A 114,881-nucleotide genomic window follows, 5' to 3' on the forward strand; every position below is an offset into this window, starting at 1 on the left:
CGACGTGCCGACCGGGCGGATCTCGTTCCCCTGGTCGGGGTTCACGCCGTACTGGTACCTCAACCTCGGGCAGGTGTCGGGGCTGACGCACGCGTTCGCGACGTCGATCGAGATCGCCGTGCTGTCGGCGCTCATCTCGATCGTGCTCGGCGTGCCGATGTCGCTCGCCATGGAGCGCTACCGCTTCTGGGGCCGCGGCGCGCTCAACGCCACGGTCTACGCCGACATCGCGGCGCCGTCGATCGTGGTCGGCGCGGCGTCGCTGTCGTTCTTCCTGTCGTCGTCGATCTCGACCGGGTTCGTCACGATCCTGCTCGTGCACTCGACGTTCAACCTCGCTTACGTCGTCGTCGTCCTGCGCGCGCGGCTGTCGGGCGCGGGCACTGCGCTGGAGGAGGCGGCGGGCGATCTGGGTGCGTCGCCGGTGGTGGCCTTCCGGACGGTGACGCTTCCGCTGCTCCTGCCCGGCATCATCGCCGGTGCCATGCTGTCGCTCGCCATGTCGATCGACGACTACGTGATCACGTCGTTCGTGGCGGGGCCGTCGGTGACGTTCCCGCTGTTCGTTTACGGCGCCGCGAAGGTCGGCCTGCCACCGCAGGTGCTCTGCTTCGGCACGATCATCTTCGCCGTCGGCCTGCTGCTCGCGCTCGTGAACGCGCTCATCACGCGGCGTGCGCCGCGGCCGGCGTTCGACGACGAGTAGGGGTTCGCCGGCGGCGCACACGTCGGCGCCCCGTACGCGCGGCTTCTCGGCGTCTGCGCGCACCCTAGGGGCCGCGCGGAAGCCGGATGGCCGCGGTCACGCGTCCCTCGACGACTCCAGCCCCCGCACGTAGTCGGCGTTGCCGCGGATCGACGCCTTGTAGCGGTCGATGTCGGGGGAGTGGACGTGGTCGGCGATCACGTCCAACAGGGCCGCGACCGTCTCGTGCAGGCGCCCCTGAGCGTGCAGTGTGAGCGCCTCGAACGTCGCCAGGCTCGGCGAGTCGGGGTAGGCGGCGCGGGCGTTGGCGAACACCTCGGCCGAGCGCTCCAGCTCGCCGAGATTGCGCAGGGTCGAGCCGTACTGGCAGGAGCAGCGCCGAAGTACGTCGCCCTCCAGCCCGCGCGCGAGTGCTCGCTCGTAGTACCCGCACGCGGCCAGCTCGTCGCCGGCGGTGTCGTACGCGCCGCCCACCTCATAGAGCACGCGGGCGTCATCGGGGTGCTCTTCGAGGACCGCGATGAACGCGACGATCGTCGGCTGCATGTTCTCGCGGTCGCGTGCGGCGTGGATCGCGTCTAGGTGTGCGGCGAGGGTGGGGTCGGTGGGGGTGGTGGGCATCGTTGCAGTCTGCCGCGATGCGCAAGATGCGCGCTCGGAGATGCAAGAAAGCGAGAATACCTCTAAAATTAGTCACGACGTCGCCGTATCCCATGGCAGACGATTTCCCACGCCGATCTCCGACGATTGGGCTAGTCATGGCGCGACGCGGCACCCTCCGCACTGTGCAGGTCCTCCGTGCCCTGGCCGCGATCATGGTCGTGTTCGCTCATCTCATCGGACCCGACACTCTCGAGGGCCGTCTGCCGGGCCACGTCGGATTTCTCGATGGGCTGGGCCGACTGGGACCGGCTGGTGTGGGGCTCTTCTTCGTCATCAGCGGCGTGATCATGGTTCTGACGACGATGGACAGCGGCGCAGGCGTCGTCCCCGCCCGTCAATTCCTCCTGAAGAGGATCGTTCGGATCTACCCGCCGTATCTCGTGATCACGGCATTCCTGTTCGCTGTGAGCCTGGTGTCGCCCGGGGCCGTCGATTCATCGCAAGCCATCCGTCCCGACGACGTGGCGTCGTTCCTCCTGCTTCCGCAGCTCGGTTTCCCGCTTCTCCTGGTCGGATGGACCCTGGTGTACGAGATGTACTTCTACCTCGTGTACACGCTGGCCATGTTGGTGAAGGGTCGAGCGCGAGGCGTGGTGCTCGTCGCGTGGACAGCGGCCACGTTCGTCCTGATGGAGCTCGTCCCGGCGGGCGGAAATGCCTACCTGAACCTCGCGCGCGATCCGATCAACCTCCAGTTCGGCCTGGGTGCGCTGGTCGGCTGGCTGCTCGCGACGCGAAAAGCCGTCGCGCCGATCGTCGTGGCATCAGCCGGAACGCTCGCATCCGTCGTCGTCCTGGTCCTCGCCGCCGAATCATTTCCTCCCATTTCGGGAGGGTCATCTCTCGGCCGATCCCTGCTCATCGGTGTCCCGTTCGCGATTCTCGTCTACGGCGCCGTCGGCCTTGAGGAACGCGGCCTGGTGCGAGCTCCGTCGGTCCTGAGCCATCTCGGCGATGTGTCCTACTCGCTCTACCTGACCCATGTGGTGGTGCTCGGCGCGATCAAGCGCGCGGTGACCGGCCTCGACGACCAGCGCCTAGCCGTGCACCTCGGACTCCTCGTTCTGGCTCTCGCCGCCGTCGTCGTGGTCGCCGAGGTGTTCTACCGGGTCGTCGAGAAGCCGCTGCTCAGCGTGCTCCACCACCGTCTCGCTTCGGCCCTCGGCCGTCGGATGCCGCCGGTCCTCGATGAGAGGGTGCCGCCGGCCGCCGCGTGACCGACCGGCGCATTGCTCAGTGCGAGCTGAAGAAGGAACGGTAGGCTGCGGACGACTGCGGCAGCCTTACGTCCGTGCCGTAGAGGGTGAACTCGTTGTCGTTCATGTCGACGTCGAAGAGGATCTCGTACTCGACGAGGCCCGCACCGGTCCCCGAATGTCGTTTCACGAAATCCAGGAACCCCGTGACGAATGCCGGGCTGTCGCCGTATTGCGTGTCGGACGACCACTCGGAGACGGCCAGGGGAAGGCCCTCGTCGGCAGCGAAATCCGTATAGCCCTGCAGGCCGGTCGGCGCACCCCATTGGTCGACGGCGTCCAGTGACTGGGTCCACTGCGCTGATGTCGCGACATAGGGTGACTTGTTGTAGAAGTCGACCCCGACCACGTCCACATACTTCGCACCGGGGAAGAAACTCCGCCAGTCCATGCCCGTGCCCACCGACTGTCGATTGACGCTGAAGACGAGCTTCGCGGCGGGAAAGATCTCCTTCTGAAGGGCGCGATACCGCTTCCAGGCCGTCATGAAGTCGCGATAGTTGCTCGTGTTGACGCTCCACGGATACCAATCGCCGTTCATCTCGTGGGCGAAGCGAATGTAGGTCGTCGCGGATGTCGTCGAGCGAAGATGCTTCAGCTTGGTCAGCGACTCCGACCATCGGGTGTCGTAATCTCCGGCGGCGGCTCGGGCCCAGGTCTCGCCCTTGTCGATCGCTCCGACGGCTATGTCCAGAGGCTTGTGCCAGTCGGCGTACTGGCCGCCCTTCTGGAGCTGCCAGAAGTTCACGGAGTTCGCGTCGTCGTCGGACCATGTCCCTGCGATGTCCAGTGGGCGGCCGCGCCAGGACCCTATGCCGTCGTCGTTCACGGCCTGTGTCGATCCTGAGGCTCCCGAGAGCCACTTCCCGGTCGACTGGGTGACGGCGGGGTGCCGCGTGATCGTCGGAACCGGAGCGACGGCCTGTGTGCAGCCGCTCACTGCCGCGATCAGACTGATGGCACCGACCAGGGCAGCGCTCCTGAACCCCAGGGCTGCACTTCGCGAGCGAGGCGGCCTTTTCGACGTACGCAGTGAACTCATGAGTGCAGAGCCTTCGAGATCGGCAGGCCGATCTCGGCGGACAGCTGCCTCGTCCACGTTGCTGTCATGTGCCCTTCGTCGCGGTACATCAACGTGTGGCCCTGGATGACGCCGCACCAGGTCGACGAGCAGAAGAAGTCGTTCAGGTCCGCGTACGAGGCGCCGCCTCGCTCGAATGCCGTTCGCTCGGAGTCGATGAACGTCTGATCCACCGCGGTCGACCGAGGCGCGCCACAGGCACTCGCCTTCTCGAGGTTGACCGACAGGCAGATCGGTACGTTATCCGGCATCTGCGGGGTGTTCGCGAGTCCCAGAACCTTGGATGCGCGAGGAAGAAGCCTCAGGGTTCGTCCCACGGCCGCGTCCCAAGCCGCCTCGCGAGTCATGCCGTCCTGGTCGAAGGCTAGCTGATTCGTGTTGGCGAGGACGACGAGGGCCGGAGGATCCGCGCGAAGCTTCTCGAGGACCGCAGCACGCCAGGCGGTGCACTGCGGGTATCGGGTGAAGCCCAGGATCATGGTGACGTCGACGGATGCGCAGCCGACTTTCGAGTAGTCGACGACTCGAACGTGATTCGCCGTTCCCCATTTCTCGACGGCGGGAAGCCAGTGGTCGGCATGGCTGTCACCGAAGACGGCGACCGTGGTGGCACTCGAGGTGTCGCCGAACGCACAGTCGTTGACGTACACCGCCGAGACCGTGTGGACCATGCAGTTCTCGCGACTTCCATCGGAGACCGAGTCGGTGGCGTCAGCGAGCGCCGGCGTCACGTTGGAAGGGACTACTGAGGTGAACGTCGGGGTCGTCGTCGGCGACACGCTGTTCGCCGCGGTCGAGGAGGTCAGGGTGGACCGGGAGAAGATCGCCGAGGGGAGTGCGCTCGCTGCGACGAAGACGACGATCGCGACGACGGCTGTGACGAGTACTCGTCGGTTCGACTTCGGAGCGACGCCGCGTGCCGCACGTGATCGAAGGAACGGACGTTCGATGAACTTCCACGTGCCAGCTGCCAGAACCACGGAGAGCGCGACGAGCGCGAGCCGCTCCCAGAGAGGAAGTGTCGTGAGGCTGCCCGATGTCGAAGCCGGAAGCTGGAGGAGAGGCCAGTGCCAGAGATAGAGCGAGTACGAGATGTTGCCGACGAATTGGAAGCCCGAGGTCGAGAGGACGTTCTGAGCGAAGGTGTCGTCGACGCTTCCCGAGCCCGCCAAGATGACGATGGCCGTTCCTGCGACGGGAAGGAGCGCCGTCGGCCCAGGGAAGGGTGTCTGGTCGCTGTAGAAGACGGCCGCTCCGAGGATCATCAGCAGGCCCACCGATGTCGCCAAGGACACCGCGGAACGCGGCATGACGGTCAGCCATCGAGGGTGCGCTCTGACGATCATCGCGATGATGGCACCGGCGCCGAACTCCCATGCGCGTGTCGGCAGTGAGAAGAACGTCCATGACGTCGTCAGGTGCAGCAGGATGGCGGCGCCGACGAACGACAGGAGCACGAGTACGCCGACTGCCACGGCGACGGTACGCCGCCGCAGTTTCAGAGTGACGACGAGGATCGACAGCACGAGGGGGAAGACCAGATAGAACTGCTCCTCCACACCGAGCGACCAGTACTGCTGGAAGATCGACGGGTTGCTCACAGTCGAGTAGTCGACGTGGCTGTAGGCCAGCCACATGTTCGGCACGAACACTGCGACGGCGCGAGCCATCTTCCCCAGGTCGGGCAGGTCGAGCGGGGGCAGGAACACGAGGCCGAGCACGAGCGTCGCTGCGCCGACGAAGAGAGCTGCAGGCAGGATCCTGCGGGCCCGGCGGGCGTAGAACGAAGCGAATCCGAGGCGACCGTTCGCGTCCATGGCATCGAAGAGATGCGAGGAGATCAGGAAGCCCGAGATGACGAAGAACACGTCGACACCGACGTACCCGCCCGCGAGGAACGGAAGGCTCATATGGCTGATGACGACGAGACCGATCGCTATCGCTCGGAGACCCTGGATGTCCGTACGGCGGCGTCTCTGTGGGAAGGCGGAGGTCGTGACGGGCCTCTCGCCCTGTCGTTCGCCGGTGGTGACATCGGCGGATCGGGTGTCGCTCACCGTGGTTCCTGTCGTTTTCTTGGCGTCTGTCAATAGGCGCCGTCGGAGCCGACGACCGCTCGGAAGGTACGCCACATGATGATCACGTCGACCATGAGGGTCCAGTTCTCGATGTAGTAGAGGTCGAGGCGGAGCGCCTCTTCCCAGCTCAGACGAGAGCGGCCACTCACCTGCCACAGTCCGGTCATCCCGGGCCGGACCTTCAGACGCCTGTGAGCCGCGCTGTCGTAGAGCGCCACTTCGGCCGGACGTTGCGGGCGAGGGCCGACCAAGCTCATGTCGCCCCTGAGGACATTGAACAGCTGAGGGAGTTCGTCGACAGAGAAGCGACGCAACGTCGCACCGACGGAAGTCAGACGAGGGTCCTTCTGGATCTTGAAGAGCGGGGTGTCGCTCGTGCCCTGCTGTGCGAGCAGGTCCGCGAGGCGCGCATCCGCGTCGATCTGCATGGATCGGAACTTGAAGATCGAGAACGGTCGGTTGCCTCTCCCCACGCGTTCCTGCAGATACAGCACGGGGCCTCGGCTCGTCGTGGCGACCAGAAGTGCGACCGTGCCCATGATCGGTGACAGAGCGATCAGCAGTAGACCCGAGCCGACGATGTCGAAGAAGCGCTTGGCGATGCGCTGCGGCCCCGTATACGTGGGGGACAGGATGTGGATGAGCGGCAGCCCGGCGACGGGTTGGGTCTGGATTCGCGATTCGGCGACGTCGGTGAGACTCGGCGTGACCACCAGTCGATAGTCGTGACGCTCGAGGTCCCACGCCAGCCCGCGGATCCGCTGGGGGGTCATGGCGTCCGAACTCGTCAGCATGACGGTGTCGCCGTCATGTCGAGTCAGCGAGTCGACGAGGCGGTCGAGGAGGTCGCCTTCCTCGGCGCTCTCGCCCAGGTCCGGCACGATGACGTCCACGACCGCATACCCCGAGTCGGGGTGACGATCCAGCTGGTTCTTGGCATGGGCGATCGTCGTCGTCGAGCCGACGAGTACGGCCTTGTTCAGATAGAGCCCCTGCGCCCGCTTCGAGCGGAGCCACTGCCGCCAGCCCCAGCGGCCGATGAGCAGCAGCACGAGTCCGAGGGGCAGCGAGGGGAAGACATCCTGGGGTCGCACTGTCGTGCCGAACACGAACGCCAGGAGAGCGACTGCGCCGAGCGCGGTCAAGGAAGCATCGACGACCCGCTTGTATTCGAAGGTGCCCGTGCCGAGGGCACGGCTGCCTCGGCTGTCGAACACGGCGAGCGCCACCACCCACACCAGGCAAGCCACGGCGAGGAAGGGGACGCGCGCGTGCTGCTCGTCCCACAACTTCAGGATCACGAGCGGCGTACCCGTCGCGATGCCGATCATCGCAACATCGGTGACGATGACACGGGTCCGGTAATTGGCGATCCAGCCGCGTGAGCCGGCTGCAGAAGGCAGCGGGAAGCCTGCGGTGACCGCTTGGGTGCCCTCGACGGCTCGTTGCTGAGGAGGCACTTCGTAGAGCGCGTTAGACATGGTCGGCCTGCGTTTTTCGGGTAACGGCGGGCACACCTGTTACCGCTGCGGTCGGCGCGAAGTCGATCGGACTCGGGATGATCGATGTGTCAGTCGGGCTACGGACGCGAGCGGCGGGCGGTGAGACAGCGATCGGGTATCGCGTCCTGGAAAAGTAACCGGGCGGCGGTAAACCGGTCAAGCCAGATCTGAGGCAAACCCAACTTTTCCCAAGAATCACCCACAGCGGTGATTCTGAGTAACCCTCGGGCGAATTTACAGCCACCCTATCCGCAACACGCGTTGTCGAGTCGATCGTTACACGCTGTTCACCTGCCAGATTTCGATCCGGGTTTGAATGTGTAAAGATTTCTCACCTTGGACCCGAATCCAAGTCGCGTCCCGGCGCGAGATCCTGAAAGGGCTTCCCATGCGAGCCGCATCTTCTTCGCGCCATCCCGGCGCCACCTGGGCGATCGTGCTCATCGCCCTCGTCGCAGGAGCCGGCCTCGGCGTCGGCGGCGCGTCGCTTCGCACGCCCACGTACTCGAGTTCCGCTGAGCTCTCGTGGGACCCCTCGGCCCTCCGCTACACCGACGCATCCGCGTATGTGCCCGACTCCGTCTCGCTCGGCATCGACGTCGACACCCAGGCGACCAAGGTCGTGTCGGACCAGGTGATCAACGCCTCCAGCAAGGCGCTTGGCGTGACCTCGACGAGTTTGCGCAAGTCCGTCACGGCCACTGCCTCCGCATCGTCGACTCTGATCACGGTGACGGCCGCCGGATCGTCGCCCGCCCAGGCCCGGAAGATCGTGCAGACCGTCATCGGCAACTACCAGACGGAAGTGTCGTCGGACCTGAGTGCTCAACTCGTGAAGCAGGCGGCTCAGCTGCAGACTCCTATCGACACCCTGCGCCAGCAACTGGCCGCGGCCCCCTCCGGAGGTTCGCTTGCGAGCAACCTGTCCAACCAGCTGGCGTCACTGATCACCCAGCAGGTCGTCTACCGCTCCCAGGCGGATGCCAGTGACTCGATCAGCCCTCTGAGCGTCGTGCAGGCCCCGACCCTTCCAGACTCGATCGCCGGACCATCCGCTGCCGTGCTCGGCATCATCGGCGCCGCCCTCGGCCTGGTGATCGGTATCGGCATCGTCGCGCTGCTCCGCATGACCACGTGGGCCCGCCCGAGTCGAGTCGAGTCTCTCGAGTCGAGCGTCGTGCACCGCGACCGCGACCTCATGGCTGTCTGACACCTGTCCTCGCTCGTCTCGCCCGCACACACTCCCGTCTCCCGAAGGATGGAAATGCGCAGCATCGTCGTGTCCAAGTTCGTCCCCTGGCCGCCCAACAGCGGCGACAAGCGTCGAACCTTGGCGATCGCTCGCGCTCTGAAAGACGTAGGCGAGGTCGTCATCTGCGGCTTCGCCGCAGACGGGGAGGACGTAGCCGGACTCGCGTCCCAAGGCTTCGAAGTCCGAGCCGTCCCCCTTCGGCGCGGAATCCTGAAGACGTTGGTCGGACTCGTCCACGGTCAATCGCTGTCGGGTGCTCGATTCTGGGACGCCGATCTCGCCGAAGCCGTCGCGTCGGCGACTGGCGATCCCTTCGACACGATCGTCGTCGTGCACCCGCAACTCCAGATGTACCTGCCCAAGGGCGCGTGGAGCCGCGCGGTGATCGACATGCAGAACGTCGAGTCGGCGCTCGCCGCGCGGGTCGCCGCGACCCGTCGAGGCGTCGCCCGCGCCCTGTACGCCATCGACAGCATCGCATTGCGGAGGCTCGAGCGTCGAGCCGGCCGTGCTCGTCTCGTGACCGCGGTGAGCGAAGGCGACAAGCGAGAGCTCGTCACCGCGATTCACGCAGACAATGTGCTCGTGGTTCCGAACGCGTGGGATTCGGCGACACCGCTCCCGCCCACGGTCGACCCTGTCGTCAGCTTCGTCGCCCTCCTCTCGTGGGGTCCGAATGTCGCTGCCGCCGTCTGGTTCGCGACGAACGTCTGGCCGCGCGTCATCGAAGCCGTCCCGGAGGCTCGCCTCCACCTGGTTGGGCGCGAGCCGAGCGCCGAGGTGCGTGGGCTCGCGTCCGAAAGCGTCGTGGTCACGGGAACCGTCGATCGGCTCGAACCGTGGTACGAGGCATCGGCTATCTCTGTGGCTCCCCTTCTCGCCGGCGGAGGATCGAGGCTCAAGATCCTCGAGAGCCTCGCGTTCGGACGACCCGTTGTGGCCACCGCGATCGGAGTCGAGGGACTGGAAGACCTGATCGGCGACGGAGTCGTCGTCGCCGATGATGTCGAGGGCATGGCCCGGGAGATCATTACGTTGCTGCGTGACCCCGCGCTCGCCCAGCGGATCGGAGAGGCGGGCGTCGAGGCAGTCGACAGCCGCCATTCCTGGCGCTCGGCAACGGAGCCGCTTCTGGCTGCTGTCGCATCGTCGACCGCCGTGGGTTCGACGCCGTGAGCCGGCTGCGTTCGTCGGCCGTCGTGGTTGGCCTGGTGGCGTCCGTAGCTGCCGGACATGTCGTGTACCCGGCTCTGCTCGGGCTCGCGGCGCGATTCAGGAGCCGTGAACCGGTCAGGCCGATCATCAGTGAGTGGCCGCCGATCACGGTCGTGGTACCGGCTTACCGCGAGAAGGGCGTCATCGCTCTCAAGGTCGACAACATCAGGGACAACGGTTATCCGGGTGATGTGCGGATCCTCGTCGTCGCCGACGGCGACGCGGAGACAGCCGAAATCGCTCGTGAAGCAGGTGCGGACATCCTCCTGCTGGACCAGAGGGGCGGCAAATCGGCAGCGCTCAATGCCGGGGTGGCCCACGCCGAGACGGAATGGATCGTCTGCACGGATGCCAACGCCCAGCTCGTCGGCGGATCACTGCAGAACCTGGTCGCATGGTTGTCGGATTCGAGCATCGGCGCGGTCGCCGGCGAGAAGCTCGAGGGCGACGGGGGAGAACTCGCATACTGGCGATTCACGTCGTGGATCAAGCGCAACGAGTGGCGGACCGGAAGCACGATCGCACTGGACGGCGGTCTCTGCGCCGTGCGCAAGTCCGCGTGGCAGCCGATTCCCGTCGGCATCTCCTGCGATGACTTCTGGATCTCCCTCGACATGAACGACCGAGGTCACCGAGTCGCCTACGAACCGGATGCCGCCGTCCGCGAGGAGTCGATCGGCTCCTTCGCCCTGTCGTGGGAGCGTCGCACTCGCGTCATGGCGAGTAGCTTCTTCGTCCTGGCGCAGAAGCGCCGGATGTTGTCGCCGATGACCGGCGCGATCAGCGCCAAGATCTGGGGGCACAAGGTCTGGCGCTCGACATTGGGGCCACTCAGCCATGTCGCTCTGATCGGTCTGGCCGTTGCGCGCGCCCCCAGGAACCCGCTGGCGGGTGCATTCCTCGCGTTCAATGCCGTCGCCGCGATCGCCGTCGTGGCGGAAGCGCGAGGCCGTGACCTTCCGAGACCAGCCGGGATCGTGGCCCAGGTGGCGTACCTCCAGGCGGTCGCTCTTGCGGGCATGGTGAGGTTCGTGGCCGGAGACCGCGCGGTCACCTGGAAGAAACCCGATCGATGACGGCCATGTCTGCGATCGACCGGCCCCGTCGTCTGCGGCGCCAGCACGAAGGCCCGTACCTGGCCGCCATGATGCTCTGCACCATCGTGCTTCAACGGTTCGCCCTCAGTTTCGGCGGCAACTCGATTCCACTGATCCTGCCCGTCATTCTCGTCTTCATTGCGGTCGGCTACGCCACGCGTGTGCTCGAATTCGACCGCTTCCGCGGGATTCTCGTGGCGATTCTCTGTCTCACCGGGCTCGCCTGCTCGTTGGCGCAGATCGCGGTCGGGGCGGTTCCGTCCATCTTCTCGTTGGGTCTCCTCGCAGTCCTGTACGTGCCGGCTGCCTTTCGATCGTCACAGGGGCCGGCAGCCGTTGCTCTCGTCGCGACCGTCTTCACCCGACTCATGGTCGGCGCGGCCATCGTCGCCCTCCTTCAGTTCGGGCTGCAGTACGTGGGTCTCCCGAACGTCGACTGGATCGGAACGCTGCTCCCCACAGAGTTCACGGTCCAGGGGTTCAGCCCCAACGCGTTCATCGTGTACGGCTCCGAACTTCGCCGATCCAACGGCGTCATCTTCCTGGAGCCGTCCTTCCTGTCGATGTATCTCGGCCTGGCGATCCTGATCGGTATCCGGCGACGGACGCACTGGGCGGTTCTGCTGATTCTGCTGGCAGGCATGGTCCCGACTCTCGCCGGAAACGGTCTGGTGATCCTCATCCCCGGGGCGATCCTCACGTTCTTCTCGCCGATTCGGCGGAACCTCCTCGCCCTGCTTCCAGGCCTGGTCGCCGCCGTGGCCGCGGCGGCCGTTACTCCACTCGGTCGTTTGTATGTCGGACGTTCAGGAGAAGCATCGAACAGCACGAGCAGCTCGAGTTTCCGGTTCGTCCAGCCGTACACGCGCTTCCTGCCGGCATCGTTCGACTCGCCTTTCCACACGTTGTTCGGTCACGGTTCCGGAACGGCCGACGACTATCTCAACGGTCTCGGACTGAGCGACATCACTCGAGCCACCATCCCGAAGATCCTCTTCGAATACGGCATGGCAGGCGCGGTGGGGATCCTCGGGGTGATCTGCGTCCTCTTCGCACTCGGCCTCGCCGGTCGACCATGGCTCCTCGGCTTGGCGTTCGCGTTCCTGTTCCTGAACGCGTCGCTCCTCCAAGCCGAGCTCGTGTTCTGCACGGTGTTCTGGCTCAACATCCTGCCGCCACCGGAGCGAGCTTCGAGATATTCGGCGGCCCATCAACCGATCCTTCAGACGAGAGTGGTGGAGCCCGCATGACGATCACACCGCAACTCGACGAGAAGAGTGGTGAGCAGGCGACCCCGGCCGGCGGCCTCCGGCGCCGGGCGATCTGGATCATCGCGGACCAGGCTCTGTCGAGTCTGTCCAATGCCGGCCTGACGATCGGTGTCGCTCGCGTCGTCTCGGACACGCAGTACGGTGCCTTCGCGCTCGCGTTCACCGTGTACTCGCTGACGCTGGCCCTGTCTCAGTCGGTCACGAACCAGGTGCTCGTCATCGGCTATTCGGCGGCGGACTCGCCGAAGCGTCACAGAGCCGCGATGGCCGGGGCAGGTTCGGCCGTCGTCGTCGGGCTCGCGGCCACCGTCATCCTGGTCGTGGCGGGACTACTCGTCGGCATTCCCGTGCGCGAGACTCTCATCGCCGACGCCATCGTGCTGCCCGGTCTGCTGCTGCAGGACTTCTGGCGGACAGTATTCGTGGCGTTCGGCGCGCCGCGGAAGGCCTTCGTCAACGACCTGATCTGGACGGTCCTCTGGGCACTGGCCTTCGCAGTCCTGATCGCGCTTCACATCGACATGGCGGCTGTGTACTTCCTCGCGTGGGGGCTGACGGGAGTTGCTGCGGCGGTCTATGGGATCCGTCAGGCCGGAGCGCGACCCGCCCTCGGTCGCGCTCGACTCTGGCTCCTCGGACATCGCGACATCAGCGTTCCCTCTTTCGCCAACACCCTGTCGGCGATGGGAGCGATCCAGGTCGGATTTCTCATCATCGCCAGCATCGGAGGTGTCGAGGTCGTCGGTGCGCTGCGTGCCTCGCAGACTCTGCTCGGGCCGCTGAACATCATCGGATTCGCGCTGAGCGCGTTCGCCGTACCGGAGATCGTGCGTCGCGACCTTCGGGCCCGGGGTCTCATCCTGGCGGCAGTCGGTCTGAGTGGCGTTCTGGTGGTCGCGGCGGCGGCCTGGGGAGCGATCCTGCTGCTTCTTCCTGATTCCGTCGGTCGAGAGCTTCTCGGAGACACGTGGTCGGGCACCAGGACCACCATGCCGGGGCTGGTCCTCTACTACTGCTCGATCGTCGCCACAACCGGTGCCACCGCCGTCATGAAGGCCCTGAACAGGATGCGATCGGTGCTCCTCACGAGCGTCATCCTCGGCCCCCTGGTGCTCGCATTCTCGGTGGTCGGCGTCATCGTTCAGGGTGACCGAGGTGCCGCCGAGGGTTTCGGTCTCGCAGCCGCGGTCGTCATCGTGCCGTGTTGGATCCTGCTGGTCCGAGACGCGCGCCGCGGCAAGCGGCCCGTCGACGACGTACTCTGACCTGCCGGACAGATCGTTCAGCGCGAGCGAGCCAGGCGCGTGACGGCGGCGAGTATGCGTCCTCGCTTCGCCGCCGACCGGCGCTTTTCCACCATCTCGCGAGAGATCCGCGCGGGAACGATCGACAACGAGATGGCCCAGAGTGAGAACGCCACTCGCTGCGACAGCGTGTAGCCGGACCCGCTCACGGCCGCCGCGTAGCGGATGCCCGTCCGGAGCGTCGGGCGCCGACCCTGGAGCGCGTCTTTCATGAGGAAGCGCTCCAGCACGTAGGCAGAGCTCTCGATCCGCGGCGGGGTCATGCCCTTGTCGCGCAAGATCGACTCGGCCTGTTCCCAGCGCGAGCGGTATCGAGTCAGCTCACGATCCATGAGCTCAACCGTGGGATTGCCCCACGATGACTTGCTCGCCGCGTGCACCCTGTAGCGGGCCAGCGGCTGATTGACGGACACGACGTCTCCGAAGTAAGGAGCGACCTGAGCCGGAACGCCGTCGTACGCACCGCGTTCATCCAGGTCACGGTTGCGCAGGAACCGAAGGTAGTCGGTCCAGAACACGTTGCCGGACGTCGGCGCACACACGTAGAAGCCGAGTGTGCCGTTGTCATCGATCATCGATGCGCTGTCGTATCCGGCCCGATACGACGGGAACACGCTGTCGATCGCCGTTCCTGTTTCGTCCATGGAACGGAGCTGGAACTGAACCTTGACGGGACAGCTCTGGAGGAGATCGCCGAGCGATTCCAGGAGATCAGGCTCGGCCACGTCGTCGGCGTCGAGCAGGTAGAAGTAGTCGCAGTCGGTGGCATCGAGCGCGGCAAATGCAGCACTCAGCGGACCGCCGTTCTCTTTCGAGATGACGGTCACACGGTCGGCGAACTCGGCGATGACATCACGAGAGGAATCGGTCGAGCCGTCGTCCACGACGATGATCTCGTCGAAGGGAATCGTCTGCTCCAGAAGACTCCGGATTGCGGACGCGACGTAACGTTCGTAGTTGTAGTTGACGACAACGCCGACAACTCGGAATGCAGATGCGCGGGATTCCAAGATCATAGGGGCCCATCGTTGAGGAAGCGGTGGATCCGGTACCCACATCATCCCACAGGTGTCGCCCAGAGGACGCGACTCGGCTCGACGCGGCTCAGCGTCGCGTGAACCAGAGGGCTCGGCCAGCCGAATTGCGAAGCACGAGGTTGCCGTCGGACTGCATGGTGAGTGTCGACCCCGCGCCGCGACCCGACGTGCGGGTGTACCAGACCGGCGACGGAGTCGAGCGATAGAGGACGAGATTGGCGTCGTTCTGAAGACTCAGACGCGTTCCGTGCTTGCCCGCTGTTTTCGACTGCCAGATGGCCTTGTTCGCTGAGGTGTAGACGACGAGGTTGCCGTCCGACTGAAACGCGAGACGGTACTTTCCGTTCGACGACACGAGGGAGGAACCCGGGGTCATGGATGTGCCCGCCTTCAGCCAGCTCGGTGACGGAGCGGGCGACGACTTCGGCGCTGACGGCGAGGTCGCGGGACCGGACGTGAAGAAGGCCTTGTACGCGGCGGACGACTTGGGCATCGCTGCGTCCGGGCCGTAGAGCTGGAAGTCCCTGTTGTAGCCACCGACATTGAAGAGGATGTCGTACGCGATCTGCCCGGCGCCGTCCCCGCCGTTCGCCTTGGCATAGCTCAACAGGTCGGTGACGAAGGCGGGCGAGTCGCCGAACTCGTTGTCGCCGGACCACTCGGGGATGGCGAGCGGCAGTCCCTGGCTCTTGGCGTAGGCGAGGTACTGAGCGAGGCCCTTCGGCGCACCCCACTGATCCGTGTCCTGGAGGGACGATGACCACTGGGTATCGGATGACACGTAGGGATACTGGTTGTAGTAGTCCACGCCGATCACGTCGACGTAATAGCTGCCCGGGAAGAACTTCCTCCAGTCCATCCCCGTGCCGATCGACTCACGATTCAGACTGAAGACGAGCTTGGCCTGAGGAAAGATTCGCTGCTGCAACGCGCGATAGCGCTTCCAGGCGGCGTCGAAGTAGGTGTAGTTCGACGCATTGACGCTCCACGGGTACCAGTTGCCGTTCATCTCGTGAGCGAACCGGATATACGTGGTGGCCGTCGTGCCGGAACGGAGCTTCTTCAAGAGGGTCAGCGAGGTCGTCCAGCGCGCGTCGTATGCGCCGGAGGCCGCGGCCTGCCAGGTCTCGCCGGCATCGATGGCGCCGACGGCGACATCGACCGGCTTGTTCCAGTTCGCGAGGTCGCCACCCTGCTGGAACTGCCAGAAGTTCACGCTGTTGAGATCGTTGTCCGACCACGTGCCGGCGATGTCGACGCTCGCTCCACGCCACGTTCCGAAGCTTCCGTCCGAGACGCCGTTCCCGGAAGCTCCCGAGAGCTCACTGCCAGACGTCGTCGCGTTCGCGACTCCGTCCGTAGCCACAACGGGGGACAAGACGAGTCCGAATGCGAGAACGGCGATGCCGATCCTGCCGAAAATCCTCACGAGTACGAAGCGCTTCCCTGGTGCGTCGGGGTACATGTCCGTACTCGACGGTATGTCACTTCCAGGTGAGGTGCGAGTCCCCCCTTAGGTTGTCGGCACAAGTGCCGACAGTGAGGCACCCCCTACCGCGTCCCCCAGTCGTACTGCTGCTTGTGCAGCTTCAGGTAGACGAACGTCTCGGTCGCGACGACGCCGTCGAGCGACCGGATCCGCGAGTTCAGCAGGACGAGCAGCTCCTCGTCGTCCTCGCACACGACCTCGGCGAGCAGGTCGAACGTGCCGGCGGTGAGCACCACGTAGTCGACCTCGGGCAGGGCTGCCAGGGCATCGGCGACGATGCGCGTGTCGCCGGTCACGCGGATCCCGATCATCGCCTGCCGGTAGAAGCCGAGCTGCAGCGGGTCGGTCACGGCGACGATCTGCATGATGCCCGACTCGGTGAGGCGCTGCACCCGCTGCCGCACGGCGGCCTCGCTGAGCCCCACGGCTTTTGCGATCTCCGTGTACGAGCGACGGCCGTCCTCCTGCAGCTGCTCGATGATCTTCTTCGAGGTCGCGTCGAGGTGCGTGGGGGAGGTGCGCGGAACGGTCGCCATTCGACGATTCTCGCGATCTCGACGGCGTCAGACAAGCGATATCGCGCAGGATCGCGAACACTCGCCCGATATCAGTCGAGGGCGAGGACCCGGAACTCCCACGGCCGCAGGCTCTCCGCGGCCACGGTAGGCGCGTAGTTGCCGAGGAGCACGGGGTGGTCGGCCCCCGGATCCTGCGCCCTCGCCAGCGACAGCCCGTCGAGCGGCAGCGCCGCGCCCGAGAGGTTGGCCATCGCGAGCAGGCGCGACGTGTCGAGGGTGCGAGTGAACGCCCACAGCGCGGGGTGCGACGGCTCGAGCAGCTCGAACCGACCCTGACGGACGACCGCCGACGAGTGTCGCAACGCGATGAGGCGACGGTAGAACTCGACGATCGACCGCGACCCCGCGGCCAGGTCGGCCTGGACGTTGACGGTCGACGCCGAGGCGGGCGGCGCCAGCCACGGAACACCGGTCGTGAAGCCGACGCCGGGCCCGGCCGACCACTGCACCGGGGTGCGGGCGTTGTCGCGCGAACGGAATGCGAGCGAGTCGAGCACGTCGTCGAGAGGGCGCCCGGTCGCGAGCTCGTCGGCGGCCCAGTTGAGCGACTCGAGGTCGCGGTAGTCCGACAGCGACCGATAGCCGGCGTTCGTCATGCCGATCTCGTCGCCCTGATAGACGTACGGGGTGCCGCGATGCAGGTGCAGGATCCCCGCCAGCGCCGTGGCCGACTCGTACCGGAACGCGCCGTCGTCGCCGAATCGCGACACCGACCTCGGCTGATCGTGGTTGCCGAAGTAGAGGCTGTTCCAGCCGCGGTCGGCGAGGCCCTCCTGCCAGCGGGCCAGCGACGCCTTGAGCGCCGGCAGGGCGAGCGGGATGTTGTCGAATTTGGTGCGGGGGCCGTGATCGAGGCCGACGTGCTCGAACTGGAAGACCATGTCGAGCTCTCCGCGATCCTGCGCCGTGAACGCCACGGCGTCGTCGACGGTGGCGCCAGGAGTCTCGCCGACGGTGATGAGCTGGGCGTCACGCCCGGCGAAGACCCGCTCGTGCATCTCGTGGAGGTACTCGTGCACCTGCGGGCCCATGACGTAGCCGCGGCTCTCGCCGACCAGGTCGCGCTCGATCTTCGCGATCGTGTTGATGACGTCCATGCGGAACCCGTCGACGCCGCGGTCGAGCCACCAGGTCATCATCGAGTAGACCGCGTCGCGCATCTCGGCGTTCGCCCAGTTCAGGTCGGGCTGCTCGCGGGCGAAGATGTGCAGGTAGTACTGCCCGGTCGTCTCGTCGAGCTGCCAGCCCGGGCCCGAGAAGACGCTGTTCCAGAGGTTCGGCTCGCGGCGCGCGGCGTCTGCGGGGTCGAGCCCGGCGACGCCCGAGCGGTCGACCGGGTCGCGCCACAGGTACCAGTCGCGCTTCGGGTTGTCGAGGGACGACCGCGACTCGACGAACCAGGCGTGCTGGTCGCTGGTGTGGTTGACGACGAGGTCCATGATCAGCTTGAGGCCGCGCGCGTGACACTCCGCGAGCAACGCGTCGTACTCGTCGAGGGTGCCGAACAGCGGATCGATGCTCTGGTAGTCGCTGATGTCGTAGCCGTTGTCGACCTGCGGCGAGCGGTAGATCGGCGAGAGCCAGACGACATCGACTCCGAGATGCACGAGGTGGTCGAGGTGCTGCCGGATGCCGCCGAGGTCGCCGATGCCGTCGCCGTTCGAGTCGGCGAAGCTGCGGGGATAGATTTGGTAGACGACGGCGTTCGTCCACCACGGAAGATCGGTCGGGGCGTCGTCGCTCATGGTTCCAGCCTGGCACGACCCCGCGACACGCTTCGCAGGGGCGAGTCCCGGAGCACCGTCCACCCCGAGGAGTCCCGATGCAGAAGACCCCCACCGTCTACGACGTGGCGGCGCACGCCGGGGTGTCGATCGCGACCGTCTCGAGGGTCTTTCGTCGTCCCGACGATGTACGCGCATCCACCCGCGAGACCGTCCTCGCCTCCGTGCGCGCCCTCGGCTACGTCCCCAGCGCGAGCGCCCGCGGCCTCGCGGCACGGCGCACCGGCGTGCTGGGGCTCTTCTTCCCCGACTTCGACGACGTCGACCACACCGGCGACGCCGACCCCTCGATCGGCACCGACCCGTCGATCGGCACCGCCCCCTCCAGCGGCCCAGGCCCCGGGTCGCAGGAGCCCGCCGACACCCCCACGGCCACCGTCGAGATCGTCTCCGACCTGCACCCCGCCGACACCCCTCGGCGCACGGACCTCTACTTCGACGCCGTCCTCCGCGGCAGCGAGGTGCAGGCCTGGCGCGACGGCTTCACGCTCATGATCGGCGTCGGGCGGGGCTCGAACCCGGTGGAGATGGTGACCGACATCGCCGGGCGCGTCGACGGGCTGGCGCTGCTCGCGCACAGCGTGCCTGACGCGATCCTCGAGCACGTGTCGCGCCGCGTGCCGATCGTGCTCATCGCCGGCGACCGGCAGGGCGACGACTACGACCACGTGACCGTCGCCAACGCCGAGGGCATGCACGCTCTCGTCGCCCACCTCGTCGACGACCTCGGCGTGCGCGACTTCGCGTTCGTCTCAGGCCCGGAGGGGTCGCCAGACGACCAGGAGCGCTACGACGGGTTCCGTCTCGCGCTCGAGCAGTGTGGGCTCGATGCCCGGGCCGTGCCGGTGGTGCGGGGGGACTTCACGCGCTCGGGCGGCCGGGCTGTGGGCGAGCGGCTGCTCGCTGCTCCTGCGCCCCTGCCTCGGGCGCTCGTCTGCTCGAACGATCAGACCGCCCTCGGCGTGATGTCGGCGCTGGCCGCCGCGGGGGTGTCGGTGCCGGGCGACGTGATCGTGACCGGGTTCGACGGCATCGAGGAGGGGCGGCTGTCGTCGCCGCCGCTGACCACGGTCGAGCAGCCGATGCTCGAGCTCGGGCGGGCCGCGATGAGCGTGATGCGGCGCCGGCTCGACGACCCGGAGCAGGCGCCGATCAGCGTGCGTCTGCCGGTGAAGGTGCTGCTGCGGGGGAGCTCCGAGCCCGTCTCGTAGCGTCGCGCCGCGGCGCCCAGGGGTTGCATCGATCGATGTATGCGCTTACAGTCGAGTGCAGGTGCTCGCGCGGACGCGACGCGCCCGACCGACAGGAAGGCCGGAAGCAACGATGCTCCACGCCAGAAGATTCGCCCGACTCGCGGCCGTCGCCGCGGTGGTCGCGCTCGCCGCCGCCGGCTGCAGCATCCAGATCAAGTCGCGCCCCGATCCCTCGATCGGCAGCGACACGATGCTCATCGCCGCCGACACCGGCTCGCCCACGCTCACGCGCAACTTCAACCCGTTCCTCACGAACGCGCGCACCGCGACGCCGTACATCTACGAGCCGCTCGTCGTCGTCAACAACCTCGACGGCGCGCAGCATCCGTGGCTGGCCTCGAAGGTCGCCCAGCCGAACGCGTCGACGATCGACTACACGATCCGCACCGGCGTGAAGTGGTCCGACGGCAAGGCGTTCACGCCCGCCGACGTCGCCTTCACGTTCGCGCTGCTGAAGAAGTACCCGACGCTCGACACCACCGGCATCTGGCAGTACATCGGCTCGGTCTCGACCGCGGGCGACACCGTCACCGTGCACCTCAAGAGCGCCGACGCCCCGGCCGCGTCGATCATCTCGCAGGTGCTGATCGTGCCCCAGCACATCTGGAAGAGCGTCAAGCACCCCAACACCTGGCTGAACCCGAACCCGGTGGGCACCGGCCCCTACAAGCTCGGCAACTTCTACCCGCAGCAGTACAGCCTCGACAAGAACGACCTCTACTGGCAGGCCTCGAAGGTCGCGGCGAAGCACCTGATCCTGCCCGGCAGCAACACGCAGCTCGACGTCGTGACCAAGGGCTACGACTGGGCCTACTCGTTCATCAGCGACGTGAAGGGCACCTGGCTCGCGGCGAATAAGGACAACAAGTACTGGTTCCCGCCGGGAGGCACGATCGTGCTCTACCCGAACCTCACGAAGGCGCCGTTCAACAACCTCGACTTCCGGCAGGGTCTCTCGCTGGCTCTCGACCGCAAGGCGATCGGCGACTCCGCGGCCGAGGGCTACATGCAGCAGGCCGGCCAGAACGGGCTCCTGCTGCCCGCCCAGAACGACCTCCTCGACCCGTCGCTGCCGAACAAGGGCCTCATCGCACAGGACACCAAGGGCGCGCTCGCCGCGTTCGCGAAGGCCGGCTACACCGAGAAGGGCGGCAAGCTCGTCGATGCGCAGGGCAACCAGGCGACGCTCTCGCTGATGACGGCCAACGGCTACACCGACTGGCTGCGCGCGGTCCAGGCGATCCAGAAAGAGCTGGGCGCCGTCGGCATCCAGGTGAAGATCACCCAGCCGCAGCCCGCCGCGTACCAGCTGGCCCTGCAGAACGGCGACTTCGACCTCGCGCTCGGCGGGTTCGGCGGCACCGGATCGCTGTACCAGGACTTCAACGTCGCCCTCGACTCGTCCTTCGTGAAGCCGATCGGCAAGGCCGCGCCGAGCAATTTCGAGCGGTTCAGCGACAAGCAGACCGACTCGCTGCTCGCGCAGTTCCGCGCCACGACCGACAGCTCGACGCAGAAGCAGCTCGGGTACCAGCTGCAGCAGGTGGTCTACGACAAGCTGCCGTTCCTGTCGATCTACTACGGCGGCTCCTGGGGCCTCTACAACACCTCGAAGTTCACCGGCTGGCCGACGGCGAAAGACCCGTACGCGAGCCCGAAGAACTACCAGTCGACCCCGCTGCTGATCTTCACCCACCTCAAGAAGGCGAAGGCGAGCAGCTGATGCGCTGGATCAAGAAGCTCGGCCTGTTCGTCCTCACGCTCTGGGCCGCCGTCACCGTCAACTTCATCCTGCCCAGGCTCATGCCCGGTTCGCCGGCGGACGCCGCGATCGCGAAGCTCTCGCAGTCCGGCCCCGTCTCGAACGCCACGAAGAAGGCGATCGAGGCCCAGCTCGGCGTGCCGAAGGGCAGCCTGATCGCCCAGTACGGCGAGTACCTGCACCAGGTCGTCACCCTGCACTTCGGGGTCAGCTACACGTTCTACCCCGAGTCGGTGTCGTCGCTGATCGCCGGCGCGCTGCCGTACACGCTGATCCTCGTCGGCGTCGTGACGGTCATCGCGTTCGTGGGCGGCACGCTGCTCGGCGTGCTCGCGGCGTGGAAGCGCGGCACCTGGGTGGAGGCGCTGCCGACGCTCGGCGGATCGTTCATGAGCGCGTTCCCGTACTTCTGGACGGCCCTGCTGCTCCTGTTCTTCCTCGGCTACGTCGCCCACGCGTTCCCGACCTCGGGGGCCGCCGGCGTCACCGACACCCCGGCGTTCACCGGTCCGTACGTCACGGACGTGCTCTACCACGCCGTGCTGCCAGCGCTCACGATCCTGATCACGTCGCTCGGCGGCTGGATCCTCGGCATGCGCAACACGATGATCAACACGCTCGGCGACGACTACGTCACCTTCGCCGAGGCGAACGGTCTGAAGAGCCGCACGGTGGCGGTCCGGTACGCGGCGCGCAACGCGATCCTGCCGAACCTCACCTCGTTCGGCCTCGCCCTCGGCGGCGTGGTCGGCGGGTCGCTGCTGGTCGAGAGCGTCTTCGGCTACCCCGGCATCGGCTACCTGCTGCTCAAGGCCGTCACCAACCAGGACTACCCGCTCATGCAGGCGCTCTTCCTCATGATCACCGTCAGCGTGCTCGTCGCCAACTTCCTGGTCGACCTGCTGTACGGCGTCCTCGACCCCCGAACCCGGAAGTAGGTGCGACGATGACGTCGACTCTCGAACCCCAGCTGCCGCACGATGTCGCGACCGCCCAGGCGGAGGTCGCCGCGGCCCCGTCGCCGTGGCGCGTGGTGGTGCGCGCGGCCTCCACCATCTGGAGCAACCGCAAGTCCCGCATCGGGGCGGTCATGCTCGCGGTGTTCGTCCTGGTGGCGATCTTCGCGCCGCTCCTGGCCCCCTACGACCCCTCCGCGACGACGTTCGCCCGGAGCGCGAACGCCAGCGCCGCCCACTGGTTCGGCACCACCGCGGCCGGCGAGGACGTCCTGAGCCAGCTGATCCACGGCGCCCGCATCAGCGTGATGGTGGGCTTCCTGGCGGGCCTGTTCTCGACCTGCATCGCGGTCGTCATCGGCCTCAGCTGGGGCTACACGCGCGGCTTCGCCGGCGACGTCGCCGGGTTCGTCGTGAACCTCTTCCTGGTCGTGCCGTCGCTGCCGCTCATGATCGTCATCGCCGCGTACCTCCAGAACGGCGGCATCGTGATGATCATCCTGGTCGTCGTGCTCACCGGCTGGGCGTTCGGCGCACGCGTGCTGCGCAGTCAGACGCAGTCGCTGCGCTCGCGCGACTTCGTGACGGCGGCGCAGTTCTCGGGCGACTCGGCCTGGCGGATCGTGTTCCGCGAGATCCTGCCGAACATGACGTCGCTGATCGTCGGCAGCTTCTTCGGCGCCGCCACGAGCGCGATCCTGGCGGAGGCAGGCCTCGAGTTCCTCGGGCTCGGCGACTCGTCGACCGTGAGCTGGGGAACCATGCTCTTTTGGGCGCAGAACTCGAACGCGCTGCTCACCGGCCAGTGGGTGCTGCTGTTCGCGCCCGGCCTGTGCATCGCGCTGCTCGCGACGTCGCTCACGCTCATCAACTTCGGGGTCGACGGCCTCAGCAACCCGCGCCTGCGAGAGGGGAGCGGACGATGACCACGACGCTCGAGACCACCGGGGCTCCGGCCCCCACCGCTGACGACCGCCTCCTCGACGTGCGCGGGCTGACCGTCGTCTACGACACGTCCGGGGCATCCGGGGCGTCCGCTTCCGATGCGTCCGACGCCTTCCGCGCCGTCGACGACGTGTCGTTCACCCTGCGCCGCGGCGAGTTCATCGGGCTGGTGGGGGAGTCAGGATCCGGCAAGTCCACCCTCGGCTTCGCCCTCACCCGCCTCGCCAAGCCGCCCGCCCGCATCGCCGCCGGCAGCATCTTCTTCGACGGCACCGACGTCGCGACCATCGAGGGCGAGCAGCTCCGCGAGCAGCGCCACGGCGGGTTCGCGATGGTGCTGCAGTCGGGCATGAACGCGCTGAATCCGGTGCGGACGATCCGCGACCACTTCCGCGACATCTACCGCGCGCACCGTCATGTGCCGCGCGAGCGGTGGGAGTCGCGGTCGGTCGAGCTCGTCGGCAAGGTCGAGCTGCCCGGCACCGTCCTCGACCGCTACCCGGGCGAGCTCTCCGGCGGCATGCGCCAGCGCGTCTCCATCGCCCTGGCTCTTTCGCTCGAACCCCAGCTGCTCGTCTTCGACGAGCCCACGACCGCTCTCGACGTGCTCGTGCAGCACGCCGTGATGGAGACCATCACGCAGCTGCAGAGATCCGAGGGCTTCACCGCGATCCTGATCAGCCACGACCTCGGCATCGTGCTCGAGGCGACCGAACGGGTGCTCGTCATGCACGAGGGCCGCATCGTCGAGGACGCCCCGTCGCGCGAGGTGCTCACCGCCCCGAAAGACGAGTACACGAAGATGCTGCTCGGCCACTACGCCGACCCGCGCGCCGAGACGATCGAGCTGCCGGGCTTCGAGCACCGCGCCGTGCAGCCCACCACCTCGACCGGCTCGCGCGCCAGCGTCAACCGTGTCGCCACGAAGACGCTCGTCGTCGACAGCATCGGCATGGTCTACCCGCCGCCCCGTCGCGGTGAGAGCGCCGTGACCGCCGTCGACGGAGTGTCGTTCACCCTCGAACCGGGCGAGGCTCTCGCGCTGGTGGGGGCGTCAGGATCCGGCAAGTCCACCATCGCCAAGATCATCACCGCCGTCGAGCGCCCGACCTCGGGCACCGTCGCCTTCGGCGACCTGCGGATCGACCGGCTCAGCCGACGGTCGCGGGCGCAGCGCGAGCTGCACCGCGACATCCAGATGGTGTTCCAGGACCCGTACGCGGCGCTCAACCCGCTGCACACCGTGGAGTACACGCTCATGCGCCCGGTGCTGAACTACACCGGCCTGCGCGGGCGGGAGGCCCGGCGACGCATGCTCGAGCTGCTCGAGACGGTCGGGCTCACCCCGGTCGAGCAGTTCGCGCAGAAGCTGCCGCACCAGCTCTCCGGCGGGCAGCGGCAGCGCGTCGTCATCGCCCGGGCGCTGGCCAGCGACCCGCAGGTGATCATCGCCGACGAGCCCGTCTCGATGCTCGACGTGTCGCTGCGCGCCGGGGTGCTGGCGCTGCTCGACGACCTCCGTGTCGAGCGGGGCGTGAGCATGCTCTACATCACGCACGACCTCCTCTCGGCGCGCGTGGTGACCGACAACATCCTGGTCCTCAACCAGGGCCGCGTCGTCGAGCGCGGTGAGACCTCGGCGGTGCTGCGGAACCCCACCGACGACTACACGATCCGCCTGCTCGACGCGATCCCGAACCCGGCCCGCGACGGCGTCGCCTGAGTCGCGTCTCCCCGTCCGCCCGTACCTCACGCTTGGAGACACCCATGCTCGAATTCCCCGACGGCTTCCTCTGGGGCGCCGCGACCGCCGCGCACCAGATCGAGGGCAACAACGTCAACAGCAACTGGTGGGCGATGGAGCACGACCCCGGCACCACCATCGTCGAGCCGTCCGGCGACGCCGCCGACAGCTACCACCGGTTCCGCGACGACATGCGCCTCCTCGCCGACCTGGGCCTCAACTCCTACCGGTTCAGCGTCGAGTGGGCACGCATCGAGCCCGAGCGGGGCTTCGTCTCGCGGGCCGAGATCGACCACTACCGCCGCATGGTCGACACGGCGCTCGAGTTCGGCCTCGAGCCCGTCGTCACGCTGATGCACTTCACCGTGCCGCGCTGGTTCGACCGCGACGGGTTCTGGCGGGCTCCCGATGCCGCCGACCTGTTCGCGCGCTACGCCGAGATCGCGCTGCCCATCGTGTCGAGCGGCGTCCGCTACGTCTGCACGATCAACGAGCCGAACATCGCCGCGATGCTCGCCGGCGGCGAGGACTCCGCGAACCTCGTCGCGTACGGCCTGCCGAACCCCGACCTCGGCGTCGCCGACGCTCTGCTCGCGTCGCACCGCCGCTCGCGCGAGGTGCTGTCGTCGGTGCCGGGGCTTCAGTCGGGCTGGACGGTCGCGACCCAGGCCTTCCGAGCCACCGGCGAACCAGGATCCGCCGAGACCCTGCGCAGCTACGGCTACCCGCGCGACGACTGGTACCTCGAGAGCGCCCGCGGAGACGACTTCGTCGGCGTGCAGGCCTACACGCGCACCTTCATCGGGGCTTCCGGTCCCCTGCCGGTGGCGGAGGGGGTCGAGACGACGCTCACCGGGTGGGAGTACTACCCGCCCGCCGCCGAAGACGGGATCCGGAGCGCGTGGGAGCTCTCCGGCCACGTGCCCGTCATGGTCACCGAGAACGGCATCGCCACCGCCGACGACTCGCGCCGCATCGATTACACGCGCGACGCGCTCGCCGGGGTGCACCGGGCCATCGACGACGGTGTCACCGTGCTCGGCTACCAGCACTGGTCGGCGCTCGACAACTACGAGTGGGCGTCGGGCTACGCGCCGACCTTCGGGCTCATCGCGTGGGATCGCGAGACGTTCGAACGGATGCCGAAGCCGAGCGCGGCGTGGTACGGCGAGGTGGCCCGGGCCAACGCCCTCGCCGTGTGACGGCGGACCCTAGCCCCGCCCCACGAGCGGCATGGCAGGCGGCATGATCGTGAGGTTCGCGACGTTCACGCCGGGCAGCTGGTTCGCCATGTACAACACCGCGCGGCCCGTCTCGGCGACGTCGATCGTGGGTTCGACGCGCACCGAGCCGTCGGCCTGCAGGCTGCCCGCGCTGGATCCTGCGGTCATCGGCGTCACCGCGTTGCCGATGTCGATCTGCGAACCCGAGATGCCGAACGGCCTGCCGTCGAGCTGGATCTGCTTCGTCAGCCCCGAGACGGCGTGCTTCGCCACGGTGTACGGCGCCGAGAGCGGCCGCGGCGCGTAGGCCGAGATCGAGCCGTTCGTGATGATCCGGCCGCCCTGCGGGGTCTGCGCCCGCATCACGCGGAACGCCTCCCGCGCGCAGAGGAACGACCCGGTCACCGTGACGTCCATCACCGCCTGCCAGGTCTCGAGCGAGATCCGGTCGAGGTCGGTCGGCGGCGCGCCCGCCCCGGCGTTGTTGAACAGCAGGTCCACGCGGCCGAAACGCCGCACGGTCTCGTCGAACAGGCGCACGACGTCGTCTTCGCGGGTGACGTCGGCCACGAGCGGCAGGATCCGGCCCGACTCGCCCGCCACCTCGTCGAGCGCCTCCCGACGCCGCCCGGCGATCACGACCGTCCAGCCGTCGTTCGCGAGCTCCAGGGCCGCCGCCCGGCCGATTCCGGAGCCGCCGCCGGTCACCACGGCGACGCCCCGCTGCTCCTGCGCCCCCGCGTTCGCCGGCCGCTCGCCGTCGCCCGGCGCCGCCGCGCCCGCCTGCTGCCCACCCGCGTTGTGACTGGCCTCGTCGCTCATACCCGCACGCTACCAGCGGGCCCGCTCGCGTAATGCGCGCTTCACCGCGAGGCATCGGTAGCGAAACACCGCGCCGATTGACTGGGGCACGATCCCGTCCCGCCGCTCGAAGGAGTCCCCGTGCCCGACCGCTTCCACCTCGGATGGTTCCTCGACGGCTACCGCGTGCCCGCCTGGAACAAGCCGTGGTCGGGAACCTCGAGCCGCGACTGGCTGTCGGGCCAGTTCTACGTGGACATGGCGCGCGACCTCGAGAGGGGCTGCTTCGACTACTTCATGCTCGAGGACTCCAACTACGTGCCGAGCGAGTTCGGCGGCTCGATGGACGCCTACCTCAAGTACGGCCAGCGCGCCCCGAAGCTCGACCCGACCGCCCTCGCCAGCATCATCGCCCGCGACACCCGCCGCATCGGCGTCATCGCCACAGTCGCGACCACCGAGATCTCGCCGTTCCGTCTCGCCCGCCTCATGGTCACGCTCGACCACATCTCGGACGGCAGGATCGGCTGGAACATCGTCACCGGCTCGAACGACGCGGCCGCGCGGAACTTCGGCTTCGACCGGCAGCCCGAGCACGACGCCCGCTACGACCTCGCCGACGAGTTCATCCGCGCCGCGAAAGCCCTCTGGGACTCGTGGGACGACGACGCCGTCGTGATGGACACCGAGTCGGGCTTCTACGTCGACCCGTCGAAGGTGCACCGCGTCGACTTCTCGGGCGCTCATTTCTCCACCCGCGGGCCGCTGAACACGATTCCGGGGCCTCAGAAGCAGCCGGTGCTCCTCCAGGCCGGCGTCTCGCCGCGAGGCATGCGCTTCTCGGCCCAGCACGCCGACTCGATCATCGCCACGGGCTCCGACGTCGCGGCGATGAAGGCGGTGCGCGACGGCATCCGCGCGTACGCCGTCGAGGCCGGGCGCGACCCCGACGAGATCAAGGTGATGTTCATCACCGAGCCGGTGCTCGGCGAGACCGTCGAGGAGGCGACGGCGAAGGTGTCGCGAATCCGCGACGACGCCATGCGCACCTACGACCACAACCTCGGCGGCCTCTCGAGCGTGACGATGATCGACTTCGCGCAGTTCGACCCCGACCAGCCGCTGCCCGCGGGCCTCACCACGAACGGCCACCAGGGGCAGCTGAACGACATGATCGCCTCGGGCAAGACCCTGCGCGAGCTGGCCGCGGCACCGCTCGCGAACGGCATGCGGTTCGTCGGCACGCCGGCGTCGGTCGCGGCCGACATGGAGGACGTCATGCGCGAGGTCGGCGGCGACGGCTTCCTCTTCTCGTCGCTCACCCCGACGAGGCGCTACGTGTCGGAGATCGTCGACGGAGTGGTGCCCGAGCTCCAGAAGCGCGGGCTCGTCCGCACCTCGTACTCCGAGCCGACGCTGCGCGGGAATCTGCGGGCGTTCTGACCGCCCGACGCCGGTAGGGTGGCGGCGTGATCGACCCGGCCCCGCGCATCCTGCCCGCCCTGGGCCGCGAGTGGCAGCCGTGGGCCAACGGCGGGGGAGTCTCGTCGACCTTCGTCGAGGGGCCCGACTTCCGCATCGCGCTGGCCGTCATCGATCGCGAGGGCCCGTTCTCCGACTACTCGGGGTTCGACCGCACGCTGCTGCACGCTGGCGGTCCGCCGCTCACGCTTGTCGTCGACGGGGTGCCGCACGCGCTGTCGGTCGGCCGGCAGCTCACCTTCGACGGGGCCGCCGCCGTGTCGGCCGTCGGCGTGAGCGGGCCCGTCCAGGCCTTCAACCTGATGGTGCGGCGTGGTGTCGTCTCGGGTTCTCTCTCCGTCTCGCGCACCGACGTGGTCGAGGCGGGCGCAGGATCCGAGACCGCGCTCGTCCTGCTGCTCACCCCCGCGACCCTGGCCGACGGGCGCCCCCTCGCGCCCCACGACGCCGTGCTTCCGTCGCGCGCGCCCCTCGTCCTCGCCGCGCCCGCGGACGTCGCCGTCGTCCGTGCTGCTCCCGTCGCGCTCGCGTGACCCGTCTCGGCGGGGGAGCAGTGTTCGCCCTGGCGAGTTACAGGTTCGCCTGAATTCAGGAATTCCTGAAATTGACCTTCGACCTCACGTCCAGTTTCAGGTTCGCCTGAATTCAGGCGAACCTGAAAAACGCTGCGAGGAACACCCTCTCCCTCGGGATGGTCGCGACCCGCGGCGTGACGCGGCGTGTCGCGACGAGACGTGCGGCTCGGCAGTACCCCGGACGGGGCGTGGCGGCACCGACGGCAGAGCCCTAGCGTCGAGGGCATGAGGGGGAACTCGATCACGACAGCGCTCGCCACGGTCGCGCTCGGCGGCGCGCTCGCGGCCGCGCTCGCCGGCTGCGCCACCACCACGACCGGTGCCGCGACGGCTCCGACCGGGCACGCCACCGTGCGCACGATGTCGAAGGCCGAGGAGGTCAAGGCGGACGCGTTCGAGGCCGTCATGGACGCCACGTACCCGCACAGGTCGCCCCTCGTCAGCTACAGCGGCGAGCTGCAGCACGGCGACCCCGGCGGCATCATGGGGTCGGGGTCGGGTGTCGCTCCGGGCAGCTATGTGATGACGCTGGCCTGCACGGGCGCTGAGACCCTCACCTTCGAGCTCCGCTTGCCCGGCCAGACGGTCACGAGCCACCAGGTCACGTGCGGGACACCCACGACTGTCGGCGTGACGACGACCCAGCCCGGCTCGACCGGCTTCGGCGTGCGCGCGGTGACGGCCGCGCACCCCGACGCCTACTTCTTCGCCGGGTTCGCGAAGGCCTGAGACGCGGCCGCCCCGTCTCGCCGGCGAGACACCCGCGCCGGTCGGCCGACGTCGCGGCGGGGCTCCGCGCGGCATGATCGGAGGGTGACCACCTCGACGAGCACCACGCCCAGGCTCGACGGCGCCGGCCCCGACACCGTCTCGGCGCTCCTGCGTCAGATCGCCGACGTGGGGCGCGACCGGGCCCGCGGGGGATACTCGCGACCGGTCTACGGCGACGCCGAGCTGACCCTGCGCGAGTGGTTCGTCGCGGCGGCCGAAGCGCGCGGTCTCGACGTCGAGACCGACGGCAACGGCATCATCTGGGCGTGGTGGTCTGCTCCGGGGCAGGAGCGCGAGAACGCCGTCGCCACGGGCAGCCACCTCGACTCGGTGCCCGGCGGCGGCCCCTTCGACGGACCGCTCGGCGTCGCCAGCGCCCTGGTCGCCGTCGACGAGCTGCGCCGCCGCGGCGTGACGCCCGCCCGCCCGATCGTCATCGCCGTCTTCCCGGAGGAGGAGGGCTCGCGCTTCGGCGTCGCCACCCTCGGCTCTCGCCTCCTCACCGGCGCGATCACCCCGGAGCGCGCCCTGGCGCTCAAAGACGCCGAGGGCGACACCCTGGCCGACGTCCTCGCCCGAAGCGCACACGGCGCGCAGGGAACGCACGGCACGCACGGCACGTTCGGCCGTGACGACACGCGCCTGCGACAGCTCGGCCTCTTCGTCGAGCTCCACGTCGAGCAGGGCCTCGGGCTGCAGCCGCTCGGCGAGCCGATCGCCGTCGGAGCCTCGATCCTCGGGCACGGGCGTTGGCTCCTGCGCCTCACCGGCCAGGGCAACCATGCCGGCACCACGCTGATGCAGGGCAGGCAGGATCCCGTCGTCGCGGCCTCCCGCATCGTGGTCTCGATCCGCGACCTCGCCCGGGCCACCGACGGCGCACGCGCCACGGTGGGGCGTGTCGAGGCCACCCCGGGCGGCACGAACGTCATCGCGTCGAAGGTCGAGGTGTCGCTCGACGTCCGCCACCCCGACGACGCCGTCACCGCAGCGCTCGTGCAGCGCATCGCGACCGCCGCCGAGCTGATCGCCGCCGAGGAGGGCTGCGCCGTCACCCTCACCGAGCAGTCGCTCAGCCCCACGGTCGCCTTCGACGCCGGCCTCCGCGACCGCCTGCTCGAGGCCCTGCCCGGCGTGCCCGTGCTCGACACCGGCGCCGGGCACGACGCCGGAATCCTCGCGAGCGACGTCCCGACGGCGATGATCTTCGTCCGCAACCCCACCGGTATCTCGCACTCGCCGGAGGAGCTGATCGAGGACTCCGACGCCGAACGGGGCGCTGCGGCCCTCGCCGACGCCCTGCAGCACCTGGCCGGCCCGTCGGCGCCCGCTACCGTGGAGGGGTGACCGACACCGAGCGAGCAGACGCCCCGTCCTCCCGGGAGCGCCTGCTGGCACTGGTCGCCGACGTGATCCTCGAGCACGGGGTCGCCGACCTCAGCCTGTCGCGCATCGCCCGCCTGATCGGGTCGAACAACCGCATGCTGCTCTACTACTTCGGCTCGAAGGAGGAGCTTCTGAACCAGGCGACGCTCGCGGCGTTCGAGCGCTTCCCGCGCATCAACGGGATGCTCGGCCGGCTGCGCGGCGAGGGCCCGGGCGACGCTCTCGATCCTGCTGCCCGTCTTCTGCGGGCCTGGGCCGACATCTCGCACCCCGACAACCTGCCGTTCCTCGCGCTCTTCTTCGAGGCGTACGGCATCGCCCTGCACCTGCCCTCCGCGAACCGCGGGTACTTCACTCGCATCGCCGAGGCCTGGGTGCCCGAGGTCGAGCAGATGCTCGCAGGAGCAGGCGTCCCCGCCGACGCCGCGAGACTCCGGGCCGTCCAGGTCGTCTCCACGTGGCGCGGACTGCAGTTCGCCCTCCTCGCCGGCACGCCCCGCGACGCCCTCGACGCGGCCTACGCCGCGATGATCGCCGACATCGTTCGCTGACGCTCACCGCCTCGAAACGCCGCGGAAACACGAGCCCCGTACCGTTGAACTAATCAGTTCAACGACGGAGGTCTCCCATGGTCGATCGCATCGTGCTCGGCGCGTTCCACTCGATGAACGCCACACCGAAGTGGTACCTCGCGGACGATCCTCTGGGCTACCTCGACCTCGCCCGCTGGATCTCCCGCGTCCAGGCGTACGAGAAGGCCGGCCTCGACTTCGTCTTCTTCGCCGACTCGTACGGCTACCCTGTGCTCGACGGTCACGTGATCCCGCGGGCGATCGAGCGCGCGATCCAGACCACCGCGGCCGACCCGACCGTGATGCTGGCGGCGATCGCCGCCGCGACCGAGAGCATCGGCCTCGTGACGACGGTGTCGACGACGGTCGAGAAGCCGCAGATGGTCGCTCGGAAGTTCGCCACCCTCGACCACCTCACGAAGGGGCGCGTCGGCTGGAACATCGTGACCGGCTCCGGTCAGGCGGCGTCGGCGATGCTCTTCGGCGAGGAGGTCGTCGCCCACGACCGCCGCTACGACCGGGCGCAGGAGCACGTGGAGCTCTCGCTGAAGCTCTGGGAGGGGTCGTGGGAGGACGACGCGCTGCGAGTCGACAGGGGCACGGGGACGTTCGCTGATCCTGCGCTCGTCCATGAGATGGACCACGACGGCGAGTGGTTCGCGTCGCGCGGCATCCTCACGGTGCCGCCGTCACCTCAGCGGACGCCGGTGCTCTTCCAGGCGGGCACGTCCGGCCGCGGAAGGCAGCTCGCCGCGGACTTCGCCGAGACGGTCTTCCTCTCGTCCGAGCCCGACGCGACGGCCGCGCAGATCGCCGACATCCGCGCCCGGCTCGAGGCGAACGGTCGAGGTCGCGACGCGATCCGCTTCCTGCCCGCCGGCACGTTCTTCGTCGCCCCGACGCGCGAGGAGGCCGAGGCCAAGCGCGCGGCCGCGATCGGCACCACGTCGCTCGAAGACGCCGCCGTCGCCTACGCGTACTACACCGGCCTCGACCTGATGTCGATGGACCTCGACAAGCCCCTCGCCACGACGACCTCCGACCAGGGGCAGACCAACATCGACCGGTTCAGCGGTGCCGACGGGGCGCCCGCGCCGACGGTCCGCGAGATCCTCGAGGAGTTCCGGGCCAACAGCGTCATGACGGCGCCGTTCGTCGGGACGCCCGACGAGGTCGCCGACGAGGCGGTCGCGTACCTCGACGCCACCGGCGCGGACGGCTTCGTGCTGCAGCCCGACCCGTCGGGGGCGCCGAGCGACTTCCTCGAGCACGTGCTCCCGATCCTGCGCGATCGGGGCCTGATCAGGGCGCAGGAGCCCGGCCTCACGTTCCGCGAGCAGCTGTTCGGCGCCGGCCGGCCGCGGCTCCCGGAGACGCACCCGGGTGCCGGCTACCGTCGCGCGCCCGTGACCGCCTGACCGCGAGTCGCTACGGCCGCACCATCACCTTGAGGGCGTTGCGGTCGGCCATCGCGCGGTAGCCGTCGGGCACCCCGTCGAGGTCGACCGTGCGGTCGAACACGCGGCCCGGCTCGATGGTGCCGTCGAGCACGAGCGGCAGGAGCTCGGGAATGTAGTGCCGGGCCGGAGCGACCCCGCCCGTGAGAGTGAGGTTGCGGAGGAACTCGGGGCGGCCGAACGGCGCCTCGCGCTCCTGCGGCACCCCCACCCGGCTGATCGAGCCGCCGTCACGGACGATGCCGATGGCGGTGACCGTCGCGTCGCCGAGGCCCACGGCCTCGAGCACCACGTGGACGCCGTCGCCGCCCGTCAGCTCGCGGACGCGGGCGATCGCCTCGTCGCCGCGCTCCGGCACGACGTCGGTGGCGCCGAACTCGCGGCCGAGGTCGGTGCGGTCGGTGTGGCGGCCGAGCAGGATGATCTGCGACGCGCCGAGCAGCTTCGCCGCGATGACGGCGCTGAGGCCGACGGCGCCGTCGCCGATGACGGCGACGCTCTGGCCAGCTGTCACGCCGCCCATTTTCGCCGCGTGGTACCCCGTCGACATGACGTCGGAGAGTGCCAGCAGGCTCGGCACGAGCGCCTCGTCGAACCCGGCGGGCACGACGACGAGAGTGCCGTCGGCCTGCGGCACGCGCACCACCTCGCCCTGGCCGCCGTCGCCGTGCGTGCCGCCCCAGTTTCCGCCGTGGCGGCAGGAGGTCTGCAGGCCGTCGCGGCAGAAGTCGCAGGTGCCGTCGCTGTAGACGAACGGCGCGATGACGAAGTCGCCGACCTTCACGTCGGTCACGGCGTCACCGACCTGCTCGACGACGCCGACGAACTCGTGGCCCATGCGCGAGCCCTGCTCGGAGGGCTTCTTCGACGCGTAGGGCCAGAGGTCGGAGCCGCAGATGCAGCCCGCGGTCACCCGCACGATCGCGTCGGTGGGCTCGGCCAGAGCCGCATCGGGAACCGTCTCGACACGGACGTCGCCCGCTCCGTACATCAGTGCTGCGCGCATGGAAGTCCTCTCGTCGGCGCTGTGGTCGGCTCCAGTCTTCCGTGCCGCGCCTGGGAGCGCGGGATGCGGCTGGTCCCGGTACCGGTGGTGCCCCCTTCGAATCCGTACCCCGGCCGGGGACTGGTGCGCGCGGCTCCTGCCGAGCGGTGCTCCCTGAGCCCTACTTGATTGTCACGTCGCAGTCGGAGAGACCGCCCGGGATGGCGGAGCCGGGGCTTCCGCCGGGCTTCCGCAGCGCGAGCAGTGCGTTCCGGGCCTCCGCCGAGTTGACGGTCACGGTGGCTTGGGGAGTGTCCGGGCTGTCGTACACCGTCAGACCGGCCCTCGGATCGGAATGCTCTCGGATCCAGAGCCAGCTCGTCACGAGCCCGTGGAAGGTGTCGGCGTCGGGAAGACCGTCGACGACGTGCGTCTGCAGCCAGGCCTCGTCGCCGTGCTCGGGGTCGACCTGCAGGTCGTGGGGGAGTGCGACCGGGCGACTCGCCGTCGTGAGGAGGAGGCCCGACTCCGTGGTGGAGCCGAGCTCGTCCTGGTCGTAGGCGGCGACGGCGTCGTAGATCGCGTCGATGTGAGCCTCGCTGCACGTCCTGCGGATGCCCACCAGCACGAGCGACAGCGCCGGCACGTCGATCGCGTTCGGAGCCGAGTCGGTCTCGACCCACCGGACGCATGGCAGCGTGCTGATCTCCGACCCGGCCGGGGCGACCCTCGGCGTGGGGAACGCGGTGCTCACCAGGTAGGCGCAGCCGCCGAGGAGGGCGAGGGCCGCGATGAGGAGCGACGCCAGAGCGATCCAGATGCCGTTCCGCTCTCGCTCGTAGTGCTCGCGGAGCGGCGGCGCTACCGGGAGACCCCCGGTCGGCGGCTCCACTCGCCCCGCCTGCGGTCGTTCGTCCGACACGGCACCCCCTGCGCCCCGGCCCGCGGATCGGGCCCTCTGCCAGCCTGGCAAACTCGTGCGGCCTCGTGCGAGTCCCCACCCGGGGCACGTCACGTACGCGTGCCGCTCGCCGAAGAGGCTCCGGCGCCGGCGGCGGCCGCTACTTCTTCGGGCGCAGACGGCGAAGGGCGGTGCCCTTGTGCGCCGCACGAGCGCCGGTCTTCTCCGACTCGACGATGAAGACCGGGTCGTCGGCGCTCGCCGTGAACTTCTGGCCGTCGAACTCGGAGTCCTTCGTGCGTCGCTCGACGACCGTGCCCTGCGTTCGTCCCTGCGACGTGCTCCACGACACGCGGTCGCGCACCCGGATCGGCTCACTGCTCATCCGCCCGTTGTACGCCGCGGCTCCTGCACCCAGGCGACGCCGTACCCCGCGCGCTCGCCGATTCAGCGTGGCTTCGGCGGATCGCGCGAAGTCTTGTTGAGTCCGCGAAGCGGCAGGACAGCGAGCGCAGGAGCAGCCGCATACGCGAGAGTGCGTATTGCCCGGCGGCTCGGCACACCCCGACCATGGGCGCATGAGCGCGACACGCCATGACCTCGCCGGCCGCACCATCGTCATCACGGGCGGCAGCTCGGGCATCGGCCTGGCCGCCGCACGCGCTCTCCACGCCCGCGGGGCCGAGGTCGTGCCGATCGGACGCACTCCCGAGCGCGTGGCGGCCGTCGCAGCCGAGCTGGGCGCCCGGGCTCTCGTGGCCGACTTCGCGCGCCTCGACGACGTCCGCGAGACCGCCGAGGTGCTGCTGCGCGAGCACGAGCGCATCGACGTGCTCGTCCACAACGCCGGCACGGTCGTCCAGAAGCGCATCACGACAGTCGACGGGCACGAGATCAGCTGGCAGACGAACTACCTCGCCCCCTTCCTGCTGCAGTCGCTGCTCGCCGGGCGCCTGGTCGAGAGCCGTGCACACGTCGTCGTCACCTGCAGCGTCGCCCACTTCTTCGGTCGGATCGACCTCGCCGACCCCGGATCGTTCGATCGGCCGTTCACGATCCGCGAGTCGTACGGCAACTCCAAGCTGGCCCTGCTGCTCTTCGCCCGCGAGATCGCGCGGCGGGCATCGACGGACGGAGTGGCGGGGCAGGGCGGCGCCTCAGGCCAGCGTGGCTCGGTGACCGCCAGCGCCTTCCACCCCGGGTTCGTGAAGACGAACATCATCACCGAGCAGCGGGGCCTCGGACCCGCCTGGGTGTCGGCGATCGCCGAGCGCGTGCTGAACGTGACCAGCCCCGAGGTCGGCGCGGCGGCGCTGGTGCACCTGGCCGGGGCGCCTGATCCTGCGGCCAACAACGGAAGGTACTTCACACCGACCGTGCGCGCGGGCGCACCGTCGAGCCGGGCCTCGCGCGACGCGACGCTCGGGCGGGCCCTCTGGACGCACACCGAGCGCGCCCTGCAGCCGCACCTCGTCCGCGCCGTCTAGGTTGGGGGAGCGGCGCCGCCGCGCCGACCACTCGCGAGGAGCTCCATGCCCGACCTGTCGCTCGGCGCGTGACACTGTCGGGCTCGCGTCGAACGTCTACCTGACACCTGCGTCAGACAGGTCGACGGCCTCGCGACGCTACCCTCGAGACATGGCAGCAGCGACCAATCTCAACCGCACCGAGACCCGCGAGCGACGCGCGATCCTCGACGTCGAGGCGTACGAGATCGACCTCGACCTCACCCGCGGCGACGAGGTGTTCGGCAGCACGACGAGGGTGCGGTTCACCGCCACTCCGGGCTCGAGCACGTTCATCGACGCGCTCGCCGAGCGCGTGACGGGGATCGTCGTGAACGGGGAGCTCATCGATCCCGCGACCGCCTGGGACGGCAGCCGCATCGCGCTCACCGACCTCGAGGCGTCGAACGACATCGAGGTCGTCGGCGAGTTCGCCTACACGAACACGGGTGAGGGTCTGCACCGGTTCGTCGACCCGGCCGACGGCGAGGTCTACCTCTACACGCAGTACGCGATCCCCGACAGCCGCCGTGTCTTCACCGTCTTCGAGCAGCCCGATCTCAAGGCCACCTTCCGGTACACGGTCACCGCGCCGACGGCGTGGGAGGTCGTCAGCACCCAGCCGACGCCCGAGCCCGACGACCACGGCGACGGCCGGGCCACCTGGCGGTTCGAGCCGACCCCGCGACTGGCCAGTTATGCGACGGCTCTCGTCGCGGGGCCCTACGCGGTCACACGGGCCTCGCTCACCAGTGTCGACGGGCGTGAGATCCCGCTCGGGCTGCTCATCCGCCGATCGCTCGCCGAGTTCGCCGACGCCGACGAGTTCTTCGACGTGACGCGACGGGGCTTCGCCTACTACGAGCAGAAGTTCGACCGCGCCTACCCGTTCGACAAGTACGACCAGATCTACGCGCCCGAGATGAACTTCGGTGCGATGGAGAACGCCGGTGCGGTCACGTTCAACGAGAAGTTCGTCTTTCGCGGGCCGGTGTCCGACGCGGCGCGTGAGCAGAAGGCCGTCACGATCCTGCACGAGCTCGCCCACATGTGGTTCGGCGACCTCGTCACCATGAAGTGGTGGAACGACCTCTGGCTCAACGAGTCGTTCGCCGACTGGGCGTCCGCCGCGGCCGCGACCGAGGCCACCGACTGGACGACTGCCTGGACCTCGTTCCACATTGCCCGGAAGTCCTGGGGCTATCAGCAGGACCAACTGCCGTCGACCCATCCGGTCATGGCGACCATCGACGATCTCGACGACGTCCAGTCGAACGTCGACGGCATCACGTATGCGAAGGGCGCGAGCGTGCTCAAGCAGCTCGTCGCCTGGGTCGGCGCCGACGCGTTCGACGCGGGCGTCGCCGCCTACTTCGCCGCGCACGCCTTCGGCAGCACCGAGCTGAGCGACCTCGTCGCCGAGCTCGAGAAGGCTTCCGGCCGCGACCTCGGCGAGTGGTCGACGCTGTGGCTCGAGACCGCGGGCGTGGCGACGCTCCGACCCGAGGTCGAGGTCGACGACGACGGCGTCATCACCTCGTTCGCGATCACGCAGACCGCACCGGCCGACCACCCGACGCTGCGACCCCACCGGATCGCCGTCGGTGTGTACGACCATGCCGCCGCGGGCTCGGACCTCGTGCGAGCGCATCGCGTCGAGGTCGACATCGACGGCGCTCGCACCGACGTGCCCGACCTCGTCGGCGTCGACCGCGGCGCGCTCGTGCTGCTGAACGACGACGACCTGACCTACGCGAAGATCCGTCTCGACCCGGCCTCGCTCGAGACCGCGACGCGGTCGCTGTCGAGCATCGCCGACCCGCTGGCCCGCGCTCTCGTCTGGGGCGCCCTCTGGGACACCGCGCGAGACGCCGAGCTCGCCCCGACCGACTACGTCCGCACCGTGCTCGCCCATCTCGGCGCCGAGACGAACTCCGCGATCCTCCGCACGACGCTGGCGCAGCTGGTGCGCACCGTGCGCACCTACGTCGAGCCGTCCCGCCGTGCCGCTCTCCGAGACGAGGTGGCGAGCAGCCTCTGGTCCGCGGCCGCCGCGAGCCCGGCGGGCTCCGACGGGCAGCTGCAATTCGTGTCGGCGTTCGCCGAGGTCGCCTCCGCGCCCGAACACGCCGAGCGGCTCCGCCGACTGCTCGACGGCGACCTCACGCTCGACGGGCTGACGATCGACAGCGACCTCCGATGGCAGCTGCTCACCGGCCTCGTCGCGGCGGGCGGTGCCGACGAGACCGAGATCGACGCACTCCTGGCCGGCGACACGACGGCGACCGGTCTGCAGGCGGCGGCGCGAGCCCGGGCGGCGATCCCCACCACGCCTGCGAAGCGTCGGGCGCTGGCGATGGTAGTCGGCGATGCCGGGGTCTCGAACGGGATCGTGCGGGCCGCGGCCCAGGGGTTCTCGCGGGCGGACGATCCCGAGATCCTGCGACCCCTGATCGGTTTCGCCCTCGCCGGTTTCTCGCGCGTGTGGGAGTCGCGGGGCATCTGGGTCGGGTCGGAGTTCGCCGAGGGGTTCTGGCCTGCGGCGCTCGCCGACCGCGCCCTCGCCGACGCCGGCGTTCAGTGGCTCGCCGAGCACGCCGGGCCTTCCACACCCGCGGCCCTGCGGCGCGTCATGGCGGAGAACCTCGACGCGACCCGTCGAGCGCTCCGCGCCCAGGCGGCCGACTAGACCGCTACGCCCCGGTCGGGCCCGACCGCGACTTGCGCAGGCGACGCAGCGCGCTGATGACGATCGGAACCACCGAGACGAGCACGATGAGCACCGACAGCACGTCGATGTGGTTCCGCACGAAGTCGATCTGTCCCAGGAGCACGCCGAGAGTCGTCACGACCACCGTCCAGGCCGCGGCGCCGGCCAGGTTCCACGTCACGAAGCGGCGATAGCCGTAGTCGCCGGCGCCGGCGGCCAACGGCACGTACGTCCGCACGACCGGCACGAAGCGCCCCAGCACGAGAGCCGGCCCGCCGTACTTCTGGAAGAACGCCTCGGCCTCGTCCAGGTAGCGCGTCTTGAGCAGGCGGGCGTCGGGCTTGAACAGCCTCCGTCCGGCCGTCCGGCCGAGCAGGTAGCCGACCTGGTCTCCCGCGGCGGCCGCGACGAAGGCCACGACGACGACGAGCCACACGGGCACGCCGATAACACCGCTCGCAGCCAGCAGGCCCGCGGTGAAGAGCAGCGAATCGCCGGGAAGGAACGGGAACAGGAGCCCGGACTCGACGAACACCATCAGCGCCAGGCCGATCAGCACGGCTGGGCCGAGGGAGGTCAGGAAGCTCTGCGGATCGAAGATCATGCCGCGAGCCTCGCCTGCCGTCACCAAGAATCCGCTCAGGGTCGGGCCGCCACAGCAACCCGTACCCCGATTCTTGGGCACGGTGAAGGTGACCAGAGCATGCTCGCCTCATGACGCCTGCTGAGATGGTCGAACCTCTGCCGACCGAGCCCATGGATCTCTCCGAGCTGTTCCCCGACGGCAGCCTCCGGCCCGACGCCGGCTGACCTGCTCTGCCGCAGACGCTTCGGTCAGACGGCCGGCGCGGCCTCGAGCGTGACCGAGCGCAGGTCGGCGAGCGTCGCCCGCTCGATCTCGGCCAACGAGCGCTGCTCTCCGGGCGACAGCCAGAGCCTGAACGACACGCCGAAGACGGTGACTCCCGACTGGGCGGCGAGGGAGGCCTGCGGCTCGGCGACGCCCCGTGCTCGCAGCGCAGCGGCCATGCGCTCGGCCAGCGCCGTCATCTTCAGCAGCTCGCGCTCGCGCAGGCTCGGGTTCGCCTCGATGATCGACTGCCGCAGGATCGAGTAGTCGCGCTGGCGCGTGTCGAAGAAATCCGAGGCGCCGACCACGGCGTTCGCGATCACGTTCATGGGGGAGCCTTCGGGCGCGGCGGCGATGCGATCGACGAAAGCCGACTCGAACTCGTCCTGCCCGTTGAAGATGACCTCGCGCTTGTCGGCGAAGTGCCGGAAGAACGTCCGCTCGGAGAGACCGACGGACGCGGCGATATCGGCCGCCGTCGTCTCGTCGAAGCCGCGCGACGCGTAGAGCTCGAGAGCAGCCGCCCGCAGGCGGTCCCTTGCTCCCGGTTCCCATCGCACCATGTGTTCATCCTACGTGTGCGGACGCAGTGATGACAGTGCCTGCCGTCGGGTGTACAGTGATGACTGTCACTGACAACAGTCACTGACATCAACATTCGTCACACCGGCTCGCCGTGCCGACGGGCCGCGAAGGAGACCATTCCCATGACTGTTTTCATCACCGGAGCCTCGGGCTGGATCGGCCGCCACACCGTCGACGAGCTCCTCGCCCACGGCTACGACGTCGCGGGCCTCGCCCGGTCGGACGCCTCCGCCCAGGCCCTCGAGGCCAAGGGCGCGAAGGTCGTCCGCGGCGACCTCGATGACCTCGACAGCCTCAAGCGCGGCGCCGCCGACGCCGAGGCCGTGATCCACCTCGCCAATAAGCACGACTTCGGCAACCAGGCCGAGACCAACCGGGCCGAGCGCACCGCGGTCGAGACCCTCCTCGGCGAGCTCGAGGGCTCCGGTCGCGGCTTCCTCATCGCCGCCGGCGTCGCGGGCCTCGCGCAGGGCCGTCCGGCCACAGAGAGCGACCCGTCGCCGTTCTCCGGCCCCGAGGCCCCTCGTGGCGGCACCGAGAACCTCGCCCTCGAGTATGTCGATTGCGGTGTCCGCGCGATCAGCCTGCGCTTCTCGCCGACTACGCACGGCCACGGCGACCACGGCTTCATCTCGATCATCGCGCAGGCTGCCCAGCGCACCGGCGTCTCCGGCTACATCGGCGACGGCTCGCACGGCTGGGCCGCGTGCGGCGTCGAGGACACCGCGGTGATGATCCGCCTCGGCCTCGAGATGGCGCCCTCGGGTGCGCTCCTGCACGCCGTCGCCGAGACCAGCGTGCCGACCAAGGCGATCGCCGAGGCCATCGGTGCAGGACTCAAGCTCCCCGTCGAGTCGATCGACCCCGCGAACGCCGGCGAGCAGTTCGGGTTCCTCGGGGCGTTCTTCGGCATGGATCTCTCGGCCACGAGCGTCGCCACCCGCGAACTGCTCGACTGGGCGCCGACCGGGCCGACCCTGGTCGAGGATATCGCGGCCGGGGCCTACTTCGAGGTCTGAGCCGTCTGACCCGTCCTGACGCAGGCAGGGCCGGGCGCACAGCCCGGCCCGGCCTCGCCGGCTGGAAGGCGCGCCTCTCGACCTACGCGGGCACGTAGTCGAAGACGTCAGGATCCGGCCCGGTGCGGTGTCCGCGATCCAGCGTCGTGATGTCGGTCATCTCCTCGCCGGTCAGCTCGAAGTCGAACAGGCGGAAGTTCTCCTCCACCCGCGACCTCGTGACCGACTTCGGGAACACGATGTCGCCGCGCTGGATGTGCCAGCGGAGCGTCACCTGAGCCGGGGTGCGGTCGTGGGCTCCGGCGATCCGCACGATGGTCGGGTCGTCGAGCACGAGGCCCTGCGCGATCGGCGACCACGCCTCGGTGGCGATGCCGTGCTGGACGCCGTACGCGCGCAGCTCCTCCTGGGCGAGGTACGGGTGCACCTCGATCTGGTTGACGGCCGGCGTGACGGTCGTCTCGTCGCGGAGCCGGTTGAGGTGGTGGATCGAGAAGTTCGAGACACCGATCGAGCGCGAGACTCCCTGGTGGTAGAGCTCCTCCATCGCCTTCCAGGTCGGCACGAAGTCGCTCACGGTCGGCAGCGGCCAGTGGATGAGGAAGAGGTCCATGTACCCGCCGAGGTACTCGGCCGAGACCTTGCCGGCCTCGAGTGCGGCCTCGGGGTCGTGCGCGTCGTTGTTGAGCTTCGAGGTGATGAAGACCTCGTCGCGGGGGATGCCGGACTGCTCGATCGCCTGCCCGACCTCCTTCTCGTTGCCGTACATGCGGGCCGTGTCGATGTGGCGGTAGCCGACCTCGAGGGCGGTGAGGGTGGCGTCGAGCGTGTTCTCGGGCTCGACCTGGAACACGCCGAAGCCGAGCTGCGGGATCGTCTTGCCGTCGTTCAGGGTGATAAGGGGAATGTCGGTCATGCCCCCACCCAACCATCCCGGCGAGGCGCCCTCGTTCAGACTGGGTGCGTCGCGTATGCTTCCTTCGCGGCCACCCGACTCCGCGCCACCCGACGACGCCGGCCGCATCAGCACCGCTTACCCGCCCTGCACCGCCGACCCGAAGGCTTCCCGAGTGCCTCCCGCTCCCGAGCGCCCCGACGACCCGTCGTCGCGCGCGCCCTCCGACCTCCCTCCGGAGGTCGAGCGCACGGCACACGGGCGTCGCCGCAAGACGAGCGGGGGCGACTCCGGTGCCGTCTCGAGGCGGGCCATCCTCACCGCCACCGGGGGAGCAGCCGTGCTCGGCCTCGCCGCGGTCGCCACCTACGTGACCGACCCGTTCGGCAGCCAGGCGGCGCAGGAGCCCGCGAACACCCCGACGCGCGGACCGTCTCCCCGCGCCACCACCCCGACCCCCACCCCCGAAGCCACGGAGACCCCCACGGCCGAGCCGACCCCCACCGAGACCCCGAGCGAGACCGCGACCGCGGAGCCGACTGAGTCGGCTCCTGCGCCCGCCGTAGGCGCCATGCCCGCGGGCGACGTCACCAGCTACGGGATCCGGTGGACGCCCGTCTTCTCGGAGGACTTCACGACGCCCGCCGCGACCGGGCGGGTGCTCTCCGCGTACCCGAAGATGAGCGCCTACATGTCGGGCAAGGACACCTCGGGCTATGGCGAGTACGCCCCGAACCAGGTGCTGAGCGTGCACGACTCGGTGCTCGACTTCCACCTGCACTCCGAGAACGGGCAGCCGCTCGTCGCCTCCGTGCTGCCCGACGACTACGCGCCGCACACGTACTGCCGGGTGTCGATGCGCTACCGCGTGACGTCGGCGCCGGGCTACAAGTTCGTCGGGATCCTCTGGCCGTCGTCGAACGACTGGAACCAGGGCGAGATCGACTGGCCCGAGGGCGACCTCGACGCGCGTGCGCGGCCGGCGTCGCAGGTCGTCGGGCTCCTGAACTCGGCGGGTCAGCACGTCTTCTACCCGCTCGCGCAGTGGTTCGCGCCGACCGACCAGACCGGGTTCCACGTCGCCACCACCGAGTGGAGCCGCGGAATCGTGCGCTTCTACTGGGACGACAAGCCGATCGCCGTGGTCACCCAGGGCGTGCCCACCGCGCCGATGCGCGTCACGCTCCAGGCCGAGACCTGGGTGAACGCGGGCCCGGTGCCCACCTCCGCCGACGCCCACGTCGAGGTCGACTGGGTCGTCATCTACCAGCAGGCCTGACCCGGCACCGCCGCGCGGGGTGTCGGTGGGGCGTGCCAGGATCGGGAGCGTGACCGACATCGAGACCCTCACCCTGCCCGACTCCCGCCTCCTGGACTACCGCGTGAGCGGCCCGGCCGACGGGGTCCCGCTCGTCTTCCACCACGGCACTCCCGGCTCGGTGCTGCCGATCACGGATCTCGAAGAGGCTGCGCACGCCCGCGGCCTGCGGTTCGTCACCTACTCGCGTGCCGGCTACGGCGGCTCCGGCCGCAACGCGGGGCGACGCGTCGTCGACGTGGTGCCTGACATCCAGGCCGTGCTGGCCGCGATCGGCGCCGAGAGCGCCGTCGTCGCGGGCTGGTCGGGCGGCGGTCCGCACAGCCTCGCCAGCGCCGCTCGCCTGCCCGGCGTCAAGGCCGCCCTCGTCATCGCCGGCGTCGCCCCCTACGGTCGGCCCGACCTCGACTTCCTCGCTGGCATGGGCGACGACAACCTCGACGAGTTCGGCGCCGCACTCGAGAGCGAGGCCGCCGTCCGCACCTACCTCGACAAGGCCCGCGAGGGCCTCGTCGACGTGGCGCCGGGCGACATCGTCCGCGAGATGGCATCGCTGCTGCCCGACGTCGACCGCGCAGTGCTCACCGACCGCTACGCCGACGAGCAGGCCGCGAACTTCCGCGAGGCGCTGCGAGTAAGCGCCGACGGCTGGATCGACGACGACCTGGCGTTCATCACCGACTGGGGCTTCGACCTCGACGAGATCGACGTGCCCACGTTCCTCTGGCAGGGCACCGCAGACCTCATGGTCCCGGTGTCGCACGGTCGGTGGTTCGAGCAGCACCTGCCCCGGGCGACCGTCACGATCCTGCCCGACGAAGGCCACCCCTCGATCTCGCTCGGCGCTGTCGACGCGATGCTCGACCAGCTCGTGGCCGCCGCCGGCCTGTAGCCGGGCCCGTCGGCGCGGCACGCGGGCGCGCGTGTAGGCACATCTGCCTGTTGCAGAACTCTCAGGCGCGGCTTACTCTTCAGGCGTCAGCCGCCCGGGGGTGCGGCCCCCGCGAAAGCGGACACCCGAATGATCACAGCTCCTCCTGAAACCAGAGGTGTCTCGTGCGCCCTGCTTCCACTCTCGTCCCTCCCATGGCGAGCATCCCCACCGCCTGGCTCGAGCCCGTCGTCGAGGCGGCCGTCGACGGCATCGAGAGCCCCGCGCGCGTCGCCGCGGCCCTCGCGGCCGCGATCGGCGCCGACCAGGTGCTCACTGCCGACGTCGACTTCGCGGCCGGCGTCTACGTCGTCGAAGACCCGCGATTTCCCGGCAGCCGGTACGACGCCGACGTCCTCCTCACCCCGGAGGGCATGCATCCGGCCGTCACGAGCTACCTCGACGACCTCGGCGACCGCTCGCCCCGACGTGTGTCCGACATCCTGACCGACCGTGAATGGCTCGCGACGGTCGCATACCAGCAGGTGTTCCGCGCCTCGCGGGCGCGCTACCAGCTCAGTCTCGTCACCGAGCTCACGCCGCCGAACATCGGGCGCGGCTGGGTGCTCACCCGGTCGAGCCGCGACTTCTCGGACGCCGACGTCGAGATGGCCGCGCGAATCCTGCCGGCGCTGGCCGTCACCGCCGCTCTCGCACGGAGCGTGGCGGCGAAGAAGGCGGCGCCGGCGATCCTCACCTGGCGCGAGTCCGAGATCCTGCTCTGCCTCTCCCTCGGCGCGTCGGCGGAGGAGACCGGGGCGGAGCTGCACATCAGCCCCCGCACCGTGCGCAAGCACCTCGAGAACATCTACCGGAAGCTCGAGTGCCACGACCGGATCCACGCCCTGCGGAAGGCGCGCGACCTCGGGATCCTCGGTCCGTAGCCCCGGCCGCGGACGGCGAGAGGCCCCGCCCAGCAGATGCTGAGCGGGGCCTCCCACGGCGGATCGCGGTGCGTCAGACCTCGACGCCGGCGATCGCGGCCTGCGTCTGGACCTCGGCGGTCGCGGGCTGGCCGTCGGCGACCTCCTGCAGGGCCGACTGCTTGCGCAGCGGCGGCACCTTGAAGAACCAGGAGAGCACGAAGGCCAGCAGGATCACGGCGAGACCCACCCAGTAGATCGTCACGGCCGAGTTGTTGAACCCCGTGAGGAACGGACGGGTGAGGCGCTTGTCGGCGCCGTTGAGGTACGACGTGTCGCTCGTGTCGGACGTCGACGTGGCGCTCGAGGAGCCGGACGACTTGTTGATCTGCTTGATGATCGTCGGCGCCACCTCCTTCACGACGGCCTGGCGCTGCGACGCGTTCGAGTAGTCGATCGCGAGCTTGCCGTCGATCACGCTGGCGTTCGCCTTGGTGGCCGCGGCCTGCAGGGCGGCGGTCTGGGCGGGGCCGGCGGGCACCTGCGAGGTGATCTGCGTCGTCGCCTTGTCGAGGTTCGCCTGGATGCTCTTCTCGATCGGGGAGACGATCGGGGTCCAGATCTGCTTCATGACGCCCTTGTTCTCGGACGCCGTGGCGACGGCCGGGTTCATGGCGGCGTTGAGCGCGCTCGTCAGGTCGGTCTTGTTCGCGGTCGCCGAGGCGATGTTGCCGCCCAGGATCGAGAACAGCACCGACAGCAGGACGGCCGTGCCCAGCGTTCCGCCGATCTGGCGGAAGAACGTGGCGGACGACGTCGCCACACCCATGTCGCGCGGGGCGACCGAGTTCTGGCTGGCGAGGGTGATGGTCTGCATCAGCTGGCCGATGCCGAGGCCGATGAAGAACATGCCGATCATGAGGAACCACAGCGGCTTGTCGATCGTCATGAAGGTGAGGACGACGTAGCCGACCGCGGTGAACGCGGTGCCGATCACCGGGAAGATCCGGTAGCGGCCGGTGCGCGACACGATCTGACCCGAGACGATCGACGAGATCATCAGGCCGCCGATCATCGGCAGCGTGGCGAAGCCCGACTCGGTCGGCGTGAGGCCGGTGACGATCTGCAGGTACAGCGGGATCGTCAGCATGGCGCCGAACATCGCGAAGCCGACCAGGAAGCCGAGCAGCGTGGCCATCGAGAAGACGCCCGAGCGGAACAGCTTCAGCGGGATGATCGCGTTGTCCTTCATGACCGTCTCGACGATCAGGAAGCCGATCAGGCCGAGGCCGCCGAGGACGAAGCAGGCGATGGTGCCGACCGAGGTCCAGCCCCAGGTGCGGCCCTGCTCGGCCGCGAGGAGCAGCGGGACGAGCGTGACGATGACGAGCGAGGCGCCCCACCAGTCGATGACCGGCTTGGCCTTCTTGTCGAACTTCGGCAGGTGCAGGAACGCGATGACCATGAGCAGCGCGACGATGCCGATCGGCACGTTGATGAGGAAGACCCAGCGCCATCCGGTGATGAAGAGGATCTGGCTCGCACCCGAGAAGACGCCGCCGATCAGCGGGCCGATGACGCTCGAGATGCCGAAGACGGCCAGGAAGTAGCCCTGGTACTTCGCACGCTCGCGGGGAGCGAGGATGTCGCCCATGATGGCGAGCGGCAGCGACATGAGCGCGCCGGCGCCGATGCCCTGGAAGCCGCGGAAGGCGGCGAGCATGATCATCGACGACGAGAACGACGACAGCAGCGAGCCGACGATGAACACCGAGATGCCGAAGATGTAGAGCGGGCGGCGGCCGAAGATGTCGGAGAGCTTGCCGTAGATCGGCGTGGTGATCGTCGAGGCGATCAGGTACGCCGTGGTGACCCAGGCCTGCTGGTTGAGGCCGTGGAGGTCGTCGCCGATCGTGCGGATGGCGGTGCCGACGACGGTCTGGTCGAGGGCGGAGAGGAACATGCCGGCCATGAGGCCGTAGATCACGAGCAGGATCTGACGGTGAGTCATCACCGGCTTCCTGCTGGCAGCCTCGGAGCTGCCGTGCGCCCGGGTGGGCGCGGAGACGTCTGACATTGCGGTCCTTCGGCGTGGTGGGTGAAACGAGCGTGGTGCGTGTGGGGAGGCGGCAGGGGTGCCGGTGTGCGCCGAGTGACAGCGAGACCGCCTCTTTGCGCCTCCGCAATTTTGCAACAACGCAAGATTACACGCCTTGCAGGAATTCGTCGAGTTCTCCGGCGACGAATTCGACCGCGATTTGCGAGCGGTCGCCGTGTGGGCGCAGGAGGTGTGCCGTCGGTGCGCGGATCGCTCAGGTGGCGGTGATCGTGTTCGACGCGAGTGGCTGTGCGCCGGATCCTGCGGCATTGGATGCGATCACCACGAACCAGTACTTGGCACCCTTTTTCAGTCCGCCGATCGTGAGCGTCGTCGACGTGCCGGTGACGGGCGTGCCGCCGTAGGGCGAGGAGAGGCGATAGCTCGTGATGGGCAGTCCGCCGGTGCTGGTCGGGGGAGTGAACGTGACCGTGGCCGTCCCGTTCGGCCCGGCGACGGCGTGCAGCGCGGTCGGGGCTCCCGGTGCGGTCACGACGGTCGGTGCGGTGCCGAAAGTCTTCTCGGTGACGGCGCTCACGTTTCCGCTCGTGTCGACGTCGAAGAGCGCGACGGTGTACTGCTCGTTCGCCTGCAGCGCCGGGAGGGCCGCGCTCGCGCCGCTGACGGTCAAAGGCGTCCCGCTCGTCACCGTCGCACCGCGGCCGTCGCCTTCGACGAGTCGGGCGACGACGTAGGACGAGTCACTCGACGTCGAGGCCTTCCACGTGGCCTTCGTCGACGAGACGGTGAGTGCCGTCGTCGCGGCAGGGGCCGTGGTGTCGCTCCGGTACTGCCAGAGCACGCTGCCCGTCTGCACGTGCGGGTCGGAATCGCACGTCTGGCTGAACGTGACATCGGCCATCGTGGCGAAGCCGGTCGCATCCGTCGTGAACGCCTTGACGTCTTCGCTGCCGGTCGTGTCGCAGCCGAGGCTGTGCACAGTCGCCCGCACGCCGTAGCCGTTCAGATCGAGGATGTAGCCCGTCTTCCGACTGCCGAGAGGAAGCGTGCCGTAGTTCGGGGCCTCGAGAACCACGTTCGCGATCTCGTCGCCGGTGCTCGGATCGTCCGCCTCGAACGAGTACTCGCCGCCGTGCGCCTCGTACATCGCGGCCTTGCCGGCCACCGCGGACGTCGTGACGCCCTTGTCGACCGGGTCGGAGCCGCCGACGGTGATCGACGAAGTGCCGAGGTATGCCGTTCCCGACAGTGACACCGTCTCGGTCGTCGTTCCCACAGGAATCGTCAGCGCCGCGTCAGCGGGTCCGCCCGTCGTCGGGCTGAAGCCGATGAGGAGCGAGCAGGTGGCTCCGGCCGCGAGCGAGGCACCGCACGTGCTCTGCGAGACTCGGTACGCGGCGTGAGACTGCCCCGACGTGACGGGCGTCCCGAGGGCGACCTTGGAGGTGCCCGTGTTGTGCAGCGTCTCCACGGAAGTGAGCGCGGGCGAGCCGACAAACGACTCCGGGAAGACGATGTGGCGCGAGCCGACGATGACGGCCGACGCCGACTCGTTCTCGCCGAAGCGGAACTCGCCCACGCCCTCGATCACCGCGTCGAACCGGGTGATCGTTCCGTCGGTCGGGCTCGATGCGACGTCAAGAACGTCCATGATGTCGCCCGGGGCGTGCGGCGCTGCGTCGGCAAGAGGTACGAGGGTCGTGTCGTCGCCTCCGGGGTACAGGTACGTGCCTGCTACGAGTGGCTTGCCGACGGGCGGAGCGACGTTGAACTGAAGGAAGGAGCCCTTCGGCGTGGCGGTGGCGAGGATTCCGCGGGTCGTGTCGGCGTAGCTGAAGGTGAAGCCCGAGTCGGCGAACGACTGCGCACCCGCCACGTAGGGGTTCGCAGCCGCGAGCTGGATGATCGCGTTCGGCTTCGTGATCACGGGCGCGGACGCCTGCGCGACGCCGGCCGAGCTCAGTCCGACGGCCGCCAGGGCGCCGGCGGTGATGGCAACAGCCGCCACCAGAGTGGTTCTCTTCATCGTGATCCCTCTCCGCCGTCCGGGCGGCGGGCCCCTGTGCAGGATCAAGCGACTCTGCTCCTGGCTGAACTTTATTGCGCAGTGTGCACGTCGTCGGGTGGAACAGGGGTGAGATCGGGGGTGGAACCGCTCTGTGCGACGGTCGAGCGGCACGGACGGCTCCGGCTCGTGGCGGTGCGCCTACAGTGGCCGGGTGAGCACAGGCGACGATCGGCGACGGCGGCTGCAGGAGGCGGCCTTCGGCGGCGACGCCACCGACGAGCAGCGCCGTTTCGCCGCTGCCGAGCTACGGCGCCTCGCGAAGAGCCCCACCGGGTCGCAGGAGCCGGTCCCTCCCGCGCCACGACGCACGTGGCCGATCATCGTCGCCACGGCGGTCGTGGCGCTGGCGGTGGGCGCGGGCGCCGGCTGGGCGGTGGGGCACGCCGGGCGGGGCGGGCCCGTGGCGGCGTCGGCCCCGTCGGCGTCCGGCGATCCTGCGGCCACGTCGCGGCTCGAGGGCGGGGACCCGGCCGTCGTGCCGTCCGCGCAGACCCGGGAGGCCGCCGCCGACGCCCTGCTGGCGACGTCGAGGTCGTCGTCGGACGCCCTTCCGTCGCCCGCCAGCACCGACGGCCGCATCGTCGCCGCGACGAGCCACCTCGTCACGACGAGCGCGCAGGGGGAGCGGCTCTACATCGCGCGGCGATCCGGTGCCGCGGGCGGATTCTGCTTCGTGACCGTCTCGGACGACCACTCGTTCGGCGAGACGTCGGAGAACGCCACGTGCACCTCGCCGGCGAGCTTCGATCAGCGTGGGCTGACGCTCGCCTCCGCCGGCTACACCGCCGTGTGGGCGGGCGGGAAGGTGAGCGTCACCGTCACGAACGGGTCGGGCGGCTAGCTCGCCGGACTCCCACTCGAGGCGTCGCTACAGGGCGGCGCGGGCCGTCTGGGCGTCACGCCACAGCGCCTCCGCCCGGTCGCGGTCGAGCCGCTGGCCGTGCGACATGAGGTCGTGCACGACGTCGCCTTTCGTGGCGCCGCACCACGTGGCGCCCGTGCCGCGGCAGGTGCATCGCTCGTCGTCGCCGTCGACGAACGACGCTGCGGGTTGACGCTGGAGGCCCGGGTGCGGGTCGGCGGCGAGGGCGCGGCAGGGCGGGACGACCACCGGCGGCTCGGACGTTGCCTCGGAGAGCGCTGCCGCTGCTCCTGCGCCCATCACCCGCCGCATGAAGCGCACGTTCTCGCCGAACTGCCGTGCGAACCGTGTCCGCCCGACCGCCTTGGCGACCTTCGCCGAGCGCAGGGCCGCCTGGTCGAGTCTTTCGCCCATCCGTGCCTCCTCGTGCGGGTCGCGTGTCGTCGTCCGTTCCGACAGCATACGTCGCGCACCCGGCGGTCCTGCCCGCGCCCGGTCGACGGTTCCTCCCCAGCGCGCCGGGATGTGCCGCTGTCCACAGGTCGGGGGCAGGGCGCAGGATCGGGCGGCCGTCGCCCGCGATCCTGCACCCATGCTCCACGATCTCGAGGTCGACTCTGCCGACGCCCTCCCACCCCTGCCCGCGCTCTTCCGCGCCTCCGTGCACGGCCCGGACTCGCGGGAGACCAGGCGGATCAGTCGCGGCGCGGCTTCGGCCGACTTCGTGATCGTCCACCCGGGCGTCGGCGTTCGCAGCGTCGACTGGGCGGGACTCCGGCCACGCGAGCGGCATCGGCTGCACGTGCGTGCGGCGGCGGGATCGCTTCGGCCTCGGCTCGTGGCCTCGCATCGCTCCGCGGCGGCGATCCACGGCCTGCGAATGCTCGGACCGTGGCCGAAGCGCGTCCACTTCATCGACCCGCTCCGCACATCCGACCAGGCATGGTCGCGCGTCGTGAAGCACGCCGGCCCCCTCGACGACTGCGAGATCGAGGTCGTCGACGGCGTGCGGGTCACGACACTCGCCCGCACCCTGGTCGACCTCGCGCTGACGGAGCGATTCGCGGGCGCGGTGATTCCGCTCGACGGAGGTCTGCGCCGTGCTGGTGTCTCGACGGAGTCCCTTCTCGACCTGGTGGCCGCGCGAGCCGTCGCGCGGGGTGTTTCGGCGGCCCGGGCAGCGATCGAGTTCGCGTCGCCGCAGTCCGACTCGGGCGGCGAGTCGTGGTGCCGGTGTCGTCTTCTCGAGCTCGGCGCGCCGACGCCGGAGCTGCAGCACGTGTTCGGGCACGGCTGCGACCGGGTCGGTCCGGTCGACTTCTGGTGGGAGAAGCAGGGCGTCGTGCTCGAGTTCGACGGCGTCCAGAAGTACCTCGACGAGCGCTTCCGCAACGGGCTCTCGGCGGACGAGGTCGTCGTCCACGAGCGGAGGCGTGAGCGCAGGATTCTGGCGCGGCCCGAGGTCCGAGACGTGCGGCGCGCGGAATGGGGCGATGTCGTCGACATCAGGCGCCTGCGACGCCAGCTCGTCGAAGCCGGCGTCCCCGTGAAGTGACTCGCCGCACCCGCCTTGCCGCTAGGCAGGAGAGCGCCTCGCCCCAGCACCAAATTTCGGACACAACACCGACAAGATCGTTGGAGTCGTGTCCGGAATTTGGGTGGGGGAGGAGGCGACTTCGCCCCAGCACCACATTCCGGACACAACTCCGACGAAAGTCGTGGAGTTGTGTCCGGAATTTGGGTGGGGGGGTGGGTGGAGGAGGAGGGGTGCGCGTGGCCGCTACGCCTCAGAGACCTGGCCCGCGTCGATACGCAGACGGCGCTCCGCCCGCGCGGCGACGGCCGAGTCGTGCGTCACGATCACGAGCGTGAGCCCGCGGCTCGCCCACACGCCGAGCAGCAGCTCCATGATGTCGTCGCGCGTGCGCTCGTCGAGGCTGCCGGTCGGCTCGTCGGCCAGGAGCACGGTCGGCTCCTTGACGAGGGCCCGCGCGATCGCGACGCGCTGCTGCTGGCCGCCCGAGAGCTCCGACGGCAGATGGTCGGCCCGGGGTGCGAGGCCGACCGACTCCAGCGCGGCGTGCGCCCGGGCCTGCCGCTCTGGCCGGGAGAGCGTGCTCCAGGCGAACGCCGTCTCGACGTTCTCCGCGGCTGTCAGAGTGGGGATGAGGTTGAAGCCCTGGAACACGAACCCGATCTCGGTGCCGCGAATCCTGGCGAGGTCGCGGTCGCCCTGCGTCGACAGCTCGTTCCGGCCGAGCGCCACCCGGCCCGTCGTCGGCCGGTCGAGGGCGCCGAGCATCTGCAGGAGCGTCGACTTGCCCCCGCCGGTCGGGCCCTGGATCGCGACGGACTGCCCGCGAGGGATCGCGAGGTCGATGCCGCGCAGGGCCTCGACCGTGCGCTTCTTCTGCTGATAGGTCTTCGTCACCGCGGTGAGCGAGTACGCGAGCTCGACGGGGACGGGGGTCGCTGCGCCGGGAGCCGGCGTCAGCGTCACGCCGCTCACGCGACGCTCCGGAGAGCGGCGGCGGGGCGGAGTCGCGAGGCGCGCCAGCCGCCGATGGCGCCGGCGAGGAGTCCGCCGAGCACGGCGATGCCGACCGCGATCAGCACGATGTCGAGCGTGAAGGGGATGTGGAGGACGATGTCGGACGCGGTCTGCGCGGCGGTCGACAGGGCGCCCGGCGCGCCTCCTGATCCTGGGCCCCCACCTGGCCCACCGGATCCGGAGGCCTGCGTCGTCGCCGTCGAGAGCGTCGGCGAGATGACATCGACCACCAGGATCGCGGCCACGCCGACCACAGCGCCGATCGCGCCGCCGATGAGCCCGTTCACCAGAGACTCGCCGGCCACCTGCCGCACGATCCGGCCGTTCGACCAGCCGATCGCCTTGAGCGTGCCGAACTCGCGGGTGCGGCGGCTGACGCCGGAGACGGTGAAGAGGATCGCGATGACGAACGCGGCGAGGAGGACGATCAGCGACAGCCACGTTCCGAGGCTCTTCACGAGCGACGCGACGGTCGACAGCGATCCGGAGATGGTGGAGGCCAGCTCGGACTCGGTCGACACGGTGGCCTTCGGCAGCGCCTTCTCGATCGCCGACTGGATCGACGAGACGTCGGATGCCGAGTCGGCGGAGACGTAGATCGTCGAGATCTTGCCGGTCTCGCTGGAGAGCTTCTGGGCCGTGTCGAGCGGGATGTAGGTGTCGGCGGCGGTCGAGGACGACGACGAGGTCGACTTCACGATGCCGACGACGGTGAACTTCGTGCCGCCGATGGTCATGGTCGAGCCGACCTTGAGGCTGTTCGAGGTGGCGTAGGTCTTGTCGACCACGACGACGTCCTTGCCGTCGTCGGCGGTGGTGAGGTAGCGGCCGCTGGAGAGGCTGGTCGACGACATCGGGCCGACGCTCGTCGTGCCGGGGTTGATGCCGGTGACGGTGAACGAGTCGACGCTGAAGGACGACGAGCCGGTGGACGAGCCCGACGACGACGAGCCCGACGACGACGAGCCCGACGACGACGAGCCAGAGGACGACGACCCCGAGGACGAGGAGCCCGACGACGACGAGCCGGACGTGCCCGACCCCGGCGCCCCGCTCGGGATCGACCCCGAGAACGAACTGTCGGTGAGCGAGAGCGTGGCGGTGGCAGCCTTCACGCCCGACACCTTCTCGACTGTGGCGAGGGCGCTCGACGCATACGTCGCGGTGCCCATCGTCGTCGTCAGGCGATCCTGCGCCAGCTTCGTGGTGCCGGACGACGACGAGCCGGAGCCGGACGACGAGGAGCCCGACGAGCTCCCCGATCCTGAGCCGAAGGAGAACCTCTGCCCGCCGTTCGACGATGCGGTCGCCGCCTGCGTGACCGTGATGTCGGTGCCGACGCCGTAGACGCTCGAGAGGGCCGTTGACTGCGCGTTCTGCACGCCGGCCGAGAAGCCGTTGACGACGATGACGAGGGCGATGGCGAGCGCCATGCCGAGGGCGACGATGATGCTCTGCTTCTTGCGGTTGCCGAGCTCACGTCTCAGATACGTGATGAACAAGGGGGACTCCTCCGGATCGGGGTGATCCCGTCACGGTAGGAAGAGCGCCTTTGCCCGCCCCCTCCCGCGACTTGGAGAACCGCAAGAGAGCGTCCAGGATGCGCCAAGCAGACGTCAAGCGAAGCCCATGCGGCCCGAGGCGGCCCGATGGCGCCAGCAGCCCGCGCCGCGCGACTCAGACCTCGACGAGCCCCCGGTGGTCGCGCCGGTACGCCCGCGGCGTCGTCCCCGTGATCCGTCGGAACGTCCGCCCGAAGTGCGACAGGTCGCGGAACCCGCTCGCCGCCGCGATCTCGGCGATCGGCCGGTTGCTCGATCGCAGTTCCGACACCGCGTGCCGGATCCGGAGGCGCGTCGTGTACTCGACCACCGGCACCCCGACGCGCTGCGAGAAAGCTCGCGAGAAGTACGTCCGCTCGAGGTGCGCCCGCTCGGCGAGCGACGCGAGGGTGTGCGACTCGAGGAAGGTCTGGTCGAGATACGCCCGGACCTCCTCGATCGTCGCCTCGGCCGGCGAGAGGTCGCGGTGTTCGGGCAGCAGACCGCCCTCCATCACGGCACGGGCGCACACGGTGAGCAGGAGCCGGCAGAGAGCGTCGAGCGCCTCCACCGTCCCCGCCCGAGGCTCCGCCGTCTCGCGCGCGAGGAGGTCGAGCAGGATCCGCGCCTGGGCCGCGTCGCCCAGCTCGACCTGGGTGAGTCGGGGCCGGCGTGCGGCGATCGTGTCGCCGAACGGGATCAGGGCGGCGAGGGCCCCGTCGAGCGGGGCGGCGAGCCGGGGGAGTGCGTGGCTGTCCGGGTCCAGGTAGAGGTTCACGACGTCGATGCCCGCGTCGTCCGTCACGAGGCAGTGCTTCTGGCCGGTGCTCGTGACCGAGACCGACGGTGCCGTGAGCTCGAACTCGACGTCGCCGATGACGTGGTGGCCGCTCCCGGCGAAGACGAACGAGAGGAGGACGACGTCGAGTCCGTGCAGATCGCTTTCGGGATTCACGTAGTCGGGGAACGTCTCGACGGCGAGGCCGAACTGGCGGAGTGTAGGGATCCTGCTCCGCATCCCCTCCGGCTGCGACCGCATTTCGTCCGGTTGTGACCTGTCTGTGACCTCCGGAGGAGTCTCCAGGAGGGCAACCGGTTGAAACGGTTCAAAATCGGCAACATCGCCATACATGGTCACAAGATAGTCCTAGTCGGGGCGATTTCATATGGGAATCATTGGACGCACAGCGCGACGAAGTGGTCGCAGATACGAAGGAGTATCCATGTTCTCTCGACGGTTCCTCGTCAGGGCGGCCGCCTCGGTGGTCGGCGTGACGCTCGTCGCAGGCTCGCTCGCAGCCTGCTCGGCGGGAGGCTCGAGCAGCAGCAGCGGCTCGGGTGGCAAGGTCACGATCAGCTTCCTCACCCAGAACGACTCTCAGTCGGTCGCCACCGGCAAGAAGTACATCGCGGCCTTCGAGAAGGCCTACCCGAACATCACGGTCAAGATGGACACCCAGCCCGCCGGCACCCAGGGCGACAACCTCACCAAGACGAAGCTGTCGACCGGTGAGATGGACGACGTCTTCTACTACAACGACGGCTCGCTGCTCCAGGCGCTCGACCCCGACAAGCAGCTCGTCGACCTGTCCGACCAGTCGTGGGTGAAGGGGCTCACCAAGGACTTCAAGCAGGTCGTCTCGACCTCGAAGGGCCTGTACGGCGCCCCCGTCGGCACCTCGTTCGCCGGCGGCGTCCTCTACAACAAGAAGGTCTACTCGAAGCTCGGCCTCTCGGTGCCGACCAGCTGGGCCGAGTTCATGTCGAACAGCGAGAAGATCAAGGCGCAGGATCCGAGTGTCACCCCGATCCTGCAGACCTACGGCGACGACTGGACCGCCCAGCTCTTCGTCCTCGGTGACTTCGCCAACGTGGCGAAGGCCGACCCGAAGTGGGCGTCGAACTACACCAAGGGCAAGGAGAAGTACTCCAACCAGCCCGCACTCGCCGGCTTCCAGCACCAGCAGGACACCAAGGACGCGGGCCTCTACAATAAGGACTTCGCCTCGGTCACGAACATCCAGGGCATGAAGCTCCTCGCCGACGGGAACGCCGCGCAGTACCCGATGCTCACCGCGTCGCTCGCGACCGTGGCCCAGAACGAGCCCAGCGAGCTGAACGACATCGGCTTCTTCGCTCTCCCCGCCGACAACGCGGCCGACACGCAGGCCACGATCTGGCAGCCGAACGCCTTCTACATCCCGAAGACGACCACCGGCGACAAGCTCGACGCGGCGAAGAAGTTCATCGCCTACATCTCGTCGTCGAAGACCGGCTGCAAGCTGCAGCAGTCGACCGGCGTCGTCACCGGCCCGTTCGTCAACAGCGCCTGCAAGCTGTCCGGCTCCGTCCCGGCGGCCGTCACCGACGAGCAGAAGTACTTCGACTCGGGCGCCACGTCGTCCGCGCTGGAGTTCCTCTCGCCGATCAAGGGACCGAACCTCCCGTCGATCACCGTCCAGGTCGGCTCCGGCATCTCGACCGCCAAGCAGGGCGCCGCTCTCTACGACCAGGACGTCAAGAAGCAGGCCCAGCAGCTCGGCCTCCCCGGCTGGTGATCCGATGACCACGACCACGACAGCCCTCATCCCGGACGACGTGCTGCCGGCCCGGGCCCCCTCGGGGGCCCGCCGGCGGCGGATGAAGTCGATGTACCCGAGCTGGTTCTACATCCCGGCCGCGGCACTCTTCCTCGTCTTCTTCGCCATGCCCACGTTCGCGTCGTTCTACTTCGCGTTCACGAGGTGGTCGCTCTTCGCGCACACCTTCATCGGCTGGGCGAACTTCGTCGAGTTCTTCCAGGATCCGCAGTTGACGACCGGCTTCATCAACACCTTCATCTACGGTTTCGTCACCTCGGCTGCCAAGGTCGTGCTCGGTCTGGCACTGGCGGTGCTCCTCACATCGCCAGTGCTGGGCCGGGGGTACCTCCGGGCGGTGGTGTTCTTCCCCGTCCTCGTCTCCACCATCGGCGTCGGCCTCACCTTCAAGGCGCTGCTCGACCCGTTCCACGGCCTCATCAACGGGGTCCTGAAGAACGTGTTCGGCATCACCGGCCCGGGCTGGCTGACCGACCCGCACATGGCCCTGCTCACGGTCGCGGCGGTCGACGTCTGGAAGGGCGTCGGCATCGCGACCCTGATCTTCATCGCCGGAATCGTGGCCGTCCCGCAGGAGTACTTCGAGGCGGCCCGGGTGGACGGCGCGGGATCCTGGGCCATCTTCCGTCGCATCACGCTGCCCCTGTCGCGGCCGGCGATGGGCACCGTCATCATCCTGTCGCTCATCGGCGGCCTGCGATCGTTCGACCTCATCTACGCGATGACGCAGGGCGGCCCCGGCTTCTCGAGCGACGTGATCGCGTCGGTGATCTACAAGCAGTACCAGGCCGGGTTCTTCGGCCTCTCCACGGCGGGCAACGTGATCCTCTTCGTCGTCGTCACGGCGATCATGATCCCGGTGTCGCGCCTCCTCAACGGCAAGGGAGCCGAAGAAGAATGAGACACGCACAGCGAGTCACCGTCGGCGTCGTCGCCATCGTCCTCTCCGTCGTCATCTTCCTGGTGCCGTTCGCCTTCATCCTGCTGCAGACGTTCAAGAACCCGGGCGAGGCGGGCCTGCTCAACATCAACCTGCCCTCGCACTGGCAGTTCGTCGAGAACCTCAAGGAGGTGCTCGCGGCCGACAACGGCGTGATCTGGCGGGCGCTGATCAACTCCACGACGCTCACCGTGGTGAGCGTCGCGATCATGGTCGTCTTCTCGGCGATGGTCGGGTACGTGCTGCAGCGGCGGAAGTCCCGGATCAACGCGTGGGCGAACTTCTTCATCCTGGCCGGCCTCATCGTCCCGCCCGCGGTCGTTCCGACCATCTGGGTGCTGCAGGGGCTCCACCTGTTCAAGACGCTGCCCGGCATGATCCTGATCGAGGCGACCTTCGGACTCTCGTTCTGCATCCTGCTCTTCCGCGCCTTCGTCTCGACGATCCCGAAGGAGCTCGACGAGGCCGCGATCATCGACGGGGCGGGGCCGATCCGGCTCTTCTTCACGGTGGTGCTGCCGCTCCTGCGCCCCGTCATGATCACCGTGGTCGTCGTGCAGTCGGTGGCCGTCTTCAACGACTTCACCGGGCCGCTGTACTTCCTGCCCGGCGACGACAACGCGACCGTGCAGCTGACGCTCTACAACTTCCAGAGCCAGTCGCTGAGCCAGTACAACCTGCTCTTCATGGACATCCTGCTCATCACGATCCCGCCGCTGATCATGTACCTCTTCTTCAACCGGCAGATCGTCGCGGGCATGACCTCGGGCGCCATCAAGGGCTGATCCACCTCTCCGCTCCACTCCTCACGAAAGGGCAACATGAGCACCTCCGTCGGCACCCTCCGAGCCGAGACCCGCGACGACAGCGAGTTCGTCGCGACCCCCACCCCGCGCCTCTCCTGGACCACGACCTCGTCGTCGCCCGACTGGACGCAGGAGCACGCCGAGGTCCGCCTCGACGGTGAGGAGGTGGTCGAGCTCTCCGGTCGAGACTCGGTGCTCGTGCCGTGGCCGTTCTCAGAGTTGGCGGAGCGGTCGACGCACACGGTCGAGGTGCGGGTCGCAGGATCCGACGGCGCGATGAGCGAGTGGAGCTCGCCCGTCACCGTCCGCGCGGGATTCCGCGACACTCCGTGGGCAGCACCGCTGGTGGGCCTCGACACCCCCTCGCGGCAGGCGCAGCCCTTGCTCCTGCGCCGTGTCTTCGCCGTGTCGAAGCCCGTTCGCCAGGCGACGCTGTACGCCACGGCCCACGGCGTCTACCAGGCCGAGATCAACGGCCGGGTCGTCGACGACGAGACGCTGAAGCCGGGGTGGAGCGCCTACGGCGACCGGCTGATCCACGAGACGACCGACGTCACCGCGCTCGTCGCCGAGGGCGACAACGCGATCGGCTTCTCGGTCGCCGGCGGCTGGTTCACCGAGAGCTTCGGCTTCCGCGACGGGGCGAGGCCGTTCTACGGCGCCGACCCGGCGGTGGCCGCGTCGCTCGTGATCGACTACGCGGACGGCTCGAGCGAGTCCGTCGACACCGATGGATCCTGGCTCGCCACCGGCGAGTCGCCCGTCGTCGCCAGCGGCATCTACGCCGGCGAGTCGTACGATGCCCGCCTCGAGAAGCCGGGCTGGTCGACGGCCTCGTACGACGCCTCCGGCTGGGCGCCGGTGCGCATCGACGGCGTGCCGAGCGCGACCGTCACGGCACGGGTCGCCCCCGCCGTGCGCCCGATCCAGGAGGTCGCGGTCGAGTCGGTCGTGGCGAGCGCCTCGGGCGAGCAGATCCTCGACTTCGGGCAGAACCTGGTCGGGCGGCTCAGGATCCGAGTGTCCGGCCCCAAAGGCACCGTCGTCACGCTGAAGCACGCCGAGGTGCTCGAGCACGGCGAGCTCGGCCTGCGGCCGCTGCGCGCGGCGAAGGCCACCGACACGTACTCGCTGAAGGGCGAGGGCGTCGAGGAGTGGGAGCCCGAGTTCACCTTCCACGGCTTCCGGTACGCGCAGGTCACCGGGCTCGAGTCGCCGCTCGACCCGTCGGACGTCACCGCCGTCGTCCTTCACAGCGACATGCGGCGCACCGGCTGGTTCGAGTCGTCGCACACCCTGCTGAACCAGCTGCACCAGAACGTGGTGTGGGGCATGAAGGGCAACTTCCTGTCTCTGCCGACCGACTGCCCTCAGCGCGACGAGCGCCTCGGCTGGACGGGCGACATCGAGGTGTTCTCGCCGACCGCGAGCTTCCTGTTCGACACCGACGCGTTCCTCAGCTCCTGGCTGGTCGACCTCGACCTCGAGCAGAAGGCGACGGGCACCGGCTCGGTGCCGTTCGTCATCCCGAACGTGCTGCACGACGCCGCGACGCCCGCGGCCGCGTGGGGAGACGCCGCCACGGTCGTGCCGACGGTGCTGCACGAGCGCTTCGGCGACGTCGACGTCGTCGCGCGCCAGTACGACAGCATGAAGGCGTGGTCCGACTGCCTGCTCGCTATCTCGGGCGACACTCGTCTGTGGGAGGGCGGGTTCCAGTTCGGGGACTGGCTCGACCCGGTCGCGCCGCCCGAGCATCCTGCTGATGCCGCCACCTCGCCCGACATCGTGGCGAGCGCGTACCTCTACCGGTCGGTGTCGTTCACGGCCGAGGCCGCACGGCTGCTCGGGCGTTCGGACGACGCGGAACGGTACGGCGCGATCGCCGACGAGGTGCGCGCGGCGTTCCTGGCCGCGTACGTCGACTCGTCGTCGGTGATGTCGTCGGACGCCCAGACCGCCTACGCGACCGCGATCGTCTTCGGCCTCACGGCGGACGACGCGCAGCGCGACGCGATGGGCTCGCGCCTCGCGGCGCTGGTGTCGTCGAACGACTACAGGATCGGCACCGGCTTCGTCGGCACCCCGATCATCACCGACGCGCTCACGGTGACCGGCCATCTCGGCACCGCCGAGAAGCTGCTGCTCGAGACGAAGAACCCGTCGTGGCTGTACCCGGTGACGATGGGCGCGACGACGATCTGGGAGCGCTGGGACTCGATGCTCGAAGACGGCACGATCAACCCGGGCGAGATGACGTCGTTCAACCACTACGCGCTCGGCGCCGTCGCCGACTGGCTGCACCGGACCGTCGCGGGGCTCGCCCCCGCGGAGCCGGGCTACCGCGTCGTCCGGGTGGCACCGCGGCCCCTCGACGCGCTGGAGCACGCCAAGGCCGACTTCGACTCGCCGTACGGGCGCGTCTCGGTCGGCTGGCACCGTGACGGCGACCGGGTGGTCGTCGAGGCGACGATCCCGGCCAACGCGACCGCCGAGGTCTCGCTGCCGGGCTCGTCCGAGACGCTCACGGTCGGCTCCGGCTCGCACTCGTGGACGGTCGACGCGCTGGCTGTCACCGCCTGACTCGCCGCGCGCCCGTCAGCCGGCCCGGACTGCCGTCGCGCGCACGAGCAGCGCCTCGTGCGCGCGGCGGGCCCGCGCGACGTCATCGGCCGAGACGGGCCGATAGGTGTAGCCGGCCTTGGTCTTCATCTCGAGGAGCCGGCTGAGATGGCGGGCTGCCTGGGGATCTGAGCGCCGAAGGACGTCGACCGACTCCTGATGGTTTCCCGTCGGCGAGTAATCGCCTCGGGTCTCGATGCTGATCACGTCGGCAGACGCGATGCCGGAGTGCACCGCGAGCGTGACGTAGGCGTCGCCGAACTCGCCGACGTCGTCGCTCGCCTCCTCGACGAAGAGCGCGGCAGCATCGGCGAACTGGCGCGCCTTGCGGAGTCGACCGTCGGATTCGATTCGCCCGGCCGACCGCTGCGGAGTCATCGTGGACGGACCTCGCGCCGGAAGGCGGCGAGAGAGCCGTGGATCGCGATGCCGTCGACGGCGACGGACTCGAGGAGCGGTTCGTCGCCGGCGGCACCGACGATCGTCGATCGCTCGTACTCGACGATCTGGGGATCGTTGCCGCTCCATCGGAAAACTGAGTGGGCGAATGCATCGAGATCGTCGGCCCACTCGTCGGTCATCTCGCCGTCGCGTACGAACAGGAGGTCGAGGTCGCTGGCACTGGTCATCGTCGATCGGGCAGCCGAGCCGAAGAGGATCGCGTACGTCGGGCGCAGCTGAAAGCGCGACACGGCCTCGCTCATGCGGTCGCGCAGCCGGACGGCAAGGTGAGCCAGATCGGTGATGGCTTCGGCGGCGATGTGGTCGCGGTTCAGGCGGTAGAGCATTGAGTTGCCTGCAGGCTGCGTGTCGACGACGCCCTCGTGGGCAAGCCGTTTCAGGACCTTTCGGACCCCCTCGCCCGAGCCCGACCCCGACAGTCGGCGGATGGTCGACACCGTGTACCAGTCGTCGGCCCGCGCCAGGACGGCGAGAACGTCGCCGTCGATGGTCGGTGTGACCGTTCGCAAGGGCGCTGAGAGATCCATGCCCACTATTGTACGCGAATGCACACACTAGTTGGCGAAGACGCGGGCCCGTCAGGGGCGGAGCTGGCCGGCGGCGTAGCGGCTGGGCGGCACCGAGAAGGTCTGCCGGAACACCCGCGAGAAGTACAGCGGGTCGGTGTAGCCGACGGCGCGCGCGACCTCCGACGCCCTCAGCCCCGTGGTGCGCAGGAGCCGCGCCGCCTCGTCCATCCGCACCCGCCGCGCCCACGCGAGCACCGACAGGCCGGTGTAGCGCGCGAACAGCCGCTCGGCGGTGGCGGGGGAGCACCCGCCCGCCTCCGCGACCTCCGCGACGGTCACCGGCGACGACAGGTGCGAGACGATGTGGTCCGTCATGAGCTCGAGCACGGCCGGGGCGCCCGCCTGCTCGGGGGCGTGCGACCAGGCCGCGGACTCCTGCATCACCAGACCGCCCAGCGACCGGTACGTCGCCTCGTCGAACTCGTGTCGCACGAACCTCTCGACCGCGTAGGTCGCGAGCGAGATGAGACCCCGACCGCTGGTCGACCGGGCCGACATCAGGATCGGGGGCTCCGCCGACCCCGAGCCCTCGCCCGGCGCCGCCGCCCGCCGGAAGGGCGCGTCGAGCAGAGCCTCGCCCGGCACGTACGCCACCCGGGGCTCCACCGGCACGGCCTCGTCGTGCCAGGGCACCACGTGGATCGTCCCGACGGAGAACGGACTCCGGTCGTCCGGCCGGTAGTCGACGGAGTGCCGCCAGGGCAGCCGCAGCACTGTTCCGCTCGTCATCCGGAAGTCCTGCGAGCCCGCCCGGATCAGGCCGGCACCGGTGACGACCCAGACGAACGCCACGCTGGCGACGACCTCGTGGCGGATGCGCTCGCCTGAGCGGAAGCGGTACCAGTTGGCGCTGACGATCACGGGGCCGCCGCGCGCGCTTCGTCCATCCTGCGTCATGAATTTGATGCTAGACCGTGGCGAGCCGTCCGCGTGGAGTGATCGGAACGTCCATGTTCTGCGAGGCGGTGCTCTGTCGCTCGACGAGCGCCGAAACCTAGTCTCGAGGCACCAGCGAATCAGCGACGATCGACAGGAGAGCCTCGTGCACGTCACGGCCAACACCAGCATCTGCGTCGGGGCGGGGCAGTGCGTCCTCGCCGCCGAGGAGGTCTTCGACCAGGACGACGACGGCATCGTGATGCTGCTCGACGCCGACCCCGGCGAGGCCCAGCACGCGGCCGTCCGGCGCGCCGCCTCGCTCTGCCCGGCGCGGGCGATCGAGCTCTCCGAGTCGTGAGCGAGCACGACGGCGACGGGGTCGTTATCGTCGGCGCGTCGATCGGCGGCGTTATGTGCGCCGAGACCCTGCGCGCCGAAGGGTACGAGGGGCCGATCACGGTGCTCGGTGCCGAGACGACGACGCCGTACAACCGCCCGCCGCTCTCCAAGCAGGTGCTGACGGGGGAGTGGACGGGGCAGGAGCCGACGATCACCGACCGCGAGCGCCTCGCCTCGATCGGCGTCGACCTGCTGCTCGGCGTCGAGGCCACGTCGCTCGACACCGCTCGTCGCGTCGTCACGGCGGGAGGCCGCGAGATGGCCTACGACGACGTCGTGATCGCGACGGGTGTGCGCCCGCGGCGGCTCCCCGCCGTGGCACGGCCGGCCGGGGTCCACGAGCTGCGTACCCTCGACGACGCCGTCGCCCTCCGCGAGGAGTTCGCCGCGCTCATCGCGAGAGGCCCGGCACGCGTGGTCGTCGTCGGCTCCGGAGTCCTCGGCTCCGAGCTCGCCGCCGCCTGCCGCTCCCTCGGCGCCGACGTCGCGCTCGTGGGACGCACGTCGTCCCTCCGCCTCGGCCAGGTCGGCGACCGTCTCTCCTCCCGGCTCGCGCGCCTGCACGCGGCGGCCGGCGTGACCCTGGTCGCAGGAGCCGACGTGGCCGCGATCGACGGAACCGCACGCGTCGAGGCGGTCCGCCTCGGCTCCGGCGCCACGCTGCCCGCCGACCTCGTCGTCGTGGCCGTCGGCTGCCTGCCCGCGGTCGAGTGGCTCGCGGGCTCCGGCCTCCACCTGGCGGACGGCGTCGTGTGCGACTCGTCCGGGCGTGCGGCCGACGGTGTCTGGGCGGTCGGCGACGTGGCGGCCTGGCGTGACGACGCGACGGGTGTCGCGCGCCGCGCCGAGCATCAGCAGGGGGCGATCGAGCAGGCGCAGGCCGTCGCCCGGCTCCTGGCGACCGGCTCGGCGTCGCCCCGACCGCTGCCCTTCTTCTGGTCGGACCTCCACGGCACGCGGATCCAGTCGTACGGCGACTTCGCCGGGGGCGGCCGGCTCGTCGCCGTCGAGGGCGACCCCGAGACCGACGACCGGTTCGTCGCCGAGTCGCGGGCCGCTGACGGGCGCGTCGTCGGCGTTGTCGGCTGGAACCACCCGCGCGGGTTCCGACTCGCGAGGGCGCGTGTCGGCACACGCCCCGACAACTCTTCTGTTTACCCGGCCGCCGACCTCGTCGGCGCAGCGAAAGGCTCCCAGTCATGACCACCACCGACCAGGCCGCGTCGGCCTGCCCGTTCCTCCGCGGCGCCATCACGATCCCGCGCGACGGCACCCCGCTGGCCCCCTCGCCGCTCATCGGCGAGCTGCGCGACGAGAACGCCGCGACGCCCCTCGAGTACGCCGACGGCCACGTCGGCTGGATGGTGACCCGGCACACCGAGGCGCGCGACATCCTCGCCGACCCGCGCTACAGCCAGCAGCCCATGCGGCTCCCGCTCGGAAAGGGCTACCCGCAGAGCGACAGCGTCGACATCGACGACGACGCCCACGAGTCGCTGCGGCTGTCGAACCTGCTCGGGCTCGACGGCGAGCAGCACCTCCGCATCCGGCGTGCCGTGCTCGGCCGCTTCTCGATCAAGCAGGTGCGCGGGCGTCGCGAGGCCGTGCAGGCGATCGTCGCCGACCAGCTCCGGATCCTGCTCGAGCACGGCTCGCCCGCGAACATCACCGAGGTGTACACCGAGCCCATCTCGGCTCGCGTCCACCGCCTCGTGCTCGGGATCCCGGAGGAGATGTTCGACGGCTTCTACCGGCTCTTCGTCGGCACGTCGACGACGCAGGAGAAGTTCGACTTCATCCGCGAGGCCTTCGCCCTGAAGCGCGGCCTCCTCGAAGGCGGCGCCGAGCGCACCGAGGACGTCTTCGGCGACCTCCTCGCCGCCGAGGCCGACGGCAGCCTGTCGACGCACGAGATCGAGGGCATCGCGCTCGTCCTCATGACCTCCGGCCGCGACTCGGTCGCCTACCTCATCGCCACCGCGACGACGGCGCTCCTCACCCACCCTTCGCAGGCCGAGCTGCTGCGCCGCGAACCCGAGGTGATGACGACCGCCATCGAGGAGTTCATGCGCTTCGGCGCCATGTTCATCACGCTCTTCCCGCGCACCGCGACCGAGACCATCGAGTACGACGGCTTCACGGTCGAGAAGGGGCAGACCGTCTCGGTGTCGCCGGTCGGCGCCAATCGCGACGAACGGCATTTCGCCGATCCGACCGAGTTCGACCTCACGCGCGACGCCGGTGGCCACCTCGGCTTCGGGCACGGCCCCCACGGCTGCATCGGCCAGCAGCTCGCGCGCATCGAGATCCGCGAGGGCGTCTCGCAGCTGTTCGAGGCCCTGCCCACGCTCGCCCTGGTGCACGCCGACCAGCTCGAGCCGCAGCAGTTCGCCTCCGACGTGCCGACCTACGCCGCGGGCGCGGTGGTGGTGTCGTGGTGAGCGGGGCGGCCGGCGCGACCGAGACGACCGGCGCCGCGACGACCGTCGGCTGGACCGAACTCTGGCCCGAGGGCGCCGCGAGCCCCGAGTGGTCGCACTCCGGCGCCGCCGTGCTCTCCGACGGCCGCTTCCTCTTCGCCGAGCCCGGCGGCCAGGCGCTCATCGCTCTCGACGAGACCACGGGCGAGGCGACGCGGGTCGAGACTCCCACCCAGGTCGGGCATGGGCTGACGGTCTCGAGCGTGGAGGGTCGCGAGATCGTGTGGATCGCCGATCCTGGTGACGACTCGGGCGGCAGGATCCTGAGGTTCGACTGGACCACCGGCTCCGTCGCCGCAATGCCCGACCCCCTCACCCTCGACGGTGGCCTCGCGGACGACGACCCACGCCTCGCACTGCCGTTCCGACCGACGTCGACCGCGGTCGTCGAGACGCCCGGCCCGCACTTCGGCGAGCTCTGGGTCGCCGACGGGTACGGCCGCAGCCTCGTGCACCGGTTCGGCGTCGACGGCAGCGTGCTCACGATCGACGGCCCCGACACCGGCGTGGCCTTCGACTGCCCGCACGGCATCGCCGTCGACACCAGGGCGCAGGAGCCGCGCATCGTCGTCGCCGACAGGCTCCACTCGCGCCTGGTGTTCCTCGATCTGGAGGGCCGGGCGGTCGGAGTCGTCACCGACGAGACGGTCGCGGGCTCGGCGGCGATGCGGCGGCCGAGTTCGCTCGCCCAGCGCGGCTCTCGGATCCTGGTGACCGACCTCGTGGGTGCGCTGCTGTCGGTCTCGCCTGAGGGCCGCATCGCCGAGGTGCTGCCGTCGTCCGTCGACGACGAGCGGCCGGGCTGGCCGAACGCGCTCGACGCGAGCGGCGCCACCGTGCGCCCGCCGCTCGTCGAGGGGCACCTGAACAGCCCGCACGGCATCGCCGTCGGCCCGGCCGGGCAGGTGTACCTCACCGAGTGGCTGCTCGGCGGTCGGCAGCTCCGCCTCGATCTCGAGCCCCCGGCCTGAGCGACGGGGCGCGTGCCACGATGAACCCATGATCATCGTGACGACGAACGACATCCCGGGCTACCGGGTCACGAACGTGCTGGGCGAGGTGATGGGGCTCACCGTCCGCGCCCTGAACTTCGGCGCCGGCATCACCGCGGGCTTCCGGGCCATCGGCGGCGGCGAGCTGCCCGAGTACACCCGCACCATGCACGACAGCCGCATCGAGGTGATGAACCGCATGGCGGGTGAGGCCCAGTCGCGCGGCGGCAACGCGATCCTGGCCATGCGCTTCGACGCGAACGCCATCGGCAGCTACACCGAGATGTGCGCCTACGGCACCGCCGTCGTCATCGAGCCGCTGCCCGCGACCACGCCGCAGCCGGCACCGGGGGCCTACCCCGCGCCCACCGGCCCCGCCGCCTGACGTGGCCGACGGCACCCCGGGCGAGTCGAGCCGGGCCGGCTCGGGCATGCGCTGGAGCCCGACGCAGTACGACCTCTTTCAGAGCCACCGCGCGACGCCCTTCTTCGACCTCACGAGCCGGATCAGCTCGCAGGAGCCCGGCCCCCGCCGCGTCGTCGACCTCGGCTGCGGGCCCGGCTCCCTCACCCGCACCCTCGCCGAGCGCTGGCCCGACGCCGAGGTCGTGGGGGTCGACTCGTCGCTCGACATGATCCGGCAGGCACGATCGCAGGCCGACCTGCCGCCGAACCTGTCGTTCGTGATCGGTGACATCGCGTCCTGGGAGCCCGGGCCGCGCGACGACGTCGTCGTGACGAACGCGGCGCTGCAGTGGGTTCCGGGCCACCAGCGGCTCCTGCCAGGGTGGTTTGACGCGCTGCCCGCGGGCGGCTGGTTCGCGATGCAGGTGCCGGGTTCGTCGACGAACCGGTCGCACGAGCTCCTGCGCGAACTCGCCGCCTCGCCCCGCTGGGAGCCGCTGCTGCGCGACGTGATCCGGCCGGAGGAGAACGTGTCGAGCGCCTCGGCGTACCTCACGCAGATGCTCGAGTGCGGTCTCGAGGCGACCTCGTGGGAGACCACCTACGAGCACCTGCTGCAGGGCGACGACCCCGTGCTCGAGTGGGTGCGCGGCACGAGTCTGCGGCCGGTGCTGACGGCGCTCGGCCCCGACGACCGTGCGGAGTTCGAGGCGTCGTACCGGGCCCTGCTCGCCGACGCCTACCCGACGGGCCGCTTCGGCACGATCTACCCCTTCCGGCGGATCTTCGCGGTGGGCCGCAAGCCCGCCTGACCCCGCCGTAACGCGACACAACGCGACACCTGCGACGTCTCGCCGCGTCGCAGGTGTCGCGTTGTGTCGCGGAAGGGCAGGGCGACCGGCCCGGCGGCTAGGGTCGACGCATGGCCGAACCACGAACCGAACGCGGGCTCGACCGCCTCGTCAACTTCTCCGACGCCACCGTCGCGATCGCGATCACCCTGCTGATCCTGCCGCTCGTCGACGTCGCCACCGAGACGCGCGACCACGACCTCGGCACCGTATTCCACGAGAACCTCGGCGCCCTCATCAGCTTCGTCGTGACCTTCGCCGTGATCGGCCAGTTCTGGACCGTGCACCACCGAATCTTCGAGTACGTCCGCGCGTACTCGCCGCGACTCATCGCCGCCAACTTCGTCTGGCTCGCCGGAATCGTGTTCTTGCCCTTCGCCGCCAACGTGCTGTCAGGATCCGACGGCCAGCCGTCCATCTCGGCCCTCTACATCGGCACGATGGTCGTGGTGACCGCCGCGGCGTTCGGCATCGACCTGATCCTGATCCGCCACCCAGAGCTGTGCCACCCCGAGAGCGTCGGCGACCTGTCTCTCGCACCGTCGCTGTCGTTCATCACGCTGCTCGTCGTCGCCGGGGTGATCGCCGTCGTGTTCCCGGCGATCAACCTCTACGCCCTGCTGATCCTCTTCCTCGGGCGCGAGACGACGAAGCTGTACGACCGGTGGCTGCCCCGGGCGGCGGCGGTCGGTCGGCGGGCGGGCGACGCGAAGGCCGAGGAGGGCGCTACGAGCGAGTGACCTTCGGGTGCGGGTCGCGCTTGGGGATCCAGCGGGCCATGGCCGCTGCTCCGGCGAACCCGACGAAGCCCGAGACCACGATGCCACCGGCGAGGCCGATGATGCCGGTGAACAGCGACAGGATCGCCGGGCCGACGAACGCGCCGCCGTCGGACAGCTCGCGCCACAGGCCGAGGAAGGTCGGGCGGCCCACCGCCGGCGACATGTCGGAGCCCAGAGTCTGAACGATGCCCGAGCCGATGCCATTGCCGAAGCCCATGAGGACCGACACCAGCGTGAGCAGCACGAAGCCGTGCGTGAGCGGCATCAGCACCATCGCCACGCCCATCGTGAGGCAGCAGGGGATCGCGATCCACTTGCGGCCGTAGCGGTCCATGACGAAGCCGGCCGGATAGAAGATCGCCGCGTCGACGACGCCGGCGATCCCGTAGATGATCGACGACTCGGTGGCCGACAGCCCGATGTGCACCGCCCAGAGGGGGATCACGACCTGGCGGGTCGAGCGGATGGCCGACAGCAGCAGGATCCCGATGCCGAGCGTGAGAAACAGCTTCCAGTACCTCTGGAGCATGCCGATCGTGGTGGCCTTCGCCGCTCCCGGGATCGGCGTGCGGTCTTCGACGAGGTCGGGCACGACGTAGGCGATGAATCCTGCGCCCACGATCGTCACCAGCGCCACCGTGTAGGCGCCGTCGATGCCCCAGAGGCCGATCGCTCCGGCGGCCACGAACGGTCCGAGGAAGGTGCCGATGCGCGTCGAGCCGCCGAGGGTGGAGAGGGCGCGCGCCCGCATGTGGGCGGGCACGACCTGGGTGAGGTACGACTGCCGGGCCAGGATGAACACCGAGCTCGCGGCGCCGACGAGCGCGATGCCGAGCGTGAAGACGACGAGCCCGAGCGGCAGCAGGCACAGCGCGAGGCCGATCGCTGAGAGCACGCTCGCGCCGATCATGGCCCGGCGTTCGCCGAACTTCGTCGCGATGACGCCGGACGGGATGTTCGTGACCAACGAGCCGAGGCCGAGCACCGAGACGATGAGGGAGGCGAGGGCCTCGCTCGCGCCCCGGTCGATCGCGCTCACGGCGACGACCGGCAGGAGGGCGCCCTGCGAGAAGCCGTAGAGCACGCTCGGGCCGAATGCGCCGAGGGCGATACGGCGGAGGGAGAAGTCGTCGCTCGCCGTGGTGCTCATCGCGTTCACTCTACGCCCGACTGTCTCGACGTCGAGACAGTTCTGGGTGTGCGGCGGCGCTACGCTCGACCCATGAGACCGCTGCAGGCACGCATCATCGACGACCTCTCCGTCCGCCCCGAGATCGACCCGGCCGCCGAGGTCGAGACTCGGGTGTCGTTCCTCACCGACTACCTGCGCACCACCGGCGCGAAGGGCCTCGTGCTCGGGATCTCGGGCGGCCAGGACTCCTCGCTGGCCGGCCGTCTCTGCCAGCTTGCCGTCGAGCGCCTGGCCGAGGGCGGGGTCGACGTCGACTTCATCGCGGTCCGGCTGCCCTACGCGGTGCAGGCCGACGAGGACGACGCGCAGCTCGCCCTCACGTTCATCCGGCCGAAGAACACGGTGACCTTCGACATCAAGCAGGCCGTCGACGGGTTCGCCGACGAGTTCGTGCGCGCCACCGGCGGCCCGATCAGCGACTTCAACAAGGGCAACGTCAAGGCCCGCGCCCGCATGATCGCGCAGTACGCGCTCGCCGGCCAGACCGGCCTGCTCGTCGTCGGCACCGACCACGCCGCCGAGGCGATCACCGGCTTCTTCACGAAGTTCGGCGACGGAGGCGCCGACATCCTGCCGCTCTCGGGCCTGTCGAAGCGTCAGGGCCGCGCCCTCCTCGAGCACCTCGGCGCCCCCGAGCGGCTCTACCTCAAGGCACCGACCGCCGATCTGCTCGACGACAACCCGGGCCAGACCGACGAGGCGAACCTCGGCCTCAGCTACAGCGACATCGACGACTTCCTCGAGGGCCGTGACGTCGCCGCCGACGTCGCCGAGAAGCTCGAGGCCCGCTACCTCGCCACCCGCCACAAGCGGAACGCGCCGGTGTCGCCGGTCGACGACTGGTGGCGCTCGGCCTAGCCTGCTACACGCGAACCGCCGAGCGGCCAACGAACCTCCGCGCGCGACGGTTCGTCGGCCGGACGGCGGTTCTTAGGAGCCCGGTGGCGCAGGAGCAGCGGCACCCGCCCTCGGTAGAAACGTCAGCGCCGCCGCGGCCAGCAGCGCCGCCCCCGCGCACACGCTCCACACCGTGAGGTAGCCCGCGAGCGACGCGGCCCCGGCGCGCGGATCCGCGACGCTTCCGACATCGGCGAGGGCGATCGCGAAGACCGACGACGCCACCGCCCCGCCGACGGTCTTGGTGGTGTTCGTCATGCCGGTCGCGAATCCCGTGCGGTCGGGCGGCGCCGCCGCCGCGGCCGCCGCGGGCAGGGACGCGATGATGCCGCCCGTGCCGATGCCGGCCAGCGCCATCGCGACGGTGACCTCGACGGCGGTGGAGTGGAACGGCAGGAACGTCGCGTAGCCGATCGCGACGACGACGCAGGAGCCGACGAGCGACTCCCGGTCGCCGATCCGCCGTGCGACGGCGGGCAGGGTGAACGCGCCGACGGCGAGGAAGATCACGTAGATGCCGGTCAGGATCGACACGAACGACGCGGACAGGCCGAGGCCGTACCCGGCGGCGGCGGGCTGCGCGCGCACGTAGGTCGAGAGGGGGATCTGGGCGCCGAGCACCGACATGCCGATGAGGAAGGCCGTCGCCTGCAGGGGCCACTGGGCGCGCGAGACGAGGAGGCGGACGTCGATCAGCGGCTCCTGCCGCCCCCGCTCGTAACGGGTGAACGGCCAGATCGCGACGAGCCCCAGGACGATCAGGGCCCACGGCAGCGGCGACGCCGGGCCGGCGAGGCGGATCACGACGAACCCGGCCATGACGAGGCCGAGCACGACGACGAGCAGGGCGAGGCCCACGCCGTCGAAGCCGGTTCCGGGCCGGCCGGGGGTGCGCTCGATGCCGATCCAGACCACGACGAAGCACACGGTGACAGCGAGGGCGGGGATTGCGAGCACCAGAGTGAGCGGGGCCGAGTCGACGAGGGCTCCCGCCGTGAGGGCTGCGGCGATCACGGCGATCTCGAGGGCGCCGACCAGGATGCCCGCCGCCCGCCGCGTCAGCTGGTGCTGGTCGGGCGACCCCGCGGTGCGCCGGTGGATGATCGCCACCTCGACCGGCAGCCACACGACGTAGGCGCCCTGCAGCGCGAAACCGGCGAGGAACAGCGGGAACGAGGGGGCGAAGGCGAGCACCCAGGATCCTGCGGCCGTCGCGGCCGTTGCGATGAGCAGCACCTGGCGGTGGCCGATGGCGTCGCCGAGCCTGGCCAGCAGGGGCACGGTGAGCGCCGAGAAGATGAGCTGCGACGCCTCGAACCAGTTCACGTCGGCGGTCGCGATGCCGAGCCGCGCGGCGATGTCGGTCCAGATGGGGGAGTAGAAGCCCTGCAGCACACCGCTGGCGAGTTCCACGCCGACGAGCACGCCGACCACGGCGACGAGGCCCCTCGAGGGTGCGCCGGGCGAAGGGTTCTGCCCGCTGCGACCCGGCGCGGGCAGCTGCTCCGCGCTCATGCCGGGAGGCTCTCGATCAGGCGGCGGTACCACCGCACCCCGTCGGCGAGGTCGGCGACGCCGAGGCGCTCGTCGTACGCGTGGATCGCCTCGCGCTGCGCCTTCGACATGCGGAACGGCGTGAACCGGTAGACCCTGTCGGCGATCCGGGTGAAGTGCCGTGCGTCGGTCGCGCCGAGCATGACGTAGGGCGCCGTCACCGCGTCGGGGAAGACCTCGGCTGTCGTCGCCTCGAGCAGCTCGAACGCGTCGTCGAGAGGGGAGACCGGGCACGGCTCGTTCTCTTCGAGCATCCTGATGCGCACGTGACGGTCGCGGATCGCGCGGCGGATGTGCCGTACGGCACCCGCCACGGTGTCGCCGGGCGCCACGCGGATGTTGACCCCGGCCGTCGCCTTCGACGCGATGACATTGAGCGCAGGAGCCCCCGCGAGAGTCGTCAGGGCGAACGTCGTGCGCGTCATGGCCGCCGACTCGGGCCCCGCCGCGATCAGCGCCCGCGCGACGACCGGGCGCATCGCCCCGGCGCTCGCCAGGAGCCGGGCGAGAGGACCACGCGCGTGAGGCGCCATCCGCCGCAGCATCTCGACCGTGGTGTCGGAGAGCGCCGCGGGCATGGGGGAGCGGTCGAGACGGGCGAGCGCACGGCCGATCCTCGCCGTGGGCCCGAGGCGCGCCGGGGTCGACGCGTGACCGCCGCGGCCCTCGGCGATCAGCTCGACCGACGTCACGCCTTTCTCGGACACCCCGACGACCGCGATCGGCGCCGCGACTCCCGGGAACGACTCGTGGGCGACCGCGCCGCCCTCGTCGAGGATGAACCACGGCGTCACGCCGCGACGGCGCAGCTCGTCGACGGCCGCGGGCGCGTCGCCGCCCGAGACCTCCTCGGTGGCGCCGAACGACAGCCACACGTCGGAGGTTGGCGTGAAGCCGTCGGCCAGCAGCGTCTCCGCCGCCTCGAGGATCGCCACGACCGCGCCCTTGTCGTCGAGGGTGCCGCGCCCCCAGACCGCGCCGGCGTCGACCACGGCGTCGAACGGCGGGTGAGTCCACGGCGCCGAGAGGTCGGCCGGGACGACGTCGAGATGCGCCATCAGGATCACCGGACGGCCGCCGCCTGATCCTGCCCACCGGAACAGAAGCCCGTGCTCGCCGATGCGGGTGAGCCCGAGGCGGGCGTGGACGAGGGGGAAGAGCCGCTCGAGCGTGCCGAGGAGCGCGTCGAAGGCAGCCGTCTCGGGTGCGTCTCGCGGCAGGCCGGCGACGGTCGGCAGCCGTACGACCTCGCGGAGTTTCTCCGCGACCGGGAGACCGGGCGCGACCGCGGGCGTCGGCTCCGTCGGCACGGCGGCGTCAGGCCAGCGCGGACTCGATGACCGAGACGATCTCGGGTGCGTCGGGCTCGGTGCGGGGGCGGAACCGGTGCACATGGCCGCCGGGCGTGACGACGAACTTCTCGAAGTTCCAGGTGATGCGCCCGGCCTTGCCGGCGGCGTCGGGCGTCTTCTTGAGCTCGACGTAGAGCGGGTGCGCCTTCGCGCCGTTGACCTTGACCTTCTCCATCATCGGGAAGGTGACTCCCCAGGTCGCCGAACAGTACTCCGCGATCGCGTCGGAGGTGCCGAGCTCCTGCAGGAACTGGTTGCTGGGGAACCCCAGGACCGTGAAGCCGCGGTCGCCGTAGGCCTTCTGCAGGGCCTCGAGCTTCTCGTACTGCGGAGCGAGGCCGCAGCGCGACGCCACGTTGACGACGAGGACCACGCGGTCGCTGAACGCGCCGAAGGTGGTGCGCTCGCCCCGGAGGGTGGTGAGCTCGATGTCGTCCAGCGTCGTCGCGTTCAGAGTCATGGGCCGACTCTACGACGCGCAGGGGACACGAGCGCAGGATCACGGACACATGTCAGGCTGTCGTCATGACTTCCGAACCCCTCCTCCTGCCCCTGGGCGACGACGCCCCCGACATCGCGCCCTCCGCCTGGGTGGCGCCCGGCGCCTCCGTCATTGGCCGCGCGACCCTGCACGAGGGCGCGAGCGTGTTCTACGGGGCCGTGGTCCGCGCCGACACCGACGCGATCACGCTCGGCGAGCGGTCGAACCTGCAGGACAACGTCTCGGTGCACTGCGACACGGGCGCGCCGACCAGCATCGGCACCGGAGTGAGCGTCGGCCACAACGCCGTGCTGCACGGCTGCACGATCGAGGACGACGTGCTCATCGGCATGTCGGCGACCGTGCTCAACCGCGCGGTCATCGGGCGCGGCTCGCTCGTGGCAGCCGGGACGGTCGTGCTCGAGGACACCGTGGTGCCGCCCGGATCCCTGGTCGCCGGGGTACCCGGCAAGGTGCGGCGCGAGCTCACCGAGGCCGAGCAGGAGAAGATCCGCGCCAATGCGGCGCACTACGTCGAGCTCAGCGCGCAGCACCGCGAGGCCTGGGCGGCGCAGGCGCGGTAGCGCCACGGACGTGTAGCAGCGCCGGGTGGCGTCAGAGGCTGCGGGGCCGCTGGCGGAGCGACTCGAGGGCCATGCCCCGGGTCGAGTAGCAGCCGATGAGCTGCGCCGAGGCGAGATGCGCCCCGCGAAGGGCGGCGTAGCCGTTCCACTCGGTGCGGATGTACCCCAGGGTCTCGCCCGCGGCGGAGACCTGCGTGAGGCTGTCGGTCAGGTGGGTCGTCGTGATCTCCACGCGTCGCTTCGTCGCGGTGCGGGATCGTTCCGGTCGTGCAAGTGTCACGAGAGACAACCTACGGGGCGACCCTTGCGGAAGTCCCTGATTTTCCCTGGCGATCCACAGAAGTTCATCCTGTGGTCTCATGTACCCCGATCGGGTCCACCCAGAGGCCGACTGGCGACCGGCCTGGAATATGGATACCGTGCCTTGATGACCTCCCCCACAACGGGGGGCACGCCTGCCCCCGACGCCGATGCTCCCGACTCCGACGCCTTCGCCACGAGCGACTTCAGCCACGAGCAGGCCGGATTCGAGAAGGGGCTGAAGCCCCGACAGCTCCAGATGATCGCCATCGGCGGCGCGATCGGCACCGGTCTCTTCCTCGGCGCCGGCGGCCGCCTCCACTCGTCGGGCCCGGCGCTCGCGATCGTCTTCGCGATCTGCGGCGTCTTCGCGTTCTTCATCCTGCGCGCCCTCGGCGAGCTCGTGCTGCATCGCCCGTCGTCGGGCTCGTTCGTCTCGTACGCTCGCGAGTTCTTCGGCGAGAAGTTCGCCTACGCGGCCGGGTGGATGTACTTCCTCAACTGGGCGATGACCGCGATCGTCGACACGACGGCGGTCGCGCTCTACCTGCAGTACTGGAGCGCGTTCACGTCCGCCCCGGGCTGGCTGCTCGCCCTCTGCGCCCTCGCGGTCGTGCTCACCGTCAACCTGCTGGCGGTGAAGGTCTTCGGCGAGCTCGAGTTCTGGTTCGCCCTCGTCAAGGTGACCGCGCTGGTCGTCTTCCTCGTCATCGGCATCGTCTGGCTCGCCTTCGCGTTCCCCGTGCACCACGACGGCCACGCCGTCCACACCGGCTGGTCGGTGATCGCGTCGACCGGCATCCTGCCGAACGGGCTCCTGCCCGCGGTCATCGTCGTGCAGGGCGTCGTCTTCGCCTACGCGGCCATCGAGCTCGTCGGCACGGCCTCGGGCGAGACGCAGGAGCCCGAGAAGGTCGTCCCGCGAGCCATCAACACCGTGATCCTCCGCATCGCGGTCTTCTACGTCGGCTCTCTCGTGCTCCTGTCGCTGCTGCTGCCCTACACGGCCTACAAGGCGGGTCAGAGCCCGTTCGTGACGTTCTTCTCGAGCCTCGGCAGCCCCGCCGTCGGCGACATCGTCGGTTCGCTCATGAACTTCGTCGTGCTCACGGCGGCGCTCTCGAGCCTCAACGCCGGCCTCTTCTCGACCGGTCGCGTGCTCCACTCCATGGGCATGAACGGGTCGGCGCCGAAGTTCACGACGGTCATGTCGAAGGGCGGCGTGCCGTACGGCGGCATCCTGCTCACCAGCGCCATCACGCTGCTCGGTGTGGTCCTCAACGCGATCGTCGGCGCCGGCACGGCCTTCGAGATCGTGCTGAACGTGGCGTCGCTCGGCATCCTGACGGCGTGGGGCACGATCATCCTGTGCCAGATGCGGCTGCGGGCGTGGGCGAAGCAGGGGAAGGCGAAAGAGCCGACGTTCCGTCTTCCGGGCGCGCCGGTCACGTCGTGGCTCACGCTCGCGTTCCTGGTCGCGGTGCTCGTGCTCATGGCCATCGACTACCCGATCGGCACCTACACGGTGGGCTCGCTCGTCGTCATCGTCCCGCTGCTGATCCTCGGCTGGTTCCTCCAGCGCGACCGGATCCTCGAGATCGCCAGGACGCGGGAGGGGCTGACCGGGCCGTTCCCGGTCACCGGGCGCGATTCCCAGCGGCAGGTGCCGAGGTCGCCCGACGAGCCCTGATCTCGGGCGAGCCCTGACGCCGTGACGTCCTAGCGCGGCGTGACTGCCCGCCCGGCCCGTCCTGCCCGGCTTCCGCGACGGGCGTCGTGCACCCCGTCTCGCTAGCGTGGAGCGATGCTCTGGATCCAGCCCGTCCTCGCGGTCGCGGGAGCCGTGGTCGTGGCCCTCGTGGTCACGGCCGTCGTCTCCCTGATCTTCCGCCTGCTCGCCCGACGCGAGGCCTGGGCCTCCCGGCTCGTCGCGCGGGTGAGGTGGTCGTTCCGCATCACCGTCCTCGTGGCGCTGGTCTGGATCGCGTTCACGTACTCGATGGACGACATCGCGCCGCACGGCTACCAGGGCGAGGCGATCGTCGCGCAGGCGTTCCGCGTGGCGCTGATCGTCGTGGTCGCCTGGCTCGTGGCATCGCTCGCCATCTTCTTCGAAGACCTCGGGCTCGCCCGCTACCGCCTCGACCTGCCCGACAACCGGGTGGCGAGGCGCCTGCGCACGCAGGTGCTCATCATCCGGCGGCTCACGGTGGCGGTGATCGTGATCGTGGCGGTCGGCGCGGTGCTGCTCGGGTTCCCCGGAGTCGAGGCGGTCGGGGCGAGCGTGCTCGCGAGCGCCGGCCTCGTGTCGGTCGTCGCCGGCCTGGCCGCGCAGTCGACCCTGTCGAACGTCTTCGCGGGCATTCAGCTCGCCTTCAGCGACCAGCTGCGGGTCGACGACGTCGTGGTCGTGCAGGGGCAGTGGGGGCGGATCGAGGAGATCACGCTGGCCTACGTCGTCGTGCACATCTGGGACGACCGGCGCCTCGTGCTCCCGTGCACCTTCTTCACGCAGAACCCGTTCGAGAGCTGGACGAGGCGCAACTCCGAGCTGATCGGCGAGGTCGACTTCGACCTGGACTGGCGGATGGCGCCGGGGGAGATGCGGAACGAGCTCGATCGGATCCTGCAGGACACCGACCTGTGGGACGGCCGCACGAAGGTGCTGCAGATCACGGACGCCGTGGGCGGGTTCGTCCACGTCCGCATTCTGGTGTCGGCGATCGACGCGGCCACGCTCTTCGATCTGCGCTGCCGGGTGCGCGAGGAGATGATCACGTGGATGCACCGGTCGAGCCCGCAGACGATGCCTCGCACCCGCGTTCAGATCGAACAGGTGCAGGAGCCCGCCGAGAGCCGCCCCGCGAAGTCGACCGCGGGCGCGTCGGCGCTCTTCACCGGGGACAACGCCGACTCCGAGCGCACGGCGCTGTTCACGCAGGCCATCTCGCTGCCCGAGGAGGGCTGAACGCTGCCCGAGGAGGGCTGACCGCTGCCCGAGGAGGGCTGACCGCTGCCCGAGGAGGGCTGACCGCCGCTCGGGAGTGAAGGCGGAGGATCAGTCGGCGTGCTCGGCGTTGTCGCGCACGTTCCCGATCGCGATGGCGGTCGACGCGGCCCAGCTCACCCAGAGGAGGGCGAGACGCCAGTCGCGGGGCCCCGATCGCGTCGCGCGCACGGCGGCGATGCCGCTGAAGAGGGCGCTGATGACGGCACCGTTGAACAGAAACTTGCGCACGCGGAACTCCTTGGGGTCGGTGAGAACAACGCTACCCGTCGACCGACCTGTCGTCCCCCGGCCGAGGACTATCGGCCGTGTCGCCCACCCAGTACGGTTGCCCGGTGCGACTTCGAGCCCAGAGACTCCTCGGCGCAGCCTCCGTGCTCGCCCTCGCCTCCGTCGGCCTCGGCCTGGCGGGTGCGCACGACAGCGCCCGCGCGGCGACGACGACGGCAGCGGCGGTCACGAATCAGGTGAACATGCCGACCGGCAACATCGCCTCGAACGGCGTCACCTGGAAGCCGGTCGTCTCGCAGGACTTCACGAAGAACGCCGCGCGCGGCCAGTTCTCGAAGGTGTACGGCACGGCGTGGGCCGGCTACTCCGGCTTTAAGGACACCTCGAACCGCGGCGTCTATGCGCCCGACAAGGTCCTCTCGGTATCGGGCGGCAACCTGAACTACTACCTGCACTCGACGAACGGCGTGGCCCAGGTCGCGGCGCCGATGCCGAACGGCTACTCGCCGCAGACCTATGGCCGCTACGCGATCCGGGTCCGGACCGACTCGCTGCCCGGCTACAAGCTCGCCTTCCTGCTCTGGCCGACGTCGAACAACTGGAACGACGGCGAGATCGACTTCCCCGACGGCGACATGACGTCGAAGATGTACCCGGCGTCGGCGATCATCGGCACGTATGACAAGAACGGCAAGACGGTTCCGACCTTCGACAAGCCGCCGCAGTCGGCCGCCCCGACCATGGGCACGGGCTGGCACGACGCGGTGATCGAGTGGACCAAGGGCCACGTCCGCTGGTATTGGGACGGCAAGCTCGTCGGCCAGACGACGAACACCGCCGGCGTTCCGACGAAGCCGATGCGCTGGACTCTCCAGGCCGAGACGGCGGTCGACGGCACGAAGCTGTCGTCGTCGACGACCGGCAAGGTCCAGGTCGCCTGGGTCGTCCAGTACAAAGAGTCGTAAGGCGCACAGCACCACGTGAAAACCGCGATTCTCGGCGGAGTCCTCTTCGCCCTCGGCATCGTCGCCGCGCTCACCGGGATCATCTCCGGGCCCGACCTCTCGGCCCTCGTCGGCCGTGTCGCCCCGATCCTGGGCTTCGTCGTCGGCCTCACCATCGTCGCCGACCTGGCGGCCGAGGCGGGGCTGTTCTCCTGGCTCGCAGGAGCAGCAGCACGCTTCTCGTGGGGCCGCGTCTGGGTGCTCTGGCTGTTCGTCGTGGTCCTCGCGACGGTCTGCACGGTGTTCCTCTCCCTCGACACCACCGCCGTTCTGCTCACGCCGGTCGTCGTGCTCGTCGCCCGCCGGGTCGGCGCGTCGCCGCTGCCGTTCGCCTTCACGACGGTGTGGCTGGCGAACTGCGGGTCGATGCTCCTGCCGGTGTCGAACCTCACGAACCTCCTCGCGCAGCACACGCTCGGTTCTCCTGCGCCCCTAACGTTCGCCGCGATCGTGGGGCCCGCGGCGGTCGTCGGAATCGTGCTGCCCCTCGTCGCCGTCGCCGTGCGCTACCGGCGCGAGCTCGCGGCGCGCTTCGACGCCGCTCCCGTCGAGCCGGCCGCCGACCGGGGGCTGTTCGTGGCGGCGGGAGTCATCGTGCTCCTGCTCGTGCCGGCCCTCGTCTCGGGCGTGGCGGTGTGGATCCCCGCCGCGGCCGCAGCGGTCCTGCTCGTCGTCGCCTTCGCCGTCCGCCGCCCGGGGGCGCTGCGCCTCGGCCTCGTGCCGTGGGGCACGCTGCTGTTCGCGTCGGGGCTGTTCCTCGTGGTGGAGGCCGCCCACTCGCTGGGTCTCGCACGGCTCCTGGGCACCGTCGTCGGCACCGGCGACTCGTTCGGGGCGCTCGTGCGGCTCGCCGGGGGAGCAGCGCTGTCGGCCAACCTCGTGAACAACCTGCCGGCGTACCTCGCGCTCGAGCCCGTCGGCGGGTCGACGCTGCGGCTCGTCGCGATCCTCATCGGCGTGAACATCGGCTGCATCGTGACGCCCTGGGCGTCGCTCGCGACCCTCCTGTGGCACGGACGGCTCACCGGCCTCGGCGTCGAGGTGCCGTGGAAGAGGTTCATGATCGCCGGCCTCGGGCTCGCGGTCGTCGCGCTGCCGCTCTCGGTGCTCGCGCTGCTGTACCTCTAGACCTCTACGCGGAGCGGCGCTGCGCGCCCACCTGCGGGAGGTGCCGCACGCGAGGGACGAGGGCGTTGCGGGCGAAAACGAGGGTCTCGCGCATCATGGCGACCCGAGCCTCCTGCGACCCGGCCTTGCGGGTGTTGATCTCGGCGATGATCGAGCCCGACCAGTTCCGCGCCGCGAGCTCGGCCAGCACCGCCTCGACCGGCTCGGCGCCGCGACCCGGAACCAGGTGCTCGTCGAAGATGCCGCCGTCGTCCGACACGCGCGAGCCGTCGCACAGGTGCACGTGCCGCAGTCGGTCGTCGAGGGCACGGGCGAGCTCGAGCGAGTCGCGGCCCGAGAGCGAGGCGTGCGAGAAGTCGAGCGTGGCGGCGTCGCAGTCCATCGTGCTGGGGTCCCAGCCGGGCGCGTACATCTTCATCGACCGGCCGGCGATCTTCCACGGGAACATGTTCTCGATGGCGATGGTCACTCCGTACCGGGCGCTGATCGCGCGCACGATGTCGAGGAACTCCTCCGCGTAGCCCGACTGCCAGCGGAACGGCGGGTGCGCCACCACCGTGGGCGCACCGACCGCGACGGCCAGCTCGGCGCTGCGCTCCAGCTTCACCCGCGGGTCGCGTCCCCAGACGAAATGCGTCAGCAGGAGCACGGGAGCGTGGATCGACAGAATCGGCTGCCCCGTCTCGGCCGACAGCTCGAGCAGTCTCTCGGCACGGTGCGTCGCCGGATCGTTCGTGACCATGATCTCGACACCGTCGAAGCCGACCTCGCGGGAGAGGTGGAACGACGACTCGAGACCGAGAGGGTAGGCGCAGGAGGTGCTCATGCCGACGCTGATCATGGCGACGACGCTACGGTCGCGAGGTAGCGGCACCGTGAACGTCATATGACGGTGGTCGGTATATCGAACTACAGCCAGTCGCGCTTCTTGAAGGAGAAGTACAGCGCGACGCCGCCGACCACGATCGCGACGCTGGACACGGCGAACCCCACCCCCGTGTTGTAGCCGGGGAACGGCACGTTCTGCCCGAAGAAGCCGGTCACCGCCGTCGGCACCGCGATGATCGCCGCCCAGCTGGTCACCTTCTTCATCACGAGGTTCATCCGGTTCGACTGGATCGACAGGTTCGTGTCGAGGATCGTCGACACCAGGTCGCGCAGGGCGTCGGTCTGCTCGGTGATCCGCAGGACGTGGTCGTAGACGTCCTGGAAGTACGGCCGCATGTCGCCCGCCTGACCCATCGCGTCGCTCCTGAGCATTGTGTTGAGCACCTCGCGCTCGGGCGTCACCACCCGCCGCAGCAGAACGAGGCTCTTGCGGAGGTCGAACGAGCGCCGCTGGACGTCCATCGTCTGCTGCCGCAGCTCGAACATGCCGTCCTCCAGCCCGTCGATCTGCTCGTCCAGCGAGTCGGTGCACACGTACTGCCGGTCGACGATCGCGTCGTAGAGGCCCCACAGCAGGTACGAGACGCCGTGCTCGACGAGGTCCTTGTTGTCGTCCCAGTGCTTCGTGACGATGTCGATGTCGAACGACGGCTCGTGGATCGTCACCAGCGCCCGATGCGTGATGAACGCCTTCACCTCGCTCGTCTCGAGCGTCGCCGAGTCGCCGGAGAACACCGTGTCGTAGAGCGTCGTGAACAGGAACCGGTCGTAGCGCTCGATCTTCGGCCGCTGCCCCGGCTCCAGGGCGTCCTCGATCGCCAGCTCGTGCAGGTTCAGCTCGTCGGCGACCTTCTCGAGGTCCGCGAGCGTCGGCGACACGAAGTCGACCCAGACGAAGCAGTCGCCGTTCTCCAGGTAGTCGCTGACGTCGTCGAGGGGGAAGCCGTCGCCGACGATCTTGCCGTCGCGATAGGCCCGGGTGCGTGACATGGCCCGATCGTAACCGTGCGCGGGCGGGAGACCTGCCAGCCGGGAGCGGCGGTCGCCTCGACCGTGCGGGTAGCGTGGCCCGCGTGATGAACGACGAAGGAGTCCGACGATGACCTGGGGCCGTCTCGTGTGCGCCATCACCACCCCCTTCGACGACGACGGAGCCCTCGACCTCGCCGCCTTCCGCCGCACGCTCATGCACATCGAGCCTCACGTCGACGCCGCCTTCGTCGCCGGCACCACGGGCGAGTTCCCCGCGCTCGCCGAGGCCGAGCGGCACGACCTCTTCACGACGGCCCTCGACGTGCTTGGGCCGGACCGCACGATCGCGCACGTCGGCGCCGTCGACGCGGTCTCGACCGTGCGGATCGCCGCCGACGCGGCCCTCAATGGCGTGACCGGCTTCGCCGCGATCACGCCGTACTATCTGCCGGCGTCGGTCGGCGAGGTCCAGGGCCACCTGGCGAGGGTGCGCGAGGCGGTCACCGGCACTCTCCTCGGCTACTTCTTCCCCGACCGCACCGGCGTCGACCTGGACGCGGCGGCGATCGCCTCGGTCATCGCAGGCGCGGGGCTCGACGGCGCCAAGCTGAGCGGTCGTGCATCCGGGGTAGTCAGCGATGTCGTGCGCGCCACGGCGTCGCTCAACCGATCGATCAGCGTCTACTCCGGCAACGACGGCGATCTCGAGGGCGTCCTGTCGCAGGGCGGCTCAGGCATCGTCTCGGGCTGCTCCACCGCCTTCCCCGAGCTGTTCGCCGAGGCCGCGGCCGCCCTCGACGACACCGGGGGCTGGGGCGCAGGATCCGAGACTCTCCGCGCCGACCTGTCCCACGTCGCCGCCCTCGTCGCCCCCAGCATCGGCCGAGTGAAGTACGCCCTGAGCGCCCGGGGCGTCGCCTCGACCGCCGCGCGCATGTCGGTCGACCCGCCGCACGCCGACGTCCGCAGCGCCATCGTCGACGCGGTCGCGGCGCTCACCCGCGCCTGAGCGCCCCCGCCTGAACGCCCCGACCGCGCGTCGGGCAGAATCGGCGGATGCCGACCTTCGTCAAGACGCGCGCCGAAGCCCCGCCCGGCTTCTTCGAGGCCGAGGCCGCTGGGCTCGCGTGGCTCGGCGAGGCCACCGCGTCCGGTGGCGCGCGGATCGTCGGCGTCGAGAGCGTCGCCCCGGGGCGCATCGTGCTCGACGCGGTGCGCGAGGTGCGGCCGTCCGCCGAGGCGGCGCGAGCCTTCGGCACGGCGCTGGCGGCGACGCACGCGGCGGGGGCGAGCGCGTTCGGCGCACCTCCCGACGGATTCGGGGGGCCGTGCTTCATCGGGAAGCGTCCGCTGGCGACCCGGCCCCGCGGCTCCTGGGGCGCCTTCTACGGCGCGCAGCGCGTCGAGCCGTATGCCGACGTGGCGCTCTCGGCCGGGAGCATCGACGTGGGGGAGCGACGCGTCGTCCAGGAGGCGTGCGAGCGGATCGCGTCGGGCGCGCTCGACGACGGCGAGGCGCCCGCGCGGCTCCACGGCGACCTGTGGAACGGCAACGTGCTGTTCGGCGAGGGTGGCGTCGTGCTCATCGATCCTGCGGCTCACGGAGGGCACCGCGAGACCGACCTGGCGATGCTGCAGCTCTTCGGCTGCCCGTACCTCGACGAGGTGCTCGCCGCGTACGACGTCGCCGCGCCCCTGCGCGCCGGGTGGGAGGAGCGGGTGCCGATGCACCAGCTGCACCCGCTGGCGGTGCACGCGGCGGGCTATGGCAGGAGCTACGGCATCGCCCTCGTGCGGGCCGCCCGGGCGACGCTCGCGCTGCCGTGACAGAAGACGGCTCCTGCGCCGGGGCGCGGACCCGCGGCCGTCGGCGCACGCTCCTGGGAGCCTGATAGCCGGCCGCTGATACCCTCGGAATCCCGGGAGAGGTTTCCCGGGAGAACGAGGGAGAACCCCCGGCATGGCCGATTCCGACCACATCCAGCACGAGACCTACGGCTTCGTCGTCGTCTCCAACCGCCTCCCGGTCGACCACACGCTCGACGAGAACGGCGAGCTGAAGTGGGAGCATTCACCCGGTGGCCTCGTCACCGCGCTCGAGCCGGTCATGCGGGCCAACGACGGCGCCTGGGTGGGCTGGGCCGGTCAGCCCGACCTCGAGGTCGAGCCGTTCGAGAACGAGGGCATCAACATCGTGCCCGTGCCGCTCAGCGCCGAAGAGGTGCAGCGGTACTACGAGGGCTTCTCGAACGACACGCTCTGGCCGCTCTACCACGACGTGATCTCGGCCCCGACGTACCACCGCGTGTGGTGGGAGGCCTACGTTAAGGTGAATCGCCGGTTCGCCGAGCGCGCCGCGTCGGTCTCCGAGCAGGGCGCGGTGGTGTGGGTGCAGGACTACCAGCTGCAACTCGTCCCGAAGATGCTGCGCGAGCTCCGCCCCGACCTCACGATCGGCTTCTTCAACCACATCCCGTTCCCCCCGCTCGGCATCTTCTCGCAGCTGCCGTGGCGCGAGTCAGTGCTCGAGGGGCTCCTCGGCGCCGACGTGATCGGCTTCCAGCGGGCCGACGACGCGTCGAACTTCTCGCGCTCGGTGCGACACCTGCTCGGCTACGCCACCACTCGGCCCTACATCGACGTGCCGGTGGACGACGACACGGCGTCGGTGTCGCCGGTACCCGTGCCGTCGCACGAGCGTCGCGGCCGCCGCGTCCGGCGCGTGCTGGCGAAGCAGTTCCCGATCTCGATCGACTCGCGCGGCTACGAGGAGCTCGCGCGCGACCCCGCGATCCAGGCCCGCGCCCGCGAGATCCGCGAGGGCCTCGGCAATCCGAAGACCGTGATCCTCGGCGTCGACCGCCTCGACTACACGAAGGGGATCCGGCACCGGATGAAGGCGTTCGGCGAGCTCCTCGCCGACGGTCGCCTCAGCGTCGAGGACGCGACGCTCGTGCAGGTCGCGTCGCCGAGCCGCGAGCGCGTCGAGGCGTACATGGACCTCCGCGACGAGATCGAGCTGACCGTCGGCCGCATCAACGGCGACTACGCCACGATGAGCCACACCGCGATCAGCTACCACCACCACGGCTACCCGCGCGAAGAGATGGTCGCGCTGTACCTCGCCGCCGACATCATGCTCGTCACCGCCCTCCGCGACGGCATGAACCTCGTGGCGAAAGAGTATGTCGCCGTGCGGCACGACAACGACGGCGTTCTGATCCTGAGCGAATTCGCCGGGGCGGCCGACGAGCTCCGCAGCGCCCTGCTGGTCAATCCGCACGACATCGCGAGCCTCAAGAACACGATCATGCGCGCGATCGAGATGCCGCGTCGTGACCGCGTCACCCGCATGCGGGCGCTCCGTCGCCGCGTGCTCGACAACGACGTGGCGAAGTGGTCGGCGTCGTTCCTCCGGGCGCTCTCCGAGGTCCGGCCTGGGCATCGCATCGCCGCGCCCGGCACGGGGGAGCCGGCGGCGTGAGCGACCAGGCCGCCGAGACGGCGATGGCCGACGCCCTCGGCCTCATCGCGACCACCCCGCACCTGCTCGTCGCCCTCGACTTCGACGGCACGCTGTCGCCGACGGTCGACAGGCCGCAGGAGGCGCGAGCCCTGCCCGACGCGCAAGACGCAGTGCTGCGCCTCGCGGCCATGCCCCACACGTCGGTCGCCCTCGTCTCGGGGCGCTCGCTCGAGAGCCTCGCTCACGTGGGCCAGGTGCCCGACAGCGTGCTGCTCGTCGGCTCGCACGGCGTCGAGTACCGGGTCGACGGAGCTTCCGACGTGGCCCTGACCGACGACGAGAAGGCTACGCGCGAGACGATCCACCGGGTCCTCGACGAGGTCGCCGGCTCGTTCGAGAACGTGCACGTCGAAGAGAAGCCGGCCGGCTTCGCGCTCCACACGCGACTCGCGAACGGCGACGACACCGCGGCCGCCGAGCGGCTCGCCCAGGAGCGCGTCGCGTCGTCGACGACCGGCGTGACCGAACGCAGCGGCAAGGACGTCCTCGAGTTCTCGGTGCGATCGGCCACGAAGGGCGACGCGGTCCGCCGCCTCCGCTCGATCACCGGCGCGACCGCGGTGCTCTTCGCCGGCGACGACGTCACCGACGAAGACGGCTTCACGGCGCTCGGCGCGGGCGACTTCGGGCTCAAGGTCGGCGCGGGCGAGACCGCGGCGGCATTCCGCGTCGACGGCCCGCCCGAGGTGGCGCACCTGCTCGACGACCTCGCGGAGCTCCGCGCGCACCTCGGTCGCGCCTAGGGCGTGTCTCTGAAATCGCGGCGACCCGCCTCGACCGCCGCCTCCTCGATCCTCGCCCGGTAGTCGGCCCACTCGACCGTCGTGCGACCGGGGATGTTGCCGTCGCCCGGCCGTCGCCCGACCTCGCCGTCGATCTGCTCGCGGAGGATGTCGGCGTGACCGGCATGCCGCGCGGTCTCGGCGATCAGGTGCACCAGGATCCGGTGAAGCGTGACCGACCGCTGCCCCTCCTCCCACCACGGCACCTCGCCCACCGCGTCGAGCGGCAGCGCTTCGATCGTGGCGTCGGCGTGCTCCGCCGACAGCCGATGGAGCTCGAGCACGTCGGCGACCGTCTCGTCGCCCCTGGCCCACATGTCGTCGTCCTCCAGGCCGCCGGGGAGGTCCCACGGAGCGGCCACGCCGGACGGGCGCCCGAAGACGACCCCGAGGTACTCCAGCTGCACGCTCGCGACGTGCTTGATCAGCCCGAGCAGGTTGGTTCCCGTCGGCGTCAGCGGTCGATGCGCGTCGTACTCGCCGAGCCCGTCGATCTTCCCGGCGAGGCCGGCTCGGGCTTGCCGGAGGTAGTCGTGCAGAGTCGTCTTCTCGTCCATCCCTCCACCCTGGCCCTCCCGGCCGCGCAGGCCTACCATTCCGGTATGACGCCGCGGGGCGGGACACCGACGGCACATCCCGACGACGACGAGCGGGATGCGCGGCATCGCCACGACCTCGAGGCGCGCGTGTACGGGGGCGGGGAGGTCTCGCGGGCCGACGTCGACGAGCTGCGCAGGGTCTTGGCCGCCACGGGGAGCGGGGTGCGTGCGCACGAGCGGTCGGTCGTGGAGGGCGTCGCCGATCCTGCGCCCGGAGTCGGAGGGGCGGTCGGCGCGACCGAGGCGCACAACGTCTTCGTCGACCGCGTCACGCACCACCCGCGGCTGTGGCTGGCCGGGGGAGTCGTCGCCGTCGTGCTGGTCGCCGCCGTCTCGGCGGTCATCGCGTCCGGGGTGACGCGGGCCGGCGTGGAGGCGGCGGCGGACCCGATGCCGACGACCGAGGTGATCGGCAGCCCTCCCACGGTGACGAACGACGGGCCGGCGGCCGAGGCGGCCGCGCTCGGGGCCCAGTACTTCGCGGCGCCCCAGGGCCGCGACGACCACCCGGGCCTGCACCTGCACGGCATCGTCGCCTCGTCGACGCACCGAGTGCTCACCCAGTTCGGCCCGGGGTCGGCACAGACGCGAGTGTGGGTGGCGCAGGCCGACGACGGCTCGTTCTGCCTGATCATGGCCGTCGACCCCGACCGCGGCGCCTCGTCGTGCACGCCGGAGGAGGACGTCGTCGCGACGGGCGTGCGCCTCGACATGCTCGTGCCCGGCGGCGGCTCGATCGACGTCTCGTGGGACCTCTCGTCGGGCCTGCTCGCCTTCTCGCCCTACCCGGAGGGCGTGAGGATCGACGACTCGGGCAGCGCGGCCGGAACCGAGTAAAACAACGTCCGTCACGCCCTCTAGACTGGGCACCATGTCTTCACAACTCAACGAGTTCGGAGTCGATGTCAAGCCTCGCAGCCGAGACGTGACGGACGGCGTCGAAGCCACCACTTCCCGCGGCATGCTCCGCGCCGTCGGCATGGGCGACGAAGACTGGCAGAAGCCCCAGATCGGCATCGCCTCGTCGTGGAACGAGATCACCCCCTGCAACCTCTCGCTCGACCGCCTCGCGCAGGGTGCCAAAGAGGGCGTCCACTCGGGCGGCGGCTACCCGCTTCAGTTCGGCACCGTCTCGGTCTCCGACGGCATCGCGATGGGCCACGAGGGCATGCACTTCTCGCTCGTCTCGCGCGAGGTCATCGCCGACAGCGTCGAGACCGTCATGATGGCCGAGCGCCTCGACGGCTCGGTCCTGCTCGCCGGCTGCGACAAGTCGCTCCCGGGCATGCTGATGGCCGCGGCCCGCCTCGACCTCGCGAGCGTGTTCCTGTACGCCGGGTCCGTCGCTCCCGGCTGGGTCAAGCTGTCCGACGGCACCGAGAAGAACGTCACGATCATCGACTCGTTCGAGGCGGTCGGCGCGGCGAAGGCCGGCACGATCAGCGACGAAGACCTGCACGCGATCGAGTGCGCGATCGTCCCGGGCGAAGGCGCCTGCGGCGGCATGTACACGGCCAACACGATGGCCTCCGTCGCCGAGGCCCTCGGCATGAGCCTGCCCGGCTCGGCGTCGCCGCCGTCGGCGGACCGCCGCCGCGACTACTACGCCCACCGGTCGGGCGAGGCCGTCGTGAACATGCTCAAGCACGGGATCACCGCCCGCCAGATCCTGACGAAGAAGGCGTTCGAGAACGCCATCGCCGTCGCCATGGCTTTCGGCGGCTCGACCAACGTCGTGCTGCACCTGCTCGCGATCGCCTACGAGGCCGAGGTCGACCTCACGATCGACGACTTCAACCGCATCGGCGACAAGGTGCCGCACATCGGCGACCTCAAGCCGTTCGGCAAGTACGTCATGAACGACGTCGACCGCCAGGGCGGCGTGCCCGTCGTGATGAAGGCGCTGCTCGACGCAGGGCTCATCCACGGCGACTGCCTCACCGTCACCGGCAAGACCGTCGCCGAGAACCTCGCCGACATCAAGCCGAAGCCGCTCGACGGCGAGGTGCTGCGCACGCTCGACGACCCGATCCACCCCACCGGTGGCCTCACGATCCTGTCGGGTTCCCTGGCTCCCGAGGGTGCCGTGGTGAAGACCGCGGGCTTCGACGCCGAGGTGTTCGAGGGCCCCGCCCACGTGTTCGAGCGCGAGCGCCAGGCGATGGACGCCCTCACAGACGGCCTCATCAAGGCCGGCGAGGTCGTCATCATCCGCTACGAGGGCCCCAAGGGCGGCCCCGGCATGCGCGAGATGCTCGCGATCACCGCCGCCATCAAGGGCGCGGGGCTGGGCAAAGATGTACTACTCTTGACAGACGGACGATTCTCAGGCGGCACAACCGGCCTGTGCATCGGCCACATAGCACCCGAAGCGGTCGACGCAGGTCCGATCGCCTTCGTGCGCGATGGTGATCTGATTCGGGTCGATATCGCTGCTCGCTCGCTCGACCTACTCGTCGACCCGGCTGAGCTGGAAGCCCGCCGCAACGGCTGGGCACCGCTTCCTCCCGTCTACACCCGCGGGGTCCTGGCCAAGTACACCCGCCAGGTCAAGTCCGCCGCCGAGGGCGCCGTCACCTACTGACGCCGCCCGGGGCGAGACCTCGGTTTCGCGCAGGAGCCGAGGTGGCGGGCCACTCGTTCACCACCAGTCACAACGGAGCCGGCACTGATGCCTCCAGAATCAAGCCCCCTGCCCACCGCCCCGCGCACCCCGCGCACGAGTGCGCCCGAAGTCCTCACGGGCTCCGGCGCGATCCTGCGCTCCCTCGAGAAGCTCGGCGTCACCGACGTCTTCGGTCTGCCCGGCGGCGCCATCATCCCGTTCTACGACGAGCTGATGGCCTCGACGACGATCCGCCACATCCTGGTCCGCCACGAGCAGGGCGCCGGCCACGCCGCCGAGGGCTACGCCGCGGCTACCGGCAAGGTCGGCGTCGCGATCGCGACCTCGGGCCCAGGAGCAACGAATCTCGTCACGGCGATCGCCGACGCGTACATGGACAGCGTGCCGCTCCTCGCCATCACGGGTCAGGTGTTCTCGACGCTCATGGGCACCGACGCGTTCCAGGAGGCCGACATCGTCGGCATCACGATGCCGATCACGAAGCACTCGTTCCTCGTGACGAAGCCGGAAGACATCCCGGCGACCCTCGCGGCGGCGTACCAGATCGCGTCGACCGGTCGCCCCGGCCCGGTGCTCGTCGACATCACCAAGGACGCCCAGCAGAACACCGCGCCGTTCGTCTGGCCCGAGTCGGTCGACCTGCCCGGCTACCGCCCGATCACGAAGGCGCACGGCAAGCAGATCACCGCGGCCGCACAGCTCATCGCCGAGGCGAAGAAGCCGATCTTCTACGTCGGCGGCGGCGTCATCCGCGCCGGCGCGTCGAAAGAGCTCCGCACGCTCGTCGAGGCGACCGGCGCCCCCGTCGTGACCACCCTGATGGCACGCGGCGCGTTCCCCGACACCCACCCGCAGCACCTCGGCATGCCCGGCATGCACGGCACCGTGCCCGCGGTGCTCGGTCTGCAGGAGAGCGACCTCATCATCGCGCTCGGCGCCCGGTTCGACGACCGCGTGACCGGCAAGGCCGAGCTCTTCGCGCCCGAGGCGAAGGTCGTGCACGTCGACATCGACCCGGCCGAGATCTCGAAGATCCGCATCGCCGACGTTCCGATCGTGGGCGACGCCCGGGAGGTGATCCTGGACCTCATCTCCGCCTTCGGCGACATCACCGGTTCAGCGAAGGCCGATCTCGACGCCTGGTGGGCCCGCCTCACGCAGCTGCGCGCCGAGTTCCCGCTCGGGTACGCCGAGCCCGACGACGGTCTGCTCAGCCCCCAGAAGGTGATCCAGCGGATCGGCCAGCTGACCGGGCCCGAGGGCGTCTTCGTCGCGGGCGTCGGCCAGCACCAGATGTGGGCGGCGCAGTTCATCGAGTACGAGCGTCCGCACGCCTGGCTGAACTCCGGCGGCGCCGGCACCATGGGCTACTCCGTGCCCGCCGCCATGGGCGCGAAGGTCGGCGAGCCCGACCGCGTGGTCTGGGCCATCGACGGCGACGGGTGCTTCCAGATGACCAACCAGGAGCTCGCGACCTGCGTCATCAACAACATCCCGATCAAGGTCGCGATCATCAACAACTCGTCGCTCGGCATGGTGCGCCAGTGGCAGACCCTCTTCTACGACGGCCGCCACTCGTTCACCGACCTCAACACCGGTCACGAGACGATCATGGTGCCCGACTTCGTCAAGCTGGCCGACGCCTACGGAGCCCTCGGAATCCGCGTGCGCACCGAAGACGAGGTCGACGACGCGATCAAGCTCGCCCTCGAGACCAACGACCGACCGGTCGTCATCGACTTCGTCGTCTCGCGCGACGCGATGGTCTGGCCGATGGTGCCGCAGGGCGTGTCGAACTCCCTCATCCAGCACGCCCGCGAGCTCGCCCCCTCGTGGGACGACGAGAAGCCCGATGCCCCGGACGCATCCCGCCAGTCAGGAGCCGACAAGTGAGCCACGTCCTCTCCCTCCTGGTCGAAGACAAGCCGGGCCTCCTCACCCGCGTGGCCGGCCTCTTCGCGCGCCGCGGATTCAACATCGAGAGCCTCGCGGTCGGCAAGAGCGAGCTGCCCGGCCTCAGCCGGATCACCGTCGTGGTCGACGTCGAGGAGCTCCCGCTCGAGCAGGTCACGAAGCAGCTCAACAAGCTGATCAACGTGATCAAGATCGTCGAGCTCGACTACTCGCAGTCGGTGCAGCGCGAGCACATGCTGATCAAGGTGCGGGTCGACAACACGTCGCGATCGCAGGTGCTGGAGGCCGTGAACCTGTTCCGCGCGAGCGTCGTCGATGTCTCGACCGACGCCCTCGTGATCGAGGTCACCGGCGACACCGGCAAGACCACCGCGCTGCTGAAGGTCCTCGAGCCCTACGGCATCAAGGAGATCTCGCAGTCCGGCCTCCTCGCCATCGGGCGCGGAGCCAAGAGCATCACCGACCGGGTCTTCAAGAACTGATCCCGGCCGCCTCGAACCACACTGAACGACCCACCAACAGGAGAACCACGAAGTGACTGAAATCGTCTACGACAACGACGCCGACCTCTCGATCATCCAGGGCAAGAAGGTCGCCGTCATCGGCTACGGCTCGCAGGGCCACGCCCACGCGCTCAACCTCCGCGACTCCGGCGTCGAGGTCGTCATCGGCCTCAAGCCCGACTCGAAGAGCCGCGCCAAGGCCGAGGAGGCCGGCTTCACCGTGCACACGCCGGCCGACGCCTCGAAGTGGGCCGACGTCATCGTGATCCTCGCGCCCGACCAGGTGCAGCGTCTCGTCTACCGCGACGACATCGCCCCGAACCTCGAGGACGGCAACGCCCTCGTCTTCGGCCACGGCTTCAACATCCGCTTCGGCTACATCGAGGCCCCGACCGGCGTCGACGTGATCCTCGTCGCCCCCAAGGGCCCCGGCCACACCGTCCGTCGCGAGTACGAGGCCGGCCGCGGCGTCCCCGTCACCGTCGCCGTCGAGGTCGACGCGTCCGGTGCCGCATGGGACCTCGCCTGGTCGTACTCGAAGGGCATCGGCGGCCTCCGTGCCGGCGGCATCAAGACCACCTTCACCGAGGAGACCGAGACCGACCTGTTCGGCGAGCAGGCCGTGCTCTGCGGCGGCACCTCGCAGCTGATCCAGTACGGCTTCGAGACCCTCACCGAGGCCGGCTACCAGCCGCAGATCGCCTACTTCGAGGTGCTCCACGAGCTGAAGCTCATCGTCGACCTGATCTGGGAGGGCGGCCTCGCCAAGCAGCGCTGGTCGGTCTCCGACACCGCCGAGTTCGGCGACTACGTCTCGGGCCCCCGCGTCATCACGCCCGACGTGAAGGAGAACATGAAGGCCGTCCTCGCCGACATCCAGTCGGGCGCGTTCGCCAAGCGGTTCATCGACGACCAGGACGCCGGCGCGCCCGAGTTCCTCGCCCTGCGCGCGAAGGCCGAGGCGCACCCGATCGAGGCCACCGGCAAGGAGCTCCGCGCCCTGTTCGCGTGGAAGCAGCAGGACGCCGACTATGTGGACGGTCACGCCGCCCGCTAGTCCGCTTCATCACGAAAGGGTCTCGCCTGCGGGCGGGGCCCTTTCGCGTGCCCGGATCCATGCGGTTCCCGCCGAATCGGTGTCCGACACACACAGTTCGGTCTGGCACAATCGTCGGATGGCATCGAGCAAGAAGGCGATCCACTTCGGCGCCGGCAACATCGGCCGCGGCTTCGTGGGGCAGGTCCTCCACCAGTCGGGCTACGAGGTCGTGTTCGCCGACGTCAACGCCGAGCTCGTCCGCGCTCTCCGGGCCGCCGGGGCCTACTCCGTCCACGCCGTCGGCGACGACGAGACCGTCACGCGAGAGGTCACCGGGTTCCGCTCGATCGACAACGGCAGGCAGGCCGATGAGATCGCAGCCGAGATCTCGACGGCCGTCATCGTCACGACCTCGGTGGGGCCCAGGATCCTGCCCTCGCTCGCCCCCGCGATCGCTCGAGGGCTCGCCGAACGCGACCCCGACCTGCCGCCCCTGCTCGTCATCGCCTGCGAGACCGCCATCGCCGCCAGCGACACCCTCGCCGCGTTCGTGCGCGGCGTCTACCCCGGCGACCTCGAGGCCACCGCCGCCGTCTTCGCCAACTGCGCGATCGACCGCATCGTGCCCGAGCAGTCGCCGGGCCTCGACGTCACCATCGAGTCGTTCGCCGAGTGGATCGTCGAGCGCGCGGCCCTCGACGGCCGGCTCGACACCCCCTCGCTCGACGGCGTCCGCTGGGTCGACGACCTCTCGCCGTTCATCGACCGCAAGCTCTTCACGGTCAACACCGCCCACGCCACGGCCGCGTACTACGGCTGGGCGCGCGGCCTCCACAGCGTACGCGAGGCGCTCGACGACCCGGAGGTCTTCGTCGAGGTGCTCGGCGTCCTCGCCGAGACGAAGGCGCTGCTCGTGGCGAAGTACGGGTTCGACGCCGAGGAGCAGCAGGCGTACATCGATCAGATCCTGCGCCGCATCTCGAACCCCCACCTGCCCGACACCACCGGTCGCGTCGGCCGCAATCCGCTGAGCAAACTGTCGCGGCACGAGCGTCTCGTCGGCCCGGCCGCTCAGCTGGCCGAGCGCGGGATGCCGTGCGAGTTCCTCGTCCGCGCCGTGCGGGCCGCGCTCGACTTCGACGTGCCGGACGACGTCGAGAGTCGCGAGCTGCAGTCGATCCTCGGTTCGGGCGCGTCGGACGAACTGCTGACCGAGACGCTGACCGGCGTGTTCCCGGGGCACCCTCTCTACGAGCCCCTGCGCGCCGTCATCGCCGACAAGACCGCCGCCCTCCGTCGGGACGCCCCGGCCCGCGCCCCGCGCGGCGGCCGGGTCGGCGTATGACGGCCGACGCCGGGCGCGACGACGCCGCGACCTCGACCGCCGACGAGGGCGACGACGACGAGGCGCTCTCGTGGGGCGACTCGAGCGACCGCAGCTACGTCGAGGGGCCGGTCGTCGCCGTTCCCGACGAGTTGCGCGACGACGCCGATGACGCCGACGAGGCCGACGACGACGGCGACGAGCTGCCCGAGGGCGTGATCTCGTCGGCGGCGCTGGTCGGCCACGGGGTCGTGGCCGCGATCCTGCTGCTCTACGCGGTGGCCTGGCTCAAGTCGATCGGCAGCGTTGCGCCCGCGTTCGACAGCGTGCTCGCCGACTGGATGTGGCGCATCGGCACCTGGTTCGCGGTCGCCGCCCCGGTGCTGTGGTTCTTCGGCACCCTCTGGCTGGTGCCGACCCGGGCGATGCGGCAGCGGGCGATGTGGTTCGTCGCGGGCATCGTCCTCCTGATTCCCTGGCCCTTCGTGATCGGAAAACTCGGTTGAGCAGCGTGTCGCCCTCCTTCGACGAGCAGCCGGCAGGCGAGCCCGACGTCGAGATGCTCGACGAGTCGGCCGACGGCGAGTCCGTCGAGGTGCCGGCCAGTCGTCGCGCGGCGCTCATCACCCTGATCGTCGCCGCCGTGATCTTCGCATGGACCGTGTACGCCGCCGTCGGCAACGTGGTCCAGGTGCCCCAGCTGTTCGGCGAATACCGCGACTTCGTCACGAAGAACGGCGCGCCGGAGCTCGCGAAGACCACCCCGTGGTCCGCGCTCATCGCCGCTCTCGTCGTCCCCGTGCTCGGATACCTCGCCGGCCTCCGCCTGGGTCGCGGTCGCGCCCTCCTCAAGCGGATCGCGATCTTCGTCGTCATGTACGCGGCCGTGTGCGCCCTCACCGTGAGCCTCACGGGCTACGTCTTCGAGAAGTCGTCGCTCCTCTAGTTCGCCCAACGGGGATTTTGCGACAAAATGGTCCGCCGCTCCTGGGCATACTCTGCGATTTCCCAGGTTCGGCCTCCTGAGGCCGTTCCGCGGCCCCGGTCGCAGGATCCGCGTGGCTAGGGTTGAACGCAGCCCCGGTCGCGCTTCGGCCAGGGCGTCGTCTTGAGAAGAAGGGCTTCACCGTGGCAAAGCCGATCGTCCTGATCGCCGAAGAACTCTCGCCCGCGACCGTCGACGCGCTCGGTCCGGACTTCGAGATCCGGAGTGTCGACGGCACCGACCGGCCCGCGCTGCTCTCCGCGCTGCAGGACGCCGACGCGATCCTGGTCCGCTCGGCCACGAAGGTCGACGCCGAGGCGATCGCCGCCGCTCCGCGGCTCCAGGTCGTCGCCCGCGCGGGTGTCGGCCTCGACAACGTCGACATCAAGGCGGCCACGAACGCCGGTGTGATGGTGGTCAACGCCCCCACGTCGAACATCATCTCGGCCGCCGAGCTCACGGTGGGTCACATCCTGAGCCTGGCCCGCCACATCCCGGCCGCGCACAACGCCCTCGCGCAGGGCCAGTGGAAGCGCTCGAAGTACACCGGCGTCGAGCTGTTCGAGAAGACCGTCGGCATCATCGGCCTGGGCCGGATCGGCGCGCTCATCACCGCCCGCCTCCAGGCGTTCGGCATGAACATCGTCGCGTACGACCCCTACGTCACCCCGGCCCGCGCCCAGCAGCTCGGCGTCACGCTGCTGCCGCTCGACGAGCTGCTGCAGACGGCGGACTTCATCACGATCCACATGCCGAAGACGCCTGAGACGACCGGGATGATCTCGACCGAGCAGCTGAACCTGATGAAGCCCACGGCCTTCATCGTGAACGTCGCGCGCGGTGGTCTCATCGACGAGGATGCCCTCTACCAGGCGCTCTCGAACGACGTCATCGCCGGCGCCGGCCTCGACGTCTTCGTGTCGGAGCCGCCCACGAACCTCGACCTGCTGAAGCTCGACAACGTCGTGGTCACGCCGCACCTCGGCGCGTCGACCGACGAGGCCCAGGAGAAGGCCGGCGTCTCGGTCGCGAAGTCGGTGCGCCTCGCCCTCGGCGGCGAGCTCGTTCCCGACGCCGTCAACGTCGCCGGCGGCGTCATCGACGAGTACGTCCGCCCCGGCATCTCGCTCGTCGAGCGCCTCGGCCAGGTCTTCGCGGGCCTCGCGGACAGCCCCCTCACCTCGATCGACGTCGAGGTGCACGGCGACCTCACCGAGTTCGACGTCTCCGTGTACAAGCTCGCCGCGCTCAAGGGCGTGTTCTCGGACGCCGTGCAGGAGACCGTGAGCTACGTCAACGCGCCTCTCCTCGCCGAGCAGCGCGGGGTGACCGTGCGCCTGCTCACCGACGCCGTGTCGGAGGAGTACCGCAACATCATCACGATCCGCGGCGCTCTGGCCGACGGCCGCCAGATCTCGGTCTCGGGCACTCTCACCGGCCCCAAGCAGGTCGAGAAGATCGTCGAGGTGAACGGCTACGACGTCGAGGTGCCGCTCGCCAAGCACCACATCGTCATGGTCTACACCGACCGCCCCGGCATCGTCGCGGTCTACGGCAAGGAGTTCGGCGAGGCCGGCATCAACATCGCCGCCATGCAGATCGCCCGCACGACCGCCGGCGGCCAGGCGCTGTCTGTCCTCACGATCGACAGCCCGGCGCCCGAGGGTCTGCTCGAGAAGGTCCGTCGTGCCATCGACGCCGACGTGATGCAGGAGATCGACGTCACGCTGTAGCGCTCTGTGCGAGGCGGCCTGCACCGCCGTCGGCGGTTGCCGCCGGCCGCCGCGCCAGCGTTCAGAGGTCGCCGGCGTCGCGACGACGAGTGACCTGGCGACCCGTCGCAGGGTCGATCGTGGTCGACGAGGTGGTCTGGCGTCCGCGGAGCGTGAAGACGAGGCCGAGGATGAACACCACCACCCCGGCCGCCATCAGGATGTAGCCGATCAGGTGGATGTTGATGGCTGCCACCTGGAAGTTCAGGGCGAAGGCGAGGATGGCGCCGATCACGAAGAGGCCGATTCCGGTTCCGATACTCATTCATGCACCGTAGCCCTCGGGACGGGCGGCGTCCGGATCCTGCGCCGTCGGTAAGCTGGGGGTCTCAGCACAGACCTTCGAGGAGACCTTCATGGCGCGCACTGTCCGACTCGCAAGCATCCCGGGCGACGGGATCGGCCCCGAGGTCGTGGCCGAGGCGCTGAAGGTGCTCCGCGCGGCGGTCGACGGCGGCGAGGTCGAGTTCGACGTGACCGAGTTCTCGCTCGGCGCCGCGCGCTACAAGGCGACCGGCGACATCCTCACGGACGCCGACCTCGACGCGATCAAGCAGCACGACGCGATCCTCCTCGGGGCCGTCGGCGGCGACCCGCGCGACCCCGAGCTTCGAGGCGGCATCATCGAGCGAGGGCTCCTGCTCAAGCTCCGCTTCGCCCTCGACCACTACGTCAACCTGCGGCCGACGAAGGTCTACCCGGGTGTGCCGTCGCCGCTGTCGAACCCGGGCGACGTCGACTTCGTGGTCGTCCGCGAAGGCACCGAGGGCCCGTACGTCGGCAACGGCGGCGCCCTCCGCGTCGGCACCCCTGCCGAGATCGCCAACGAGGTCAGCGTCAACACGGCCTACGGCGTCGAGCGCGTCGTCCGCTACGCCTTCGACCTGGCGCAGAAGCGCCCCGCGCACCGCCTGACCCTGGTCCACAAGACCAACGTGCTCGTCTTCGCCGGGTCGCTCTGGCAGCGCACCGTCGACGCCGTCTCGGTCGACTACCCCGACATCGCGGTCGACTACCAGCACGTCGACGCGGCGACTATCCACCTCGTCGCCGACCCTGCTAGATTCGACGTCATCGTCACGGACAACCTCTTCGGCGACATCCTCACCGATCTGGCTGGCGCGATCAGCGGCGGCATCGGCCTGGCGGCCTCGGGCAACATCAACCCCGACGGCACCTTCCCCAGCATGTTCGAGCCGGTGCACGGTTCCGCTCCCGACATCGCAGGCCAGCAGAAGGCCGATCCCACCGCCGCGATCCTCTCGACCGCCCTTCTCTTCGACCACCTCGGTCTCCCCGACGAGGCGCGTCGGGTGACCGAGGCCGTCGAGGCCGACATCGAGGCACGATCCGCTCTGGCCGGGGCCCGCACCACCTCCGAGATCGGTGACGCCATCGCACGGGCCGTCAGCCGGGTCGCTACAACTCTCTAGATTTCGATTGGACGATCGGTCATGACGACTACCGACACCACCTACCCGCTGCAGTTCGAACTCACCCCCACGCCCGCCGCCCGTGCCGACGCCGAGCGCGAGGCCATGCTCGCCGATCCCGGGTTCGGCAAGTACTTCACCGACCACATGGTGCAGATCGAGTGGACGGTCGACGAGGGCTGGCACGATGCCGCCGTCGTTCCGTACGGGCCGCTGTCGCTCGATCCTGCGGCCTCGGTCTTCCACTACGCCCAGGAGATCTTCGAGGGAATCAAGGCGTACCGTCACGCCGACGGCTCGGTGTGGACCTTCCGCCCCGACGCCAACGGCCACCGCCTGCAGCGCTCGGCCGAGCGCCTCGCGCTGCCGAAGCTCGCGGTCGAGGACTTCGTCGAGTCGCTCAAGCAGCTCGTCGCCGTCGACGAGAAGTGGGTGCCGTCGGCCGACGAGACCTCGCTCTACCTCCGCCCGTTCATGATCGCGACCGAGAGCTTCCTCGGGGTGCGTGCCGCTCACCGCGTCGGCTACTACGTGATCGCGAGCCCGGCCGGCGCGTACTTCACCGGCGGCGTCGCGCCCGTGTCGATCTGGCTGTCGACGACATACTCGCGCGCGGGCAAGGGCGGCACCGGTGCGGCGAAGACGGGCGGCAACTATGCGGCGTCGCTCCTGCCGCAGGAGGAGGCGTACCAGCACGGCTGCTCGCAGGTGCTGTTCCTGAACTCCACCGACGGCGCCTACATCGAAGAGCTCGGCGGCATGAACGTGGTGCTCGTCTACAGGGACGGAACGATCGTCACGCCCGACAGCGACTCGATTCTCGAGGGCATCACGCGCGACTCGATCCTGCAGCTCGCGGAGGACCGCGGTCACCGAGTCGAGCGCCGGCGCGTGTCGATCGACGAGTGGCGCGACGGCGTGGCTTCAGGCGACATCGTCGAGGTGTTCGCGTGCGGCACCGCGGCCGTGGTCGTGCCGATCGCCGAGCTCAAGGGCGACGGCGTGTCGATCGTGTCGCCGGTCGCCGGCCCCGACTCGCTCACGCTGTCGCTCCGGGCGGAGCTCACCGACATCCAGTACGGCCGTCGCCCCGACCGCCACGGCTGGCTGACGCGTCTCGACGCTTAGTCGTCGGCCCTCGCCCTGACGGGCTCTGTCACGCGCGCTCGGGAGGAGAAAACTCCTCTCGAACGCGCGTTGTGCTTCAGGCGTGCCCAGTGCGCCGCGCTTCGGGAGGAAGTGCGCGCCGTCCGGGAGGGCAAATTCGCCGCCAGTCGCACCTCGGGAGGATGTGGCGGCGACTCGTTGACGGCAGGGAGGAAGGCCACGCCTGCTTCCCTCCCTGGGCCAGGGGCGGTCGCGCGCGGCTAGACGTCGAGGGTGTCGCCGGGAGCGAGCGTGACGACCTCGGCTCCTGCGGGCTCGACCATCGACCGCAGGCGGTCGAGGTGCATGCCGAGTCCGGTGGGGGAGAGCGTCCACTCATGGATCGGGAAGAGCTTCGATGGCGAAGCTGCGGCGACGTAGTCCATGGCCTCGCTGATCTTGAGCCAGGGCGCGCCGACCGGAGCCGCGAGCACGACACCGCCGACCGGAGGCAGCGTGTACGAATCGCCCGGGTGGAACAGCGTGCCGTTGACGAGCACCCCTGTGTTGTCGATGATCGGGATGCTCGAGTGGATCAGCGCGTGGTGGGTACCCGCGAAGCGCAGCGAGAACGGGCCGACCGCGCGCGTGTCGCCGTCCGCGACCACGTCGACATCGATGCCGAGGTCTGCGGCGGCGACAGCTGCGGCGACCCCGGCCGGGCCGAACACGCGCGCCGACGGGTTCGCGGCGACGAGCGCCGCCAGCTGCGCCGGAGTCCAGTGATCCGGGTGCTCATGCGTGATCACGATGCCGTCGACGGCGCTCACGTCGCCGAGCGATCGCGTGAATCCGCCCGGGTCGATCACGAGCCGACGCCCGCCCTCGTCGAGCACCAGAGCGGCATGTTCGTACTTCGTCACCTGCATGCCGCCAGCGTACTCACGGCGGCGGCGACCAGGCCGGGCGCAGGATCCGAGACTCCCTCGTCAGTGAGTACCTCTCAATTTGCAGCCGCCCCACCGACCTGGCATACTCGACGAGTCGCAAAAACGGCCCCATCGTATAGCGGCCTAGTACGTCGCCCTCTCACGGCGATAACACCGGTTCGAATCCGGTTGGGGTCACGATGCAAATGGCTTCTCCCTACGGGAGGAGCCATTTGCATCTCTGTGCTTATTTAAGGCCTAAAGAGACGGCGGCAGAGCCGCTGTCATAGTCGCCGGTTGAAACTCCGTCCGGGAGAGGGCCTAAAGGGCGGGGGAGCGCATCGTCCACCCAAAATCCGGACACAACACCACGGTGAGCGTTGGTGTTGTGTCCGGAAATTGGGTGGAGCGGAGGCTGCGGGGCGAGGATGCGGCGCCACTGCTACAGCCGCGGGTCGACGGCCTCCGACTCGAGCGCGAGCACCCCGAACACCGCCTGGTGCACTCGCCACAGCGGCTCCCCGGCCACGAAGCGGTCGATCGCCTCGAGGCCGAGGGCGTATTCCCGCAGCGCCATGGAGCGCTTCAGCCCGAGGTTGCGGTCCTTGAGGCGAGCGAGGTTCGCCGGCTCCGTGTAGTCGGGCCCGTAGATGATGCGGAGGTACTCCCGCCCCCGAACCTTGATTCCGGGCTGCACGAGGCCGCGCTCGAGGCGCTGCGGGCCGTCGAAGGGCTTCACGACCATGCCCTCGCCGCCCGCGGCGGTGAGCGACTCCCACCACGAGGTGGCGCCGGCGACGGATGACTCGTCGCCGAGGTCGACGGTGACGTTGCGCGTCGGGCGCACGAACGCGGGATCCTGCGCCGCAAGTCGGTCTGCGATCGACAGGTGCCAGCCGTGATCGCGTCGCGCGTGCGACGCTCCTTCGCTGGCGAGCAGCTGGAACGGCGCGAGCTGCACGCCGTCGAGCCCGTCGGTGCGGGCGACGTAGCGGCGGTAGGCGTCGACGTAGAGCGCCGCGTCGCGGGAGCGCGCCTCGGTGCGGGCGAGCAGGTCGCCCACGTCGACGCCCGACGCCGCAGCCCGAGACAGCGCCGACACCGCCCGGGGCAGTGCGTCCGTCGCAGCGGCGCCGACCGAGGCGTACTGGTCGCGGATCATGCTCTCGGCCTTCAGCGACCACGGCAGCAGCTCGGCGTCGAAGAGCATCCACGTGGTGTCGAGCTCGCTCCACAGCCCGGCACCGTCGACCGCGGCGTCGAGCCGGGCCAGGAAGGCCGAGCCGAGCGCGTCGTCAAAGAACGGCCGGCCGGTGCGCGTGTAGGCCACGCCCCGCCAGCCGTCGGGCGCGCCGAAGCGCGCGGGGTCGCGGGTGAGCAGCACGACGGCCCGCGAGCCCATGTGCTTCTCCTCGCAGACGACCTTCGACACGCCCTCGCGCCGGAACGCCTCGAACGCCTCGGCCGGGTGCTCCAGGAGGTCGGGGAGAGCCGAGGTGGCCGGCGGGCTCATCGTCGGCGGCAGGTACACGAGGTGCCGGGGATCGAGGGCGAACCGGCTCATCACTTCGAGCGCCCCGGCCGCCTGCTCCTCGCGGATGCTGATCTTGCCGTGCCACGACGTCTCGACGATCTGCTTGCCGAGCACGTCGCCGATCGCGAGCACGCCCGGCGCCCGCGACCCAGCGCCGGCCCCCGCCGACGAGGTCGCAGGATCCGACACCCCGAGCGGCTTGACGGGCTCGTACCAGACCCGTTCAGCGGGCACCTGCACCGACTCGCGCTCGGGGTAGCGGAGGGCCGAGAGTGCTCCGCCGAAGACGCACCCGGTGTCGAGGCAGAGCGTGTTGTTGACCCACTCGAGCTCGGTGGTCGGAGTGTGACCGTAGAGGACGGTCGCCGACCCCCGGTAGTCGTTCGCCCACGGGTACCGCACCGGCAGGCCGTACTCGTCGGTCTCGCCGGTGGTGTCGCCGTACAGCGCGAACGACCGCACGCGGCCCGACGCGCGCCCGTGGTACTGCTCGGGGAGTCCGGCGTGCGCGACGACGAGGCGCCCGCCGTCGAGCACGAGGTGCGAGACGAGGTCGCGGCAGAACCTCTCGACCTCGGCCCGGAACTCCGGTGTCTCGTCGGCGAGCTGCGCCAGCGTCTCGGCGAGGCCGTGCGACGTCTGCACGTTCTTCCCCTGCAGCGCGCGCACGAGCTTGTTCTCGTGGTTGCCCGGCACGGCGAGAGCGTGCCCGTTGGCGACCATGCCCATGGCGAGTCGCAGCACCCCGACGACGTCGGGGCCCCGGTCGACGAGGTCGCCGAGGAACACCGCGCGGCGACCCTCGGGGTGAGCGGCGTCGATCGGTCGGCCCTCGGGATCCTGCGTCACCTCGTAGCCCAGCCGGACCAGCAGGGTGACGAGCTCGGACAGACAGCCGTGCACGTCTCCGATGGCGTCGAACGGGCCGGTCTCGTGCGACAGGTCGTTGAGCAGCGGCTCGCGCACGATCGTGGCGGCCTCGACCTCGTCGACCCCGGTCAGCACGTGGACCCGCCGGAAGCCCTCCCGGCCGAGCCCGCGGAGCGACCGCCGCAGCTGGTCGTTCTGCCGTTTGATCACCGACGCCGGGAAGTCGCGATCCGTACGCGACTCGTTGCGCGCGACGCTCACGCTCTGCGGCACGTCGAGCACGATCGCGACCGGCAGGACGTCGTGCTCGCGGGCCAGCTCGACGAACGACCGCCGGGCCTGCGGCTGCACGTTCGTCGCGTCGATGACCGTGAGCAGGCCGCGCTTCAGCCTCGTCGCCGCGACGTAGCGGAGTGCGTCGAACGCGGCGCCCGTGGCGTTCTGATCGTTCTCGTCATTGGAGACGAGCCCGCGGAAGTAGTCGCTCGAGAGAGTCTCGAACGGCTCGAACGCCCGCGCGGCGAAGGTCGACTTGCCTGAGCCCGAGGTACCGACGAGCACGACGAGCGACATGCGGGGCACGGTGAGTTCGGCCATCAGATCCTCCTGAACAGGGCGAGCTGGGTGGGGGAGCCGTGCACGGGGTCGACGTCGCCGACGTCGCGATGCTCGACCGTGAAGCCGTGGGTCGCGGCCACACGCGACGCCCACTCCGCGAACTCGGCCCGCGTCCACTCGAACCGGTGGTCGGTGTGACGCATCGTGCCGGCGGCGAGCGTCGGGTAGAGCACGTTGTACTCGGCGTTCGGCGTCGTCACGACGACGCCGCCGGGCGCCGCGTGCCCGAAGACCGTCGCTTCCAGCGCGTCGAGGCGCGACGGCTCGATGTGCTCGATCACTTCCATGAGCACGATCGCGTCGCGGCCCCTGATCCGGTCGTCCTCGTAGGTCACCGACGACTGCAGCAGCCGGATCCGGGCGCGAGCCCGATCGTTCAGGTCGCGCAGGTGCAGACGGGCCTCCGCGACGTCGAGAGCCCGGGCCGACACATCCGTGCCGATGATCTCGGTGAACGCAGGATCGGGCACCAGCCGCGACAGAAGCGCCCCCGGCCCGCACCCCACATCGGCCACCCGCCGCGCCCCCAGGTCTTCGAGCGCCCGCATCACGGCCTCGGCACGGTGGATCCGCAGCGGAGTCGGCGCATCCGCGGCCACGAGAGCGTCGTCGGCCTCGTCGGAGGCCTGCGAGACCGAGTCGTCGAGCTCCTCGAGGCGCGCCGTGGCTCCCTGCACGAGCGAGCGCTGGTGCGCGAGGTAGCGCGTCGTGATGAGCTCGCGCTCGGGGTGGGCGCCGAGCCACCCGTCACCGGCCCGCAGGAGCTTGCCGATCTCGTCGTCGCCGACCCAGTAGTGCTTCGAGTCGTCGAGCACCGGCAGCAGGACGTACAGCTGCCGCAGCGCCTCGGCCAGCCGGACGGTTCCGGTGAGGACGAGGTCGACGTAGCGGGAGTCGCCCCACTCGGGGAACTCCGCGTCGAGCGGCACCGGCGTCGCCGCCACCGACCAGCCGAGTGGCTCGAACAGGCGTGCCACGAGGTCGTCGGCGCCGCGAGCGGGCAGCGCGGTCACGCCGATCTCCAGCGGCAGTGCGCTCGCCGCCAACTCGGGCCGCGCGTCGCAGCGCCCGGTCATGGCGGTCCGGAACACCTGCGACAGCGCCACCGACAGCATCGACGACGAGGCGTACGGGCGGTCGTTGACGTACTGCGCGAGCGTGCGGGCCTCGCCGCCGCCGAACCGGCGGCTCCGGGCCAGGCCGATCGCGTCGACCTCGAGCAGGAGCGCGGCCGTGCAAGCCTCGTCGGTCGCCTCCGGGTAGAAGACGTGGGCCGTTCCGACGCTCAGCGAGAACGACTGCAGACGGCCGGGATGCTTGTGGAGGAGGAAGCCGAGGTCCGACGCGTCGGTGCCGCGGTACGTGATGGTGACGAGCACGTCGCCACCCTACGGGACCGCGCGCCGCGTCTCCGCGACAGCGCGCGGCGTCCCTACGACGCCGCTGACCCGTCGACGCCGCTGGCCCGGCGCCGCGCTCGGGCGAGCAGCCAGGCCTGCAGCGGCCGCCCCACGGCGAGAAGCACGAGGCTCCAGAGCCCCACCCGCCCGGCGATGATGAGCGTCACGACGATGACGAGCACCATGAGCATCACCGGCACCCAGTCGACGAGCAGCTCGCCCTGGCTCGGACTCCGACCCTTGCCGTCGCGGAGGAATCCCGCGTGGGCCAGGAGGATCTCCTCGAACCGGTAGAGGACCATCGCCAGCAGCACCGTGCCGAGGTACAGCGCGTACGCCGACCGGTTGCCCGAGGGCGACCGTACCTCGATGACCGTCGCGACCGGCAGGAACACGATGCAGGCGAGCCAGAGCAGCGTCACGCGCAGCATGAGCGGCGGGTAGTCGGTGGCCCGCAGGAACAGGTGGTGGTGGTCGCGCCAGAACGACCCGATCACGGCGAAGCTGATGCCCGCGGCCGTCACGGCGTAGCCCGACTCGGAGAAGAACTGCTCAGGCGAGCGCACCGAGCCCGCGACGTCGACGAGGGGCAGGGCGACCAGCGTGATGGCGATCGCGACGACGGCGTCGGTGAAGGTCACCAGCCGGTCGATGGCGAGGCGCTCGGGGCGCTCGGGCTGGTCGGCGTCATTCATCGCCCCGAGCCTACGACCCGAGGCGCCGGGCCAGGCCGTCCATCCCCACGTCCACGAGATGGCCGCCCCACACTCCCACCTGCACCTGTGACGAACGCGTCCAGAGCGTGTGGCCGCTGGACGCGTCGACCGCGATGACCGTCGACCTGGCACCGGTGAACCCGGAGGCCGCGACGTAGGCGACGGTGTCGGAGGCGGCGACCACCGTGGATCCTGCGGGCACGTCGGTCTCGAACCGGATGCGGCCGGTCGCGCCGTCGACCGCGACGAGCTGCGCCTGCGAGCCGGTCGTGACCGTGTAGACGTCGTCGGTGCGTTGGCCGGGAGCGCTGCCGGCGAACGAGTAGCTGCCGACGTCGGTGGTCCACAGCGGCTTGCCCGTGCGGTAGTCGAGACAGGTGATGGTGTCGCCCGCCTCGTTTGTGACCGCGAGGCACGACCGCGTGGTCGAGTACGAGCCGCGCAGGTCGAGGTCGGACTTCCACAGCACCTGTCCGGTGCGGTCGAGGGCCGTGAAGCCGCGGGTCATGCGCGTGGTGACGCCCGAGCCGGACACGTTGGCTGCGAAGACGTCGTCGTCGTGCACCGCGTAGCCCGACGTCGTCGAGACCGGCCCGCCCCAGTCGGTCGCGACTCCTGTCGCCAGGGGGATCTGCAGGGTCCCGCGACCGCCGAGCAGGAGGCGGTCGGAGAGCGCGATCATCGTGGCCGACTCGTTGCCGTGGCCCGACCACACGATGCGCGAGAGGTCGTCGGCGTTCCGGAGCTCGTAGGTGTACTCGAGGCTGTCGCTGGAGAGGGCTCCGAGCGCCACGACCCTGCCCGAGGCGGTGTAGCGATCATCCTGCGACCAGGGCAGCTCGCCGGTGGTGTCGAGCACCTGGCCGGTGGCGAGCGACAGGTTCTCGACGACCTGCTGGTTGGCCGTCTCGGCGTGCACGAGCAGGTGCGATCCGTCGTCGAGCGAGGTCATGTCGGTCACCGAGGCGCCCTGCGACACGATGAAGTCGTCTGTGACGTCGTGCACCCAGCGCACGTCGCCGTCGCGTGTGTCGACGACGGCGACGCGCGAGCCGAAGCCGGCGGGCACCACCGAGCACGACGACTCCGGCGCGAAGCCGTACGCCCAGGCCCCGTCGGCCCGGATCGCGACGAGGTCGGCGCCGACGTCGAGGGTCGAGAAGCGGAGGCACTCAGGAGGCGTGCCGGGCGAGATGATCGCGGCGAGGTCGACGGCCCAGGACGACTGGTTCGGCGCCGAGCGGACGTCGTCGACGTGCAGGCCGCGCCACGGCTGCAGCGCCCCGTAGGTCGGCTGGAGCGCGCCGCCGACCGTCACGACGAGCAGGATCGCCGCCGCGAGGCAGCCGTAGGCGAGCAGGATCCGCCGGGTCACCGACAGCCGCGACAGAACGCGCGGCCGGCGATCACGTCGCTCGGCCTCCCACCGGACCCCCACCGCGGCAGGCGGCGCGGCCGGTGGCGCCGGGGTGAGGTGCTCACGCTGATCCTGCGCCCGGGGCACCCCCGAAGAGGTTCGCGGGGACCAGGCGCTGGTGTACGACGGCGGTCGCGGCGGAGCCCACGACGGGGTCTCGTCGACGGGTGCGTCGCCTTCGTCGACCACCGTGCCTCCTCGCACCGATGCCGGGGCGTCCTCGCCCCGGCGGTGCCGACTCTACTCGCCGAGAACGGTGCGCGGACGGTCGACGAGCTGGGTCGCGACGCCGTTCTTCGAGAGCCGCACGAGCTGCCCGCCCCAGAACGACGTGTCGCGGGTTCCGGCCTCCGGCAGCGTCCACAGCTGCTTGCCGGTGCGGGTGTCGAACGCCGTGATGCCGGTGGGCGTGCCGCTGTCCGACGAGACCTGGAGATACCCGGTCGTCCGGGCCGCCAGAATCGTGAAGCTCACCGGCGGCAGCTCGATCGGGTACTGCAGCCGCCCGGTCGCCCCGTCGAAGAAGTCGAGCTCGGTGACGTCGCCCTTGTTGCGGTAGACCATGATCTGGTTCGTGGTCTGGCCCGGCACGGAGTACGCGAACGAGCCCGTGGCGATGTCGGTCGACCATCGCACGCGGCCGGTGGCCCGGTCGACGCAGGAGCCGCGCGACGTGCCCGGCAGCGAGGTCATCAGGCAGTCCCGTGTCAGCCCCGAGAGGTCGCCGATCCCGCTGCGGGTCCAGAGTGCGCGGCCGGAGTCGTCGTACGCCGTCACGACGACGCCGCTGCGCAGCGTGTCGCTCGTGAAGAGCTCGCCGGAGTCCGAGATCGTGCTCGTGAGGTCGACCGAGCCGTTCCCGAGCTGCGTGATCCTCCCGGTGTCGGCGTCGATGCGAGACGACCGGCCGTCGATCGAGGCGAACGCCGCCGTGTCGGTGAGGATCGGCGCGTGGTCGTCGTCGAGCACGGCGGTCCAGACGGGCTCGCCGATGCGGTCGACCTGCGCGAGCTCGTACTGCGTCGCCCCCGAGCGCGCGACGCTCCCGCCGATGAGGACGAGCCCGCCGCTCACCGTGGGCAGCCCTCCGGTCGACTCCGGGTCGAGGGCGGTGGAGGAGAGGACGTCCCCGCTCGTCATGGACAGCGCCGCGTAGGTCGAGACGCCGTCGACGCTCAGCTGCACCAGCACGCTGTGCGCGTCCGGGACCACCGACTCGTATTCCAGCAGCACGGCGCCGCTGCGCGACGGGAACGAGCCCTGCAGGTTCTTCGACCAGAGGACCCTGCCCGTGTCGGTGTCGAGGAGCGCCACCGTCGAGTCGATCTGGTCGACGGAGGCCTGCGAGCAGCGGCTCGACGACCCCAGCGACGGCGTCGTCCCGGTGACCACGACGTAGCGCCCGGTCGAGTCCGACGACTGGAATCCCACGCAGCGCACCGGCACCCCGGGCATCACGGCGCGCGCCAGGTTCACCGACCAGCCCTCGGTCGTCGGCCTGGTGCGCAGGTCGGCGACCGGTGTCGTCCCGTAGGGCTCGAGGTCGCCGTAGCGCGGCGTGAGCGCCGTCCCGACACCCGCGACCACGGCGATGGTCGCGGCCATGACCGCCAGCAGCACGGCGATCCGCGCGGGGCCCGGCATCGTCAGCCTCCGTCGACGACGTCGAGGCGCAGGAGCCCACGGGCCGGCGAACGCGGGCGCCTCGGGCCGGGCCTCGGAGGAAGGGCGTCTCGCCGGCTCCTGCCACTCGACCAGCTCGCGCTCGGGTCGCGGTGGGCTCCACCCGCTCATGACCGCCTCCCCGCCGAAGCTCCAGGCGAGGGCTCGACACGGCACATGGTAGGAGCCGAGGCCGACGTCGGGGTAGATCGTTCGTGAAACCTGCTCGAAACGCGGCGGTAGACTCGAGAATCCGACACTCGACGATGGAGGGCACACCCTTGGGTAGAACGCTCGCAGAAAAAGTATGGGACGACCACGTGGTCGTCAAAGGCGCCGACGGCGCTCCCGACCTTCTCTACATCGACCTCCACCTTGTGCACGAGGTCACGAGCCCCCAGGCGTTCGACGGACTCCGTCAGGCCGACCGCCCTGTGCGCCGCCTCGACCTCACCATCGCGACCGAAGACCACAACACGCCGACCCTCGCCATCGACCGGCCCATCGCCGAGCCGACCAGCCGCGTGCAGATCGAGACGCTGCGCACCAACGCCGCCGAGTTCGGCGTGCGCCTCCACTCGCTCGGCGACGCCGAGCAGGGCATCGTGCACGTCGTCGGCCCGCAGCTGGGCCTCACCATGCCCGGCGTGACCGTCGTCTGCGGCGACTCGCACACCTCGACCCACGGTGCGTTCGGCGCCATGGCGTTCGGCATCGGCACGAGCGAGGTCGAGCACGTCCTCGCCACGCAGACCCTGCCGCTCAAGCCGTTCAAGACGATGGCGATCACCGTCGAGGGCGAGCTGCGCCCCGGCGTGAGCGCGAAGGACATCATCCTGGCGGTCATCGCCAAGATCGGCACCGGCGGCGGCCAGGGCTACGTGCTCGAGTACCGCGGCTCGGCGATCCGCTCCCTCTCGATGGAGGGGCGCATGACCATCTGCAACATGTCGATCGAGGCCGGAGCCCGCGCCGGCATGGTCGCTCCCGACCAGACGACCTACGACTACCTCGAGGGCCGCCCGCACGCTCCGCAGGGCGCCGACTGGGACGAAGCCGTCGCCTACTGGGACACCCTCGCCACCGACGACGACGCCGTGTTCGACGCCGAGGTCTTCCTCGACGCGAACGAGCTCGAGCCGTTCGTGACGTGGGGCACCAACCCGGGGCAGGGCGTCTCGCTCTCCGAGACCGTCCCCGATCCTGCGACCATCGCCGACCCCAACGAGAAGGCCGCGGCCGAGCGCGCGCTCGAGTACATGGATCTCGACGCCGGCACCCCGATGAAGGACATCCGGGTCGACGCGGTCTTCATGGGCTCGTGCACCAACAGCCGCATCGAAGACCTCCGCGCCTTCGCGTCGATCGTCAAGGGCCAGAAGAAGGCAGACGGCGTCCGCGTCATGGTCGTCCCGGGCTCTGCCCGCGTGCGCATCGAGGCCGAGGCCGAAGGGCTCGACAAGGTGTTCACCGACTTCGGCGCCGAGTGGCGCTTCGCCGGCTGCTCGATGTGCCTCGGCATGAACCCCGACCAGCTGGCTCCGGGGGAGCGCTGCGCGTCCACGTCGAACCGCAACTTCGAGGGCCGCCAGGGGAAGGGTGGGCGGACGCACCTCGTGTCGCCGCTCGTGGCCGCTGCGACGGCTATCCGGGGCACGCTCTCGAGCCCGTGGGACCTCGCGCCGGGCGACGACTCGGCTGCTCCTCCGACCTCCGACCTGCAGACCGAGGGGGCACTCTGATGCACAAGACCACCATCGTCACCTGCACCGTCGCGCCCCTGAAGCGCTCGAACGTCGACACCGACCAGATCATCCCGGCGGTGTTCCTCAAGCGCGTCACGAAGACGGGCTACGACGACGCCCTCTTCTACTCGTGGCGCCAGGACCCGGCGTTCGTGCTCAACCAGCCCGAGTTCCAGGGTGCCAAGGTGCTCGTCGCCGGGCCCGACTTCGGGACGGGATCGAGCCGCGAGCACGCCGTCTGGGCGCTGCGCGACTTCGGCTTCGAGGTCGTCATCTCGCCGCGCTTCGGCGACATCTTCCGCGGCAACTCGGGCAAGCAGGGCCTCCTCACGGCGGTCGTGACCGAGCCCGACGTCGAGCGCATCTGGGCGATCATCGACGAGTCGGTGGCGAGCGGGAAGGGTTCGCCCGAGATCACGGTTGACCTGCCTGAGCAGACGGTGAGTGTCGAAAGCGCCACGGGTGCTCGCCTCACGGTTTCGTTCGAGGTCGATGCTTACACTAAGTGGCGTCTCCTCGAGGGCCTCGACGACATCGCCCTGACCCTGCGTGACGAGGCCGCAATCACAGAATACGAATCGCGCCGCGCATCATGGCGGCCCAAGACATTGCCGGTGAAGTAGTGAACTCTCTCGTACAAGACGCAGCAGCAGCGGGTGCCCGTGTGGGGCTGAAGTCCGACGAGATCGTGATCCGTGGCGGCAAGCCGCTGATCGGTCGCATCGAGGTGCGCGGGGCCAAGAACCTCGCCACGAAGGCCATGGTGGCGTCGCTTCTGGGCGACACGCCGTCGATCCTGAAGGACGTCCCGGACATCAGCGACGTCAACGTCGTGCGGGGCCTGCTCTCGATCCACGGGGTGCGCATCACCGACCCGGCGCGCGGCGAGCTGATCCTCGACCCGTCCAACGTCGAGACGGCGCACTTCGCCGAGATCGACGCGCACGCGGGTTCCTCCCGCATCCCGATCCTGTTCTGCGGGCCGCTGCTGCACCGTCTCGGCGAGGCCTTCATCCCCGACCTCGGCGGCTGCAGGATCGGCGATCGCCCTATCGACTTCCACATGGACGCCCTCCGAGCTTTCGGCGCGATCGTCGACAAGTCGTACAACGGCATTCACCTCACCGCTCCGAACGGCCTCAAGGGCGCCAACATCGAGCTCCCGTACCCGAGCGTCGGCGCGACCGAGCAGGTGCTGCTCACGGCGGTTCTCGCTGAGGGCGTCACCGAGCTGCGCAACGCGGCGATCGAGCCCGAGATCATGGACCTCATCGCGATCCTGCAGAAGATGGGCGCGATCGTGAACGTCGAGCCCAACCGCGTGATCTTCATCGAGGGCGTCAAGTCGCTGAACGGCTACACGCACCGCGCGATCAACGACCGCAACGAGGCCGCCTCGTGGGCCGCCGCGGCCCTCGCCACCAAGGGCGACATCTTCGTCGAGGGCGCGAAGCAGCAAGACCTCATGACGTTCCTCAACGTCTTCCGCAAGGTCGGCGGCGAGTTCGACGTCCACGAAGACGGCATCCGCTTCTACCACCCGGGTGGCGAGCTGAAGCCCGTCGTCATCGAGACCGACGTGCACCCCGGCTTCATGACCGACTGGCAGCAGCCTCTCGTCGTGGCGCTGACCCAGGCGCACGGCACGTCGATCGTGCACGAGACCGTGTACGAGAACCGCTTCCAGTTCACCGAGGCGCTCAACGACATGGGAGCCAAGATCGTCGTGCACAAGGACGGCCTCAAAGACGTCCAGCGTCGCGTGGCGCGTCGCGACTTCGAGCAGGCCGCGGTCATCACCGGGCCGACCCCTCTCCACGGGGCCGACATCCGGGTGCCCGACCTGCGCGGCGGCTTCAGCCACCTCATCGCGGCGCTGACCGCCGAGGGCGAGTCGAAGATCACGAACGTCGGGATCATCGCGCGCGGGTACGAGCACTTCGTGGCGAAGCTCCGGAAGCTCGGGGCGGACTTCGACTTCGCAGGATAGTGTCCTCGCCCGATAGGCCTCTGCCGCCGTCGACACGTCGAATCCGCGAGCGGAACCTGACCTTCGGCGTCCTCGGACGCCTGGCCATGCCGATCTTCGTCGCTCAGGCGAAGTACACCGTCCGCTACAGCGAGAAGCTCCCGGCCACGGGCGGCTTCGTCGTGACGCCGAACCACTACTCGAACTACGACCCGCTGATCGTCGGCGTGATCCTGTTCCGACTGGGGCGCGTGCCGCGGTTCATGGCGAAGGCGTCGCTCTGGAAGGTGCCGGTGCTGCGCGGGATCCTGCGCTCCACCGGCCAGGTGCCCGTCGACCGCACCGGCCGCACGCGGGGCTCCGACCCCGTCGGCGCGGGCGCTGCGGCGATCGCACGAGGCGAGGGCGTGATCGTCTACCCCGAGGGGTCGCTCACCCGCGAGCCCGACCTCTGGCCGATGCGTGGCAAGACCGGCGCCGTGCGGCTCGCTCTCGAGGCGGGCGTGCCGCTGATCCCGATGGCTCAGTGGGGCGCGCAGACGATCATGCCGCGGTACGGCAAGGGCTTCAGCCTGTTCCCCCGCAAGCGGATCCGTGCGGCCTTCGGCGATCCTGTCGACCTGTCGGCCTATCGTGGGCGCAGTCTCACGCAGTCCGAGCTGCTCGAGGCGACCGAGAAGGTCATGCAGGCGATCACCGGCCTGTTGCAGGAGCTGCGTGACGGCACCCCGCCCGCAGTCCGCTACGACCCCGCGCAGCACAACCAGAGCGAGATCGGCCGTTTTGAACCCGAGAAGTAGAGACTCCAAACCGCCGAAACCGTCCAAGCCCTCCCGCTCGGAGCGTCATGGCCGCCGCGACAACTCGGGCCCCAGCGCCTCGCTGTCGGCCCTCAACGCCGGCTCGGTGACGACGGAGGCCATCTCGATCGTGCAGGCTCAGGCCCTCGAGCGGCGGGTCGCCGTGCTGGGTGCGGGATCCTGGGGCACGACCTTCGCGAAGGTCTTGGCAGAGGGCGGCGCCGAGGTGCAGATGTGGGCGCGTCGCCCGGAGCTCGCCCGCGAGGTCACCGAGACGCACCGCAACACCGACTACCTGCCGGGCATCAACCTGCCCATCGGGCTCACCGCGTCGCCCAGCATCCCCGCAGTTCTCGACGGGGCCGAGCAGAT

104 protein-coding genes and 1 tRNA gene (2 of these 105 only partly in view) are annotated in these 114,881 nt (G+C 69.8%); 65 read left to right on the forward strand and 40 right to left on the reverse strand.

All coding sequences use genetic code 11. The features are described 5' to 3' along the window. A protein-coding gene (locus C8E83_RS03145) for an ABC transporter permease (protein ID WP_121368395.1) crosses the window boundary here: on the forward strand, positions 1–706 show its 3' portion. The gene continues 176 nt to the left of window position 1, outside the view; 706 of the gene's 882 nt are visible here — the last part of the coding sequence; the start codon falls outside the window, past its left edge; it ends in the stop codon at positions 704–706. Between the two features lie 96 nt (positions 707–802). On the opposite strand, the gene C8E83_RS03150 is transcribed toward C8E83_RS03145, so the two are convergent. Further along, positions 803–1,327 carry a tetratricopeptide repeat protein gene (locus C8E83_RS03150; protein ID WP_121368396.1) on the reverse strand — a complete coding sequence of 175 codons (525 nt, stop codon included), beginning with the start codon at positions 1,325–1,327 and terminating at the stop codon, positions 803–805. Between the two features lie 17 nt (positions 1,328–1,344). Here C8E83_RS03150 and C8E83_RS03155 point away from each other — a divergent pair, with 17 nt between their 5' ends. Further along, complete coding sequence (locus tag C8E83_RS03155) at positions 1,345–2,586, forward strand: acyltransferase family protein (protein WP_121368397.1); 1,242 nt, start codon at positions 1,345–1,347, stop codon at positions 2,584–2,586. 16 nt (positions 2,587–2,602) lie between these two features. Here C8E83_RS03155 and C8E83_RS03160 read toward each other — a convergent pair whose 3' ends face one another. The 3 genes from C8E83_RS03160 to C8E83_RS03170 form a co-directional block, all read right to left on the reverse strand. Beyond that, on the reverse strand, positions 2,603–3,454 hold the full coding sequence (locus C8E83_RS03160) for a glycosyl hydrolase (RefSeq protein WP_170159829.1): 852 nt from the start codon (positions 3,452–3,454) through the stop codon (positions 2,603–2,605). 209 nt (positions 3,455–3,663) lie between these two features. Further along, positions 3,664–5,763, reverse strand: a complete 2,100-nt coding sequence (locus tag C8E83_RS03165; protein WP_170159830.1) for an acyltransferase family protein — start codon at positions 5,761–5,763, stop codon at positions 3,664–3,666. A gap of 29 nt (positions 5,764–5,792) precedes the next feature. Next, positions 5,793–7,265, reverse strand: coding sequence for a sugar transferase (locus tag C8E83_RS03170; protein ID WP_121368400.1), 1,473 nt, complete (start codon positions 7,263–7,265; stop codon positions 5,793–5,795). 409 nt (positions 7,266–7,674) lie between these two features. On the opposite strand from C8E83_RS03170, the gene C8E83_RS03175 reads away from it, so the two are divergent. Genes C8E83_RS03175 through C8E83_RS03195 form a run of 5 tightly spaced genes read left to right on the forward strand, consistent with a single transcriptional unit; the run spans position 7,675 to position 13,386 of the window. Continuing rightward, positions 7,675–8,496: a GumC domain-containing protein gene (locus tag C8E83_RS03175; protein WP_121368401.1), complete on the forward strand. Its 822-nt coding sequence runs from the start codon at positions 7,675–7,677 to the stop codon at positions 8,494–8,496. A gap of 54 nt (positions 8,497–8,550) precedes the next feature. After that, entirely contained in the window at positions 8,551–9,714 is a 1,164-nt protein-coding gene (locus C8E83_RS03180) for a glycosyltransferase (RefSeq protein ID WP_170159831.1), read from the forward strand. After that, complete coding sequence (locus C8E83_RS03185) at positions 9,711–10,829, forward strand: glycosyltransferase (protein ID WP_170159832.1); 1,119 nt, start codon at positions 9,711–9,713, stop codon at positions 10,827–10,829. The genes C8E83_RS03180 and C8E83_RS03185 overlap by 4 nt, the downstream gene beginning before the upstream one ends. Beyond that, positions 10,826–12,100, forward strand: a complete 1,275-nt coding sequence (locus C8E83_RS03190) for a hypothetical protein (RefSeq protein ID WP_121368404.1) — start codon at positions 10,826–10,828, stop codon at positions 12,098–12,100. Before C8E83_RS03185 ends, C8E83_RS03190 begins: the two co-directional genes overlap by 4 nt. Next, positions 12,097–13,386, forward strand: coding sequence for an MATE family efflux transporter (locus C8E83_RS03195; RefSeq protein WP_121368405.1), 1,290 nt, complete (start codon positions 12,097–12,099; stop codon positions 13,384–13,386). Before C8E83_RS03190 ends, C8E83_RS03195 begins: the two co-directional genes overlap by 4 nt. Positions 13,387–13,403: 17 nt before the next feature. Here the strand turns inward: C8E83_RS03195 and C8E83_RS03200 are convergent, their stop codons facing one another. The 4 genes from C8E83_RS03200 to C8E83_RS03215 form a co-directional block, all read right to left on the reverse strand. Next, entirely contained in the window at positions 13,404–14,441 is a 1,038-nt protein-coding gene (locus C8E83_RS03200) for a glycosyltransferase (protein ID WP_170159833.1), read from the reverse strand. Positions 14,442–14,529: 88 nt separating this feature from the next. Beyond that, complete coding sequence (locus C8E83_RS03205) at positions 14,530–15,678, reverse strand: glycosyl hydrolase (protein ID WP_170159834.1); 1,149 nt, start codon at positions 15,676–15,678, stop codon at positions 14,530–14,532. Positions 15,679–16,013: 335 nt separating this feature from the next. After that, positions 16,014–16,487: an Lrp/AsnC family transcriptional regulator gene (locus tag C8E83_RS03210; RefSeq protein ID WP_121368408.1), complete on the reverse strand. Its 474-nt coding sequence runs from the start codon at positions 16,485–16,487 to the stop codon at positions 16,014–16,016. 71 nt (positions 16,488–16,558) lie between these two features. Next, positions 16,559–18,274, reverse strand: coding sequence for a glycoside hydrolase family 13 protein (locus tag C8E83_RS03215; protein ID WP_121368409.1), 1,716 nt, complete (start codon positions 18,272–18,274; stop codon positions 16,559–16,561). A gap of 77 nt (positions 18,275–18,351) precedes the next feature. Here C8E83_RS03215 and C8E83_RS19995 point away from each other — a divergent pair, with 77 nt between their 5' ends. The 6 genes from C8E83_RS19995 (at position 18,352) to C8E83_RS03245 (ending at position 26,175) form a co-directional block, all read left to right on the forward strand. Further along, positions 18,352–19,524, forward strand: a complete 1,173-nt coding sequence (locus C8E83_RS19995) for a LacI family DNA-binding transcriptional regulator (protein ID WP_121368410.1) — start codon at positions 18,352–18,354, stop codon at positions 19,522–19,524. 112 nt (positions 19,525–19,636) lie between these two features. Next, positions 19,637–21,289: an ABC transporter substrate-binding protein gene (locus C8E83_RS03225; protein WP_121368411.1), complete on the forward strand. Its 1,653-nt coding sequence runs from the start codon at positions 19,637–19,639 to the stop codon at positions 21,287–21,289. Beyond that, positions 21,289–22,266, forward strand: coding sequence for an ABC transporter permease (locus tag C8E83_RS03230; RefSeq protein ID WP_121368412.1), 978 nt, complete (start codon positions 21,289–21,291; stop codon positions 22,264–22,266). Before C8E83_RS03225 ends, C8E83_RS03230 begins: the two co-directional genes overlap by 1 nt. 8 nt (positions 22,267–22,274) lie before the next feature. Beyond that, positions 22,275–23,210 (forward strand): ABC transporter permease, encoded by a 936-nt coding sequence (locus C8E83_RS03235; protein ID WP_121368413.1) that lies wholly within the window; start codon positions 22,275–22,277, stop codon positions 23,208–23,210. Further along, complete coding sequence (locus C8E83_RS03240; RefSeq protein ID WP_121368414.1) at positions 23,207–24,952, forward strand: ABC transporter ATP-binding protein; 1,746 nt, start codon at positions 23,207–23,209, stop codon at positions 24,950–24,952. The genes C8E83_RS03235 and C8E83_RS03240 overlap by 4 nt, the downstream gene beginning before the upstream one ends. A gap of 44 nt (positions 24,953–24,996) precedes the next feature. Next, positions 24,997–26,175, forward strand: a complete 1,179-nt coding sequence (locus tag C8E83_RS03245) for a glycoside hydrolase family 1 protein (RefSeq protein WP_121368415.1) — start codon at positions 24,997–24,999, stop codon at positions 26,173–26,175. Positions 26,176–26,184: 9 nt separating this feature from the next. On the opposite strand, the gene C8E83_RS03250 is transcribed toward C8E83_RS03245, so the two are convergent. Further along, positions 26,185–27,018: an SDR family oxidoreductase gene (locus C8E83_RS03250; RefSeq protein WP_121368416.1), complete on the reverse strand. Its 834-nt coding sequence runs from the start codon at positions 27,016–27,018 to the stop codon at positions 26,185–26,187. 120 nt (positions 27,019–27,138) lie between these two features. Here C8E83_RS03250 and C8E83_RS03255 point away from each other — a divergent pair, with 120 nt between their 5' ends. The 6 genes from C8E83_RS03255 to C8E83_RS03280 all read left to right on the forward strand — a co-directional run bounded on the left by C8E83_RS03255 (position 27,139) and on the right by C8E83_RS03280 (position 33,201). Next, positions 27,139–28,440 carry an NtaA/DmoA family FMN-dependent monooxygenase gene (locus C8E83_RS03255; RefSeq protein WP_121368417.1) on the forward strand — a complete coding sequence of 434 codons (1,302 nt, stop codon included), beginning with the start codon at positions 27,139–27,141 and terminating at the stop codon, positions 28,438–28,440. Positions 28,441–28,466: 26 nt separating this feature from the next. Beyond that, the gene (locus tag C8E83_RS03260) at positions 28,467–29,012 is read left to right on the forward strand and encodes a HutD family protein (RefSeq protein ID WP_121368418.1); all 546 of its coding nucleotides are present in this window, start codon (positions 28,467–28,469) and stop codon (positions 29,010–29,012) included. 267 nt (positions 29,013–29,279) lie between these two features. Then, positions 29,280–29,783: a hypothetical protein gene (locus C8E83_RS03265; RefSeq protein ID WP_121368419.1), complete on the forward strand. Its 504-nt coding sequence runs from the start codon at positions 29,280–29,282 to the stop codon at positions 29,781–29,783. Between the two features lie 84 nt (positions 29,784–29,867). Next, positions 29,868–31,172, forward strand: a complete 1,305-nt coding sequence (locus tag C8E83_RS03270; RefSeq protein ID WP_121368420.1) for an allantoate amidohydrolase — start codon at positions 29,868–29,870, stop codon at positions 31,170–31,172. Further along, positions 31,169–31,762, forward strand: coding sequence for a TetR/AcrR family transcriptional regulator (locus C8E83_RS03275; protein WP_121368421.1), 594 nt, complete (start codon positions 31,169–31,171; stop codon positions 31,760–31,762). The genes C8E83_RS03270 and C8E83_RS03275 overlap by 4 nt, the downstream gene beginning before the upstream one ends. Before the next feature lie 77 nt (positions 31,763–31,839). Further along, complete coding sequence (locus C8E83_RS03280; RefSeq protein WP_121368422.1) at positions 31,840–33,201, forward strand: NtaA/DmoA family FMN-dependent monooxygenase; 1,362 nt, start codon at positions 31,840–31,842, stop codon at positions 33,199–33,201. A gap of 10 nt (positions 33,202–33,211) precedes the next feature. On the opposite strand, the gene C8E83_RS03285 is transcribed toward C8E83_RS03280, so the two are convergent. From C8E83_RS03285 to C8E83_RS03295, 3 genes are all read right to left on the reverse strand, one after another. Beyond that, entirely contained in the window at positions 33,212–34,246 is a 1,035-nt protein-coding gene (locus tag C8E83_RS03285) for a zinc-binding dehydrogenase (protein ID WP_121368423.1), read from the reverse strand. A 160-nt stretch (positions 34,247–34,406) separates the two neighbouring features. After that, entirely contained in the window at positions 34,407–35,147 is a 741-nt protein-coding gene (locus C8E83_RS03290) for a hypothetical protein (protein ID WP_147430069.1), read from the reverse strand. 139 nt (positions 35,148–35,286) lie between these two features. Next, positions 35,287–35,511 carry a hypervirulence associated TUDOR domain-containing protein gene (locus C8E83_RS03295; protein WP_121368425.1) on the reverse strand — a complete coding sequence of 75 codons (225 nt, stop codon included), beginning with the start codon at positions 35,509–35,511 and terminating at the stop codon, positions 35,287–35,289. A gap of 193 nt (positions 35,512–35,704) precedes the next feature. Between C8E83_RS03295 and C8E83_RS03300 the strand changes: the two genes are divergently transcribed. After that, a complete protein-coding gene (locus C8E83_RS03300) occupies positions 35,705–36,613 on the forward strand; it encodes an SDR family NAD(P)-dependent oxidoreductase (RefSeq protein ID WP_121368426.1) in 909 nt (302 codons plus the stop codon). Positions 36,614–36,764: 151 nt separating this feature from the next. After that, positions 36,765–39,320, forward strand: coding sequence for an aminopeptidase N (gene pepN, locus C8E83_RS03305; RefSeq protein ID WP_121368427.1), 2,556 nt, complete (start codon positions 36,765–36,767; stop codon positions 39,318–39,320). A 4-nt stretch (positions 39,321–39,324) separates the two neighbouring features. Here the strand turns inward: pepN and C8E83_RS03310 are convergent, their stop codons facing one another. Continuing rightward, on the reverse strand, positions 39,325–39,945 hold the full coding sequence (locus C8E83_RS03310) for a DedA family protein (RefSeq protein WP_121371707.1): 621 nt from the start codon (positions 39,943–39,945) through the stop codon (positions 39,325–39,327). A 230-nt stretch (positions 39,946–40,175) separates the two neighbouring features. Further along, complete coding sequence (locus C8E83_RS03315; protein ID WP_121368428.1) at positions 40,176–40,754, reverse strand: TetR family transcriptional regulator; 579 nt, start codon at positions 40,752–40,754, stop codon at positions 40,176–40,178. A 144-nt stretch (positions 40,755–40,898) separates the two neighbouring features. Here C8E83_RS03315 and C8E83_RS03320 point away from each other — a divergent pair, with 144 nt between their 5' ends. Next, complete coding sequence (locus tag C8E83_RS03320) at positions 40,899–41,795, forward strand: SDR family oxidoreductase (protein ID WP_121368429.1); 897 nt, start codon at positions 40,899–40,901, stop codon at positions 41,793–41,795. An 82-nt stretch (positions 41,796–41,877) separates the two neighbouring features. Here the strand turns inward: C8E83_RS03320 and C8E83_RS03325 are convergent, their stop codons facing one another. Next, positions 41,878–42,711, reverse strand: coding sequence for an aldo/keto reductase (locus C8E83_RS03325; protein ID WP_121368430.1), 834 nt, complete (start codon positions 42,709–42,711; stop codon positions 41,878–41,880). A gap of 154 nt (positions 42,712–42,865) precedes the next feature. Here C8E83_RS03325 and C8E83_RS03330 point away from each other — a divergent pair, with 154 nt between their 5' ends. The 3 genes from C8E83_RS03330 to C8E83_RS03340 all read left to right on the forward strand — a co-directional run bounded on the left by C8E83_RS03330 (position 42,866) and on the right by C8E83_RS03340 (position 45,823). Next, positions 42,866–43,969 (forward strand): glycoside hydrolase family 16 protein, encoded by a 1,104-nt coding sequence (locus tag C8E83_RS03330; RefSeq protein ID WP_121368431.1) that lies wholly within the window; start codon positions 42,866–42,868, stop codon positions 43,967–43,969. 49 nt (positions 43,970–44,018) lie between these two features. Next, complete coding sequence (locus C8E83_RS03335; RefSeq protein ID WP_170159835.1) at positions 44,019–44,900, forward strand: alpha/beta fold hydrolase; 882 nt, start codon at positions 44,019–44,021, stop codon at positions 44,898–44,900. Between the two features lie 194 nt (positions 44,901–45,094). Next, on the forward strand, positions 45,095–45,823 hold the full coding sequence (locus C8E83_RS03340; RefSeq protein ID WP_121368433.1) for a helix-turn-helix transcriptional regulator: 729 nt from the start codon (positions 45,095–45,097) through the stop codon (positions 45,821–45,823). A gap of 73 nt (positions 45,824–45,896) precedes the next feature. On the opposite strand, the gene C8E83_RS03345 is transcribed toward C8E83_RS03340, so the two are convergent. Together C8E83_RS03345 and C8E83_RS03350 are read right to left on the reverse strand one after the other, a co-directional pair. Then, positions 45,897–47,879, reverse strand: a complete 1,983-nt coding sequence (locus C8E83_RS03345) for an MDR family MFS transporter (RefSeq protein WP_245981381.1) — start codon at positions 47,877–47,879, stop codon at positions 45,897–45,899. Between the two features lie 235 nt (positions 47,880–48,114). Next, positions 48,115–49,887 (reverse strand): fibronectin type III domain-containing protein, encoded by a 1,773-nt coding sequence (locus C8E83_RS03350; protein WP_121368435.1) that lies wholly within the window; start codon positions 49,885–49,887, stop codon positions 48,115–48,117. 193 nt (positions 49,888–50,080) lie between these two features. On the opposite strand from C8E83_RS03350, the gene C8E83_RS03355 reads away from it, so the two are divergent. Continuing rightward, positions 50,081–50,770, forward strand: a complete 690-nt coding sequence (locus C8E83_RS03355; RefSeq protein WP_121368436.1) for a hypothetical protein — start codon at positions 50,081–50,083, stop codon at positions 50,768–50,770. A gap of 27 nt (positions 50,771–50,797) precedes the next feature. Here C8E83_RS03355 and C8E83_RS03360 read toward each other — a convergent pair whose 3' ends face one another. Next, positions 50,798–51,205, reverse strand: a complete 408-nt coding sequence (locus C8E83_RS03360; protein WP_121368437.1) for a hypothetical protein — start codon at positions 51,203–51,205, stop codon at positions 50,798–50,800. 178 nt (positions 51,206–51,383) lie between these two features. Here C8E83_RS03360 and C8E83_RS03365 point away from each other — a divergent pair, with 178 nt between their 5' ends. Then, entirely contained in the window at positions 51,384–52,346 is a 963-nt protein-coding gene (locus tag C8E83_RS03365) for a hypothetical protein (RefSeq protein WP_121368438.1), read from the forward strand. Between the two features lie 225 nt (positions 52,347–52,571). Here the strand turns inward: C8E83_RS03365 and C8E83_RS03370 are convergent, their stop codons facing one another. From C8E83_RS03370 to C8E83_RS03380, 3 genes are all read right to left on the reverse strand, one after another. Beyond that, positions 52,572–53,291, reverse strand: a complete 720-nt coding sequence (locus C8E83_RS03370; protein ID WP_245981872.1) for an ABC transporter ATP-binding protein — start codon at positions 53,289–53,291, stop codon at positions 52,572–52,574. 5 nt (positions 53,292–53,296) lie between these two features. Then, positions 53,297–54,844, reverse strand: coding sequence for an ABC transporter permease (locus C8E83_RS03375; RefSeq protein WP_121368439.1), 1,548 nt, complete (start codon positions 54,842–54,844; stop codon positions 53,297–53,299). A 175-nt stretch (positions 54,845–55,019) separates the two neighbouring features. Next, complete coding sequence (locus C8E83_RS03380; RefSeq protein ID WP_147430070.1) at positions 55,020–55,922, reverse strand: helix-turn-helix transcriptional regulator; 903 nt, start codon at positions 55,920–55,922, stop codon at positions 55,020–55,022. A 184-nt stretch (positions 55,923–56,106) separates the two neighbouring features. Here C8E83_RS03380 and C8E83_RS03385 point away from each other — a divergent pair, with 184 nt between their 5' ends. Genes C8E83_RS03385 through C8E83_RS03400 form a run of 4 tightly spaced genes read left to right on the forward strand, consistent with a single transcriptional unit; the run spans position 56,107 to position 61,812 of the window. Next, positions 56,107–57,441 carry an ABC transporter substrate-binding protein gene (locus tag C8E83_RS03385; RefSeq protein WP_121368441.1) on the forward strand — a complete coding sequence of 445 codons (1,335 nt, stop codon included), beginning with the start codon at positions 56,107–56,109 and terminating at the stop codon, positions 57,439–57,441. A 4-nt stretch (positions 57,442–57,445) separates the two neighbouring features. Next, the gene (locus C8E83_RS03390; protein WP_245981383.1) at positions 57,446–58,384 is read left to right on the forward strand and encodes a carbohydrate ABC transporter permease; all 939 of its coding nucleotides are present in this window, start codon (positions 57,446–57,448) and stop codon (positions 58,382–58,384) included. Then, a complete protein-coding gene (locus C8E83_RS03395; RefSeq protein WP_121368442.1) occupies positions 58,381–59,208 on the forward strand; it encodes a carbohydrate ABC transporter permease in 828 nt (275 codons plus the stop codon). The genes C8E83_RS03390 and C8E83_RS03395 overlap by 4 nt, the downstream gene beginning before the upstream one ends. A gap of 36 nt (positions 59,209–59,244) precedes the next feature. Next, positions 59,245–61,812 (forward strand): glycoside hydrolase family 78 protein, encoded by a 2,568-nt coding sequence (locus C8E83_RS03400; protein ID WP_121368443.1) that lies wholly within the window; start codon positions 59,245–59,247, stop codon positions 61,810–61,812. Between the two features lie 15 nt (positions 61,813–61,827). Here the strand turns inward: C8E83_RS03400 and C8E83_RS03405 are convergent, their stop codons facing one another. From C8E83_RS03405 to C8E83_RS03415, 3 genes are read right to left on the reverse strand one after another with little or no spacing between them, the layout of a single operon-like run. Further along, entirely contained in the window at positions 61,828–62,229 is a 402-nt protein-coding gene (locus C8E83_RS03405; protein WP_121368444.1) for a hypothetical protein, read from the reverse strand. Continuing rightward, entirely contained in the window at positions 62,226–62,840 is a 615-nt protein-coding gene (locus tag C8E83_RS03410) for a nucleotidyltransferase domain-containing protein (protein ID WP_121368445.1), read from the reverse strand. The genes C8E83_RS03405 and C8E83_RS03410 overlap by 4 nt, the downstream gene beginning before the upstream one ends. Before the next feature lie 51 nt (positions 62,841–62,891). Next, positions 62,892–63,779: a helix-turn-helix transcriptional regulator gene (locus C8E83_RS03415; protein WP_147430071.1), complete on the reverse strand. Its 888-nt coding sequence runs from the start codon at positions 63,777–63,779 to the stop codon at positions 62,892–62,894. Positions 63,780–63,924: 145 nt separating this feature from the next. On the opposite strand from C8E83_RS03415, the gene C8E83_RS19815 reads away from it, so the two are divergent. From C8E83_RS19815 to C8E83_RS03450, 7 genes are all read left to right on the forward strand, one after another. Then, entirely contained in the window at positions 63,925–64,119 is a 195-nt protein-coding gene (locus tag C8E83_RS19815) for a ferredoxin (protein WP_245981386.1), read from the forward strand. Next, on the forward strand, positions 64,116–65,363 hold the full coding sequence (locus C8E83_RS03425) for an NAD(P)/FAD-dependent oxidoreductase (RefSeq protein WP_121368448.1): 1,248 nt from the start codon (positions 64,116–64,118) through the stop codon (positions 65,361–65,363). Before C8E83_RS19815 ends, C8E83_RS03425 begins: the two co-directional genes overlap by 4 nt. Next, entirely contained in the window at positions 65,360–66,601 is a 1,242-nt protein-coding gene (locus tag C8E83_RS03430) for a cytochrome P450 (protein ID WP_121368449.1), read from the forward strand. The genes C8E83_RS03425 and C8E83_RS03430 overlap by 4 nt, the downstream gene beginning before the upstream one ends. Beyond that, positions 66,598–67,611 (forward strand): NHL repeat-containing protein, encoded by a 1,014-nt coding sequence (locus tag C8E83_RS03435; protein WP_147430072.1) that lies wholly within the window; start codon positions 66,598–66,600, stop codon positions 67,609–67,611. The genes C8E83_RS03430 and C8E83_RS03435 overlap by 4 nt, the downstream gene beginning before the upstream one ends. 28 nt (positions 67,612–67,639) lie before the next feature. Beyond that, positions 67,640–68,017, forward strand: coding sequence for a YbjQ family protein (locus tag C8E83_RS03440; protein ID WP_121368451.1), 378 nt, complete (start codon positions 67,640–67,642; stop codon positions 68,015–68,017). Position 68,018: 1 nt separating this feature from the next. Further along, positions 68,019–68,849 carry a methyltransferase domain-containing protein gene (locus C8E83_RS03445; protein WP_281270790.1) on the forward strand — a complete coding sequence of 277 codons (831 nt, stop codon included), beginning with the start codon at positions 68,019–68,021 and terminating at the stop codon, positions 68,847–68,849. A 110-nt stretch (positions 68,850–68,959) separates the two neighbouring features. Beyond that, complete coding sequence (locus C8E83_RS03450; RefSeq protein ID WP_121368452.1) at positions 68,960–69,628, forward strand: TMEM175 family protein; 669 nt, start codon at positions 68,960–68,962, stop codon at positions 69,626–69,628. Here C8E83_RS03450 and C8E83_RS03455 read toward each other — a convergent pair. After that, positions 69,615–70,820, reverse strand: coding sequence for an MFS transporter (locus C8E83_RS03455; protein WP_121371711.1), 1,206 nt, complete (start codon positions 70,818–70,820; stop codon positions 69,615–69,617). The genes C8E83_RS03450 and C8E83_RS03455 overlap by 14 nt on opposite strands. A 72-nt stretch (positions 70,821–70,892) precedes the next feature. On the opposite strand from C8E83_RS03455, the gene nadE reads away from it, so the two are divergent. Then, a complete protein-coding gene (gene nadE / locus C8E83_RS03460) occupies positions 70,893–71,720 on the forward strand; it encodes an ammonia-dependent NAD(+) synthetase (protein WP_121368453.1) in 828 nt (275 codons plus the stop codon). 72 nt (positions 71,721–71,792) lie between these two features. Here the strand turns inward: nadE and C8E83_RS03465 are convergent, their stop codons facing one another. From C8E83_RS03465 to C8E83_RS03475, 3 genes are read right to left on the reverse strand one after another with little or no spacing between them, the layout of a single operon-like run. Next, complete coding sequence (locus C8E83_RS03465) at positions 71,793–73,274, reverse strand: MFS transporter (protein ID WP_121368454.1); 1,482 nt, start codon at positions 73,272–73,274, stop codon at positions 71,793–71,795. After that, entirely contained in the window at positions 73,271–74,623 is a 1,353-nt protein-coding gene (locus C8E83_RS03470) for a M20/M25/M40 family metallo-hydrolase (RefSeq protein WP_245981389.1), read from the reverse strand. The genes C8E83_RS03465 and C8E83_RS03470 overlap by 4 nt, the downstream gene beginning before the upstream one ends. Positions 74,624–74,630: 7 nt before the next feature. Then, complete coding sequence (locus C8E83_RS03475; RefSeq protein WP_121368456.1) at positions 74,631–75,125, reverse strand: glutathione peroxidase; 495 nt, start codon at positions 75,123–75,125, stop codon at positions 74,631–74,633. A 65-nt stretch (positions 75,126–75,190) separates the two neighbouring features. Between C8E83_RS03475 and C8E83_RS03480 the strand changes: the two genes are divergently transcribed. Further along, positions 75,191–75,730, forward strand: a complete 540-nt coding sequence (locus C8E83_RS03480) for a gamma carbonic anhydrase family protein (protein ID WP_121368457.1) — start codon at positions 75,191–75,193, stop codon at positions 75,728–75,730. A 31-nt stretch (positions 75,731–75,761) separates the two neighbouring features. On the opposite strand, the gene C8E83_RS03485 is transcribed toward C8E83_RS03480, so the two are convergent. Beyond that, positions 75,762–75,962 carry a hypothetical protein gene (locus tag C8E83_RS03485; RefSeq protein ID WP_121368458.1) on the reverse strand — a complete coding sequence of 67 codons (201 nt, stop codon included), beginning with the start codon at positions 75,960–75,962 and terminating at the stop codon, positions 75,762–75,764. Between the two features lie 195 nt (positions 75,963–76,157). Between C8E83_RS03485 and C8E83_RS03490 the strand changes: the two genes are divergently transcribed. Both C8E83_RS03490 and C8E83_RS03495 read left to right on the forward strand, forming a co-directional pair. After that, complete coding sequence (locus C8E83_RS03490) at positions 76,158–77,720, forward strand: amino acid permease (protein WP_121368459.1); 1,563 nt, start codon at positions 76,158–76,160, stop codon at positions 77,718–77,720. A gap of 114 nt (positions 77,721–77,834) precedes the next feature. Beyond that, positions 77,835–78,998, forward strand: a complete 1,164-nt coding sequence (locus C8E83_RS03495; protein WP_121368460.1) for a mechanosensitive ion channel family protein — start codon at positions 77,835–77,837, stop codon at positions 78,996–78,998. Between the two features lie 90 nt (positions 78,999–79,088). On the opposite strand, the gene C8E83_RS03505 is transcribed toward C8E83_RS03495, so the two are convergent. Continuing rightward, positions 79,089–79,268: a hypothetical protein gene (locus C8E83_RS03505; RefSeq protein ID WP_121368461.1), complete on the reverse strand. Its 180-nt coding sequence runs from the start codon at positions 79,266–79,268 to the stop codon at positions 79,089–79,091. A 104-nt stretch (positions 79,269–79,372) separates the two neighbouring features. On the opposite strand from C8E83_RS03505, the gene C8E83_RS03510 reads away from it, so the two are divergent. Together C8E83_RS03510 and C8E83_RS03515 are read left to right on the forward strand one after the other, a co-directional pair. Then, positions 79,373–80,233: a glycoside hydrolase family 16 protein gene (locus C8E83_RS03510; protein ID WP_147430073.1), complete on the forward strand. Its 861-nt coding sequence runs from the start codon at positions 79,373–79,375 to the stop codon at positions 80,231–80,233. Positions 80,234–80,248: 15 nt separating this feature from the next. Further along, positions 80,249–81,400, forward strand: a complete 1,152-nt coding sequence (locus C8E83_RS03515) for an SLC13 family permease (RefSeq protein WP_121368463.1) — start codon at positions 80,249–80,251, stop codon at positions 81,398–81,400. Positions 81,401–81,404: 4 nt separating this feature from the next. Here the strand turns inward: C8E83_RS03515 and C8E83_RS03520 are convergent, their stop codons facing one another. Further along, positions 81,405–82,241 carry a sugar phosphate isomerase/epimerase family protein gene (locus C8E83_RS03520; protein ID WP_121371712.1) on the reverse strand — a complete coding sequence of 279 codons (837 nt, stop codon included), beginning with the start codon at positions 82,239–82,241 and terminating at the stop codon, positions 81,405–81,407. Positions 82,242–82,309: 68 nt separating this feature from the next. Next, positions 82,310–83,278 carry a magnesium transporter CorA family protein gene (locus C8E83_RS03525; RefSeq protein WP_121368464.1) on the reverse strand — a complete coding sequence of 323 codons (969 nt, stop codon included), beginning with the start codon at positions 83,276–83,278 and terminating at the stop codon, positions 82,310–82,312. A 109-nt stretch (positions 83,279–83,387) separates the two neighbouring features. Here C8E83_RS03525 and C8E83_RS03530 point away from each other — a divergent pair, with 109 nt between their 5' ends. The 4 genes from C8E83_RS03530 (at position 83,388) to otsB (ending at position 87,529) form a co-directional block, all read left to right on the forward strand. Next, on the forward strand, positions 83,388–84,269 hold the full coding sequence (locus C8E83_RS03530; protein WP_121368465.1) for a dihydrodipicolinate synthase family protein: 882 nt from the start codon (positions 83,388–83,390) through the stop codon (positions 84,267–84,269). 47 nt (positions 84,270–84,316) lie between these two features. Beyond that, positions 84,317–85,087, forward strand: coding sequence for a fructosamine kinase family protein (locus C8E83_RS03535; RefSeq protein WP_121368466.1), 771 nt, complete (start codon positions 84,317–84,319; stop codon positions 85,085–85,087). A 133-nt stretch (positions 85,088–85,220) separates the two neighbouring features. Beyond that, positions 85,221–86,744, forward strand: a complete 1,524-nt coding sequence (locus tag C8E83_RS03540; RefSeq protein WP_121368467.1) for an alpha,alpha-trehalose-phosphate synthase (UDP-forming) — start codon at positions 85,221–85,223, stop codon at positions 86,742–86,744. Beyond that, positions 86,741–87,529, forward strand: a complete 789-nt coding sequence (gene otsB / locus C8E83_RS03545; protein ID WP_245981391.1) for a trehalose-phosphatase — start codon at positions 86,741–86,743, stop codon at positions 87,527–87,529. The genes C8E83_RS03540 and otsB overlap by 4 nt, the downstream gene beginning before the upstream one ends. Here otsB and C8E83_RS03550 read toward each other — a convergent pair. Further along, a complete protein-coding gene (locus C8E83_RS03550; RefSeq protein WP_121368468.1) occupies positions 87,526–88,125 on the reverse strand; it encodes a DinB family protein in 600 nt (199 codons plus the stop codon). The genes otsB and C8E83_RS03550 overlap by 4 nt on opposite strands. Positions 88,126–88,170: 45 nt before the next feature. Between C8E83_RS03550 and C8E83_RS03555 the strand changes: the two genes are divergently transcribed. From C8E83_RS03555 to serA, 9 genes are all read left to right on the forward strand, one after another. Next, positions 88,171–89,004, forward strand: coding sequence for a hypothetical protein (locus C8E83_RS03555; protein ID WP_147430074.1), 834 nt, complete (start codon positions 88,171–88,173; stop codon positions 89,002–89,004). Between the two features lie 34 nt (positions 89,005–89,038). Further along, on the forward strand, positions 89,039–90,751 hold the full coding sequence (ilvD, locus tag C8E83_RS03560; RefSeq protein WP_121368470.1) for a dihydroxy-acid dehydratase: 1,713 nt from the start codon (positions 89,039–89,041) through the stop codon (positions 90,749–90,751). Positions 90,752–90,838: 87 nt separating this feature from the next. Beyond that, complete coding sequence (locus tag C8E83_RS03565) at positions 90,839–92,686, forward strand: acetolactate synthase large subunit (protein ID WP_121368471.1); 1,848 nt, start codon at positions 90,839–90,841, stop codon at positions 92,684–92,686. Then, a complete protein-coding gene (ilvN, locus tag C8E83_RS03570; RefSeq protein ID WP_121368472.1) occupies positions 92,683–93,189 on the forward strand; it encodes an acetolactate synthase small subunit in 507 nt (168 codons plus the stop codon). Before C8E83_RS03565 ends, ilvN begins: the two co-directional genes overlap by 4 nt. 52 nt (positions 93,190–93,241) lie before the next feature. Further along, positions 93,242–94,267, forward strand: a complete 1,026-nt coding sequence (gene ilvC / locus C8E83_RS03575; RefSeq protein ID WP_121368473.1) for a ketol-acid reductoisomerase — start codon at positions 93,242–93,244, stop codon at positions 94,265–94,267. Between the two features lie 118 nt (positions 94,268–94,385). After that, positions 94,386–95,594, forward strand: a complete 1,209-nt coding sequence (locus C8E83_RS03580; RefSeq protein WP_121368474.1) for a mannitol-1-phosphate 5-dehydrogenase — start codon at positions 94,386–94,388, stop codon at positions 95,592–95,594. Continuing rightward, the gene (locus C8E83_RS03585; protein ID WP_121368475.1) at positions 95,591–96,079 is read left to right on the forward strand and encodes a hypothetical protein; all 489 of its coding nucleotides are present in this window, start codon (positions 95,591–95,593) and stop codon (positions 96,077–96,079) included. The genes C8E83_RS03580 and C8E83_RS03585 overlap by 4 nt, the downstream gene beginning before the upstream one ends. 5 nt (positions 96,080–96,084) lie before the next feature. Next, a complete protein-coding gene (locus C8E83_RS03590) occupies positions 96,085–96,519 on the forward strand; it encodes a hypothetical protein (protein ID WP_121368476.1) in 435 nt (144 codons plus the stop codon). Positions 96,520–96,701: 182 nt separating this feature from the next. After that, positions 96,702–98,291, forward strand: coding sequence for a phosphoglycerate dehydrogenase (serA, locus tag C8E83_RS03595; RefSeq protein WP_121368477.1), 1,590 nt, complete (start codon positions 96,702–96,704; stop codon positions 98,289–98,291). Between the two features lie 61 nt (positions 98,292–98,352). Here the strand turns inward: serA and C8E83_RS03600 are convergent, their stop codons facing one another. Beyond that, complete coding sequence (locus C8E83_RS03600; RefSeq protein ID WP_121368478.1) at positions 98,353–98,595, reverse strand: DUF6458 family protein; 243 nt, start codon at positions 98,593–98,595, stop codon at positions 98,353–98,355. A gap of 91 nt (positions 98,596–98,686) precedes the next feature. On the opposite strand from C8E83_RS03600, the gene C8E83_RS03605 reads away from it, so the two are divergent. Beyond that, positions 98,687–99,763 (forward strand): 3-isopropylmalate dehydrogenase, encoded by a 1,077-nt coding sequence (locus tag C8E83_RS03605; RefSeq protein WP_121368479.1) that lies wholly within the window; start codon positions 98,687–98,689, stop codon positions 99,761–99,763. A gap of 21 nt (positions 99,764–99,784) precedes the next feature. Beyond that, a complete protein-coding gene (locus tag C8E83_RS03610; protein WP_121368480.1) occupies positions 99,785–100,891 on the forward strand; it encodes a branched-chain amino acid aminotransferase in 1,107 nt (368 codons plus the stop codon). A gap of 239 nt (positions 100,892–101,130) precedes the next feature. On the opposite strand, the gene C8E83_RS03615 is transcribed toward C8E83_RS03610, so the two are convergent. After that, positions 101,131–101,778 (reverse strand): MBL fold metallo-hydrolase, encoded by a 648-nt coding sequence (locus C8E83_RS03615; RefSeq protein WP_121368481.1) that lies wholly within the window; start codon positions 101,776–101,778, stop codon positions 101,131–101,133. A gap of 125 nt (positions 101,779–101,903) precedes the next feature. On the opposite strand from C8E83_RS03615, the gene C8E83_RS03620 reads away from it, so the two are divergent. Further along, positions 101,904–101,976, forward strand: a tRNA-Glu gene (locus C8E83_RS03620). A 244-nt stretch (positions 101,977–102,220) separates the two neighbouring features. Here C8E83_RS03620 and C8E83_RS03625 read toward each other — a convergent pair. Genes C8E83_RS03625 through C8E83_RS03645 form a run of 5 tightly spaced genes read right to left on the reverse strand, consistent with a single transcriptional unit; the run spans position 102,221 to position 110,127 of the window. Then, complete coding sequence (locus tag C8E83_RS03625) at positions 102,221–104,779, reverse strand: polynucleotide kinase-phosphatase (protein ID WP_121368482.1); 2,559 nt, start codon at positions 104,777–104,779, stop codon at positions 102,221–102,223. Beyond that, entirely contained in the window at positions 104,779–106,179 is a 1,401-nt protein-coding gene (locus C8E83_RS03630; RefSeq protein WP_121368483.1) for a 3' terminal RNA ribose 2'-O-methyltransferase Hen1, read from the reverse strand. The genes C8E83_RS03625 and C8E83_RS03630 overlap by 1 nt, the downstream gene beginning before the upstream one ends. Before the next feature lie 53 nt (positions 106,180–106,232). Continuing rightward, positions 106,233–106,895 carry a TMEM175 family protein gene (locus C8E83_RS03635; protein ID WP_121368484.1) on the reverse strand — a complete coding sequence of 221 codons (663 nt, stop codon included), beginning with the start codon at positions 106,893–106,895 and terminating at the stop codon, positions 106,233–106,235. A 10-nt stretch (positions 106,896–106,905) separates the two neighbouring features. After that, a complete protein-coding gene (locus tag C8E83_RS03640) occupies positions 106,906–108,522 on the reverse strand; it encodes an outer membrane protein assembly factor BamB family protein (RefSeq protein ID WP_147430075.1) in 1,617 nt (538 codons plus the stop codon). A 51-nt stretch (positions 108,523–108,573) separates the two neighbouring features. Then, a complete protein-coding gene (locus C8E83_RS03645; protein ID WP_121368486.1) occupies positions 108,574–110,127 on the reverse strand; it encodes an outer membrane protein assembly factor BamB family protein in 1,554 nt (517 codons plus the stop codon). Between the two features lie 134 nt (positions 110,128–110,261). On the opposite strand from C8E83_RS03645, the gene leuC reads away from it, so the two are divergent. The 5 genes from leuC to C8E83_RS03670 form a co-directional block, all read left to right on the forward strand. Further along, positions 110,262–111,737: a 3-isopropylmalate dehydratase large subunit gene (gene leuC, locus C8E83_RS03650; RefSeq protein ID WP_121368487.1), complete on the forward strand. Its 1,476-nt coding sequence runs from the start codon at positions 110,262–110,264 to the stop codon at positions 111,735–111,737. Continuing rightward, positions 111,737–112,363 (forward strand): 3-isopropylmalate dehydratase small subunit, encoded by a 627-nt coding sequence (gene leuD / locus C8E83_RS03655; RefSeq protein WP_121368488.1) that lies wholly within the window; start codon positions 111,737–111,739, stop codon positions 112,361–112,363. The genes leuC and leuD overlap by 1 nt, the downstream gene beginning before the upstream one ends. Continuing rightward, positions 112,363–113,730 carry a UDP-N-acetylglucosamine 1-carboxyvinyltransferase gene (murA, locus tag C8E83_RS03660; RefSeq protein ID WP_121368489.1) on the forward strand — a complete coding sequence of 456 codons (1,368 nt, stop codon included), beginning with the start codon at positions 112,363–112,365 and terminating at the stop codon, positions 113,728–113,730. Before leuD ends, murA begins: the two co-directional genes overlap by 1 nt. Positions 113,731–113,816: 86 nt before the next feature. Then, complete coding sequence (locus C8E83_RS03665) at positions 113,817–114,509, forward strand: lysophospholipid acyltransferase family protein (protein WP_121371714.1); 693 nt, start codon at positions 113,817–113,819, stop codon at positions 114,507–114,509. 106 nt (positions 114,510–114,615) lie between these two features. Further along, positions 114,616–114,881, forward strand: the 5' end (the start) of a protein-coding gene (locus C8E83_RS03670; protein WP_245981393.1) for an NAD(P)H-dependent glycerol-3-phosphate dehydrogenase. 775 nt of this gene lie beyond the right edge of the window; the window shows 266 of its 1,041 coding nt (coding positions 1–266); it begins with the start codon at positions 114,616–114,618; the stop codon falls past the right edge of the window.

The organism is Frondihabitans australicus (genome assembly GCF_003634555.1).
Taxonomy (GTDB): Bacteria; Actinomycetota; Actinomycetes; order Actinomycetales; family Microbacteriaceae; genus Frondihabitans; species Frondihabitans australicus.

Bases quoted from the DNA above. Each gene is read 5' to 3' on its own strand.
- C8E83_RS03150 (WP_121368396.1), bottom strand. From the start codon at position 1,327: ATGCCCACCACCCCCACCGACCCCACCCTCGCCGCACACCTAGACGCG.
- C8E83_RS03155 (WP_121368397.1), top strand. From the start codon at position 1,345: ATGCGCAAGATGCGCGCTCGGAGATGCAAGAAAGCGAGAATACCTCTA.
- C8E83_RS03170 (WP_121368400.1), bottom strand. From the start codon at position 7,265: ATGTCTAACGCGCTCTACGAAGTGCCTCCTCAGCAACGAGCCGTCGAG.
- C8E83_RS03175 (WP_121368401.1), top strand. From the start codon at position 7,675: ATGCGAGCCGCATCTTCTTCGCGCCATCCCGGCGCCACCTGGGCGATC.
- C8E83_RS03180 (WP_170159831.1), top strand. From the start codon at position 8,551: ATGCGCAGCATCGTCGTGTCCAAGTTCGTCCCCTGGCCGCCCAACAGC.
- C8E83_RS03190 (WP_121368404.1), top strand. From the start codon at position 10,826: ATGACGGCCATGTCTGCGATCGACCGGCCCCGTCGTCTGCGGCGCCAG.
- C8E83_RS03195 (WP_121368405.1), top strand. From the start codon at position 12,097: ATGACGATCACACCGCAACTCGACGAGAAGAGTGGTGAGCAGGCGACC.
- C8E83_RS03200 (WP_170159833.1), bottom strand. From the start codon at position 14,441: ATGATCTTGGAATCCCGCGCATCTGCATTCCGAGTTGTCGGCGTTGTC.
- C8E83_RS03210 (WP_121368408.1), bottom strand. From the start codon at position 16,487: ATGGCGACCGTTCCGCGCACCTCCCCCACGCACCTCGACGCGACCTCG.
- C8E83_RS03215 (WP_121368409.1), bottom strand. From the start codon at position 18,274: ATGAGCGACGACGCCCCGACCGATCTTCCGTGGTGGACGAACGCCGTC.
- C8E83_RS19995 (WP_121368410.1), top strand. From the start codon at position 18,352: ATGCAGAAGACCCCCACCGTCTACGACGTGGCGGCGCACGCCGGGGTG.
- C8E83_RS03225 (WP_121368411.1), top strand. From the start codon at position 19,637: ATGCTCCACGCCAGAAGATTCGCCCGACTCGCGGCCGTCGCCGCGGTG.
- C8E83_RS03230 (WP_121368412.1), top strand. From the start codon at position 21,289: ATGCGCTGGATCAAGAAGCTCGGCCTGTTCGTCCTCACGCTCTGGGCC.
- C8E83_RS03235 (WP_121368413.1), top strand. From the start codon at position 22,275: ATGACGTCGACTCTCGAACCCCAGCTGCCGCACGATGTCGCGACCGCC.
- C8E83_RS03240 (WP_121368414.1), top strand. From the start codon at position 23,207: ATGACCACGACGCTCGAGACCACCGGGGCTCCGGCCCCCACCGCTGAC.
- C8E83_RS03245 (WP_121368415.1), top strand. From the start codon at position 24,997: ATGCTCGAATTCCCCGACGGCTTCCTCTGGGGCGCCGCGACCGCCGCG.
- C8E83_RS03250 (WP_121368416.1), bottom strand. From the start codon at position 27,018: ATGAGCGACGAGGCCAGTCACAACGCGGGTGGGCAGCAGGCGGGCGCG.
- C8E83_RS03265 (WP_121368419.1), top strand. From the start codon at position 29,280: ATGAGGGGGAACTCGATCACGACAGCGCTCGCCACGGTCGCGCTCGGC.
- C8E83_RS03280 (WP_121368422.1), top strand. From the start codon at position 31,840: ATGGTCGATCGCATCGTGCTCGGCGCGTTCCACTCGATGAACGCCACA.
- C8E83_RS03285 (WP_121368423.1), bottom strand. From the start codon at position 34,246: ATGCGCGCAGCACTGATGTACGGAGCGGGCGACGTCCGTGTCGAGACG.
- C8E83_RS03295 (WP_121368425.1), bottom strand. From the start codon at position 35,511: ATGAGCAGTGAGCCGATCCGGGTGCGCGACCGCGTGTCGTGGAGCACG.
- C8E83_RS03300 (WP_121368426.1), top strand. From the start codon at position 35,705: ATGAGCGCGACACGCCATGACCTCGCCGGCCGCACCATCGTCATCACG.
- pepN (WP_121368427.1), top strand. From the start codon at position 36,765: ATGGCAGCAGCGACCAATCTCAACCGCACCGAGACCCGCGAGCGACGC.
- C8E83_RS03310 (WP_121371707.1), bottom strand. From the start codon at position 39,945: ATGATCTTCGATCCGCAGAGCTTCCTGACCTCCCTCGGCCCAGCCGTG.
- C8E83_RS03315 (WP_121368428.1), bottom strand. From the start codon at position 40,754: ATGGTGCGATGGGAACCGGGAGCAAGGGACCGCCTGCGGGCGGCTGCT.
- C8E83_RS03320 (WP_121368429.1), top strand. From the start codon at position 40,899: ATGACTGTTTTCATCACCGGAGCCTCGGGCTGGATCGGCCGCCACACC.
- C8E83_RS03325 (WP_121368430.1), bottom strand. From the start codon at position 42,711: ATGACCGACATTCCCCTTATCACCCTGAACGACGGCAAGACGATCCCG.
- C8E83_RS03340 (WP_121368433.1), top strand. From the start codon at position 45,095: ATGGCGAGCATCCCCACCGCCTGGCTCGAGCCCGTCGTCGAGGCGGCC.
- C8E83_RS03345 (WP_245981381.1), bottom strand. From the start codon at position 47,879: ATGTCAGACGTCTCCGCGCCCACCCGGGCGCACGGCAGCTCCGAGGCT.
- C8E83_RS03350 (WP_121368435.1), bottom strand. From the start codon at position 49,887: ATGAAGAGAACCACTCTGGTGGCGGCTGTTGCCATCACCGCCGGCGCC.
- C8E83_RS03360 (WP_121368437.1), bottom strand. From the start codon at position 51,205: ATGGGCGAAAGACTCGACCAGGCGGCCCTGCGCTCGGCGAAGGTCGCC.
- C8E83_RS03365 (WP_121368438.1), top strand. From the start codon at position 51,384: ATGCTCCACGATCTCGAGGTCGACTCTGCCGACGCCCTCCCACCCCTG.
- C8E83_RS03380 (WP_147430070.1), bottom strand. From the start codon at position 55,922: ATGCGGTCGCAGCCGGAGGGGATGCGGAGCAGGATCCCTACACTCCGC.
- C8E83_RS03385 (WP_121368441.1), top strand. From the start codon at position 56,107: ATGTTCTCTCGACGGTTCCTCGTCAGGGCGGCCGCCTCGGTGGTCGGC.
- C8E83_RS03390 (WP_245981383.1), top strand. From the start codon at position 57,446: ATGACCACGACCACGACAGCCCTCATCCCGGACGACGTGCTGCCGGCC.
- C8E83_RS03395 (WP_121368442.1), top strand. From the start codon at position 58,381: ATGAGACACGCACAGCGAGTCACCGTCGGCGTCGTCGCCATCGTCCTC.
- C8E83_RS03400 (WP_121368443.1), top strand. From the start codon at position 59,245: ATGAGCACCTCCGTCGGCACCCTCCGAGCCGAGACCCGCGACGACAGC.
- C8E83_RS03405 (WP_121368444.1), bottom strand. From the start codon at position 62,229: ATGACTCCGCAGCGGTCGGCCGGGCGAATCGAATCCGACGGTCGACTC.
- C8E83_RS03410 (WP_121368445.1), bottom strand. From the start codon at position 62,840: ATGGATCTCTCAGCGCCCTTGCGAACGGTCACACCGACCATCGACGGC.
- C8E83_RS03415 (WP_147430071.1), bottom strand. From the start codon at position 63,779: ATGACGCAGGATGGACGAAGCGCGCGCGGCGGCCCCGTGATCGTCAGC.
- C8E83_RS03430 (WP_121368449.1), top strand. From the start codon at position 65,360: ATGACCACCACCGACCAGGCCGCGTCGGCCTGCCCGTTCCTCCGCGGC.
- C8E83_RS03440 (WP_121368451.1), top strand. From the start codon at position 67,640: ATGATCATCGTGACGACGAACGACATCCCGGGCTACCGGGTCACGAAC.
- C8E83_RS03450 (WP_121368452.1), top strand. From the start codon at position 68,960: ATGGCCGAACCACGAACCGAACGCGGGCTCGACCGCCTCGTCAACTTC.
- C8E83_RS03455 (WP_121371711.1), bottom strand. From the start codon at position 70,820: ATGAGCACCACGGCGAGCGACGACTTCTCCCTCCGCCGTATCGCCCTC.
- nadE (WP_121368453.1), top strand. From the start codon at position 70,893: ATGAGACCGCTGCAGGCACGCATCATCGACGACCTCTCCGTCCGCCCC.
- C8E83_RS03465 (WP_121368454.1), bottom strand. From the start codon at position 73,274: ATGAGCGCGGAGCAGCTGCCCGCGCCGGGTCGCAGCGGGCAGAACCCT.
- C8E83_RS03475 (WP_121368456.1), bottom strand. From the start codon at position 75,125: ATGACTCTGAACGCGACGACGCTGGACGACATCGAGCTCACCACCCTC.
- C8E83_RS03480 (WP_121368457.1), top strand. From the start codon at position 75,191: ATGACTTCCGAACCCCTCCTCCTGCCCCTGGGCGACGACGCCCCCGAC.
- C8E83_RS03490 (WP_121368459.1), top strand. From the start codon at position 76,158: ATGACCTCCCCCACAACGGGGGGCACGCCTGCCCCCGACGCCGATGCT.
- C8E83_RS03495 (WP_121368460.1), top strand. From the start codon at position 77,835: ATGCTCTGGATCCAGCCCGTCCTCGCGGTCGCGGGAGCCGTGGTCGTG.
- C8E83_RS03520 (WP_121371712.1), bottom strand. From the start codon at position 82,241: ATGATCAGCGTCGGCATGAGCACCTCCTGCGCCTACCCTCTCGGTCTC.
- C8E83_RS03525 (WP_121368464.1), bottom strand. From the start codon at position 83,278: ATGTCACGCACCCGGGCCTATCGCGACGGCAAGATCGTCGGCGACGGC.
- C8E83_RS03530 (WP_121368465.1), top strand. From the start codon at position 83,388: ATGACCTGGGGCCGTCTCGTGTGCGCCATCACCACCCCCTTCGACGAC.
- C8E83_RS03535 (WP_121368466.1), top strand. From the start codon at position 84,317: ATGCCGACCTTCGTCAAGACGCGCGCCGAAGCCCCGCCCGGCTTCTTC.
- C8E83_RS03540 (WP_121368467.1), top strand. From the start codon at position 85,221: ATGGCCGATTCCGACCACATCCAGCACGAGACCTACGGCTTCGTCGTC.
- C8E83_RS03550 (WP_121368468.1), bottom strand. From the start codon at position 88,125: ATGGACGAGAAGACGACTCTGCACGACTACCTCCGGCAAGCCCGAGCC.
- C8E83_RS03555 (WP_147430074.1), top strand. From the start codon at position 88,171: ATGACGCCGCGGGGCGGGACACCGACGGCACATCCCGACGACGACGAG.
- ilvD (WP_121368470.1), top strand. From the start codon at position 89,039: ATGTCTTCACAACTCAACGAGTTCGGAGTCGATGTCAAGCCTCGCAGC.
- C8E83_RS03565 (WP_121368471.1), top strand. From the start codon at position 90,839: ATGCCTCCAGAATCAAGCCCCCTGCCCACCGCCCCGCGCACCCCGCGC.
- C8E83_RS03580 (WP_121368474.1), top strand. From the start codon at position 94,386: ATGGCATCGAGCAAGAAGGCGATCCACTTCGGCGCCGGCAACATCGGC.
- C8E83_RS03585 (WP_121368475.1), top strand. From the start codon at position 95,591: ATGACGGCCGACGCCGGGCGCGACGACGCCGCGACCTCGACCGCCGAC.
- C8E83_RS03600 (WP_121368478.1), bottom strand. From the start codon at position 98,595: ATGAGTATCGGAACCGGAATCGGCCTCTTCGTGATCGGCGCCATCCTC.
- C8E83_RS03605 (WP_121368479.1), top strand. From the start codon at position 98,687: ATGGCGCGCACTGTCCGACTCGCAAGCATCCCGGGCGACGGGATCGGC.
- C8E83_RS03610 (WP_121368480.1), top strand. From the start codon at position 99,785: ATGACGACTACCGACACCACCTACCCGCTGCAGTTCGAACTCACCCCC.
- C8E83_RS03615 (WP_121368481.1), bottom strand. From the start codon at position 101,778: ATGCAGGTGACGAAGTACGAACATGCCGCTCTGGTGCTCGACGAGGGC.
- C8E83_RS03625 (WP_121368482.1), bottom strand. From the start codon at position 104,779: ATGGCCGAACTCACCGTGCCCCGCATGTCGCTCGTCGTGCTCGTCGGT.
- C8E83_RS03635 (WP_121368484.1), bottom strand. From the start codon at position 106,895: ATGAATGACGCCGACCAGCCCGAGCGCCCCGAGCGCCTCGCCATCGAC.
- C8E83_RS03645 (WP_121368486.1), bottom strand. From the start codon at position 110,127: ATGAGCGGGTGGAGCCCACCGCGACCCGAGCGCGAGCTGGTCGAGTGG.
- leuC (WP_121368487.1), top strand. From the start codon at position 110,262: ATGGAGGGCACACCCTTGGGTAGAACGCTCGCAGAAAAAGTATGGGAC.
- leuD (WP_121368488.1), top strand. From the start codon at position 111,737: ATGCACAAGACCACCATCGTCACCTGCACCGTCGCGCCCCTGAAGCGC.
- C8E83_RS03665 (WP_121371714.1), top strand. From the start codon at position 113,817: ATGCCGATCTTCGTCGCTCAGGCGAAGTACACCGTCCGCTACAGCGAG.